This window comes from Jiangella gansuensis DSM 44835, from assembly GCF_000515395.1.
GTDB classification, from domain to species: domain Bacteria; phylum Actinomycetota; class Actinomycetes; order Jiangellales; family Jiangellaceae; genus Jiangella; species Jiangella gansuensis.
The window spans coordinates 1278788-1394130 of the sequence record NZ_KI911782.1; the positions used below are offsets into that span (position 1 = coordinate 1278788).

Below are 115343 nucleotides of genomic sequence, written 5' to 3' on the forward strand. Positions count from 1 at the left end.
AGCTTCGTCGACATCGCCGGCATCGTGAAGGGCGCCTCCGAGGGCCAGGGGCTGGGCAACAAGTTCCTCGCCAATATCCGCGAAGCCGACGCGATCTGCCAGGTCATCCGGGTGTTCAACGACCCCGATGTCGTGCACGTCGACGGTCGCATCGAGCCCAAGGCCGACATCGAGACCATCAACACCGAACTGATCCTGGCCGACCTGCAGACCATCGAGAACGCGCTGCCGCGCCTGGTCAAAGAGGCCCGGATGGCCAAGGAGAAGCAGGAGGTCGTCGCCGCCGTCGAGGAGGCCAAGGCGGTCCTCGACAGCGGCCGGACGGTGTTCGCCGCCGGGCTCGACCCCGAGCCGCTGCGCGAGCTGCACCTGCTCACCGCGAAGCCGTTCCTGTACGTGTTCAACATGGACGACGAGGAACTGTCCGACGACGCACTCAAGGCCGAGCTGCGCGAGCTGGTGGCGCCCGCCGAGGCGATCTTCCTGGACGCCCAGATCGAGGCCGAGCTGGCCGAACTGGACGAGGCCGAGGGGCTGGAGCTGCTGCAGTCCATGGGGCAGGACGAGTCCGGCCTGGACATGCTGGCCAGGGTCGGGTTCGACACCCTCGGCCTGCAGACCTACCTGACCGCCGGGCCCAAGGAGGCCCGCGCCTGGACCATCCCCAAGGGCGCCACCGCGCCCGAGGCCGCCGGCGTCATCCACACCGACTTCCAGAAGGGCTTCATCAAGGCCGAGGTGGTGTCGTTCGACGATCTTGTAGCCACCGGCTCCATGGCCGAGGCCCGGTCCAAGGGCCTGGTCCGCATGGAGGGCAAGGACTATGTCATGGCCGACGGCGACGTCGTCGAGTTCCGGTTCAACGTGTAGCGACCCCGCCGCGCCCGAGCCACGCGAATCTGCGGCAGAGGTCCTCAGCCGTCAACATGCTTGCGTGATGCTCGTGCGAGCCGTATCACGAGATCATCCGGGACCGGCTTGCGCGGCGGGAAGGTGATGCCGGTCTTGCTCGCTCTGAGGCCCGCTTCTGCGATCTCTTCGGCATGATCTGAGATCGCAGGTGCGAGAACGTACAGCCCGACCTGCTTGCTGAACGCCGCGTAGCTCGCAACGACCGTGCCACGAATCCTGAACCCCGGCATGTTGTACGCCGTCATCTCCTCTGCATCCGGGAGAGCCTTACGCAGGAGGTCCCGGAGGTGGTCGAGAACCGGGCGGAACGCCTCCGGCGCAGCGGCGATGTAGGAGTCGTGGTCAGCGATTGTTGCCATGTCTCTCTGCCTTCCTCTCAGGTGTGGAAACTCTAGCTGCGTCCGTTCGGCGGTCTCCTGAGGTGAGTCTGGGGGAGGCGGACGTGATCGGTGCGGCTCACCTAGCCAGGCCCGATCACTCAGATGGTTCTCCGTGCTGGAACGCGGTCGAGTTCCGCTTCAACGTTTAAGAGGCTGGCCAGTGCCTGTTTCGGGTGTCCCCTGCCCTTGGTAGGTCGAGGACCGCGCGTCGAGCTTCTCCCGGCGCCACTCGATCACGTCCCTGAGCCATTGCCGTTCCGTCGCGGCGTGGTACTCCCTGACACGAGGCGGCATCGCTTCGGCGTGGCGGTGTACGTTTGGCCAGACAGCATTGCACTTGGAATGGGCGAGGTTGTCATGGAACCTGGCGAGGCTCCGGAACTCACTGTCGTGGCGCCGGGTGAAGGAGTGCAGCGCGATCTCGGAAGCATCGGGGTCGTCTTCAAGCTCTTCGGTGAACAGACCAACGGCCAGCTCTCAATCGTCGAACACCCATTCCCCGTCGGTGCCTGCGTGCTGCCTCACCGTCACACTCGTGAGGACGAGTACTCCATCGTGACCGAAGGCGAGATCGGCTTCCGGTCCGAGGACAATGAGGTCGTCCTTGCGGCTGGCGGCTACATCATCAAGCCGCGCGGGGAAACCCACGCCATGTGGAATGCCGGGAGCAAACCCGCGCGCATGATCGAGATCATGAGCCCTGCTGGTTTCGAACACTTCTTCTGGGCGCTCGGCGGACTCATGGAGCTCGGAGGTCCCGCACCGGAGGACGTCATGGCCCTCGCCGAGAGGCACGGGCTGGTTTTCGAGAACCCACCCTGGTTCGGCGACGTCATCGCGCGTTACGACCTCAACCCCCCACCCAGAAGCTGACGCCTCGGGGTCGTGAACCGAGACCGGTTCAGTCCTGCGCACCAGGCGAGGCCTGTGCATCAGGCGACAGTGACGAGGGTGCCGGTGGAACAGGGTCTGCGAGCGTCGGAGAGCGCCACGGAGCCCGCCATTCGGCGGCGTCCCACGCTTCCATGATGTAAATGCGTTCGCGCGCGAACTCCCAGTGGCGCTTCAACTGGCGCCACAGTTCCGTTTCGTCCAGCATCCGGTGCCTCCTTGACTCGAGGATTCCAGAGTGTGCCGGCGGATGGATGAGGCCGTTCGGTGTCCACCTACGTTGATCATGGCGGGGTTTGTGTCGTCAGAGCAGCACAAAACCCGCCATGATCAAGACTCAGGCCTGCTCATTCGCCCGGGCGCGGTGCCCGCGGACCTTGGCGAGGTTGCCGCAGCGCTGCATCGAGCACCAGCGGCGCCGGCCGGGCCGGGAGGTGTCGACGAGGAGCAGGCCGCAGGTCGGTGACGCGCAGACCCTGACCCGCGCGGCCAGCGGCCCGCCGAACAGCTCGATCGCGTCCCGGGCCAGGGTGGACAGAGCGCCGGCGACGTCCGGCGCCGCCACGTCACGTGTGCCGTCCGCGCGCAGCCGCGGAATCAGCGGTGGGCCCGCTGCGGCAGCGTTGATGACGTCGACGTCGGCCGTGTTGAGCGAGCCGCCGGCCGCGAGCGTGCGGGCGGCTCGGGTGATCGCGGCTCGCAGGGCACGTGCCGTGTCCAGGTCTGCCGCCGAGCCGACGGGGATGCCGTCCACCTCGAGGATGACGCCGAGCCAGCGGGACAGATCGGCCTGGCCATGCAGGATCTCCCACACCGCGTACTCGCCTTCGCCTCCGGTGTGGGTGAAGTCCAGTGACACCCGTCCGCTGAGGAACCGCCGCCGCACGTCCGGCGGGAGGTCAGCACGTCGTTGCATGAAACCATTTTAACTGGTTACAGTCTTCGCATGACGATCGTGACACACATCAATCCCGAAACGCTGCACTCCAGCCCAGCGTTCACCCAGGTCGTGCGGGTCTCGACGACGGCAGACCTCGTCTACGTCGGCGGCCAGAACGGCGTGGACTCCGCGGGCGTCGTCGTCGGGCCGGACCTCGCGAGCCAGACCCGGCAGGCCCTGGCCAACCTGCGCACCTGCCTGGCCGCTGCGGGCGCGGGTCCCGAGCACGTGGTGAAGTGGACCATCCTCATCCGCGAGGGGGAGTCGTTGGAGGAGGGCTTCGCCGCGTTCGGTCAGGAGTGGGGCATGCGGCCCGACCCGCCGGTCATCACCTCCGCGTTCGTGTCCGGGCTCGCGGTGCCCGGAGCGCTGGTGGAGATCGAGGCGGTCGCGGCGGTCCCGGCTGTCGGAGCCGCCGACTAGCCTGAGCCGCATGCCGGACGAGAAGGACACGCTCACCAGATACCTGCGCGCCGGACGCGAAGCGCTGCTGTGGAAGCTCGACGGGTTGAGCGAACGTGACGCCCGGTGGCCGTTGACCCCGACCGGCACCAACCTGCTCGGCCTGGTCAAACACGTCGGCAGCATGGAATACGACTACTTCGGCCTGGTGTTCGGCCGGCCGAAACCCGAGCCGATGCCGTGGCTCGAGGACGGCGCCGAGGACAACGCCGACCTGTGGGCGACGGCCGAGCAGTCCCGCGAGTGGGTCGTCGACTTCTACGGTCGTGCCTGCGCGCACGCCGACGCCACCATCGAGGCACTCGACCTCGACGCGCCGGGCAGCGTGCCGTGGTGGTCGCCCGACCGCAAGGACGTCACCCTGCACACGATCCTCGTGCACATGATCGCCGAGACGCAGCGGCACGCCGGCCACGCCGACATCCTCCGCGAGACGCTCGACGGCCGCATCGGCATGCGGGAGACCAACACCAACCTGCCCGACCACGACGCCCAGTGGTGGGCCGCCTACGTGCAGAAGCTGAAGGACATCGCCGAGCAGGCCGGACCCTGAACGAGCTGCTGCGGTTGCGCAGCCGGATCGCCCACCACGAGCAGATCCACAGCACGGAGCAGCGCCCTCGCACGCAACCTCGACCGCCGCGATTGCTCGGCCCAATCCGGCCCCGGCGGCTGACAGCGACGACGCCCAGGGCTCAGCCGGGGTGCTCGCCGTGCCACGACAGCCACAGCGCGGCGTACGCCCCGCCGGCCGCCACCAGTTCGTCGTGCGAGCCCAGCTCCACGATCCGGCCGCCGTCCATGACGGCCACCCGGTCCGCGTCGTGGGCGGTGTGCAGACGGTGTGCGATCGCGATGACGGTCCGCCCGGTCAGCACCGCGCCCAGCGAGCGTTCGAGATGCCGGGCCGCCCGCGGATCCAGCAGTGACGTCGCCTCGTCGAGCACCAAGGTGTGCGGGTCTACCAGCACCAGCCGAGCCAGCGCGAGCTGTTGCGCCTGCGCCGGCGTCAGCTCGACCGCACCGGTTCCCAGCACGGTCCCGAGCCCGAGCGCCGACGCCCAGCCCCACGCGTCGACCGCCCGCAATGCCTGTTCGACGGCGTCGTCGCCGGCGTCCGGGCGGCCGAGCACCACGTTGTCGCGCAATGTGCCGCGGAACACGTGGTGCTCCTGGGTGACCAGTGCGATCGACGAGCGCAGCCGTGCCAGCGGCAGCCGCCCGACCGGGACGCCGTCGACGGTGATGGAGCCGGCCCGCGGCGGGTGAACGCCGGCCAGCAGCTTCCCCAGCGTGGACTTGCCGGCGCCGGACGGCCCGACGATCGCCAGCCGCTCACCAGGCGTGATGGTCAGGTCGACGTCATGCAGCACGTCCCGGCCGTCGCGGTAGGCGTAGCTCACACCGCGCACGTCGATCCCGCGCACGTCGATCCCGCGTGCCGGATCACCGCTGACGGGCTCGGCTCGCGGATGGTCCGGCTCAGCACCGGCGGGCTCGCCGTCGTCCGGTTCCCGGCTCACCCCGCGCAGCCGGGCCATCGCCGCCCCGCCGATCTGCAGCTCGTTCAGCCAGAACAGCAGCAGGTCGACCGGCGCGATCAGCTGTTGCGTGTACAGCGTCGCCGCGGTCACGGCGGCCAGGGAGACCATGCCCTCCAGGTACAGCAGCCCGCCGATGACCAGGGTGGCGACGATCGGGAGCACGAACGAGGTGTCGATGGTGGGCAGGTACACCGTCCGCAGGCGCAGGGTGTATCGCTCGGCCGCGTAGGAGCCGGCGATGTCGCCGTTGATCCGCTCGAACCGCCGGTCGCCGAGCCTCAGCGCGTCGACCGTCCGGGCGCCGTCGACCGTCTCGGACAGGCCCTGGGCGATCCGCGAGTACGACGCGTTCTCACGCAGGTAGCCGGCGTGTGCGCGGGCCAGGTACCAGCGGGTCGCCGCCCACAGGCTCGGCACCGCGACCAGGCACGGCAGCGCCAGCAGCGGCCCGAGCAGCACGAGGCCGCCCAGTGTCAGGATGATCGTGACCGCGCTGACGAGGGTTTCCGGGATGGCGTAGCGGACCGCGCTGGCGAGCAGGTCGACGTCGCGGGTGGTGCGGGTGATGAGGTCACCGGTGCCGGCCTGCTCGACCGTCCCCAGGGGGAGCCGCAGGGCGCCGTCGACGAACTCCTCGCGCAGCCGGGCCAGGACCTTCTCGCCCAGCCGGGCTGCCGCATACATCGCCAGGCCGGTCAGTACTGCCTGAGCGACGATGAACGTGCAGATGAGCGCCGTCAGCCGAGTCACGTCGTCGATGCCGCGAGTGACGTCCTCGACCACCTGGCCCAGCAGCCAGGGCCCGGCCAGCCCGGATGCCGCCGCCAGGCTGTACAGGCCGACGACGAGGGCGAGCTCGCCCGGGTAGGACCGGGCCAAGCGGCGCGCCCGGGCCCGCACGTCGCGCATCGAGGCCACCGGCAGGTCGTTCACGCCTCGTCCTCCTCGCGGGCGACCAGCGCCCGGTAGCGGTGGTCGCCCATCAGCTCCGCGTGGGTTCCGGCGGCGACGGCGACGCCGTCCTCGACGAGCACCACCCGGTCGGCGTGGTCCAGCATGATCGGGCTGGTGCTGAAGACGACGGTGGTGCGCCCGGCCCTCTCGGTGGCCAGCTGAGCGGCGATCCGGGCTTCGGTGTGCGCGTCGACGGCGCTCGTGGGCTCGACCAGGACGAGCACGTCGGGGTCGACTGTCAGCGCCCGGACCAGCCGCAGCCGCTGCTGCTGGCCGCCGGAGAACTCCCGGCCGGACTGTTCGATCACGGTGTTCAGTCCGTCGGGCAGAGCCTCGACGATGTCGGCGGCGGCCGCGACGTGGACGGCCCGCTCCACCCGGTGGTCGTCGCCGGTGCCGCCCGGGTCCAGTTCGTCGCGCAGGACGCCGGAGAACAGCCGGGCGTCGTTGCCGACCACGAGGATGCGCCGCCGGACGTCGTCGAGGTCGGCGTGCCGGAGCGCTCGGCCGTCGTAGGTGACGTCGGAGTCGTGGTAACGGCCCAGGCGATCGGCGACGGCATCGGCGTCAGCCGGGTGGGTGCAGGCCACGGCGGTGAACCGACCACCGTCGACGACCAGGCCCGACGCCGGGTCGTGCAGGTGCGACACCGGCTCGCCCAGCCGCGCCTGGCCGGAGGTGAGCTCCGGCTCCAGCGCCAGCAGACCGACGACTCGCCGGGCCGCTACGAACGCCTTCATCACGATGCCGGCGGCGAGGGTGATGCGCCGGACCGGAAGTGCGAGGTACACCGCGTAGCCGTAGAACGCGACCAGTTGGCCGCCGGTGAGCTCGCCGGCGAGCACGGATCGCGCACCGAGGTAGACCACGAGCGCGACCAGCAGGCCGGGCAGCAGCATCCGCGCGCTCTCCAGAACCGTCTCGACGCGCGCCACCCGCACCCCGGCCTTCCGAACCTGCTGCGAGTCGTCGCGGTAACGCGCGGCGAACATCTCCTCGCCCCCGATGCCGCGTAGCACCCGCAGCCCGCCGACGATGTCGACCGCTCGCGCCGTCAGCTCGGCCTGCTGGTCGCGCAACCTGGTCTGCCGGTCGATCAGCGGGCGCAGCAGGAGCGACAAGACCCACAGCATGACGGGAACGCCGGTCAGCACGACCAGCCCCAGCTGCCGCGACGCGTCGAGCATGATGGCGGCGATGACGACGATCGTGACGGCCGCCCCGATGGCACGGGAGGAGATGTCCAGCGCGCGGCCGATCTGCGTCACGTCGGCCACGCCCACGTTCATGACCTCGCCGGCGGACACCCGGCGCGGCAACGTGGCCCCGAGCCGGGCGGCCTGGCGGGTCACCAGTTGTAGCGTCCGGTACCGCGCGCTGAGGGAGTTGGCCAGCGCACAGCGGTCCTGCAGGATGCCGGACGCCGCTTGGATCAGGCCGAGGGCGAGGACTGCGCCGCCCCAGAGCATGAGGCTGTGGCGGTCGCGGGCGGCCAGGCCGTCGTCGATGGCGCGCCCGACGGCGTAGGGCACCAGCGCCTGCGCCAGCGGCCAGAGGCAGCCGTAGAACGCACCGAGCAGGACCACACCGGATTGCTGGCGGGTCAGCCAGAGGAGGTAGTGGCCGGGTGTGAGGCGGTCGGGTGTGCCGGGATCTGGTTCGGGAAAGCGCCGCACAAGACGCAGGAGCTTAACCGTGGCGCCGACGGGCGGCAACGCATTATCGGTGGTCGTGGCGGTGGACCTTGACCGCGGCCCGCCGGCACCGCGACGATCATCGGTGATGGACGACATCAGGCGGTGGCCGGTCTCGTCGTCGGCGCTGCGGTCGGTCGGCTACGAGCCGCGATCGCGGACGCTCGAGGTCGAGTTCGCCTCCGGCCAGATCTACCGGTACTTCGACGTCGACCAGTTGGACGTCGACGCCCTTCTGGTCGCCGACAGCATGGGCGCGTACGTGAACGAGGAGATCAAGCCGCACCACGACTACGTCCATGTCACGGCGCCGGACTCCCATGACTCGCCATGACCATCAAGAGTTTGCCCGGCTATGACCGGGTCAACCCTTGATGATCATGAGGAGGGCGGCGAGGCCGCCGTTGTCCAGCGGCGACGGCGGCGCCGCCTCGGGAGCGGCCGACCGGAACGCGCTGGGCGCCACGCCGTACACGGCGCGGAAGCGACGCGAGAAGTGGTAGGCGTCGGCGAAGCCACACTGTGCCGCGATCGCGTTCAGCGAGAGGTTGCTCGTCCAGAGCAGGGGTTCGGCGCGAGCCAGCCGCAGCCGTTCCAGCGCACCCACCGGGCCGATGCCGAACTGGCGCCGGAACAGGCGGCACAGGGTGCTGACGGAGACGCCGGCGGCGTCGGCGAGGTCCTCCAAGGCGACCGGGCGGGCCACGCCGCCGGACCACGCCCGTCGCACGGCCTCCATGGCGGCCACGATCGGTTCCGGCAGGGCGGCCGGTCCGGTGCCGCGGCCGGCCGGTGGTGGCGGGGCGGCGAACGTGAGCACCAGCAGCCGCAGCGTCTCGCAGGCGTGCCGGCGCCAGGCCGGCGGGCAGGACGAGCTCAGCCAGAGCAGGTACTGGCACAACGCACCCATCGGTTCCGGCCGGCCGGTGAGGTCACGCACGACGGGCCAGGTGACGGAGTCGGCCGCGGGCCCGGAGAGCCGGAAGTGGACGTAGGCGTGCCGGGTCGGGCGGCGCGGGTCCCAGTGGAAGGAGTCGCGCATGCCGGGCCGGACCAGCAGCAGCGTGCCCGGCGTCAGCGGCACCGTCATGTCGTCCCAGTGCCAGGTGGCGCTGCCGCTGAGCAGCCAGACGAACTCGTAGGTCTGCGCGAGCCGCGGCCCGAACGTGGAACCGGGTGGGTAGTCGGCGACGGCGGGCCCGAGCCGCGGAACGAGCTGGACCCGCAGGTCGGCACCGACGTCGTCGCCACCACCGCCACCGACGGCGTCGCCACCGGCACCGGCGGCGACGCCACCGGCACCGTCCACGTCCAGCGAGCCCGCCGTTCGAGTCACCGGTCGCAGCCGCCCTCGCGGTCGGGGCGAATGCGCGGCCGGCGGCGCTCCTCGGTGCCCTTGTACGCGTACGGATCGCGGCCGGCCACCAGGACGACGTCGCGGAAGTCGGCCTGTGCCATCGTCGTCCCCTCGTCGGGCAGCGTCCACGGCAGCAGCGATTCGGCGCTCATGTAGTGGTTGGCGAGTGCTCGCCGGTAGCCGTGCCGGCCGGTGTTGGGCAGCGACTTGTGCAGCAGGTAGCCGTTGAACAGCAGCACCGACCCGGCGCTGAGCTGGACCGGGACGGCGTCGGTGTCGGAGTACGGGAAGTCGTAGGACTCGACGGTGCAGTCGTAGCGAGGGTCGTCGTGCTCGCGGTTGGGGTAGATGATGCCGGGGCGGTGCGACCCGGGCAGCACCCACAGGCAGCCGTTCTCGACGGTGGCGTCGTCGAGGGCGATCCAGGCGGCGGTCAGCGAGCGGTCGCGGGTGGGGATGAACATCTCGTCCTGGTGCCAGGCCTGGCCGGGCTTGCCCTCGGCCTTCACGAACAGCATCGACTGCATCGCCTTGACGTTCGGCCCGATCACCTGGGTGAGGGCGTCGACGACGACGGGATGGCGCATCGTGGCGAGCATCAGGTCGGACAGCTTGTGCGGGTAGTGGACGCACAGGAACCGGCGGATGACCTCGTCGTCGGTGTCGGCGGGGGACGACGGCACGGCACCGTCGATCTCGCCGAGTTCGCCGCGGCAGATCCGGACCGTCTCGGCGAGTAGCGCGTCCAGCTCGGAGCGGTCGAGCACGTTCTCCAGAATGACGTATCCATCCTGGTCGTAGCGGTCGGCGAGGCTTCCGCTCACTTGTGCCGAGGCGGTTGCGAGGGTCATGGTCGGCCCCTTTCCGTGTGGGTGCGGCGCGGGTTGTGCTGCCAGGTCGATCGTGCGTCGACCGGCCCCGCCGCGGCCATGGCTCCACCGTGCACGCGCATGGCGAATCATGTCATGGCGGTGACACGCCGCACCGGGCACGGTGGCTCCTGACAAGATCTGTGACCATGCGTGCCCTCGCCCCGCCCGTCGTCGTCGGATTCGTCATCGCACTGGCCGCCTGTGGGGGCGGTGGTGGTGACGGTGACGGCCAGGACGATTCCTCCGACGCGGTGACGCCCGCGGTCCCGGCCGCGCTGTCCGCGACCGTCGAGCGAGTGTTGCCGGACGTTAGCAGTCCGCTGGTGCCCGGCGACGGTGACCAGCGGCTGGAGCTGGCGGCGGTGGCGGCGGCCGGCGGCGAGATCGTCGCGGCGGGTGCGCGCCACGGCGCCGACGGATCCGCTCAGGGCGCGGTGCTGCTGCGCTCTGCCGATGGGAGGGAATGGGCCGACGTCGAGCTGCCGGGCGACCTGGCCGCCGGGACGATCACGGCCGCGACGGCGGTGGCCGACGCCGTACTGGTGGTCGGTGACACCGAGGCCGGCGCGCCCGTGGCCGCCCGTTACAGCGACGGCGGCGCCGAACCGGTCGAGCTGGCCTTCCCCGACCCGGGCGGCAGCGGCAGGCCGGCGGGCGTGCGGGCGGTGGCCGCCACGGGGGAGCGGGTTTTCGTCGCCGGGGTCGGGTTGGAAGGTACCGACGATCCCGGCTCGGCCGTCGCCGCGCTGTCGGTGCTGTTCTCCGACGACGCCGGCGCCTCGTGGACGGCGCTGACCCTTCCGGAGGACCTGCGCGTCGTGGACACGGGTGCCGCGGTCATCGAGCAGGGCCGGCCCGGTGAGATCGGCCTCGTCCTCCATGACGGTGCGCCGGTGCTGTCCGTGGCGGTGCCCGGCGCGGACGGTGTCACCACCACCCTGTGGTCCGCCGGCCCGGACGGTGAGGACTGGACCGCGCTGGGCACGGCGGCGGACCTCTTCGACGGGCAGGCGCTGGACCTGCTGCACAGCCACGGCGACACCCTGCTCGCGTTCACCCGCGGCGGTGACGACGCCACCGTGTGGCGTAGTGGCGACGTCGGCGCCGGCTTCAGCCGGATCGAGACCGACCCCTGGGTCTTCGGTGGCGGTGGCCGGCAGTCCGTCGACGCCGCGCTCACCCTCGGCTCCGGCGCGCTCGTCGTCGCCGGCGTCACCGAGGGCGAGGCCCGCAACGGGCGGCGGCCCGGTCAGCTGGAGCTGTGGCTGACGCCGGATCTGGCGACCTGGCACCGTCAGCTCGACGACGCCGCCCTGACCGGCTCCGGTCGCCAGCTGGCGGTCGGGCTCGTGGCGCTCGGCGAGCAGGCCGTGGTGATCGGCACCGATCAGCGCTCGCCGTTGGAGGAGGAGGCGGAGGATCCACAGGTGTCGCTGGCCATGCACGGCGCCAGCTGGATCGTCTCCGTGGAGGCTGCCGACGCCGTCGAGCCCCCGGTGACCGTCGCGCCGCTCGAGGTGTCGGGCTTCACCGGCGACGTGACCGTCAACGCTCTGCTGGCCGTCGGGGACGGGCTGCTCGCCCTCGGTGCGGTCGAGTCCGGCGACGTGTCCACACCGGCGGCCTGGACCTCCGCGGACGGGGCAGCCTGGACGCCGGTCGACGCGCCCGCGCTGGCCGACCTGCCCGGCGAGATCCGGGCCGCGACCACGACGACCGACGGTGCCATCGTCGCTGTCGGCGACGTGAGCGGCGCCGACCCCGACGACGATGACGGCGACCGGCTCGGTGTCTGGACCTCTCCGGACGGCACGGCGTGGCAGCGCGTCGATCTCACGGGCTCCGAGTTCGCGGGCGCCATCGCGTACGGGGTCGCGCCGGCGGGTGACGCCCTGGTCGCCGTCGGCACCAGCGAGCCGGAGGGACGCGACTACCGCGACGTGGGCATCTGGCGTTCCACCGACGCCGGCGCGACCTGGGCCGCCGTGCCGACCGCCGAAGCGCCGTTCCGGGCGCGGAACGTCGAGGTGCTGTCCGGTATCGGCGTGCGTGAGGACGGTGCCGTCGTCGCGGTGGGCCACGCGGGCGACGCCGAGGACGACGACGGCGGCGGCTTCCGGTACAGCCCGGAGCCGTACGCCGTCGAGTCCGCCGACGGGCAGACCTGGACGGCACTGCCCCAGCCGTTCGGCGAGGTGGACTTCGGCGAGCTGTATGCGGCCGCGCGGTTGGACGGCGGGTTCGCGGCGCTGGGTACCAGTGGGTCGACGCTCGACCTGCCGAATGTCGACGGACCTGTGTTCGGGTCCGCGCTCGCCCGGCAGGCCGACGACGGCTGGGAGGTCTCCGACCGGCGCTTCCGGCACCGCCCGTCGGTCCGAGTGGCAGTTGACTCATCCGCCGCGACGGTCCTCGTCGGCCACTGGCACCGGCTCGGCGCGGGCACTGACCCCCTGATCGCGGTGGAGCGCGATGGTGAGCTGGTTCCCGCCGACCGCAGCCTGCTCGCCGAGGGCGACCAGAGCGCCGTCGCCGCCGCCGCATTGGGGGATCAGCTCATCGTGCTGGGCGCGGACTCCACCGACGAGGACGCCACGGTGGTTCTGGGCTGGTCGGTGTCCGCGCGCTGACCCGCGCGTTCCACGCGCCCCGGCCCCGCCGCGCCGGGGGTTGATCTTGGAGTAACGGCGGAATCGCGGGGCGAAATGTCCGATGGATTCCGCGGTTTCTCCAAGATCAACGGGGTCGGAGGGGCGCGGACTCCGTGACGAGTTCCGCTTGACGTCCCCGAAACGTCGCCGTTACAGTCAACCATCGTTCGACTTTATACGTATTAGAAGGAGCGCCCCGTGAGCGGTAGCGGACGACGCCGGCGGCCCACCCAGGTGGACATCGCCCGGCGCGCCGGCGTCTCCCAGGCCACGGTCTCGCTGGTCATCAGCGGTGGCGCGGCCGCGGACCAGATCGCCGAGCCCACCCGGCAGGCCGTCCTGGCCGCCGCTGCCGAGCTCGGGTACGCCGCGAACGTCGCCGCGCGCAGCCTCAAGGGCGGCCGCAACCACCTGCTCGGGCTCTACACGTTCGAGCCGGTGTTCCCGACCGACCAGCGCGACTTCTACTACCCGTTCCTGCTCGGGGTCGAGGAAGAGACCGCCGCCCAGGGGTACGACCTACTGCTGTTCAGCTCCGTCTCGTCGGCGGCCGACCGGTCCATCTACGCCGGCGGCGGCAACCGGCTCAAGCTGGCCGACGGGTGCGTCCTGCTCGGCCGCAACGTGCGCCGAGAAGAGCTGGCCGCGCTCGTGCAGGAGGACTTCCCGTTCGTCTTCATCGGCCGCCGCGAGGTCGAGGAAGGCCAGCTGTCCTATGTCGGCGCCGACTACGTGGCCGCCACCAGCGACGTCGTCGGCGAGCTGACCCGCCTGGGCCACCGGCGCATCCTGTACCTGCGGGCCATCGAGGACACCGAGCCCACCCGCGACCGTGAACAGGGCTACCGCGAGGGCCTCGCCGCCGCCGGCCTCGAAGTCGACGAATCGCTGATCCAGGGCCTCGACGACCCCGCCGAACTGTCCGCCGAGCACGTCGAGCACTGGATCGGTGTCTACGGCGTGACCGCCATCCTGGTCGAGCCGACCGAGGACAACCGGCTGGTCGACGCGCTCACGGCGATGACCGACGGCGAGCGGGTCCGGTTCCCGGAAGACTGCTCCATCGCGCTGCTCGGTGACCCGCCGTCGTGGACGCCGGAGCAGCGCGACTGGACCCGGTTCTCCCTGCCGCGCTCGCAGATGGCCCGTGAGGCGGTGCGCATGCTCGTCGACCTGCTGGGGGAGCCTCAGCCGACGTCGCGGCAGCTCACCGTTCCCTGCACGTATGTGCCCGGCGACTCCGTCGGCCCGGCACCCGTGCGGGAGGAGCTGCCGTGATCAAGATCATCCTGCGCCGGCTGCTCATCGGCCTGTTCGTCATCTGGGGCGCCGCCTCGCTGATCTTCGTGATCGTCCGGGTGGCACCGGGCGACCCGGCCACCGTCATGCTCGGCCCGGACGCCGACCCCGAGCAGGTCGCCCGGCTGCGCGAGACCCTCGGCCTGGACCGGTCGATGCTCGCGCAGTACTTCAGCTTCCTCGGCGACGTCGTCCGGCTCGACTTCGGCGACTCCCACCGGCTGGGCCGGCCGGCCATGGACGCGGTGTTCGACCGGCTGCCAGCCACCATCGAACTGACGCTGGCGGCCACCGCCATCGCCGTCGTCGCCGGGTTGGCTCTGGGCCTGCTGGCCGGTGGGCGTCCCGGCGGCCTGGTCGACCGAGTCGTGTCGGCCGGCACCATCGCGCTGCAGTCGTTCCCGACGTTCTGGGTCGGCATCATGCTGATCTTGGTGTTCGCGCTGGGTCTGCGTCTGCTGCCCAGCGCCGGAGTCGGCACACCGGCGCACATGGTGCTGCCCGCGGTCACGCTGTCGTTGCCGTTCACCGCCATCGTCGCGCGGCTGACCCGCAGCAGCGTCGCGGAGGCGATGCGCGAGCCATACGTACAGACCGCGCGCTCCAAGGGCCTCACCGAGCCGCAGGTCCTGCTCGGGCACGCGCTGCGCAACTCGCTGATCCCGGTGGTGACCATCGTCGGGCTCCAGATGGGTGCGCTGATGGGCGGCGCGGTCATCGTGGAGAACGTCTTCGCCTGGCCCGGGCTCGGCTCACTCGTCGTCGACGCGGTCGCCAACCGCGACTACGCCGTCGTCCAGGCCGTGACGTTGCTCATCGCGGCCATCGTCATGGTGCTCAACCTCGTCGCGGACCTGCTGTACACACAGCTGGACCCGCGCATCCGGATGGAGGGTGCGTCGTGACCGATCTCGCGACCCTGCCCGAGCCGGCCACGGTTCCGGGCCCGCTACCCGGGCCGCGCCGCCGCGGTCCCGGCCGGTTCCTCGGCCGGGTCCCGTACGTCGTCATCGGGATCTACCTGCTCGTCGCCCTGGTGGGGCCGCTGCTCATCGACTACGACCCGGTGCGCACGCCGCTGGAGGACCGGCTGCTCGCGCCGGGCTCCACGACGGCCGACGGCGGCACCGCCTGGCTCGGTACGGACGACCTCGGGCGCGACATCCTCGCCCAGATCGTCTACGGCGCCCGCACGTCGGTGCTCATCGGAGCGGCGACCGTCGGGGTGGCGACGGTGGTCGGCGTCGCGCTCGGCGCCGTCGCCGGGTTCGTGCGGGGCTGGCTGGACGCCGTCCTCGCCCGGATCTTCGACGTCCTGCTGGCGTTCCCGGCCATCCTGCTGGCCATCGTCATCGCCGGCGCGTTCGACCGCAGTGTCCTGCTGGTCGTGGTCGCGTTGTCGGCGACGGCGTGGATCTCGTTCGCCCGCGTCACCCGCAGCGTCGCGCTGTCGCTGCGGGAACGGGCCTGGGTCGACGCGGCCCGGGTGCTGGGCGTGCCCGGCCGGTCCATCCTGCTGAGGCACGTCCTGCCGTTCACCGCCGGCCCGATCGTGGCCCTGGCAACGCTGGAGTTCGCCCTCGTCGTCCTCGCCGAGGCCGGGCTGAGCTTCCTCGGCATCGGGCTGCCCACGTCCACGGTCTCGTGGGGGCAGACCATCGCCAATGGCAAGACGTACCTGGAGACGGCGTGGTGGATCTCCACTCTCCCGGGCATCGCCTTGTCCCTGCTGATCATCAACGTCGGCATCCTCGGCGACCAGCTCACCGCCCGCTACGGGCGGGGGCGCCGGGTCTCGTAGACCTCATCGAACAGGAGCATCCATGACAGACATCCGTGGGCGCGGCATCAGGCGCCTGACCACGGTCGCCGCCGCGGCGACCCTACTGCTCGCCGCCTGCTCCACGACGTCCGGCAGCGACGACGACGGCGCCCAGGCCGACCCCGAGGGCACCGCCGGCGGCGACATCACCGCGGCCGGCACGTACCCGATCGAGAGCCTCGACCCGCACGGTGCCCAGGGTGCATCCACCGGCACCCAGTTCGCCGGCCAGGCCATCTTCAGCCGCCTGGTGCGGCCGGCGCCGGACGGCTCGCTCGTCGGCGACCTGGCCGAGTCGTGGGAGCCCAACGCCGACGTGTCGGAGTGGACGTTCACGCTGCGCGACGATGCCACCTTCTCCGACGGCGAGCCGGTGACGGCCGAGGACGTCGTCGCGTCGTTCGAGCGCATGATCACCCTCGACGGCCCGAACGCCGGCAACTTCCCCGAGTACACGATGGCCGTCACGTCGGACACCGAAGTGACCATCAGCATGCCGGCGCCGGACGCGTCGGTCCCGGGCAAGCTGCTCATCTTCTACGTGCTGCCGGCCGAGGTGGCGCCGGACGACACCGCCTTCTTCGCCGACCCGGTCGGTTCCGGCCCGTTCACCGTCGAGTCGTTCACGCCGGGCGAAGCGCTTGAGCTGGTGCCGAACGACACCTACTGGGGTGACGTACCGCAGATGGACAGCGTGACGCTGCGGAACATTCCGGAGCTGTCGGCCCGGCTGACCGCGCTGCGCACCGGTGAGATCGACGTCGTCTGGGGCATCCCCGACGACCAGCTCGCCGCGCTGCAGGGCGAGGACGCGCTGACGGTCGAGACCGTGCCCAGCACCGCCGTCTACACGATGTGGTTCAACTCCTCCATCCCGGCGCTGGCGACGCCGGAGGTCCGGCGGGCGCTGTGGCAGGCCGTCGACTTCGAGACGATCATCTCCACCCTCTACCCGGAGACCGGCGAACTGTCCGAGGCGCCGGTGTCGCCGCTGGTGCTCGGCTACTCGCCGCAGGAGCCGGTCGGCTACGACCCGGATGCCGCCCGGGCCGCCCTGGACGCGGCCGGGTTCGACTTCACCCAGACCCTGCGGCTGCAGTTCGCCAACGCCGAGTTCCGCTCGTTCGTCCAGGCTGTCGTCTCGGACCTCGCGGAGGTCGGCGTCCAGGTCGAGCCGCTGGAGAAGGAGCAGGCCGTCTTCACCGAGGACCTGCTGGCGCTGAACTGGGACATCAACTTCCAGCAGCTCGCCACGCCGACCTACGACGCGGCGAGCAACCTGGGCCGGCTCTACCCGTGCGCGGCCGGCCGCAACGGCTACTGCAACGCCGAGCTGGACAGCCTGCTGGCCGCGGCCGGCGCCACTGCCGACGAGGCCGAGCGGACCGAACTGTACGGCCAGGCCAGCGAGATCATCTGGCGTGACGCGGTCGGCATGTACCCGATGGCGGTCAGCATCGCCTACGCGTGGAACAGCGACCTCGAGGGCTTCACCCCCGATGCCAGCGGCCTGCCGGACTTCTCGACGGTGACGGTCTCGGGGTCGTGAGCGAGGTGCGGACGGTTCGGACCGGCCAGACGACGGCCGGCGGTGCTACGGCGCCGCCGGCCGGGGAGGGCGCGCTGCTGCGGGTGGACGGATTAACCGTCGACCTGCCGGGGACACGCGGCGACGTCCGCGTCGTCGACGGGGTGTCGTTCGACGTCGAGGCCGGCACCACCGTCGGGCTGATCGGCGAGTCGGGCAGCGGCAAGACGATGACCGCGCAGGCGATCATCGGGCTGCTGCCCGAGGGTGCCGTCACCGGTGGCCGGTTGCTGTGGCGCGGGGAAGACCTGCTCCAGGCCGACACCGTCCGCCGTCGCAAGGCCCGCGGGCACGAGATCTCGATGATCTTCCAGGACCCGCTGGCCGCGCTCAACCCCACGCAGCGCATCGGCCGGCAGGTGGGTGAGATCCTGCGCCGCGACGGCGTCGGACGAACGGAGCTACGGCGCCGGGTCGTCGAACTGCTGGATCGGGCCGGCATCCCGGACCCCGAGCGGCGCGCCGACAACTACCCGCACGAGTTCTCCGGTGGGCTGCGGCAACGGGCGATGATCGCGCTGGCACTGGCCGGCAACCCCGCGCTCCTGCTGGCCGACGAGCCGACCACGGCCCTGGACGTCACGGTCCAGGCGCGCATCCTCGCGCTGCTGCGCTCGATCCAGCAGGACGAGGGCTTGGCGATGCTGCTGGTCAGCCACGACCTGCGGGTGGTCGCCAACGTGGCGGCGCAGGTGGTCGTGATGTACGCCGGGCGGGTCGCCGAACGCGGCCCGGCCCGCCAGGTGCTGCGCCGGCCCGCGCACCCCTACACTCGGGCGCTGGTCCGCAGCGTGCCGGCGGTGCGCACGAAGACGGCGCTGGCCGATCCGCTGCCGGGAGCTCCGGCCACGCCGGCGAACCGGCCGGCAGGGTGCCCGTTCCACCCGCGCTGCCCGATCGCTCAGGACCGCTGCCGGGTGGATGTGCCGCCGGTGCGCGAGGTCGCGCCCGGCCGGTTCAGCGCCTGCCACTTCGCCGAAGAGGTGCTCGCCCCATGAGCCGCGTCGCCCGCCCATCCCGCTCGGCCCGGGTCGCCCGCCCATCCCTTGTTGATCTTGGAGTAACGGCGGAATCGCGGGGCGAAATGTCCGGAAGATTCCGCGAAAACTCCAAGATCAACGGTGAGGGGGAGTGGGGGTGCACGCCGTGACGGACCCACTGCTGGAGGTACGGGACCTGCGGGTGACGTTCGGCGGCAGCCGCCGGCGGGCCGGCTTCGTCGCCGTCGACGGGGTGAGTCTCACAGTCGGCGCGGAGGAGACGCTCGGGCTGGTCGGCGAGTCCGGGTCCGGCAAGACGACGGTGGCGCGGTGCGTCGCCGGGCTCATCCGGCCCGACGTCGGCACCGTGACGTTCGAGGGCCAGCGGCTCGAGCGGGTCGGGCGCCGCCCGGCCGAGTTGCAGCGCGCGGTGCAGATGGTGTTCCAGGACCCGCGCTCGTCGCTGAACCCGCGGATGAGCGTCGCGTCGGTCATCGGCGAGGCGTGGCGCACCCACCCGGCGGCCGCACCGTCCGGCGACCGGACCGCGGCGCTGCACGCACTGCTGGCCGACGTCGGGCTGGACGCGGAGGTCGCGGACCGACGTGCCGGTGACCTGTCCGGTGGGCAGTGCCAGCGGGTCAGCATCGCCCGGGCGCTGGCGGTCCGTCCGCGCCTGTTGGTGTGCGACGAGGCCGTGTCCGCGCTGGACGTGTCGGTGCAGGCGCAGATCCTGCGGCTGCTGGCCGACCTGCGCCGAACCCACCACCTGGCGATGCTGTTCATCACGCACGACCTCGGCGTGGTGCACCAGATCGCCGACCGGGTCGCGGTGATGCGCCGTGGCCAGCTGGTCGAGGAGGGCCCGGCCGGCGACGTGCTCGGCGCTCCGCGACACGAGTACACGAAGGCGCTGCTCGACGCGGCGCTCGATCTCGACGACGCCGACGGTGAGCAGGTGCCCGCATGACGACCCCAGGACCGAGCGTGCCCGCCGCCACCGGCTGGAACACCTGGGACGTGCGCACCCACACCGGTATGGCGCACCTGCCCTCCGGGCTGCGGGTGCGCTTCGGCCTGCTCGGTGCGGACGGCGGCCCGGTGCTGGACGGCTTCACCTGGCGCCACGGCCTGGTGCGGCTCGGCCACCACACCGTCGACGGTTCCTTCGCGGAGGTGAGCGTCGAGGTCGACGGCGTCGAGCTGCGGCTGGCCATGGCCGGCGGGCCGGGCGACGAACTGTACGTGCGCGCTGAGTCGGCCGGGACCGTCGTCGCCGACGTCGCCACCGGGTGGGACGCCGACGCGCAACCGTGGCCGGACGCGACACCGGGGGACTGGCGGCTGGACCGTTCCGGCGACGACTTCCTGGTCGCCCCGGCCGGGTCGAGCGCCACGGCGGCCGACGCCGCCGTCGTCGTCGAGACCCGGCGGGCCGCGGCCGAGGCGGCACGGCCACGTTCCGGCGGCTGGTTCCGCGACGCCGCGGACGCGCTCACCCGCGCCGTCACGTGGAACACGATCCACGCGCCGGACCTCGGCCGCGTCCTGACGCCGACCTCCCGCGACTTCGTCTCCGTGGAGCGCCAGGGGTTCTACGGCAGCTGGGCGCTGCATGCCTGGGACACGTTCTTCACCGGGCTGGTCGCCGGGGTCATCGACCGCGACTACGCCCGCGGCATCCTCGGTCAGATCCTGCCGTTCGCCGACGCCGCCGGCATGATCCCGAACCGGGTCAGCGACGAACGCGGCCGCACCGACGACAGGTCGCAACCTCCCGTCGGTGCGCTCACCGTCCTGAACGCCTACCTGGCCGGCGGTCTCACCGACGCCACCCGCGACCGGCGGCTGTTGGAGGAGACCTATCCGGCGCTGCTGGCCTGGCACGACTGGTGGCCGGCGCACCGCACCGGGCCGCACGGCCTGCTCGCCTGGGGTTCCGACCCCGTCGAGGGTGACCCGGAGTCCGCGACGCTGGACCGCACCAAGCGGGAGTCCGGCCTGGACGACTCGCCGATGTACGACGAGGCCAGCTACGACCCCGCGACGCACACCATGGACGTCGCCGACGCCGGCCTGAACGCCCTGCACGTCGCCGACGCCGAGGCGCTGGCCGCCATCGCGTCGCGGGTGGGCGACGACGCGACGGCGACCCGGCTGGCCACCGAGGCCGGCGCCGCCCGGGAGGCCGCGGCGAAGCAGTTCTGGTCCGCCGACCACGGCGGCTACCGGAACCTGCGTGCCGACGGCTCCCACGACCCGCACGTCTCGCCGACGCTGCTGTACCCGCTGGTGGCCGGGTTCCCAGACGCCGCGACGGCACAGGCCGTGGCCGACGCCATGCTGCGCCCGGACGTCCTCGGCGGCGAGCGCCCAATGCCCAGCGTCGCCCGCGACGACCCCGGCTTCGCCGCCACCTACTGGCGTGGCCGGATCTGGGCGCCGATGGCCTACCTCGCGGTCCAGGGGCTGCGCCGCTACGGTCTGACCGAGCACAGCCGCGCCGTCAGCGCGGCGCTGCTGGAGCTGTTCCTGGCCGAGTGGGAGACGCACAGCCATGTGCGCGAGAACTACCCGGCGCACGCCGGTGAGAACCTGACCGGGTTCCAGCAACGCTCCGACGGGCTCATGGCGTGGGGCGGGCTGCTGGCCCACCTGGCTTTCGGCGAGCTGGCCGAGGCCCGGCCGGACGGCTGGCGCTTCGCCCATCCCGGCCGCCCGGCCGAGCTGGCGAACCTGCCGCTCGGCGAGGGCCGGCTCAGCGTGACCGCCGCCGGCCGGCTGGTGGTCTCGCTGGACGGCAGGGTCCTGCTCGACGCGGCGCCCGGGGTCGTCGTCAGCGGCTACGAGCGGACCGGCGACGTGGTCCGGATGGCCGTCAGCGGCGTCGGCGACATCCTCATCACCTCGCCCGGCGCCGACCGGGCACCTGTCACCGTCACCGTCGACGGCGGAACCCGGCGTGTGCAGACAGACAGAGAGGGAACCATCGCGTGAGCAGTGAGACGGCAGTATCGACCGACATCCTCGTGGTCGGCGGCGGACTCGGCGGTGTTGCCGCGGCCCTGGCGGCACTGCGGCGAGGCAGGTCGGTCCTGCTCACCGAGGAGACCGACTGGATCGGCGGGCAGCTGACCAGTCAGGGTGTCCCACCGGACGAGCACGCCTGGATCGAGCAGTTCGGCAGCACTCGCACCTACCGTGAACTGCGCGAGAACATCCGCGCCTACTACCGCACCTGGTACCCGCTGACCGAGGAGGCCCGCACCGCCCGCGACCTCAACCCCGGCCAGGGCCGGGTCAGCCGGCTGTGCCACGAGCCGCGCGTCGGCGCCGCCGTGCTGGAGGCGATGGTGGCGCCCTGGGTGGCGGCCGGCCGCCTCTCCATCCTGTACCGGCACCGCCCGGTGGCCGCCGCCGTCGACGGCGACCGGGTGAGCGGCGTCGTGGTCGAGGGTCCCGACGGGCATCGCCTCGAGGTCAGCGCTCGGTACGTGCTCGACGCGACAGAGCTCGGGGACCTGCTCCCGCTGACCGATGCCGAGCACGTCACCGGCTTCGAGTCGCGGCACGACACCGGCGAACCGAGCGCGCCGGACGTCGCGCAGCCGGACAACATGCAGGCGTTCTCCTGGGTGTTCGCCGTCGACCACCGCGACGGTGAGGACCACACCATCGACCGGCCGGCCGGGTACGCCGCCTGGCGGGCCTACCAGCCGCCGAAGTGGCCGAACCCGCTGATCAGCCTGCGTGCACCGGACCCGCGCACGCTGGAGCCGTTCGAACGGGCCTTCATCCCCAACGGCGACTCCGGCCCCGTCGTCGCCGACCAGAGCAAGGACCCCGGCGACCGCGAGCTGTGGGCGTTCCGGCGCATCGTGGCCCGGTCGGTGTTCCGGCCCGGCTTCGCGGCCAGCGACGTCACCGTCGTCAACTGGCCGATGATCGACTACCTGCCGGGGCCGCTCATCGGGGTCAGCGACGCCGAACGCGACAAGCATCTGGCCGGCGCCCGGGAACTGAGCATGTCGATGCTGTACTGGCTGCAGACCGAGGCCCCGCGGCCCGACGGCGGCACCGGCTGGCCCGGGCTGCGCCTGCGCGGCGACGTCATGGGCACCACCGACGGCCTGGCGATGGCGCCGTACATCCGTGAGTCGCGGCGCATCGTCGCGCGCCGGCGTGTGGTCGAGCAGGACCTGTCGCTGGCTGTGCGGGGAGCCGACGGGGCCGTCCAGTACCCCGACAGCGTCGGCGTCGGCATGTACCGCATCGACCTGCACCCGTCCACCGGCGGCGACACTTACATCGACGTGGCCAGCAGCCCGTTCCAGATCCCGCTCGGCGCGCTGGTGCCGGTTCGACTGCGCAACCTGCTGCCGGCGGCGAAGAACATCGGCACCACCCACATCACCAACGGCTGCTACCGCCTGCACCCGGTCGAATGGAACATCGGCGAGGTGGCCGGCGCCCTCGCCGCGCACTGCCTGGACGGTGGGCTGGAGCCGCAGCAGGTGCACGGCGACGCCGCCCGGCTGACCGCCTTCCAGGACGAGCTGGCCGCCGACGGCGTCGAGCTGGCCTGGCCCGAGATCAAGGGGTACTGATCGTATGGGTGTCGATGGTCGGGCGTTGCTGAGCGGCGTGATGGCGCCGCTGGTGACGCCGATGGAACGGCCGGGCGTCCCGTCCGCCGCGGCGGCGCCGCCGTTGTTGGAGTCGCTGGCCGCGGCGGGGGTGCGCAGCCTGATGCTGTTCGGCAGCAACGGCGAGGGTCCGCTGCTGCCGACGTCGGCGCTGGGAGTGTTCTGCGCCGAGGTGGCAGCCCGCTGGCGGTCGCTGACCGGGGACGGCCCCGTACTGGTCAACGTCACCGCGGCCGGTACCGCCGAGGCGCTGGAGCGGGTGTCAGCCGTCGCCGATGCCGGGCCGGACGCCGTCGTCGTCAGCCCACCCATCTACTACCGGCACCGCACCGACGAACTCGTCGCCCACTACGCGGCGTTCGCGGCGCAGCCGGTGCCGGTCGTGGCCTACAACGTGCCCCGTTACAGCAACCCGTTCACCCCGGAGCTCATCGACGAGGTGCTGGCGATGCCGCACGTCGTCGGCGTCAAGGACAGCTCCGGCGACCTCGCGCTGTTCGGGCTGCTCGTCGCGGCCGCGCGCCGCCGCCGGGACGTCGGTGTCAGCCAGGGTAGTGAGACCCAGCTGGTGGCCGGCCTGGAAGGCGGCGCCGACGGCATCGTGCCCGGAGTGGCGAACCTCGCCCCCCGGTTGTGCACCGAACTGTACGCCGCCTACCGCGACGGACGGGTCGTCGCCGCCGACACCGCCCAGGAGACCGTGGACACACTGCTCGCGCTGCACACCGTGCGGCCCGGGGTCCCGGCCGTGAAAGCAGTGCTGGACGCGCGCGGGCTGTGCCCACCGCACGTCGCCGCGCCGCTCGCCCCGTGCTCGGCGGCGGAACGTGCCGCTCTGCTCGACCTGCTCGCCCCGCTGGAGGAACACCTGATCGCTCGCCCCTGATCGTCCTGGAATCCGTCGCCTGCCGTTCCACTGTCCGGCTCTGCTCCACCGCCCAGCCCCGTTGATCTTGGAGTAAGCGCGGAATCACCGGGGGAAATGTCCCATTGATTCCGCGGAAACTCCAAGATCAACGGGGCTGGGGCGGACGAAGCCGTCAGGCGGCGGGTCGCGGGGAATCTGCCCGATCTCGAAGGAGAGAACCGTGGACCACACTCCGATCAGCCGCCGCACCCTCGTCCTGGGAACCGCCGCGACCGCGGCCGGTACCGCCACCATCAGCGCCCTCGCGTCCGCGCCCGCCGCCGCCTCGACCCGGTCCGCGGCCGCGGATGCCGGCGAGTTCCACGAGTCGCTGGTCTTCCAGGCCGGTGACGACGACCTCGAGGTGTTCCACGTCTTCGGCCTGACGACGACGGTGGCCGGCTCGGTGCTGGCGTTCGCTGAGGCCAGGATCACCGCGCACGACGCGGACCCGCACCACCTGGCCGTGCGCCGCAGCCGCGACGGCGGCCGGACCTGGGAACCGCTGCGGTACGCGCGCCGGTCCGACGGCGTCCAGTCGTTCGTCAACCCGACACCGGTGGTCGACCGCGCCTCCGGCCGGATCCACCTGTTCCACTCCGAGTGCTTCCGCGACCCCGGCAACACCGGCGGGTCGCCGGACAGGTCCCGGTTCTACGTCGTGACCAGCGACGACGACGGCGAGACGTGGTCGGACCCGGTGGAACTCACGCACCTGTTCGACGGCGACCCGCACGAGCAGACGCTGCACATGCCGGGCCCCGGCCACGGCATCCAGCTCGCCGACGGCCGACTGGTGCTGCAGGTCTGGCACCGGCGGGCCATCGCCTTCCCGGTGGCGCAGCGGCGCTACGGCGTGACCGTGATCATCAGCGACGACGGCGGCGCGACCTGGCAGGCCGGTGGCGGGGTGCCGCTGGACGGCGCGTACCCGCTGAACGAGGCCAGGCTGATCGAGCGGCCGGACGGCTCCCTTGTGGTGCTGGGCCGGTACGCCTCCGGCGGCACCCATCCGCGCATCGTGTCGGTCAGTACCGACCGCGGGATGACCTGGTCGCCGCCGGTGCTGGACGCGTCGGCCCGCCCGGTGAACGCCATCGACACCGGGCTGGTCCGGCTGCCCGGGCAGGGCTCCGACGACACCAGCCGGATCGTGTTCTCCCGGGTCGACTCGCCGACACGCCGCAACATGACCGTGTCGATCTCGTACGACGAAGGCATGACCTGGCCGTACAGCCGGGTGCTCACCGAGGGCCCGGCGTCGTACTCCGACACGGTCGCGCTTCCGGACGGGAAGGTCGGCGTCCTGTACGGCCGCGAGCACGCGCCCGGCGTCACCACGAGCTTCTCCCGCGACGTCGTCTTCGCGGTGTTCGACCTGGCCTGGCTGACCTCGGGGGTGGACACCGGCCGGCGCGGTCCGCAGACCCGGTTCGGCTTCGAGGTCGAGGACCTGCCGTTCACCGCCACCAGCGGAGTTGGAGTGTCGACGGTGTCCGACCCGGCCGCGAGCGGCGGGCGGCGGGTCGAGGTGGCCGCCACCGACTACGGCCATTACCTGGAGGCGACCATCGAGGTCACCCGGGCCGAGACCTTCGACGTGTTCGCGCGGTTCCGGCACCTGCCGAACGGCGGCGTCGTGACGGTGGACGTGGACGGCGAGCGGCTGGGCGGGCCGATGGACACGTCCACGGTGTCGGTGCGGGCGTTCCGCACGGAACCGCTGGGCCGGCTGCGGCTGGGCCGGGGCGCGCACACCGTCCGGTTCACCGTGGTCGACAAGCACACCGACTCCAGCGGCGTCCGGTTCAGCCCCGACCTCATCTCCCTTGCCGCCATCCCGAAATGATCACGTCCACCATGTGTCCTCCCGCTCCACCAGGAATGCTTGACCGGTGAAGCGGGAGGACACATGGTGCCGTCCGTAGAGTGGGCGTGTGGCAGCGAAACCGACACGCTGGGTGACCGACACGAAGCCCGGCCACTCCCAGTGGTACATCGACCGCTTCCGCACCATGGCCGCCGAGGGCGCCGACCTCGGCGGCGAGGCGCGGCTCGTCGACGCGATGGTGGCGCCCGCCTCCCGGGTGCTCGACGCGGGCTGCGGCACCGGTAGGACATCGGCGGTACTGCACGAGCGCGGGCACACCGTCGTCGGCGTCGATGCGGACCCGGAGCTGATCGCGGCGGCCGCACACGACCACCCAGGCCCGCGGTTCGTCGTCGCCGACCTGGCCGAGCTGGACCTGGGCGAACAGTTCGACGCCGCCCTACTGGCCGGCAACGTCATGGTCTTCCTGGCGCCCGGGACCGAGACCGAGGTGCTGCGCCGGGTGTCCGGTCACGTGCGACCGGACGGCCCGATCCTCGTCGGCTTCCACGTGAACCGGCACCTGTCGCTGGCCGACTTCGACCGGTACGTCGACGACGCCGGCCTGCGGGTGGAGCACCGGTTCGCGACCTGGGACCTGCGCGCCTGGCACGACGACGCCGACTTCGCCGTCACCGTCCTGCGACACCGCTGACCGTCATACCGGCGGGCGGCACAACAGCACCTCCAGGCCGGCCGCCCGCTCCAGGGAGCACGCCCCGGCGGCGTACGGCAGCAGCACCGACTGCCCGGGGGTGACCGGCAGCCGCGCTCCGCTGCCGGTCACCAGCTCCGCGCTCCCGGCGACGACGACGAGGACGGCGAAGCCCGCCGCCCAGGACACCTCGCCGCGCCGACGTTCGACCCGGAAGAACTCCGAAGCGGCCGGGATCAGGTCACCGACGGTGGAGTCGCGCGCCGTCCGCAGCGCCTCGACCTCCGCGCGGCTGCGGCCGGCGCGTTCGACCGCGCCCAGCGCAGCCGGGTAGCCGATGCCCAGGTGACCGTCACGGGGCCCGTCGATGGCGAAGCCGTCCCACTCCAGCAGCACCGACAGGTCGGTCGGCTCCTGCAGCTCCACCAGGAACGCGCCGGCGCCGATCGCGTGCGGCAGGCCGGCCGGCACGAACACCGCGTCACCGCGCTCCAGCCGCAGCGTGTGCATCGCGGCCAGCATCGCGTCGACGTCCTGGCGCTCCACCCATCCGGCCAGCTCGGCGGCGTCGACGTCGCGGTTCCAGCCCAGCCGCACCTCGGCGGGCTCGAGCATCACCCACGCCTCCGTCTTCCCGTGGCCGAGCCCCAGGTGCTCGTGCGCGAACGGGACGTCCGGGTGCACGTGCACGGGCAACCGTTCGCCGGCGTCGAGCAACTTGACCAGCAGCGCGGTGTCCGCGCCGCGGGTCGTGACGTGCCGTGGACCCAGCCACCACCGCGGATCGCGGCGGACCGCCTCGGCCAGCAGGTCTCCGTCCGGCAGCCGGGTCAGACCGACGTCGCCCTGGCCGAAGACCGCGGTGGTGGACGCGACCCAGTCCTCCGGCTCCCGGCCGGCACCGGGCGCACTGCCGCGGAACCGCGCGATGCGCTCGCCGCCACGGTAGAACCGGTCGGCCGGCTGGTTGGCGGGCAGCACGACGGGTTCGGCCCGCGGCACCGCCGGGCCGGCGTGCGGCGCCGCGTCGGGTGTCGTCAGCGCCGCGAGGAAGCCGCCCACGAACGTGTCGCCCAAGCCGATGTTCGTTGGGTGCGCGGTGTCCAGGACGTACGCCGGTACGCCGCGGGCGGACGCACCGAACGCCGCGTGCACGGCCTCGACGACGGCGGCGCCGCCCGGGTGCGGCGGCCGGTGCGCGACAGCCCGGTAGTCGGCCGCGGTCAGGTCGTCGCCGGCTAGGTAGCGCGCGCTGGCCAGCGCGATGCCGCCGCGTAGCGCGTCCTCGAACCGTCCGGCGTCCGGCCCCAGTGCGATGGACCAGTACTTGGTGTGCACGACGACCACCGGCGCCGGCACGGCGGCGCTCAGCTCCTTCGCCGCCCGGACCACCTGGGCCGGGTCCAGCAGGTCGACGGTCCGGCCGATCCGCTCCTGCAGCTCGTCCTCGTTCATCGAGTACACGTCGACCAGGCCGAGGACGCCGTCGCGCGCGGCGGCGGCGATCTCCGGGACGTGGTACCCGGCGTCCTCGTAGAACGTCAGCGCCCCTGCCGGTAGCCGGCCGGCGAATCCGCGCAGCTCCCGTAGCCGTTCGGTCAGGACCGCCGGGTCCTGGATCGAGTTGAGCCCCGAGATCAGGAACGCGTCGGCACGGGCCAGCGCGTCGCCCAGGCCGGAATGCAGGCGCAGGTCGCGGTTGGGCGGGTCGTGGACGTAGATCAGGCGGTTCGAGTGCGGAGCACACAGATCCAGGCCGTTCGCCCGGACGCGGGCACCGGCCGGGAACTGCACGATCAGGTGCGGGTCGAGGGAGTCCTTCGCGGCGCTGCACAGGTAGGAGATGTCCGGCGGCAGCAGCCGGCGCACGTGGTCGTCGATGCTCACCAGGTGCACCGTGCTGCCGACGCCGATGGTGGCCATCGCCAGCGCGGCCCGCACACACGTGCCGCCCAGGGTGACCCTGGTGTCGAACCGGTCCGCGAGCGCGGTGACGATGTCGGAGGACGCGACGAAACGCTCCCCGCCGACACCGTCGCGAACGAAGGCCAGCAACGTGATCAGCAGCGACCGCTCGCTGTCGATCGGGACCGATGTCGACAACTCGCCAGCACGGATGTCGTGCTCGAGCACCAGCCGCTCGATGGTGGGGCCGTCCCAGGCGATCTCGTAGTCGACGGTCCCGCCCAGGCCCAGCACCACCCGTTCGTTCATCGGCGGGATCCTAGTAGAGCGACGCTTTGCCGGCGGCGTCGAACAGGTCGATCTTGTGCGCCGCGACGACCTTCATGGCCTCGATACACGGCGGCTGAATCGAGTTCGGCTCCCGCAGGGAGGTATCCGCCAGGACCTCGCGCATCTTCTGGTGGTAGGCCACCTTGATGTCGGACGAGATGTTGATCTTGTTGATGCCCAGCTTCACCGACTGGCCGATCTCGTCGTCGGGGTTGCCGGAGCCGCCGTGCAGCACCAGCGGCAGGCTGACCTTCGCCGTGATCCGCTGCAACAGATCGAGCTTCAGCTCCGGCTTCATGTGCGCCGGGTAGATGCCGTGGCTGGTGCCGATGGCGATGGCCAGCGAGTCGACGCCGGTGTCCGCGACGAAGGTCACCGCGTCGTCCGGTTCGGTGTAGATGATGGAGGCCGCACCGTCCTCGGCTTCGTCGTCGGTACGGCCGATCGTGCCGAGCTCGCCCTCGACGGAGACGCCCACAGCGTGCGCGGCTTCGACGACCTTCCTGGTGATGGCGACGTTCTCGGCGAACGGCAGCATCGAGCCGTCGATCATCACCGAGGTGAACCCGGTCTGGATGGCCAGCAGGATCTGCTCGAACGTCGCGCCGTGGTCGAAGTGGACCGCGACCGGCACCGAGGCACGGTGCGAGCGTGCGATGATCGACTCCATGATGTCGACGCCGGTGTGGCGTAGCTCGTCCGGGTGGATCGCGATGATCAGCGGAGCGTCCTTCTCCTCGCTGATCTCGACGACGCCGTTCAACATGGCGTAGTCGCTGATGTTGAACGCCGGCACGGCGAAATTGTTCTCGTGCGCCACGGACAGCAGCTCTCGGCCGTTCACCAGCATGTCTTGGTCTCCTTGTTCCTGGGGGGTATGAGGGCGGTCGTCGAAAAAGGCTCAGATCTTTACGGCACCAGCACTCATCCCTCCGATGAAGAAACGCTGGAAGAACAGGAAGAGAATCAGGATCGGGATGCACCCCAGCACGCTCATGGCCATCATCTCGTTCCATTCGTACGAGTGCTGTCCCATGAGCAGCTGAATGCCGATGGGGACGGTGCGCATGTTCTCGGTGCGGGTCAGCGTCAGCGCGAACAGGAATTCGTTCCACGCGATCATGAAGGTGTAGAGGCCCACCGATACCAGCCCCGGCACCGAAATGGGTACGAGAATGCGCCACAGAGCCGTGAGCGGGCCGGCGCCGTCGACCTTGACCGCCTCGTCCAGTTCCCTCGGCAGCGTGTTGAAGTACCCCGTCATCATGATGATCGCGTAGGGCAGTGTGAACACCATGTAGGTGAGGATGAGACCCGGATAGGTGTTGTACAGCCCGAGCGTGACCATGAGGCCGAAGTACGGGATCAGCAGGGTGATCGGCGGCACCGCCTGCACGCTGATGACGACCACGTTGAGCACCCGCTTGAGCGGGAAGTCGTACCGGCTGAACGCGTACGCGGCGAAGATCGCCACCACAAGCGTCAACGCTGCCACCGACAGGCCGATGACGTAACTGTTCAGGAAGAACCGCAGCTTGGTCGGATCGGTCAGGATGGTCGTGTAGGCGTCCAGCGAGAAGTTGTCGGTGAGCAGGCGCGGCGGGTACTCGAAGATCTCGCTGTTGGACTTGAACGAGCTCAGTGCCATCCAGAGGACCGGCAGGCCGGCGAACATCGCGCCGACGACGAGAGCGGCGATGACCCCGGTCCGCTTCAGGCCGCGGTGGCGCACATTGGGCAGGTCCATGTCAATCCCGCGCTCTCTGATGCCGGACGTAGAAGAAGGCCAGGATCATCGACAGGACGAGGATCACGACGGCGCTGGTGGACGCCATCGAGAACTCGTACCGGCTGAAAGCCAACTTGTACGTGAACGTGCTGAGCATTTCCGTGACGTTGATCGGCCCGCCGCCGGTGGTCATCCAGATGAGTGCGAACTGTTGCGTCGTCCAGATGAAGTCCAGCAGGGCCATGCTGATGATGATGGGTTTCAGTTGGGGGATCGTGACGTTCCAGAACTGCTTGACCGCGTTCGCGCCGTCGACCCTGGCCGCCTCGTAGAGATCCTTCGGGATGCCCTGCAATCCGGCCAGGATGCTGATCATGAAGAACGGATAGCCGCACCAGATGTTGATGAACGTGACCGCGTGCAGCGCCGTGTCCGGGTTGGCCAGCCACTCGACGTTGGAATCGATGAAGCCGGTGACGTCGAGCAGATAGTTGAGGACGCCGTTCGGGTTCATGATCAGCCGCCACAGCACGGCCACGACGGCGATGGTGAACAGCCAGGGCAGCACGTAGACCGCGCGGAACAGCGCCCTGGTGCGCCGTCCCACGAACGCGCTGTTCAGCAACAGTGCGAAGGCCAACCCCAGGATCAGGTGCGCCAGCACGCTCACGCAGGTGAAGTACAGGGTGTTGCGCACCGCGGTGTGGAACACCGGGTCGGTGATGACGTCGACGTAGTTCGACAGCCCGACCGACTGCGGGTTCTGGTTCGTTATGACGTTGTCCATCAGCGAGTAGCCGATGACCATCACGATCGGCACGACCATGAGCACGACCAGCAACACGGCGGTCGGCAACAGGTACAGGTAGGGCGTCAGCAGGCGCCGGAACCGGCCGCGGCGGGCGGCGGGACGGCGAGTTTCGGCCGGCCCGTCGTCAGTGGGTGGTCTTCGCGTCGTCAGCTGGGACAAGGAAACCGTCTCCTGGGGTGTCGGCCAGGCGCCGGGTCCGGTGCGTGGTCACGGACCCGGCGCCCGCCGTGCCTGCGTGGCGTCAGAACTCTTCGAGCCAGCGGTCCTGGGCAGTTTGCAGCGCGTCGTCGACGGACTGGTCGCCGTCGAGTGCACGCTGGAACTCCTCGCCGAACATGCGCATCAGTTCCTCGGCAACCGGCAGCCCGGTGAACTCGTTGGCCGGGTAGCCGCTCTGGTAGATCTCGAAGGCGGCGGAGAACAGTTCGTCGCCCTCCACGAAGTCCGGCACCGACGACGTGTTGCCCGGGAACGCGTTGGCGAGTGTCGAGAGCTCGGCGTTGACGTCCTCCCCGAAGAGGAACTCGACCAGCTTCCAGGCCTCGGCCTTGTGCTCGCTGTTCTCGGCCACGCCGATGCCCCAGGACGCGTAGGGGATGCCGCGCGCGTCGGTGTAGGAGTCCTCGGCGGGGATGGCGGAGATGCTGAAGTTCAGGTCCGGGTTTGCCTCACGGATCGTGTTCACGTGCGCGAGCGAGCTGATCGCCATGCCGACCCGGCCGTTCGTGAACTCCTCGACCTTGTCCTGTTCCTTCATCGTGAAAGCGCCCGGCGCGATGGCGCCGTCGTCCCACAGGCTCTTGACGTACTCCGCGGCGCTCGTGACCTCGTCATTGGTGAGGTCGGGCTGGCCGTCGGCGAGCATGCTGCCACCGGAGGCCCACACCCAGGACATGACGTCGTTCTGGATGCCGTTCGGTGTCTCCAGCGACAGCGGGAGCGCCCAGCCGCTCACGTTGTCACCCAGGCCGCTCAGCGCGGTCGCGGCCGCGGCGAACTCGGTGCGGTTGGTGGGCGGTGCGGTGATGCCGGCCTGGGCGAGCAGGTCGTCGTTGGTGAAGAGCGGGTAGACGAAGTTGACGACCGGGAGCATGTAGGTGGAGCCCTCGAGCTCGACCTGCGAGGCCAGGACGCTGTCGTCGAAGCCGGCCTCGTCCATCAGGTCGCTCAGGCTCGCGATGGACCCCTGGTTGACGAAGTCGCTGACCCAGGCTCCGTCGAGGCCGACGACGTCGGACATGGTGCCGGCGGCGGCGCCGGCCACGACCTGCTCCTTCGTCGACGCGTACGGGCCGCTGATCAGTTCGACGGTGATGCCGGGATTCTGCTCCTCGAACTCGTCCATGAGGGCGCGCAGCGAGCCTTCGGGCAGCTCGGGCTCCCACCACTGGCTGAACTCGAGGGTCACCTCACCGCTCGCCGCATCGTCCCCGGAGCCGCCGCCACACGCCGCGGTCAGCGCGAGGGCCGATGCACCGAGGACGGCGAGTGCCCGCCGTCTCGCGATGGCGCCGTTGCTCATCTCGTCACTCTCCTTCGAGCTCTGTATGCGAGATAGTGCGACTTACTGCAACTTTCTGCTTGGTGTGGGGACTGTAGTCCCCGGTTCGGGGCGCGTCAAGGTGTGGACGGGCCGCGCACGCGTCGGCGGCCCGCTGAATCGGGCGGGCGCGCGAGGGGTTCTCTACCTGCGATGATGTTGAGATTCGGGCCGAACCGATACCGGCATGGCTAGGAATGCGCTCGCCCGCCGCCCCGAAGGGCGGCTGCCAGTACCTGCGGCATGATGCGTGATCACGCGGGTTTGTCCGTGGCTGGCTGACCTCATCCGCGTCGCTGACGCGGGATCGCACCGTTCCTCACCGCCGTGGTCACCCACTCGGTGCGGTTATGTGCTAGAAAACTCGCATGGCCGCGCAGACAACCGCAGGGAATGACGCGAACGGTCAGCCCCGCCGACTACCCGCCGGGCGCAAGGCCGCGCTGGCGGCGTACGTGACCGAGCTCGGGCAGGTCACCGTCGCCCAGCTCGCCGAGCGCTTCGACGTCTCGCCGGACACCATCCGGCGCGACCTCGACCAGCTCGACTCCGAAGGTGTGCTCATCCGCACCCACGGCGGCGCCGTCAGCCCTTCCGCCGTCCCCCGGCCCGAGACCGGGCTTGACATCCGCCTACGGATGCAGACCTCGGCCAAGGAGAAGATCGGCGCCCTGGCTGCCAGCCTGGTCACCGACGGCGCCGCCATCGTGGTCAACGGCGGTACCACCACGCTCGCGCTGGTCCGGCACCTGCGCGAACATCGCGAACTCACCGTCGCCACCAACAGCCTGCGCATCCCGGCCGAGATCTCCCCCGACGCCTACCGGGACCTCTACGTGTTCGGGGGACAGGTGCGCCACGTATCGCAGGCCACCGTCGGGCCGGTCAGCTTCCAGCGCATGTCCGCCCGCGACGACGTCCAGATCCAGTGCGACCTCGCGCTGATCGCCGTCGGCGCTGTGGACGGCGAGAGCGGCTACACCACCAGCAACTTCTCCGAGGCCGCCATGATGGCGGAGATGATGGACCGCGCCTCCCGGGTGGCGGTCCTGGCCGACCGTTCCAAGTTCGACCGGCGGCTGTTCGCCCAGGTCGCCGAGCTGGGCCGGGCCGATTACCTCGTCACCGACTCCGCGCCGTCACAGGATCTGTCCCGGGCGCTGGAAGCGGCCGGCGTGAAGGTACTGATCGCCGACGGCGACGGCTGACCGCTCGTGATCGACAGGCAGGAGCTACCCCCACAGGGGTGCGAACGCCCTGTCGATCACGCCGCGTGGTTGCGGGTCACGATCTCGTCGATGGTGCCGGCCAGCTCGATGTCCTTCCCGGTGACGCCGCCCTCGGAGTGCGTGGCCAGCGTGAACGTGACATCACGCCAGCGGATGTCGATGTCCGGGTGGTGATCCGCCGCCTCCGCCGCAGCCGCGACGTCGTCGACGATCCGGATGCCGGTCATGAAGTCCGGCGCATGGACCGTGCGGCTGATGGACGACGTGTCGCCGGACCAGTGCGGCAGCCCGGCCAGCGCCAGCCGGACGCCGTCGTCGTCAAGTAGAGCCATGGGGGTGAGCCTCCGATCGTGCATGCCGCACCTGATCAATCTCCAGGTGCGCGGGGGACCTGGGCCTCGGGGAGCTGGTCGCGGCGGAAGATCTTGCGGCCCAGCCAGGTGATCGGGTCGTAGGACCGGTCTACCACGCGCTCCTTCATCGGGATGATCGCGTTGTCGGTGATCTTGATGCCCTCGGGGCAGACCTCGGTGCAGCACTTCGTGATGTTGCACAGGCCGATACCGGCCTGCTCGCGGGCCAGCTCACGACGGTCGTTGGTGTCCAGCGGGTGCATGTCCAGCTCGGCGTAGCGCAGGAAGAACCGGGGACCGGAAAACGCCGGTTTGTTCTCCTCGTGGTCGCGGATGACGTGGCACACCGTCTGGCACAGGAAACACTCGATGCACTTGCGGAACTCCTGGCCGCGCTCCACGTCCACCTGCTGCATGCGGTAGGCGCCGTCAGCGGGCCGCGGCTCCGGCGCGAAGGGCGGCACCGTCTCGGCGACCTTGTAGTTGTACGACACGTCCGTGACGAGGTCGCGCACCACCGGGAACGTCCGCAGCGGCGTCACCGTCACCGTCTCGCCCTGCTCGAACGTCGAGAGGCGGGTCATGCAGGCCAACCGCGGCTTGCCGTTGATCTCCGTGCTGCACGAGCCGCACTTGCCGGCCTTGCAGTTCCACCGCACCGCGAGGTCGCCGGCCTGCGTCGCCTGGATGCGGTGGAGGGCGTCGAGGACCACCTCGCCTTCCTCGACCTCGACGGTGAAATCGACCAGCTCACCGCCGCTGGCGTCGCCGCGCCAGACCTTCATGTCCAGGTCGTATCCCATTCACGCCTCCTCGGCGGTCATGCGTGGTTGTCGTTCCGCTGCGCTCAGCCGAACAGCTCGCGCAGGTCGTCGGGCATCTGCGGCAGCGGCTCCCTGGTGACTGTGACCCGGAAACCGTCACCGGCTGCGTCCTCGGGGGTCAGCCGGCAGTGCAGGTTGATGGATCCCCAGGTGTCGTCGGTGGCCGGGAAGTCGTCGCGAGTGTGCCCGCCGCGGCTCTCGGTCCGTTCGAGCGCGGCACGGGCGATGCACTCGGACACCCGCAGCATGTTGTGCAGGTCGAGGGCCAGGTGCCAGCCGGGGTTGTACTGGCGGTGGCCCTCGACGCTGAGCCGCCCGATGCGCTCTTTGAACTTCGTCAGCTCACTCAGCGCCTGCTCCATCTCGTCCGAGCGGCGGATGATGCCGACGAGGTTGTGCATGACCTCCTGCAGGTCCTGCTGCACGGCATACGGGTTCTCGCCGCCCTCGACGCCGAATGGCGCCAGCGCCGCCTCGGACGCCGCGCGGACGTCGTCGTCGCTGATGGACGGGCGAGAGCTCCGCCGGGCCGCGGCGTAGGCGGCGTTGAGGCCGGTGCGCCGGCCGAACACCAACAGATCGGACAGCGAGTTGCCGCCCAGGCGGTTCGCGCCGTGCATGCCGCCGGCCACCTCGCCGGCCGCATAGAGGCCCGGCACGGACGACTCACCCGTGTCCGGGTCGACCGCCACGCCGCCCATGACGTAATGGCAGGTGGGCCCGACCTCCATCGGCTCGGCGGTGATGTCGACGTCGGCCAGTTCCTTGAACTGGTGGTACATCGACGGCAGCCGACGCTGGATGTACTCCTGGGAGCGGCGCGACGCGATGTCGAGGAAGACACCGCCGTGCGGTGACCCGCGACCGGCCTTGACCTCGGAGTTGATGGCCCGCGCCACCTCGTCACGGGGCAGCAGTTCCGGCGGCCGGCGGTTGTTCGTCTTGTCCTCGTACCAGCGGTCGGCCTCCTCCTCGGAGTCCGCCGTCTCGGCCTTGAAGAACTCGGGGATGTAGTCGAACATGAACCGGCGGCCCTCGCTGTTGCGCAGCACGCCGCCGTCGCCGCGGACCGACTCGGTGACCAGGATCCCCTTCACCGACGGCGGCCACACCATGCCGGTCGGGTGGAACTGCACGAACTCCATGTTCACCAGGCTGGCGCCGGCCTGCAGAGCGAGCGCGTGGCCGTCGCCGGTGTACTCCCACGAGTTCGACGTCACCTTGTACGACTTGCCGATGCCGCCCGTGGCCAGCACGACCGACGGCGCCTCGAACAGGATGAACCGGCCGGACTCGCGCCAGTAGCCGAACGCGCCGGAGATCCGTCCATCCTCCTTGAACAGCTCGGTGACGGTGCACTCCATGAACACCTCGATGCCGAGGGCCACGGCGCGCTGCTGCAGCGTGCGGATGAGCTCGAGGCCGGTGCGGTCGCCGACGTGTGCCAGCCGGGCGTAGCGGTGGCCGCCGAAGTCGCGCTGCGAGATGAGGCCGTCGGGCGTGCGGTCGAACAGCGCGCCCCATTCCTCGAGCTCGCGGACGCGGTCGGGTGCCTCCTGCGCGTGCAGTTGAGCCATGCGCCAGTGGTTGAGCATCTTCCCGCCACGCATGGTGTCGCGGAAGTGCACCTTCCAGTTGTCCTCCTGCCACACGTTGGCCATGGCCGCGGCGATGCCGCCCTCGGCCATGACGGTGTGCGCCTTGCCGAGCAGCGACTTGCAGACGATGCCGACCTTGGCTCCGGCGTCGTGGGCGGCGATGGCCGCACGCAGCCCCGCACCGCCGGCGCCGACGACGAGGACGTCGAAGCTGTGACGTTCGATCTCAGTCATGGTGGTGCTCATGCTCCTCAGAAGAACCGCGGGTCGGACCAGGTGCCGGAGGCGACCATCCAGATGTAGAAGTCGGTGAACGCCACCCACAGCAGCGACGCCCACGCGATCTGGGCGTGCCGGCCGTTGAGCACCGACACCATGCCCCAGGCGCGATAGCGCACCGGATGCTTGGAGAAGTTGCGCAACCGCCCGCCGATGATGTGCCGGCACGAGTGGCACGACAGGCTGTAGAGCGCGAGCAACACCGCGTTGACGACCAGGATGAGTGATCCCAAGCCCATGTGGCCCCACTCGCCCTCCGGCGATTTGAAGCTCATCACCGCGTCGTAGGTCAGCAGCACGTTGTACGCCAACGCGATGTAGAGCGCGTACCGGTGGACGTTCTGCAGGATCAGCGGCAACCGGGTCTCACCGGTGTAGCCGCGGTGCGGCTCGGCCACGGCGCAGGCCGGGGGCGACATCCAGAACGAGCGGTAGTACGCCTTGCGGTAGTAATAGCAGGTCAGCCGCAGGCTCAGCGGGATGACGAGGATCAGCACCGCCGGCGAGAGCGGCCACCAGTCGCCCACCCAGGTGCCCAGGTGAGCCGAGCCCTCCACGCATTCGGTGGTGATGCACGGCGAGTAGAACGGCGTCAGGTACGGCTCGGCGAAGTAGTGATCGCCGGAGAAGGCCCGGAACGTCGCATAGGCGACGAAGGCGAGCAGCACCAGCGCGGTCACGGTGGGGTAGACCCACCAGCGATCGGTGCGCAGGGTGCGTGCGGCGATGCGGGCCCGGGTCGGAGATTGGGTTCCCGTGGGGGCGGCCATCTATGCGCTCTTTCGGCAGGACTGGACGGGGCGGACGTGTGTGTTCTGGGGCGTACCCCGATGCGGCGGTGGATCGCGGCTACGGGGGCGACGTGCTGGCAGGCACCGACCGGACGTGCACGGTCCGGACGGGTCTGGCGCGGGAGGAGCGGACGACGGTCACGGCGCCCGCCGGTCCGGGGCTCCGAGCCCCTCGTCTTCCGCGCCCGCCCACATGCTCGGGTCGTACGGCTCGTCGGGGACGATCTCCAGCTGGCGGACCGGCTCCGGCCGGTGTCCGGGCAGGGGGTCGCCGAGCTCGGCGAGGTCGTCACCGAGCCTGGCCACATCGCTGACCAGCCGGCGCACCCCCAGGGTGTCGCCGTAGTACCGGCGCAGCGTCTCCACCGCGGTTTCCAGGGCGGACAGGGCCTCGGCCACTGCGGCCCGGCTCTCGGGTACTCCCATGTGCTGCCTCCCGCGAGCGTCGGCGGTCGCGATAGGGCGCAGCCTGGCACGGCTCGCCCACCGAATCCAGGGGTTGCGGGCGATGCGACCTACTTCACACGACCAAGCTCTAGGATTTTCTGAACGATCTTGTTATGTAATTCCGCTCCGGCTTCCGCTGCCGGTGTCGGCGGCCCGCTCCGCCAGCGTGCTCGCCGACGCCGACGCCGACGCCGACGCCGACGCCGCATGCTCATCGGCTCGGTCGCCCTCACCGCGTCGAGCTACGCGCTGTGCGGGCTGGCGCCGCACGTCGCCGTCGCCGCGCTGGGCTTCCTGCTGGTGGGCGCGGGAGTGGCGGCGTGGAACGTCGTGGTGGTCACGCTGCGGCAGGAACTCGTGCCGGGTCGGCTGCTGGGCCGGTGCACGGCGCCTGGCGCTCGCTCGGCTGGGGTCTGATGCCGCTCGGGACGCTGGCCGGCGGGTTGCTGGGCCGAGTGGATCTGCGCTTGCCGTTGCTCGTTGGTGCGGTGGGCATCGCGTTGACCGGGCTGATATTCCACAGGTCGCTAGTCGTCCTGCCCGAGCGCCTTTGAACCGAAGGATTTCCGGGGAGGTTCGTGTCCGATCCGTTGTGATTCCGTAGCCTGCGGCCGGAATTGGGTTTCAGGTCAGTAACAGCAAGCGTGCCGACCTTGTGTCTTCGCAAGTAGCGGTGATGGTCTTAGCCACATTCATTCTGCGATCCTTGCGATCCGACACACTAGGAGTCAGACCTTGACCACCAAGCGCAGGGGTACGGCGTTCTTCGCTGTCCTCGCCGCCGGCGCGCTCACGCTGGCCGCGTGTGGCAGCGACGACGACGGCGAGGAGCCCGGGGCCAACCGTTCCGAGTCCGAAGAGCCGGCGCAGTCCGAAGGCACCATTCCCGGTAGCACCATCACCGTCGCCGTCAACGAGGACTACACGGCCTACAACGACGACACCGCCACCGGCAACGGTACGTGGAACACGCTGATCAACAACGGCATCAAGCTGGACTTCTGGTCCTACGGTGCCGACGGCAGCGTGGTGCGCGAAGAGGACTTCGGGACGTACGAGCTGGTGAGCGAGGACCCGCTCACCGTCGAGTACACGATCAACGACGAGGCCGTCTGGTCCGACGGCACGCCGATCGACTGCGACGACATCCTGCTCGAGTGGGCTGCGTTGTCCGGCACCATGGTGGACGCCGCGGGCGAGAACATCTTCAACTCCGCCTCGAACAACGGCTACGAGCTGATCGAGAAGCCGGAGTGCGCCGCCGGTGACAAGGAGTTCACCGCGGTCTACTCCCAGCCGTACATCGACTGGGAGCTGATCTTCCAGGGCGGTTCGAACCCCGCGCACATAGCGGCGCAGCAGGGCGGGCTCACCGAGGAAGAACTCATCACGGCCATCCAGAACGACGACATCGCGGCGCTCACGCCGGTCGCCGAGTTCTGGAACAACGGCTGGCAGTTCAACCCCGGCGAACTGCCGGACCCGACGCTGATCCCGTCGTCGGGGCCGTACCTGCTCACCGATTGGGTGGCCGGTCAGTCGATCACCCTGACGGCCAACCCCGACTTCTACGGCCCGCCGCCGCCCACCGAGACCATCGTGCTGCGTGTCCTGGACGGCGCCCAGCAGGTCGCCGCGCTGCAGAACGGCGAGGTCGACGTCATCAACCCGAGCAACCCGACCGTGGACACGATGTCCCAGCTCGAGAGCATGGGTGACCAGATCGAACTGATCACAGGCGGCAACCTGACCTGGAGCCACATCGACTTCCAGATGGGCCCGGGCCGGCCTTTCGAGCAGCTGGAGGTCCGGCAGGCGTTCGCCAAGTGCGTGCCTCGGGAGCTCATCGTCGAGAACCTGGTCCGTCCGGCCAACCCGGACGCGGTCGTGCAGGACCTGCGTGAGTTCTTCCCGGTCGACGAGGACTACGAGGCCGCCCGTGAAGCTGCCTTCCCGGCCGACATGTACGGCGAGCAGGACATCGCCGGCGCGCAGGAGCTGCTGACCCAGGCCGGCGTCACGCAGCCGCTGGAGGTCGTCCTGATGCACGCCGACGACCCGGTCCGCAACGACCTCGCCGCGCTGACGAAGGACGCCTGCGACCAGGCCGGCTTCAACGTCGTCGACTTCACCCCGCCGGACTGGGGTCAGCGCATCACCGCCGACGTCGGCTCCTACGACGCGGTCATGTTCGGCTGGGCAGGCTCCGGCAACATCGCCTCCGGTCAGTCCCTGTACGTCAGCGACGGCGACCAGAACCCGTACGGCTACTCGAACCCGCGGGTCGACGAGCTCTGGGACCAGGTCGTCAGCAGTGCCGACCGGGAGGCCGCGCGCGAACTGCTCGTCGAGATGGAGACGGAGCTCTGGAACGACGTGTTCAGCATCCCGCTGTACACCAATGCGAACGTCGTGGCAGTCGCCGCGGGCATCGAGGGCGTCGAGGTCAACGCCGCCCAGACCGGTGTGACGTTCAACATGGACGAGTGGGTTCCGGCACAGTCCTGATCGTCCGGAACGTATGACCCTCGAGGTAGACGAGGGGTCGGCAGGAGAAGAACGCCCGGCCGGCCCCTCGTCCGCTGCCCAGGACCTCTGACCGCGGCCCGACCGGCCGGCGTCGGGTACGGTGTGCAGCGACCTTTCGTAAAGGAGCAGGTACGACGTGCTCGCCTTCATCGTGCGCAGGTTGGTCGTCTCCGCGGGCGTGCTCTTGGCCGGTACCTTCCTGGCCTATGTCCTCGTCGCGCTGTCCGGTGACCCGCTGGCGCGGCTGCGTGAGGACAATTCGCCCGGCGCTGAGGACCGCATGGCGGATCTCTCCGACCGCCTCAACCTCGACACTCCCGTGCCGCTGCGCTACCTGCAGTGGCTCGGGGCCGCGTCGAAGTGCCTCGTCCCGTTCGCCGCGCAGTGCGACCTCGGCCAGTCCGTACAGGGGCAGGACGTCACGTTCCTGCTCAGCAACGCCGTCACCGCGACGCTGCAGCTCATCACCGTGGCCACGTTCTCGGCCATGCTGCTCGGCGTCATCATCGGCATCGTCACCGCGCTGCGGCAGTACTCCCGGCTCGACTACGCCACCACGCTGGCGTCGTTCTTCTTCGTCTCGCTGCCGCTGTTCTGGTTCGCCGTGCTGCTCAAGCAGTACGTTGCGATCGACCTGAACGACTGGCTGGCCGACCCGACGGTGTCGCTGCCCGCCGCGGCCGTCGTCGGCGTCATCAGCGGGCTCATCTGGGCGTCGGCCATCGGCGGGGACCGCCGGCGGGTCTGGACGTCGTTCGGTATCGCCTTCGCCGCCACCGCCGGTGCACTGCTGGTGCTCTCGGCCACCGGGTGGTTCGCCAGCCCCGGCCTCGGTCCGGTCGTCGTCATCGTCGTCGGCGCGGCTTCCGCGCTCGGACTGACGGCACTGCTGGCGGGGTTCCGCTACCGCCACGTCCTCTACGCCGCATCGGCCACCGCCGCGGTCGGCATCGTCCTGTACTTCGCGCTCGACCCGGTGCTGCGCGACCCGGGCTACCTGACGCTGTTCGGACTGTTGCTGTTGGCGATCGCCATCGCCGGCGGCATCGGGTACCTGCTGGGTGGCCTGCAGCGAAAACAGGCGATCCAGACGTCCATCGGCGTCGCGCTCATCATGTCGGTGACCGTGCTCATCGACAAGGTCCTCAGCGCCTGGGACAACTACTACGAGGCGGTCGGCGGCCGGGTGGTGGCCACGTTCGGCTCCCGGACGCCCAACTACGACGGCGGGACCTGGGGCAATCTGCTGGACACCGCCACCCACCTGATGTTGCCGACCATCGCGCTGATGCTCGTCTCCATCGCCACGTACAGCCGATACACCCGGGCCAGCATGCTCGAGGTGATGAACCAGGACTACGTGCGCACGGCCCGCTCGAAGGGGCTGACCGAACGGACCGTCATCGTCCGGCACGCGTTCCGCAACGGCCTGATCCCCATCACCACGCTGATGGCCTTCGACGTCGCCGGTCTCATGGGCGGCGCAGTCATCACCGAGACGGTGTTCGCCTGGCAGGGCATGGGCTTCATGTTCGTGCAGGCCCTCCGCAACGTCGACCCCAACCCGGCGATGGCGTTCTTCCTGGTCACCGGCATAACGGCTGTCGTGTTCAACATGCTGGCCGATATCGCGTACGCCTACCTCGACCCACGGATCCGGCTGTCGTGAGCGCGCTCGGAGGAGGAGATCCCGTGACCACACCGGGCGGCGCGGCGGCACCAGCCGCCGACGCGCAGGGCATGACCATCGTCGCGCGCACCCAGGCGCAGCTGGTGCGACGGCGCTTCTTCCGGCACCGGGCCGCGATGATCTCGCTGGTGCTGTTCGTGCTGGTGTTGCTGTTGTCGTTCAGTGCCACCGGCATCGGCCCCATCCCGGGCTGGTGGAAGCACGACTACACCACCGTTGCCTCAGTCGTCGACGGCGGCCGGCCGACCCTGTCGGTGGTGCCCACGTTCCTCGGCGGCGACGGCATACACCTCGGTGAGCATCCGTTCGGCCAGGACAACAAGGGCATCGACTACTTCGCGCTGACCATGCGCGGCACCCAGATCTCGATCATGATCGCGTTCATCGTCGGCGCGCTCGGCACCCTGATCGCCGTGGTGATCGGTGCCGCGGCCGGGTTCTTCCGCGGCTGGACCGAGACCATCCTGATGCGGCTCACCGACATCATCATCGTGCTGCCGCTGCTGGCCATCGTCGCGGTGATCGCCAACCGGGTCGGCAACGCCGGGCCGTTCTGGCTGGCCGTGGTCATCGCGCTGTTCACCTGGACCGGGCTGGCACGTATCGTGCGCGGCGAGTTCCTGTCCCTGCGGGAGAAGGAGTTCATCGAGGCCGCGCGTGCTGCCGGCACACCGGCGTGGCGCATCATCCGCAAGCACATCCTGCCCAACACCATCGGCGTGATCATCGTGAGCGCCACGCTGAGCATCGCGAGTGCGGTGCTGCTCGAGACCGCGTTGTCGTATCTCGGCTTCGGCGTGAAGCCCCCGGACACCTCGCTCGGCCGGCTCATCAGCGACTACCAGTCCGCCTTCGGCAGCCGGCCCTGGCTGTTCTTCTGGCCGGGCGCGTTCATCGTGCTGATCGCCTTGACCGTCAACTTCATCGGCGACGGCCTGCGCGACGCGTTCGACCCTCGACAGAACAAGGTGCGGAGCTGACATGACGACGCCTACTTCTGACGACCCGTTCCGCGACCCGCGGTCCATGGGGTCGGCCGGCTCCGACCCGCTCGACGTGCCGAAGGCCGCCCGCACCGAGCAAGAGCGTTCGGACGAGCGGGCCCACGTCGGCCACCTCGGCGTGTCCGCGGTCGGCACTGAGGAGCTGCTGCGAGTCGAGGACCTGCATGTCGACTTCCCCACCGACGACGGTGTCGTGCACGCCGTCCGCGGTGTCTCGTACAGCCTGAACGTCGGCGAGGTGCTCGGCATCGTGGGGGAGTCCGGCTCCGGTAAGTCGGTGTCCTCGATGGCGGTCCTGGGGCTGCTGCCGAAGAGCGCGCGCATCCGCGGCTCCATCCGCTACCGCGGCGACGACGTGTTGAGCATGTCGCTGGCGGCTCAGCGGAGTCTGCGCGGCCGGCGCATCGCGATGATCTTCCAGGACCCGATGACGGCCATGAACCCGGTGCACACGATCGGCGACCAGCTGGCCGAGGCGGTGCTGTCGCACGAGCTCATGCCGCGCAAGCAGGCGATGGCGCGCGCCGAGGAGGCGCTGGCCCTCGTGGGTATCCCGCAGCCGAAGACCCGGCTGCGCAGCTATCCGCACGAGTTCTCCGGCGGCATGCGGCAGCGGGCCATGATCGCGATGGCGATCATCAACAACCCCGACGTCATCATCGCCGACGAACCGACGACGGCGCTCGACGTCACGGTCCAGGCGCAGATCCTGGAGAAACTGGTCGAGGTCAAGGACGCGGTCGGTGCGGCGATCGTGCTGATCACCCATGACCTCGGGGTGGTCGCGGGCATGGCACACCGCGTCCTGGTCATGTACGCCGGTCGCCCGGTCGAGCTCGGCGAGACCGACGACGTGTTCTACAACGCCCGGATGCCCTACACGGCCGGCCTGCTCGGGTCCATCCCGACGCTGGAGTCGGGCGACAACGGCCGGCTGCGGCCGATCAAGGGCGCCCCGCCCTCGCTGATCAACCTGCCGCGAGGCTGCCCGTTCTCGCCGCGTTGCCCATTGGCCACCGACGTGTGCCGCGAGGAGGAGCCGGCGCTGCTGGCCACCGACTCGATGGGCCATCTCGCCGCCTGCCACCACTGGGACCAGCTGGCCGCGGTCGACGACCCGACGGCGTTCTTCCGTGCCGAGAGTGAGGCCTCGCGATGACGGTCACCGACGAGCGCCAGGGCGCCGCGTCGAGCGGCGGGCCCGGCGGCCACCTGCTCGATGTCGAGAACCTGGTCATGGAGTTCCCGGTGCGCAGCGAAGGGCTGCTGCGCCGCCTGGTGGGCCACGTGCACGCCGTCAGCGGCGTGTCGCTGCACCTGGATTCCGGCGAGACGCTCGGCATCGTGGGCGAGTCCGGCTGCGGGAAGTCCACCACCGGCCGGGCGATCCTGCAACTGCACCGGCCCACCAGCGGGTCGGTCCGGTTCGAGGGCCGGGAGCTGACGACGCTGTCCACGAAGCAGCTGCGTGAGCTGCGCCGCGAGATGCAGATCGTCTTCCAGGACCCGTTTGCGTCGCTGAACCCGAAGATGCCGGTCAACGACATCATCGCCGAGCCCCTGAAGGTGCACGGCAGGTGGAACGGCGGCGGCGGTCCCGCGCGCGTCGCCGAGCTGCTGGAGATCGTCGGCCTCAACCCGGAGCACGGCAACCGCTACCCGCACGAGTTCTCCGGCGGGCAGCGGCAGCGCGTCGGCATCGCCCGGGCGCTGGCGCTGAACCCCAAGCTGCTGGTTCTCGACGAGCCGGTCTCCGCTCTCGACGTCTCGGTACAGGCCGGTGTCGTCAACCTGCTGGAGGACCTGCAGGACGAGCTGGGGCTGGCCTACCTGTTCATCGCGCATGACCTGTCGGTGGTGCGGCACATCTCCGACCGGGTCGCGGTCATGTACCTGGGCAAGATTGTCGAGATCGGCGACAAAGCGGACATCTACGCTCGGCCCGCGCATCCGTACAGCCAGGCGTTGCTGTCGGCCGCGCCGACGGCCGACCCGCGTGAGGAGCGCCGGCGCGAGCGCATCATCCTGGCCGGCGACGTGCCCAGCCCGATCGACCCGCCGAGCGGCTGCCGGTTCCGCACCCGGTGCTGGAAGGCGCAGGACATCTGCGCCACCGACGAGCCGGCGCTGGTCGACCGCGGTAACGGGCATCCGGTGGCCTGCCATTTCGCCGAAGTGAACCCGACGATCGGTACCGTCGAGGTGCGCGCACCGAAATCTTGAAGTTCCGCAGTGGATCGCATGTCCAGTTGACGGCCGGTCAAGGGACGCGACACGGTGGACGCTGCCCGGTACGGCGTGGTGCCTGGCGTGTTCGCGTTCCCGACACGAGAGAGGCGTCATGAGCCGAATCTCCGACCGTTCCGATCGCGGGTCCTCCCCGCCGCCGCTGCGGACAACCCGCGGCGGTGTCGCGCCCGGAGTGTTCTACCCCGCGATGGTCATCGTCGGGCTGGCGGTCATCGTGACCATCGCCTTCCCCGACGACATCGGATCAGCGCTGAGCGAGATCCAGACGGACATCGTCGGCGGCTTCGGTTGGTACTACGTGCTGGTCGTGGCGGCCTTCGTGATCTTCGCGATCTGGATGGGCGTCAGCCGATTCGGAGACATCAAGCTCAGCAAGGACGACGAGGAGCCGGAGTTCAGCCTCGTCGCCTGGTTCGCGATGCTGTTCGCGGCCGGCATGGGCATCGGACTGGTCTTCTGGGGCGCTGCCGAGCCGCTGATCCACTACGACACGCCCAGGCCCGGCACCAACGGTGGCGGCGCCGTCGACGGCGACGGCCACGGCATGGAGGGCATCGGCGCCGACGGCGCCGATCTCGCGCAGCAGGCGATGGCCCAGACGTTCCTGCACTGGGGCTTCCACGCGTGGGGCATCTACGTCGTCGTGGGCTTGGCGCTGGCCTATGCGATCCACCGGAAGGGCCGCCCGGTGTCGATCCGCTGGGCCCTGGAACCACTGTTCGGCGATCGGGTCCGCGGGTGGATCGGCGACGTCATCGACACCGTCGCGGTGATCGGCACCCTGTTCGGCGTGGCGACGTCACTCGGCCTCGGGGTGAGCCAGATCGCGGCCGGCCTGGTGTCGATGGGTGTCATCGACGACGCCGGGGACGGCACCCTCGTCACCCTGATCATCGTCATCACGGCCATCGCCACCGTCTCCGTGGTCACCGGAGTCGGGAAGGGCATCAAGTGGCTGTCCAACGCCAACCTCGGGCTCGCGGCCATCTTCCTGGTGTTCATGTTGATCGTCGGCCCGACGGTCTTCCTGCTGCGTGAGTCCGTCCAGTCCATCGGCGTCTACCTGCAGAACGTCCTCCCGATGACGTTCCACACCAGCACCTTCACCGGTGATGACGGTCAGGCCTGGCAGGGCGTGTGGACCACGTTCTACTGGGGCTGGTGGATCTCGTGGGCGCCGTTCGTCGGCGTGTTCATCGCCCGGATCTCGCGCGGGCGCACCATCCGGGAGTTCGTCGCCGGAGTCCTGATCGTCCCGACGACGGTCACCTTCCTCTGGTTCGCCGTGCTCGGCGGCAGCGCCCTGCACCGGCAGCTCTTCGGCGAGGGTGGCCTGGTCGATCAGTCCCAGGACGCGATGTTCGACCGGGTCGTCTCCGAGAACGTCCTGTTCGACCTGGTGGGTGACCTGCCGCTCGGCGGCATCCTGAGCGTCGTCGTCGTGCTCCTGGTGGCGATCTTCTTCGTGACGTCGTCCGACTCCGGTTCGCTGGTGGTCGACATGCTGGCCTCCGGCGGCGATCCCGATCCGCCAACGTGGAGCCGGGTCCTGTTCGCCGTCCTCGAAGGTGCCATCGCCGTGGCGCTGCTGCTGGCAGGTGGCCTGGCCGCGCTGCAGACCGGCGCCATCGTCACCGCACTGCCGTTCAGCGTGGTGATGATCCTGATGATGGTGGCGACCTACCGGGCGCTGAAGGCGGAGCACCGGGTGCTGCAGGCCGCCCAGCGGCGCCAGCGCCGGGAAGAGCTGCGCCGCCAGATCCAGGAGCACGTCACCGACGACCTCACCGGGAACTTCGACGAGCACTTCGGTGAGCAGGTCGACGATCGCATCGACCGCGCTTTGGAGGGTGTCAGCGGGGCGCCGGACGACGGCGCCCCGGTCGACGGTGCGGGAGGTCGCTGGCACCGCCGGCGCCGGAGCAAGAACTGATCGGGGCCGGTTCTGTACGGTGCGGGTTCACTGTCGTCGCAGCGACAGCGAACCCGCACCGTAAGATGGGGTGTCATCTCCCCCAGCCAGGAACGAGACCTTCGCATGTCCGTGCGCAGCCGCGACGACCTCCGTAACGTCGCCATCGTCGCCCACGTCGACCACGGCAAGACCACCCTCGTCGACGCGCTGCTGTGGCAGTCCGGCGCCTTCCGGGTCAATCAGGACGTGGCCGACCGGGTCATGGACTCGGGTGATCTGGAGCGCGAGAAGGGCATCACCATCCTGGCCAAGAACACGGCCGTGCGGTGGGAAGACAACATCATCAACATCATCGACACCCCCGGTCACGCCGACTTCGGCGGCGAGGTCGAGCGCGGGCTGTCCATGGTCGACGGCGTGGTGCTGCTGGTCGACGCGTCCGAGGGCCCGTTGCCGCAGACGCGGTTCGTGCTGCGCAAGGCCCTGCAGGGCCGGCTGCCCATCGTCGTCGTCGTGAACAAGACCGACCGGCCGGACGCGCGCATCGCCGAGGTGGTCGACGAGACGTACGAGTTGTTCCTCGACCTCATCGACGACAATGCCGACCAGGGGGCGCTGGACTTCCCGATCGTCTACGCCTGCGCCCGCGACGGCAAGGCGTCGCTGGAGCGGCCCGAGGACGGCACCGCGCCGGACTCCGCGGACCTGCGGCCGCTGGTCGAGACCATCATGCAGACCATCCCGGCGCCCGTCTACACGCCGGGCAGCCCGCTGCAGGCGCACGTCACCAACCTCGACGCGTCCCCGTTCCTCGGCCGGCTGGCGTTGTGCCGGGTGCGCGAGGGCGAGATCACCAAGGGCTCGCAGGTCGCGTGGTGCCGTAGGGACGGCAGCATCGAGCGGGTGAAGATCACCGAGCTGCTGGTCACGGAGGCCCTGGAGCGGGTGCCGGCCGAGAAGGCCGGGCCCGGCGACATCATCGCCGTCGCCGGCATTCCGGAGATCACCATCGGTGAGACCCTCGCCGATGTCGACGACCCCCGGCCGCTGCCGCTCATCACCGTCGACGAGCCGGCGCTGTCCATGACCATCGGCGCCAACACGTCGCCGCTGGCCGGCCGGTCCGGCGGGTCAAAGGTGACCGCCCGGCTGGTCAAGGACCGGCTGGAGTCCGAGCTCATCGGCAACGTGTCACTGCGGGTGCTGCCCACCGAACGGCCGGACGCCTGGGAGGTGCAGGGCCGCGGCGAGCTGGCGCTGGCCGTCCTGGTCGAGACCATGCGCCGGGAAGGGTACGAGCTCACCGTCGGCAAGCCGCAGGTGGTCACCCGTGAGGTCGACGGCAAGGTGCAGGAGCCGTTCGAACGGCTCACCGTCGACTGCCCGGAGGAGTACCTCGGTGCCATCACCCAGCTGCTCGCCCTCCGCAAGGGCCGCATGGAGCACATGACGAACCACGGGACCGGCTGGATCCGGATGGAGTTCGTGGTGCCGGCCCGGGGGCTCATCGGGTTCCGCACCGACTTCCTCACCGAGACCCGCGGCACCGGGTTGGCCCACCATGTGTTCGAGAGCTACGAGCCGTGGGCCGGCGACCTGCGCACTCGCCCGACCGGGTCGCTGGTGGCCGACCGCTCCGGCGTGGCCACGTCGTACGCGATGTTCAACCTGCAGGAGCGCGGCACCCTATTCGTGGAGCCGACCACCGAGGTGTACGAGGGCATGATCGTGGGCGAGAACTCGCGCTCGGACGACATGGACGTCAACATCACCAAGGAGAAGAAGCTCACCAACGTCCGCTCGTCCACGGCCGACGAACTGGAGCGCCTGATCCCGCCGCGGAAGCTGTCGCTCGAGCAGGCGCTGGAGTTCTGCCGCGACGACGAGTGCGTCGAGGTGACACCCAACGCGGTCCGGCTGCGCAAGGTCGTGCTGGACGCCGCCACCCGTGGCCGGACGGCCGCGCGGCGCAAGCACGCCGCCCAGAACGCCGGCTGAGGAAGCCCGCGGCGCGGTCCTGGCCTCGCCGCGGGCGCCCTTGAGTGCGGCCCGGCCATGTGTGGATTTTCCCGTCATCAGCCCTGGTAGACAGGAGCATCACGGGCATCTGCCAGGCAGGTCACATTCTGGTTGCGGAACCGTCATGTCCTGGCGCAAAGTCTTGCCGCGGCGGGGTCTCGCACATAGAAAGAAGGTCGCACCGGACTGACCGTGCCCCATCCAGGGCACCGCCGGTGCGGCGACGCATCGACCGGTGTTGTCGTGTGTCCTTACCTCAGGAAGACCCCAGGAGGCATCCATGCGAGTCTCTGCTCGCAAGACTGCGCTGGTCGGTGCCGCGGCGCTGGCGCTCGCGCTCAGCGCGTGCGGCGGTGACGACGACGGCGGCGATGACGGCGCGGCGAGTGGCGACGGCGGCGGCTCGGTCACCGTTCGCGGCTGTAACCCGGAGAACCCGCTCGTCCCGGTCAACACCAACGAGACCTGCGGCGGCGACGTTCTCGACCAGCTCTTCTCGAAGCTCGTGCGGTACGACCCGGAGACGGCGGAGCCGTCCAACGAGATCGCGGAGTCCATCGAGTCCGAAGACAACGTGACGTGGACCATCACGCTGAACGACGGCTGGACCTTCCACGACGGCACCCCGATCACCGCGCAGAGCTTCGTCGACGCGTGGAACTACGGCGCCTACGGCCCCAACGGCAACCTGAACTCGTACTTCTTCGAGCCCATCGTGGGCTACACGGAGGTGGCGGGCCAGGTCGACGACGCCGGCGCCTACATCGAGGGTTCGGCCACCGCCGAGACCATGTCCGGCCTCCAGGTCGTCGACGACCTCACCTTCACCGCCACCCTGGTGTCGCCGCAGTCGTCGTTCCCGCTGCGCCTCGGCTACACCGCCTACGCGCCGATGCCGGAGGCCTTCTTCGCCGACCCGGAGGCGTTCGGTGAGGCGCCCATCGGCTCCGGCCCGTTCCAGTTCGAGTCGTGGGAGCCGAACGTCGAGATCCGGCTGTCGGCCTACGAGGACTACCCGGGCGAGCGGCAGCCGTCGATCGACGAGGTCACGTTCCGGATCTACGAGAACTTCGACGCCGCCTACAACGACCTGCAGGCCGACCAGCTCGACATCATGCAGGAGCTGCCGACCTCCGCACTGGCGGGCGACACCTACCAGAACGACCTCGGCGACCGGTGGAACGACCGCGCCGTCGGCGTCTACCAGTCGATGACCTTCGCGCCGGAGGCTGTCGACCCGTCGCTGGCCAACCCGACGCTGCGGCAGGCCATCTCGATGGCGATCGACCGCGACACCATCGTCGAGCAGATCTTCTCCGGCACCCGCGAGCCGGCCACCGGCTGGGTCTCCCCGGTGGTCGCCGGCTACGAGGCCGGTGCCTGCGGTGAGTACTGCGAGTTCAACCCCGACCGGGCGCAGGAGCTGCTCGACGAGGCCGGCGGCTACACCGGCACGCTGACGCTGTCGTACAACGCCGACGCCGACCACCAGGGCTGGGTCGACGCCGTGTGCAACAGCATCAGCCAGACCCTGGGCATCGAGTGCGTCGGCCAGGGCGTCGTGGACTTCGCCACCTTCCGGTCGCAGATCAACGCCCGCGAGATGACGGGCATCTTCCGCACCGGCTGGCAGATGGACTACCCATCGGCCGAGAACTTCCTGGTCCCGCTGTACTCGACCGGCGCGTCGTCCAACGACGGCGACTACAGCAACCCGGAGTTCGACGCCGCCGTCCAGGAGGCCGCCACCCTGCAGGACGAGGAGGCCCAGGCCAAGTACAACGAGGCCGAGGCGATGCTCGCCGCGGACATGCCGGCCGTGCCCCTGTGGCACAACCGCGTCGTCGCAGGTTGGTCGACCAACGTCGAGAACGTGCAGATCACGCCGTTCGGCACGATCGACATGCTCGGAGTGACCACGACCAGCTGACGGTCAGCGCAGCCGGCCTGCCGACCCCGTGTCGGCAGGCCGGCTGTGCCCCGTCAGCACTACTTCCCGACGACGCAGCTCGACGCGGTTCGCCGTACAGTGGGGTCCGGCGCGCCGCCGATCGGGTGAAGGAAGGACCATGGGTCGCTACGTCATCCGGCGCCTGTTGCAGATGGTGCCGGTGGTCATCGGAACCACGTTCCTGATCTTTACGCTGGTGTGGTCGTTGCCGGGCGACCCGTTCGCCGCCAAGTGCGGCGACCGGCCGTGCCCGCCCGCGTACATCGAGCGGATGACCAACGAGTACAACCTCGACGATCCGCTGTTCATCCAGTACGCCAAGTACATGGCGAACATCCTCACCGGCGACTTCGGCCAGACGTTCTCCGGCGTCGACATCGCCGACGAGCTCATCAGCCGGTACCCGACGACGGCGCAGCTCGCGCTGATCGCCATCGGCGTCGAGGTCCTCATCGGCATCACCGCGGGCGTGCTCGCCGCGCTGCGCCGCGGCGGCTTCGTCGACAACCTGGTGCTGGTCAGCACGCTCATCGTGGTGTCCATTCCGGTCTTCGTCATCGGCCTGCTGGCGCAGATCACCTTCGGCGTCCAGCTCGGCTGGTTCCCGGTCACGTCCGACGGCACGTTCTACTCACTGCTGTTGCCGGGTTTCGTGCTGGGCAGCCTGTCACTGGCGTTCGTCGCCCGGCTGATGCGCACCAACCTGGTCGAGAACCTGCGGGCGGACTACGTGCGCACCGCCACCGCCAAGGGCATGCCGCGCAAGCGGGTCATCGGTGTCCACGCGCTACGCAACTCGCTGATCCCGGTGATCACGTTCATCGGGGCCGACTTCGGGGCACTGCTCGGCGGTGCCATCGTCACCGAGGGCATCTTCAACGTCCCGGGCGTCGGCAACATGATCTTCCGTGGTATCAACCAGCACGAGGGCGCCACGGTGACAGCGGCGGTGACGGTTCTGGTGCTGGTGTTCCTGCTCGTGAACCTGCTCGTCGATCTGCTGTACGCAGTGCTCGACCCGAGGATTCGCTATGACTAGTCCCCTCACACCGGCCGGCTCCACCTCGGAGTCGTCGGGCGGCGTGCCGCTGCCCGACGAAGAACTGGACACCGAGCGGCACGGTACGCCGGAGGACACCGGCGAGAAGGCCCGGTCCCTCGCCGGCGACGCCTGGCGAGACCTTCGCCGCAGCCCGATCTTCCTGATCTCCGCCGTCATCATCGCGATCCTGGTGGTGATGGCGGTGGTGCCGAGTCTGTTCACCAACGCCGACCCGAACCGCTGCCTGCTGGAGAACTCCCGCGGCGGGCCCAGCGCCCAGGCGTGGTTCGGTTACGACCTGCAGGGCTGCGACGTCTACGCGCGCACCGTCTACGGCGCCCGGGCGTCCATCCTGGTCGGTGTCTTCACCACCATCGGCGTTGCCGTCCTGGGCGGCATCATCGGCATGCTCGCTGGCTACCACGGTGGCTGGGCGGACTCTCTGCTGTCGCGGCTCACCGACATCTTCTTCGGCATCCCGCTGCTGCTGGGCGCCATCATCGTGCTGGCCACGTTCCCGTCGACCGTGGGCACGCCGGCTTGGCAGACCATCGGCAAGGTGGTGATGGCGCTGAGCGTGCTCGGCTGGACCAGCGTCGCGCGCATCATGCGCTCGACCGTCATCCAGATCAAGCACGCCGACTACGTCCAGGCCGCCAAGGCGCTGGGTGGCGGATCGCGCCGGATTCTGCTGCGGCACATCCTGCCCAACGCCGTCGCGCCGGTCATCGTGTACTCCACGATCGTCCTGGGCGTGTTCGTCGCGCTGGAGGCCACGCTGTCGTTCCTCGGCATCGGGCTGCAGGCGCCGGTCATCTCCTGGGGGATCGCCATCGACCAGGCTCAGACATATGTCCGGCAGTCGCCGCATATGCTGTTGTTCCCGAGTGCGTTCCTGTCAGTGACGGTGCTGGCGTTCATCATGCTCGGTGACGCGGTCCGCGACGCGTTCGATCCCAAGCTGCGCTGACGGCGAGAAACCGCGAGGAGGGCAAAGAGTGGCGACCACCGAAGTCGAGCCCGGGCCACGGCCGGACGCGGCGGGGACGACTCCGTTGCTGGAGGTCGACGACCTCCACGTGGAGTTCCGTACCCGCGACGGCGTGGCCAAGGCCGTCAACGGGGTGTCCTACACCCTCCACGAGGGCGAGACACTGGCCGTCCTGGGCGAGTCCGGGTCCGGCAAGAGCGTCACGGCGCAGGCCATCATGGGCATCCTGGACACGCCACCCGGGTTCGTCACCGCCGGCGAGGTCCGCTATCGCGGGCAGGACCTGCTGACCCTGCCCGAGGACGAGCGGCGCGCCTACCGTGGCCGCAGCATCTCGATGATCTTCCAGGACGCGCTCTCGGCGTTGAACCCGGTATTCCCCGTGGGCTGGCAGATCGCCGAGATGTTCCGGGTGCACGAGGGCCTGTCCAAGCGCGATGCCCGTAAACGGGCCATCGACCTGATGGACCAGGTGCGCATCCCGGCGGCGAAGGATCGCGTCAACGACTACCCGCACCAGTTCTCCGGCGGTATGCGCCAGCGCATCATGATCGCCATGTCGATCGCGCTCGACCCGGACGTGCTCATCGCCGACGAGCCGACGACGGCGCTCGACGTCACGGTCCAGGCGCAGATCATGCAGCTACTGCGCGACCTGCAGCGTGAGCGGAACATGGGCCTCATCCTCATCACCCACGACCTCGGCGTGGTCGCCGACGTCGCGGACAAGATCGAGGTGATGTACTCCGGCCGGATCATGGAGCAGGCGCCGGTCTTCGACATCTATGCCAGCCCGGCCCACCCGTACACCAAGGGTCTGCTCGAGTCGATCCCGCGGGTCGACCTGAAGGGCCAGGAACTGGCGGCCATCAAGGGCCTGCCGCCCAACCTCACCAGGATCCCGGCAGGTTGCGAGTTCCGTCCCCGGTGCCCGTACGCCCGGCAGATCTGTGAGGACAGCCGTCCGGCGCTGCTCGAGGTCGTGCCCGGCCGGTTCAGCGCGTGTCACTTCGCTCAGGAGGTGCTCGAGGGTGACATCGAACCCGTCCAGCAGTGATGAAGTGGTGCCCGGAGGGGAATGCCAGGCCGAGTGTGAGCGGGTGTTGGATGCCTCCACGAGCGGTCGAGATGTCGTGGCGTGGGAGCTCGATGAACAGGCGGTTCTGGCATGACCGGACAAGATGAAGTGGTGCTCGATGTCCAGGGCCTCGTCAAGCACTTCCCACTGACCACGGGCATCGTCCTCAAACGCCAGGTCGGCGCCGTCAAGGCGGTCGACGGTGTCTCGTTGCAGTTGCACAAGGGTGAGACGCTGGGCATCGTCGGCGAGTCCGGCTGCGGCAAGTCCACTCTGGCGAAGCTGCTCATGCGGTTGGAGGAACCGACCGCCGGCAAGGCGCTGTACAAGGGCAGCAACATCTACGACCTGCAGGGCAAGGCACTGCGCGAACTGCGCCGCAACATCCAGATCGTGTTCCAGGACCCGTACGCGTCGCTCAACCCGCGGATGACCGTCGGCGACATCGTCGGCGAGCCATTCGACATCCACCCCGAGGTGGCGCCGCGGGGCGAGCGTCGTCGCCGGGTGCAGGAGCTGCTCGAGGTCGTGGGCCTCAGCCCCGAGCACATCAACCGCTACCCGCACCAGTTCTCCGGCGGCCAGCGGCAACGCATCGGGATCGCCCGCGGGCTCGCGCTGCGGCCGGAGATCATCATCTGCGACGAGCCGGTGTCGGCGCTGGACGTGTCGGTGCAGGCGCAGGTGGTGAACCTGCTCGAGAGCCTGCAAGACGAGTTCGGCCTCTCGTACATCTTCATCGCGCACGACCTCTCGGTGGTGCGGCACATCTCCGACCGGGTCGCGGTCATGTACCTGGGCCGTATTGCCGAGATCGGCACCGACGCGGAGATCTACGAGAAGCCCACCCACCCGTACACGCAGGCGCTGCTGTCCGCGGTGCCGGTGCCGGACCCGTCCGTGCGCGGGCAGCGGCAGCAGATCATCCTGAGCGGCGACGTACCCAGCCCGGCCAATCCGCCCAGCGGGTGCCGGTTCCGCACCCGCTGCTGGAAGGCCACCGAGAAGTGCGCCGAAGAGACCCCCGAGCTGGTGGTCCGGCCCGGCAGCGACCACCCGTCGGCGTGCCACTACGCGGCCGTGCGCGAGGACGTCGTCGTCCACCACTGATCGGCGCCCAGGTCACCTGATCTCCGATGTGTCACCTGATCGTTCCGCGCGGAGCGATCAGGTGCACATGGCCGCCGCTGCGGCCCGAGCGGGTCGCCTGATCGCCTCCGGGATGCGGACAGCAAACGATCAGGTGACCTAACGCGGCCGTGTTCCGCGGATGAGTCACCTGATCGACACGAGAAGAGCCCGCCAAGGCAGTTCGACCGGGCGGGCTATGGGCGGGCTGGGTTTGATGGGCGGCCCGCCCGGTCGTGAGATGAGGGTAGGCGACCAGACGTTGCAGCAGCGTTGCGAGCGGCCGTCACCGGGCCCCTGCTTGATCATGGCGCCCTTCGTACCGCGGTAGCGACATGAACCGCGCCATGATCATGACCGGCACCCTGGCCGTGGTCTCAGCCGACGTGACCGAGGGTTTCGTCCAAGTCGGCGACGACGGCGGCCGCTTCGGCCCGATGCGGCGACGTGGGGGAGAGCCGGTCGAGGACGGCCCGCCAGATCTGCGCGTCCTCGCGGCCGGCCGGCGACTGCGCATACTGCCGTAGGGTCTCGGTGTCGGCGTGCTGCAGCAGCATGTTGCGCAGCCAGCCGTGCAGGCGGTACCGCATGGTCACGACACCGGGCGCGGACGACCGAGGCAGCAGCTCGCCGCGGTACAGCCGGACCGCGTCGCGATGGTCGCCGTCGGACAACCGGTCGGCGACGTCGTCCGCATCGGTCCGCAGCTCGGTGCGCAGCCGGTAGCTGCCGGCCGGGGAGACGAGCTCCGGCACGGCCTTGCGCAGCCGCGACATCTCCGCCCGGACGGTGACCTCGGCGGCGTCGTGTTCGTACAGCTGCCACGCCAGTTCGCTGGCCGACAGTCCGTCGGGATTGGCCGCGAGCAGGAGCAACAGCTCGGTGTGCCGCAGGCTCAGCTCCACCGGGCGGCCGCCGAGGACCAGCAGGCCACGGTCGCGGCCGAGCACCTCCAGGCGGCCGGCGGCGCGCGGCGCGTCGGCGCCCGCGCCGGCGCCGGTGAGCAGACGCAGCTCGGATTCCATGACCGCCACCACCGACCGGACCAGGATCGCCGACTGCGGCTCGACCACCGACGGGCCGCCGGTGATGTCGAGCACACCGAGGAGGGCGCCGGTATGCGGGTCGCGGATGGGCGAGGCGGTGCAACTCCAGGGCTGCACGGTGCGGGTGAAATGCTCGCTGCCGAAAACCTGGACGGTCTCGCCGACCGTCAGCGCGGTCCCGATGGCGTTGGTGCCGATGTCGCCCTCGCCCCAGGCCGTCCCGGCCATGAGCCGGATGCGCTCGGCCCGGCGGCGCAGGTCGGCGTCGCCTTCGGACCACAGGATGCGCCCGTGCGTGTCGGCGACGATGACCAGCACTCCGGTGTCGTCGGCGTCGTCGACCAGGAGCTTGCGGACGACGGGCATGACCTGGTTCAGCGGGTGGGCGGCACGTGCCTCGTCCAGCGCGTCGTCGTGCAGGACGACGGGGGAGGCCGTGCGGTCCGGGTCGACCTGCAGGGCAGCCGAACGCCGCCACGAGTCGAGGACCAGCGGACGCACCTCGGTGCTGGTGCCGGCCTCGGCGCGCAGGAACGACTCGTGTGCCCGCGCCGTGACGCGCCACCGGGTGACCGGATCGACGCCGTGCGGGAGCGCAAGCGAGACTCGGGGCATGTCGCTCCTCCCGGGGAGGTGGCCGCTGACACGCATAGCCTAGGTGCAAAGGACATCCGGCGAGCACGAAGGCGATGATCCTCCGACCCTGTTGGAGGACCTGATTAGGCTGGCAACCATGCCTGTCGAGCTCCCCCGCCGCCGCCTCCTGCTGGTGCACGCCCACCCCGACGACGAATCCATCGGCACCGCCGCCACCATGGCCCGGTACGTCGCCGAAGGTGCCCACGTCACGCTGGTCACCTGCACGCAGGGCGAACAGGGCGAGATCCTGGTCCCGGAGCTGGCGCACCTGGCGCCCGAGCACGACGACACCCTCGGCCTGCACCGTGCCGGTGAGCTGGCCGACGCGATGGCGGAGCTGAAGGTCACCGACTACCGCTTCCTCGGCGGGCCCGGGCGCTACCGCGACTCCGGCATGGTCTGGGGCGACGAGGGCCGCCGCGCGGTGGCGCCCGAGCAGATCGACCCGCGCAGCTTCTGGGCGGCCGACCTGCGCGAGGCGTCCGACCACCTGGTCGAGGTCCTGCGTGAGATCCGCCCGCAGGTGCTGGTCACCTACGACGAGAACGGCGGCTACGGCCACCCCGACCACATCCAGGCGCACCGCGTCGCCACCTACGCCGCGGCGCTGGCGGCCGTGCCGACCTACCGCACCGACCTCGGCCCGGCCTGGCAGGTGGCCAAGGTGTACTGGTCGGCCACCCCACGCTCGGTTCTCCAGGGCGCCCTCGAGGCCGCCCGCGACCGCGGGGACACCCTGTTCGACGGCGTCACCTCCGCGGACGACCTCGGCTTCGTTGTCGACGACGCCGACATCACCGCCGTCGTGGACGGCTCGGACCACATCGACGCGAAGATGGCCGCCATGCGGGCGCACGCCACTCAGATCGACGTGCACTGGCCGTACTTCGCGCTCTCCGACCGCGTCGGCCAGCCCATCTGGGCGCAGGAGTACTTCCGGCTCGCCGCCGGTGTCGCGGGCCCGGCCGACCCGCGGACGGGGTACGAGACCGACCTGTTCGCCGGCCTCGACGTCTGAGCGCGGCTCCGATGTCGGTTCGGGGGCGCGCCCGGCGGTCGCGCGTGCACTGGTGGTCGCTCGCCGGCCTGGTCGGGCTGGCGCCGATCGCGGTCGTCGTCGCGGTGTCGGGCGCGTTCGTGCACCGTTGGGCCAGCCCAGTGGGGTTGCTGCTGGCGCTGGGCGGTGTCATCGGCCTGGCTGTCCTGGCCCGGGTGTGTGCCCGAAGCCGGATCGGACTCGGGGTGGTCGCCCTGCTGTGGTTGGCGCCAGTGCTCGCGCTGGCTCAGGGTCCGGCTGGCGAGGACCGCATCGTCGGCGGCGACGAAGCCGGCCTGGTGTTCCTTTTCGGCGGGACGATGAGCCTGGCCATCGCGCTGGGACGGGGCGTCGAGGCGAGATCGACTCGACGCGTCACGTAGGATGCGCGAGGCAAGACTTGACCATTGACGCATTGCGCATATTCAACCGATAGGTGTCCGAGCGTGACCGATAAGCCATCCAGCCGCGGCGACGCTGCTGCGGGTTCTGCAGACCCGGGCGCGGCTGTCGACGCCACCGTGGAGGACGCTGCGCTCGCCGCAGACTTTACCTCTGCGGCCGACGCGACCGACGCCGACCCCTCGAGTGAGACGAACGACACAGCCGACACAGCCGAGGCCGCCGCGGCGGACCGTGACGGTGACGACGCCGCCCCCAGCCCGGCCGACGGCGCGGCGGCCGATTCCGTCGGCAACGCCGGCGATGGCCGTTCCGTGCCCGGCGCTGAAGGGCGGAACGACTCGCCCGAAGACACCGCCACCTTCGTGGCGGCCGTGACGGCAGCGCTCACGCGCGCCGAATCCGAGGGCGCGACCAACGGCAGCGCCTCGGAACCGCCGACCACTCCACCCGGCGGCGGCTCCGCAGCGTCGACCCCTCCGGTGGACGGCGCCGCAGCTCCGATGGACCGCAGCGCCGCGTCGGCGGGCGGCTCCGATGCGGCGGCTGCTCCGGTGGACGGCGCCGATGCGTCGGCTGCCCCGGTGGACCGCGCCGAGGCACCCATCGCACCTGCCAGGCGGCAGGGTGCGGCCGATCGCCGCCCCAGGACCGCCACTGCGGCCACCGGAGCGGGTGCCGGCGCTGCTGCCGCGGCGGCCGGTTCGCCGCTGTCCGCAGCGGCTGCGCCTGCCGCTGCGGGTGCCTCGGCGCCGGCCGCTGCCGCCACCACCGTCAGCGCTACTACCGTCAGCGCCACCGCCGTCCGCGGCCCCGACGCGCAGAGCGGCGACGCGCAGAGCGGCGCGGGCACGGGCGGCGGCGCGACCGGTGGAGACGGCCCCAGTGGTGACGACACCAGTGGGGACGACACCGGGTCGTCGCGTCGCGGCAAGGCGGTGGTCATCGCGCTGGCGGCGGTCGTCGTCGTGCTCGGCATCGCCTACGGCGTCGCGTATGCCGTGGCCGGCGACTCGCTCGCCCGGGGCGCCACCGTCGCGGGCATCGAGGTCGGCGGCATGACGCCGGAGGAGGCCGAGGCCGCCCTGACCGAGCAGCTGCCCGAGGTCGTCGACCAGCCGATCCACCTGGTTCTCGGCGACGGTGAGACGACGTACGAGATCGTGCCGTCCGCTGCCGGACTCACGGTGGATGTGCCCGCCACGGTCGGCGACATCCCGGGCGGCAGCGCCAACCCGGTCTCGCTGTTCCAGGCGCTGCTCGGCGCCGGGGAGACCGACCCGGTGCCGTCGGTCGACCAGGCCGCGCTGGAGGCGACCCTGACCGAGATCGCCGAGCAGGCCAACACCGAGCCGGTCAACGGAGCGGTCGCGTTCGACGGCGGCGCGGTGGTCACCAGCGAGCCACAGATCGGCCGGGCCGTCGACGTCGAGGCAACCAGTGAGCAACTGCGGGCGGCGTTCTTCGGCGACGGGGCCACGCTGCCGGTCGGCGACGTCCCGCTGGTCGTCGCCGAGGTCCAGCCTGCCGTCAGCGCCGAAGAGGTGCAGCGCGCCGTCGCGGAGTTCGCCGAGCCGGCCATGTCCGCGCCGGTCACCGTCGTGGCCGGCGAGCAGAGCGTCGACCTGTCGCCGGAGCTGATCGGGCAGGCGCTCACGTTGACGCCCGACGACGCCGGGACGCTGCAGCCCGCGCTCGACGGGGCCGCTCTCACCGATATCGCGCGTGACGAACTCGCCGAAATCGGACAGGAGGGCCGCAACGCCACCATCACCATCGAGAACGGCGCACCGGTCGTGGTGCCCGCCGAGATGGGTCAGGGCATCGCGCCAGACGCGTTGAGTGCCGCGGTCCTACCTGCGTTGACCGAGCAGGGTGACGCCCGCCAGGCGCCGGTGGAGCTGACCGAGGTCGACCCGGAGCTCACCACGGCGGCGGCCGAGGAGCTCGGCGTCACCGAGGTCGTCGCGGAATTCACCACGCGCTTCCCACACGCCGAGTACCGCAACGTCAACATCGGCACCGCCGCCGAGCGCATCGACAACACGCTGATCCTGCCGGGTGAGGAGTTCAGCCTCAACGGCATCGTCGGCGAGCGGACCGAGGCGAACGGGTTCACCTCCGGCACCATCATCAACGGCGGACGGCTGGAAGAGTCGCTGGGCGGCGGGGTGTCCCAGGTGGCCACCACGACGTTCCATGCGGCCTTCCTCGCCGGCCTCGACGACGTCGAACACTGGCCGCACTCGATCTACTTCGACCGCTACCCGCTGGGTCAGGAGGCCACCGTCGCGTGGGGCGCGAAGGACATGCGGTTCGGCAACGACACCCCGTACGGCGTCGTCGTCGACACCAGTTTCACGGCGAGCACCCCGGGCAACCAGGGCTCGCTCACGGTGCGCATCTGGAGCACGCAGCACTACCGGGTCGAGACGTCGGTGTCGGAGCGATCCAACTTCACCTCCCCCCAGACCATCTACGACACCTCGTCCAACTGCCAGGCGCAGGGCGGCAGCCAGGGTTTCGACGTCACCTCGTACCGCCAGGTGTGGGGTCCCGACGGCACCCTGGTGAAGGACGAGGCCGACCCTTGGACCTACAACCCCAACCACCGGGTCATCTGCGGGCCGGAGCCAGGTCAGGGCGGCGACTGAGTTCGTGTGAGTTCTTCCGTGCCATGCCGCGGAGGAACTCACCTGATCATGGGTCAGGCGCGCAGCCGCCGGTAGTGGTACGCGTGGTGCTCGGCGAAGCCCACCCGGCGGTACGCGGCCTGCGCAGGGGTGTTGGGCTCCGCGACCTGGAGGTACGCCTCCTGGGCGCCGAGGCCGGCGGCCCACTCGGCCAGGCCGGCGACGATGTGGCTGCCGAGCCCCCGCCGCCGTGCGGACGGCGCCACCTCGACGGCGGTGACGCCCAGCCAGCGCCGCCCGCTCGGGGCGTCGCTGACGGCGCCCCGGGCGATCGCGACCCGGGTGCCGGCCTCGTCGACCGACGCGAACCCCACGGACCTCGCGTTGACCAGGACGTCGACCGCATGCGCGGGCAGGTCGCCGCCTCGGTAGTGGTACCCGGCCAGCCACGCATCGTCGGGCCGTGCGTCGACGCGGACCGGCGGCAACCCGTCGCGGGCCGCGCCCCGAGCGTCGTCGATCGTCGCCGTCATGACCAGCGTCCGGTGCTCCACAGGCGGCCAGCCGCGAGCGTCGAGCACCGGACCCAACGCCACACCCAGCGGCTCGGGCACCTGGAACGCCGGTATCAGGCCGCGGTCGCGGTACCACCGCTCGACGTGGGCGACGGCTTCCGACAGCGGCCGGCCCGGGTCGTCCAGCGGCATGCACGAGTTGGCCCGGCCGGTGAACCCACCGGCGGCCCGCAGCAGCCAGCCGCCGAGCCACTCGGTTTCCAGCGCCTGCCAGCCGTGCACCGCGGCGCTCTCCAGGTCGCGAACGTCGCGGCGGGTGACGGTCCGCGCCGGCACCGCCTTGACGGCGACGACGTCGGGCTCGGCGACCTCCAGCCGGTCGCTGCCGCGGTCGGGCCGGATCCGCAGAACGCCGTCGGACCACGACTCGAGCGTCCCGAGCACGTCGGTCGCGCCGAAGACGTCGTCATGCAGCCGGTAGCGGACCACGACGCGCCGTCCTACCAGCGCGGATGCGTCGGGATGAACCCTGGGCTGTCTCATAGGCTGACCTTGGTGCACGATGGACGAGGGGCACCGCGATACTAGGTGCGGGACCCGCGTGACTGTTCAGCCGGCTCAGTCGCCGGCTTTCGATAGGAGGACATCGCCGTGACGTACGTCATCGCGCAGCCTTGCGTCGATCTCAAGGACCTCGCGTGCGTCGAGGAATGCCCGGTCGACTGCATCTACGAGGGCGAGCGGATGCTCTACATCCACCCGGATGAGTGCGTCGACTGTGGGGCCTGCGAGCCGGTCTGCCCGGTGGAGGCGATCTTCTACGAGGACGACGTGCCTGGGGAGTGGAAGGACTACTACACAGCGAACGTCGAGTTCTTCGACGACCTCGGCTCGCCCGGTGGGGCCGCCAAGCTGGGCGCCATCGCCAAGGACCACCCGCTCGTCGCCGCCCTGCCGCCGCAGGAGACCGGGGAGCACTGAGCACGTGCCACGGTTGCCCGATTTCCCGTGGGACTCGCTGGTGCCCTTCGGGGAACGGGCCCGGCAGCACCCTGACGGCGTCGTCGACCTGTCCGTCGGGACCCCGGTCGACCCGACGCCCGACGTCGTCCAGCACGCTTTGTCCGCGGCGGCCGATGCCCCGGGGTACCCGACGACGCTCGGGACGGCGGCGCTGCGCGAGGCGGCGGTGCGCTGGCTCGGGCGACGGGCAGGGGCGCCGGGGCTCGACCCCGGCGCCGTCGTTCCCACCGTCGGTTCGAAGGAACTGGTGGCGTGGCTGCCGACCCTGCTCGGACTGGGCGCGGGCGACGCCGTCGTTTTCCCGGAACTGGCGTACCCGACCTACGACATCGGCGCCCGGCTGGCCGGCGCCGACCCCGTCGCCAGCGACTCCGTCACCGCGCTCGGCCCGCGCCGGGTCGGCCTGATCTGGGTCAACTCGCCGGCCAACCCACACGGCCGGGTGCTGCCGGCGGCGCATCTGGCGAAGGTGGTCGCCTGGGCGCGGGAGCGCGGCGCAGTGGTTGCCTCCGACGAGTGCTACCTCGAACTGGGCTGGGACGCGGCTCCGGTGTCCGTGCTCGACCCCGCCGTCAACGGTGGGTCGTTGGACGGTGTGCTCGCCGTTCACTCGCTGTCCAAACGCTCTAACCTGGCCGGCTACCGGGCCGGCTTCGTCACCGGCGATCCGGCGTTGGTCAAGCGCGTGCTGGACGTGCGCAAGCACGCCGGTTTGATGGTCCCGGCGCCCGTCCAGGCGGCCATGACCGCGGCCCTCGAGGACGACGCCCACGTGGACCAGCAGCGCGAGCGCTACCGGCGCCGGCGTGACGTGCTGCGGCCGGCCCTGGTGGGAGCGGGATTCCGCATCGACCACTCCGAAGCCGGGCTGTACCTGTGGGCCACCCGCGACGAGCCCTGCTGGGACACCGTCGGTTGGCTCGCGGAGCGCGGGATCCTGGTGGCGCCCGGCAGCTTCTACGGCGCGGGCGGCGGCTCGCACGTACGGGTGGCGCTCACGGCCACCGACGAGCGCATCGACGCCGCCGCCAAGCGCCTCTCCGCCGGCTGACTCCCGCCGCCCGCCAGCGGCACAGCAGGCGTCCTCCCGCACCCACAGGCAAGCATTCCTGGTGGAGCGGGTACACGCATGGTCCACGTGACGCTTCTATGTGTTGTCAAGCGGTTGTGGGGTGGACATGGTCGCGGTGAGTGTGCGGTAGAGCTCGCGGGCGATGTAGCGCTTGAGGCATCGGCGGATCTCGCGGGTGGATAGTCCTTCGGCGGTGCGGCGGGCGGTGTAGGCGCGGGTGCGTTCGCAGCTGCGCATGCGGGTCAGCGCGATGGTGTGCAGAGCTCGGTTCAGGGCGCGGTCGCCTCCGTGGTTGAGACGGTGCCGGACGGTGCGGCCGCTGCTGGCCTGGAGCGGGCTGGCCCCGGCGAGGGTCGCGAACGCTGCCTCGCTGCGGCACCGTCCGGGGTGGGAGAAGCTCACGACTGCCTGTGCCGCGCTGACAGGGCCGATGCCGTGCCGGTCGGTGAGCCCGGGTGCGAGGTCATCGACGATCTTCTGCAGTTGGTGACGGTTGTCCTTGAGCTGCTCGCGGGAGGCGCGTAGGGCGAGGGCCAGGCGCCGGATCTCGCCCTGCCGGATCGCCTGCTCACGACTGGCCTCTGCTGGACTGCGTCGGCGCGCGAGCGTGGTCAAGGTGGTGTCGGTGAGCGAGCCGCGCGCGGCCGCCCGATCACGGTCGTCGCCGGCGAGCAGCAGCGCCCGGAGTCGGTTGGTCTGCGCGGTCTGCGTGGTGGTGAGGTCGTGCCGGGCGCCGAGCAGGATTCGCAGTGCTTCCCGGTCCCCATCGGCGCGTGGGGTGGGCAGCCGCTCGATCCTGGTGTCGTTGCTGATGCTGATCGTCGCGATCGGCGCTCCGGTGGGGAGCGCGATCTCGACGTCATGGGTGTCACGGTGGGTGTCGACGCCAACGACGGCATCGACGAGGTCTGCCACACTTGGCACTGGCCTGGAGTCCTTTCTGGGCGCGGGTCACGTCGGCACCGGCCTGGATGGGATCACCGAGCGGCACATCTGTGACGGGTCACGCCGAGCAAGGCGGACAGGCTTCTGATCAGGCCAGCAGGTGGGCCAGGCCGGTGCCGGCCACCCAGTGGACAGGTCAAGCGCAGGGCACGCCCACAGACGGCCAGATCATTTGCGAGTCACACCAGATGACCGACACCGAGCCTGGCAGCACTCCCACCCGGAGCACCGATACGACACTCACAGATCATTTGGGGGACTGGTTATGAGGCGGCGGCCGCGGCGGTCTGGGCGTCCGGGCCGATGCCCAGCGTCACCTCGTCGCCCGTACAGGTGACGACGGCGGACTGCTCCGCTCCGGCGAACGTGGTGCCGCCGGCTTGGTCGGCCGACCCTGAAGCCGTCGCGTCGGGGAAGGCGGCGGCGTAGAAGTCGGTGATGGTCTCGCACAGCGGGGTGGCGCCGCCGCGGTCGGCCAGCACGAGGGTCAGTGCGGTCTGTTCGCCCTGGCCCCACACGGTGACCTCGCCACCGGCCCAGGCCGCCACCCGGTCGCGGGGGTCGGAGAGTGCCGCGTCCTCGTCGTCGCCGGGGGCTTCGAGGAGGAACAGCAGGTCAGCGGCGCCGAAGGTGTCGGTGCGCGGCATGTCCCACCCGGCCGGGCCGGCGGGGTCGCGCACGTCGAGCGCCGCTTCGCCGTCGCGGTAGCGGTCGGGGAACAGGATCTGCGCGGTGGTGGTCGGCAGCGTGGCGTAGGTGGCGTCGATGGCCTCCCAGCCGCCGTCGAGGAAGACGTCGCAGCTGAAGGTCATGCCCTCGACGTAGGGGAACTCCAGCTGCCGGGCGACGAAGTGCGGCAGCTCGTCGAGGTCGGCGGTGGTCTGCCCGGACTGCGTCTGCAGCGAGAGCAGCTGGTCCAGCGGCAGGTGGGCGCCGATGAACTGCTGGCTGTACAGCGAGGCGTCGCCCTCGATGGCGTTGAGCGCGGCATAGGCGGCGTCGGACCCGGACTCGGCCGCGATGGCCTCCTGATCGGGCAGCCCGAGCGCCGCGTCGGCCTGGGCGTGCACCAGCTCGTGCGCGGTGACGAACGTGCCGAGCGCGTCCATCTCCTCCGAGCCGATGACCAGCTCCTGAGTCTCGGGGTCGTAGAAGCCGCCGACGCCGGCGTCGAGCGCGTCGAGCTGGGACTGGACGAGGTCGGTACCGGGTTCGACGGCGCCCAGCGCGGCCAGCAGCCGGGAGTCGACCGCGGCCTGCTCGGCGTCGAGCTCTTCCGAGGTCAGCTCGACGGCGCGGCGCTGGACCTCGTCGATGCTGACGAACTCGATGTCGAGCCCGTCGGTGGCCGGCAGCCCACGCTCCTCGGCGACGATCTGCTGGATCGCGGCCACCTGGGTCTCGACGTCGGCGTCGGGGATGGAACCACCGTCGCCACCGAACCCGAGGCCGCCGCTGCCGAGGCACTGGAACAGGATGGGGTCGAGGTCGCCCATGCCCTCCATGCCGCCGAGCAGGTCCTCGAGCCCGGAGCCGTCGCCGCCGAGCAGGTCCTCGAGGCCGCCGAAGCCGCCGAGCAGGTCCTCCAGGCCGCCGGTGCCCGACGACTCCTCCCGCGCCGCGGCCAGCTCGTCGCGTGCGGCGTCGCGTTCGGCCCGCAGGTCGTCGACCTGGCGATCCATGAGCAGGTACACCACGCCGGCCAGGATGAGCCCGACGGCGAGCGCGAGCGCCGTGGCCACCTTCCACACCGTGGTGCCGGACCCGCCCGGCGACGGCGCGGCTGGCGGCGTAGACGACGACGGCGTGGACGGCGGCGGAGGCGGCGGGGACGTGCTGCTCATGATCCCTCCACCGTAGCCGGACGGTCCGCCGCTTGGGTCATGCCGTAATCACCGCCGTGGTCTCCACCCGGGGGTCGCGCGCGGACAGCCTCGTCCCGTCGTCGTCGACCCGGATCAGCGACACCGGTCCCCAGCCGGACTGCGGCCCGTCGACGGGCTCGACCTCGTGGCCGAGCCGCCGCAGCCCGTCGACCACTCGGGCGGGGACGTCCGGCTCCACTCGCACGTGCGACCCGCTTGGCCGCTGCGCCGGCAACGCGACCGTCCACCGGCCCCTGACCTGTGCCACGTCGGGGTCGAGCCCAGCACCGAGCACCCAGGCGGCCAGTTGCAGGATCAGCTGCGGCTGCACGTGACCGCCGCGGGTGCCGAGCAGCAGCGCGAGGTCGTCGTCGCGGGTCCACAGCGTCGGCGACAGCGTGTGCATCGGCCGCCGGCCGGGTGCCAGCTCCCCGGGATGCCCCGCGGCCAGGTTGAAGCCGCGGCCGCGGTCGTGCAGCAGGAAACCCGCCGCCCCGGCACCGACGCCGGACCCGAGGCCGGAGAAGTTGGACTGGATGAGCGAGACCCCGAGGCCGGACGCGTCCAGGACGCACAGGTACGCGGTGCCGCCGGCGGCCAGGGCGGGTGGGTGACGATCCCGCGCCCGACCGGGGTCGACGCTCGCGGCGACGGCGTCCATGCGGGCTGGGTCGAGCAGCCGCTGCAGGTCCACCGGGACCAGCGACGGGTCGACGACGACGCCGTCGCGCTCGGCGGCCAGGGCCCGGTGCGCCTCGATCATCAGGTGCCAGTCGCGCGGATCGGCGGGGTCCGCGCCCCAGCCGAGGCGTTCCAGGACCACGCAGGCGCCGATGCCGAGGTAACCCTGGGAGTTCGGCGGCACCGTCCACCCGGTGGCGCCCCACGCGTCCACCGACAGGGCCTCGACCCAGTCGGCCTGGTCGCGTCGCAGATCGTCGGCGGTGATGACGCCGCCGACGGCGTCGATGATCGCTCGTCCGGCCGCGCCGCCGTAGAACGCCTCGCGGCCGCCGTCGGCCACGGCACGTAGCGTCCGCGCCAACTGCGCCCGGACGACGGGCGACCCCACCGACGTCGCGGCGAACATCGGCGCGGCTGCCTCCTGGTCAGCCAGCAGCTCCCGCGAGCCCTGGAACGCCAGGACCAGTTCGTCGCTGGCCGGGAAACCGTCCGTAGCCAGCCGGATCGCGGGCGCGAGCACGCTCGCCAGCGGCAGCGCGCCCAGCCGTGACGACAGTGCAACCCACCCGTCGACGCAGCCGGGCACCGGGATGGCGCCGGGGTGGCTGCGCGGGATCTCGCGGTGGCCGGCCGCGCGCAGCGACGCGGCGTCGACGCCCGCGCCGGCCCGGCCGGATGCGTTGAGCGCGAGCGGCGTCGCCGCCCCGGGCTGGTGGACCAGTGCGAACAGGTCGCCGCCGACGCCACACGTCTCCGGCGCCACGACTCCTTGGACGGCGCAGGCGGCGATGGCCGCGTCGACGGCGTTGCCGCCGGCCTGCAGGATCTCGGCACCGGCGCGCGCACTCAGGGTGTGCGGGGTGGCGACCACCCCGCCGGAGCTGCTCGGCATCGTGGCGTCATGACCCTTCGACGACGTCGATGTGGACGTGGTCCAGGTGGCGCAGCGTCACGTCCTCGGTGTTGCCTGACGGGTGCGTGTAGTCGCGCCATCCTTCGTCGGACCGGCGCGCCGACCATATCTTGTCGTCGTAGATGACGGTGGCGACGCCGAGGTCGTCGGCAAAGGCGGTGACCCAGTGCGCCAGCGCCCAGCCGCGCCGGTTGACGTCGGCGTCGTCGTGCGGGCGGAGCATGACGTCGAGCGCGCGCCCGTCGTAGTGTGCCGAGCCCTCGACGTGCCCGGAGTCGACCCCGCCGGGCTGGAACCCGCCGATGTCGAGATCGCCGAAAGTGGTGACCAGCTGATCGCGGACGGCGCGGGCGCGGTCGGTGAGGCCGTCTTCGCCTTCGGCTTGGGTGGCGTGATCGCCCGGGGAGAACTGGCAGTGGAACGCCGCCTCGGAATTGCCGGTCAGCGCGGACGCCAGGATGCGGGCGTCGTCCTCGTGGTCGGCATAGGCGTTGGGGAAGGCGCTGCGCTGGACCTCCTGCGCGGCCACCGTGACCTCCATGGCCCGGTAGTCGGGTACCTGGACGAGGGCGTCGTAGAAGGCGCCGGCGGAGTAGACGGGGTCGCGGATCTGCTCCGGTGTGCCCCAGCCCTGTGACGGCCGCTGCTGGAACAGGCCCAGGGAGTCGCGGTCGCCGTAGCTGAGGTTGTAGATGTCGGATTCCTGGTACGCGGTGGCAAGCGCGATGGTGACGGCGCGCGCGGGCAGGCCGCGTTCCACCCCGACGGCGGCGATGGTGGCCGCATGCCGGGCCTGTTCCGGTGTCAGCTGGACGGTGCGGCCGTCGACGGTGGCCCGGCACTCCGCGTGCGTGCCGAACGGTCCGCCGTCGCGGCCGACCCACCAGATGAGCAGCGCGGCGATGCACCCGCCGAGGGCGACGAGGGTGCCGAGGGTGGCCATCAGGCGGGCAGCGCGACTCATGAGGTAGTGAGAACGTCTTCGACTCGGCCGGTGGTTCCGGTGTGCGGGGGACGCGGCGTCAGTTGGCGTGCAGGGCCGCGTTGAGGCCGCCCCAGGCTCCGGAGCGGGGCAGTGCCTCGACGGCACCGGTCAGGCTGTTGCGGCGGAACAGCAGGCCGTCACGTCCGGAGAGCTCGGCGGCTTTCACGACGCGGTCGTCGGGCAGGCTGACCTTGGTGCCGGCCGTGATGTAGCAGCCGGCCTCGACGATGCAGCCGTCGCCGAGCGAGATGCCGATGCCGGCGTTCGCCCCGATCAGGCAGCCGGAACCCACGGTGATGGTTTCCTTGCCGCCGCCGGACAGCGTCCCCATGATCGAGGCGCCGCCGCCCACGTCGGATCCGTCGCCGACGACGACGCCTGCGGAGATGCGCCCTTCGACCATGGAGCTGCCGAGCGTGCCGGCGTTGTAGTTGACGAAGCCCTCGTGCATGACGGTGGTGCCGTCGGCCAGGTGGGCGCCGAGCCGCACCCGGTCGGCGTCGGCGATGCGCACCCCGGACGGCACGACGTAGTCGACCATGCGGGGGAACTTGTCGATGCCGTAGACGGTGACCGGCCCGCGCCGCCGCAGCCGGAGCCGGGTGCGCTCGAACCCGTCGACCCGGCACGGGCCGTGGTTGGTCCACACGACGTTGCTGAGCACGCCGAAGATGCCGTCGAGGTTCTGTTCGCGCGGCGCCACCAGGCGGTGCGACAGCAGGTGGAGCCGGAGGTACGCGTCGTAGGCGTCCGTGGGCGGGTTGTCGAGCTGTGCCTCGGTCTCGACGATGGCCTGCCGGACCTCGCGGTCGCGGTCTTCTCCTTCGAGGTCGCGCAGCTCGACGAGGGCGTCGTCAGAGTACGTCGGCGGTTTGCCGAGCGCCGGAGATGGGTACCAAACGTCCAAGATCGTTCCATCTGTGGCGATTGTTGCCAGCCCGAATCCCCAGGCCGAACGCGCGTCGGTCATGGGGATCAGCCTACGGAACGGCGACGAGGTGAGTGAACGCAGTGGTCGGGTGAGGGACGAGGCCGGCGGTGACGTGCGGCGACGTGATGGTTGAGTGGAGGGAGAACTGGATGGCGCGACGGTGGACGGTGACGAGCCTGGCGACGGCGGTGGCGGGTGCGGTGGTCGCGGTGACGGCGGTGTCCGCGGGTGCGTCCGCGGCGCGAGCTGAGGTGCCCGGTGGGGCTCACGACCCAGCCGCGCCGACCGGCCCGCTGGCCGCGGAGTTGGCCGAGGCGCTCGAGCAGTGGCCGGGCGGCGTCCAGGTGTCGGACAACGCGATCACCTGGGGTGGCGGTGAGGTTGTCGCCGTCTGGCCGGATCCGGGGGATGCGGCGGCTCCGTTGGGGCTCGGGGCCGGTGTGCGCGAGGACGTGGTGGCGCAGCTGGGCTTGGCCGATCTGACCGGCCCGGCGCTGGCGGATGGGCCGTCGGATCTGGCGGTGCGTGGGAGTTCGACGTCGTGCCCGGTGGGCTATTACTGCTTCTACACGTCGTCGAGCTACAACGGCGCTCGGTATCAGTTCTCCAGTACGTGTTCGGGCTATGCCAGCTCGTACGGTTTCGACAACGCGACATCGTCGTGGTCGAACCGTTCGTCGTCCAGGAAGGTGGCCGCGTACGACTCTCGGGGCGGCACCCGGCTGTGGACGATGAACCCCGGTGCGAGCAGTTCGTATGTGGGCTCGGGTTACGACAACCGGATGAGCTACTGGACCTGCACCTGAGGTGGTTCTCTCGGCCCCGACTGGTTGATCTTGGAGTTTCCGCAGCAATGCTGGGCGATATGTCCGATTGATTCCGCGACTACTCCAAGATCAACTCGGTCGGGGTGGTAGAGACCTTGGTGGAGCATTAGAACGCCATCATGGCCGACGGCGGCGGGTGTCAGTTGACCGGGCCTCCGACGCCCAGGTTCTCCGGGTCTCCCAGGTCGCCGGGCGGGCGCTGCATCCGGCGGTTGACCTGCCAGGTGACCACCCAGAGGGCCACGCCGATGGCCAGCAGGACGCCGGCGATGCGGTACTGCTCGTCGGGGCGGCCGGCGAGCGGGGTGGCGAGGTAGGCGCAGGTGATGGCGCCGATGATCGGGATGATCGTGGGCGAGCGGAAGTGCTTGTGCTCGACGGGGTTGCGGCGCAGCACCAGCACTGCGACGTTGACCACCGCGAACACGGCCAGCAGCAGCAGCGAGGTGGTGCCGCCGAGTGCCGGGACCTCACCGACGAACGTGATCAGCGCGAGCGCGAGCGCGGTGGTGAACAGGATCGCCACCCATGGCGTGCGCCGGCCTGGATGCACCCGGCCGAGGGGGCCTGGCAGGACGCGTTCGCGACTCATGCCGTAGACCAGCCGGCTGGCCATCAGCATGTTGATCAGCGCCGAGTTGGCGACCGCGAACATCGTGATGAACGCGAAGATCTCGAGCGGAAAGCCTGGCGCCCCGGCCTGGACGACCTGCAACAACGGTGTGTCGCCCTCGCCGAGTTGGTCGACCGGGACGAGCGCGACCGAGGAGATGGCCACGAGCACGTAGATGGTGCCGGTGATGACGAGGCCGGCGAGCATGACCTTGGGGAAGATCCGCACCGGTTCCTTGCACTCCTCGGCCATGTTGACCGAGTCCTCGAACCCGACCATCGCGAAGAACGCCAGCGCGGTGGCGGCGGTGACCGCGCCGAACACGCCCTGGCCCTGCGTGTCGAACTCGGTGACGCGGGACATGTCGGCGTCGCCGCCGCCGATGGCCCACAGGCCGATCATGATGATGATGAGCAGGCCGCTCAGCTCGACGCAGGTGAGCACGACGTTGGCCTTGACGCTCTCGCCGACGCCGCGGAAGTTGACGGCCGCGACGAGGACCATGAACAGCACGGCGACGATGGTGATGCCGGCGCCGGTGCTCAGCTCGAGGTCGAACGCCTCGGCCAGGTTGGCGGCGAACGCGCGCGAGGCGGTGGAGGCGGACGTGATGCCCGAGCACATGACCGTGAACGCCACGATGAACGTGACGAAGTGGATGCCGAACGCCTTGTGAGTGTACAGCGCGGCACCGGCGGCCTGGGGGTACTTCGTCACCAGCTCCAGGTAGCTGAACGCGGTCAGGATGGCGACGAGGAACGCGACCAGGAACGGCAGCCAGGCCGCGCCGCCGACCTCCGCGGCGACCTGGCCGGTGAGCGCGTAGACGCCGGTGCCGAGAATGTCCCCGACGATGAACAGCAGGAGCAGGCTGGGGCCCATGACCCTTTTCAGACTGGGCTGTTCGTTCGGCTGGTTCGGCCGCTCACCGGTGATCTGTGCGGGTGCATCCGACATGTGACGCCTCCATTCAGTGGCCTTGGTCTACCGCCTGGAGGGTGTGACGCGCAAGCATGTGCGTTGTCACGACGGCCGGAATCAGTGCCGCCGGAATGTCGGTGTTCAGCCGCGACCGGCCGAATTCCGGGCCTGCCCGGCCTTGGCCAGCACGTCCATGGCCTCGCCGAGGTCGTCTGTGACGGTGAGCAGGTCGATGTCGACGGCGGAGATCTTCTTCTCCGCGACCAACGTGTCACGCAGCCAGTCGACAAGGCCCTTCCAGTACTCGGTGCCGATCAGGATGATGGGAAACGCGGTCACCTTGTGGGTCTGGACCAATGTCATGGCTTCGAACAGTTCGTCGAGGGTGCCATATCCGCCGGGAAAGACCACGAACCCCTGTGCGTACTTGACGAACATGGTCTTGCGGGCGAAGAAGTAGCGGAAGTTCACGCCGAGGTCGACGTAGGCGTTGATGCCCTGCTCGAAGGGCAGCTCGATGCCGAGCCCGACGGAGAGTCCGCTGGCGTCGCGGGCACCCTTGTTGGCCGCTTCCATGATGCCCGGGCCACCACCGGTGATGACGGCGTAGCCGGCGTCGGCCAGCCGGCCGCCCAGGTCGACAGCCTGCTGGTACTGAGGGTCGTCCGGGCGGGTGCGGGCGGACCCGAAGACGCTGATGGCCCGGCCGATCTCGGCCAGTGCGCCGAAGCCCTCGACGAACTCGGACTGGATGCGCAGCACCCGCCAGGGGTCGGTGTGCACCCAGTCGGACGGTCCCACCTCGTCGAGCAGCCGCTGGTCGGTGGTGGTCACGTCGTACTGGGCTCCTCGCTTGATGACGGGTCCGCTGTGCTGTTCGCCCGCCCGCGGCTGGGCGTGTCCGTCGGCCGGCCACTCCGGCCGGTCGAACTCCTCGTGTCGGGTCACGCGGCCAGGGTAGTGGGGTGCTGGTCAGCCGCGCAGCCAGGTGCGCATGCGCTGCTCGCACAGATCGATCTCGGCGACGTCGACCCGTTCGTCGTCGGCGTGGGCGAGTTGCGGGTCGCCGGGACCGTAGTTGACCGCCGGCACTCCGAGGGCGTCGAACCGGGCGACGTCGGTCCAGCCCACCTTGGCCTGGGGTTCGCCGCCGACGGCCGCCACGAACGCCGCCGCGACCGGGCGGCCGAGGCCGGGCCGGGCGCCTGGCGCGGAGTCGGCCAGCCGTAGGTCGTAGCCGTCGAACACCTCGGCGACGTGCTCGAACGCCTCCTTCTCGGTGGCGCTGGGCGCGAACCGGTAGTTGACGGTGACCACACAGCGGTCCGGAATGATGTTGCCGGCGATGCCGCCGGTGATGCCCACGGCGCTGAGTCCTTCGCGGTAGGCCAGGCCGTCGACGTCGACCGTGGCCGGCTGGTACTCGGCCAGCCGCTGCAACACCGGTGCGGCGGCGTGGATGGCGTTACTGCCCCGCCACCAGCGGGCGCTGTGCGCGGCGGTGCCGCTCAGGGTGATCTCCACCCGCAGGGTGCCGTTGCATCCGCCCTCGACCGCAGCCGAGGTGGGCTCCATGAGCACCGCGAAGTCGGCCGCAAGCAGGTCGGGGCGGTTGGTGGCGACCCGGCCGAGGCCGTTGCGCTCGGCCTCGACCTCTTCGTTGTCGTAGAAGACGTAGGTGACGTCGCTGGCCGGGTCGGCGAGGTGGGCGGCCAGCCGCAGCGCCACCGCGACGCCGCCCTTCATGTCGACGGTGCCGCGGCCCCACAGGGTGCCGCCGTCGAGCCTGGTGGGCAGGTTGCCGGCCGGCGGGACGGTGTCGATGTGCCCGGCGACGACGACGCGCGAGGCCCGGCCCAGCGTGGTGCGGGCGACGACGGCATCACCGTCGCGGTCGACCGTCAGGTGGGGGAACGAGCGCAGGGCGGACTCGACGGCGTCGGCAAGCGCTCCCTCCTGACCGCTGGGGGAGGCGAGGTCGCACAAGGCCGCTGTGAGTTCCGGCGCGGACAGGTCGAGATCGAGGTGTGGTGCCACGCGGGAGAGCCTACGGGCGAGCGGTGAAGGCGCAGAACTCGTTGCCCTCGGGGTCGGCCATGACGTGCCAGGAGATGTCGTCGTCCGGCTCGCGCAGCACCCGGGCGCCCCGCTCGGTGAGCAGCGCGACGTCGGCCACCGTGACGTCCCAGTGCACCCGGTTCTTCACCGTCTTCGGCTCGGGGACCGGGACGAAGCAGAGATAGTCGAACGGCAGGCGGCCGCCACCCTCCAGTGCCGCGAAATGCTCCTTCGGCTCTCGCTCGGGGACCAGCCCGAACAGCTCGCCCCACCAGTCGGCCTGGGCGTACGGGTCGGCGCAGTCGACGACGACTTCGTACAACCGGCCGGGCAGCGACGCCCGATCGGGCCGGACGAACGCGCAGAACTCGCCTCCGCCCGGGTCGGCCATGATGTACCAGGAAATGTCGCCGTCGGGCTCGCGCAGCACCCGCGCCCCCATGGACAGCAGGCCGTCGATGTCGCCGACGTCGACGTCCAGATGCACCCTGTTCTTCGCGGTCTTCGGCTCGGGCACGGCGTCGACCCAGACCTGTGCGGCTTCTGCTTCCCCCACCAGGTGCGTAGGATCAACAGGGTCTGGTCGGCGGTCGATGGCCGCGGACCAGAACTCGGCAAGCCGGGGCTGGTCACTCGCGTCCAGGCAGAGTGCGTGCCAGGTGGCGATCGGCGAGGGCTGGCTCATGGCGGCAACGCTAGCCGAGCGGACCGACAGACCACTCCGACCGGCATCAGGTGGACACGAAGCGATCATGAGCACCCTGGACGCACCGCCCGACGACCATCTGTGGTCGCGGGCACGCGGGGGCGACCCCGCCGCGTTCGGTGAGCTGTTCACCCGGCACTCCACGGTGGTCTACAACTACTGCTTCCGGCTCACCGGCAGCTGGAAGACGGCGGAGGACCTCACCTCGGTGGTGTTCCTGGAGGCCTGGCGGCGGCGGGAGGACGTCACCGTCGAGGGCGGCACGTTCGTTCCCTGGCTGCTCGGCCTCGCCTCCAAGGTGGCTCGCAACAGTACCCGGGCGGTGCGGCGGCACCGCCGGCTGCTGGCGAAGCTGCCACCGGCGGTGATCGCCGGCGGCGCCGACGACGACGTCCGTCCCGGCCCGGACGGTGCCCCGGCCGAGCCCGACGGCGTGTCCGCCGGCGCCGACGGCCTGCCCACCGACGCGGACGGCGTCCCGTCGGGAAGCACGGCACGGGAGGGTGTCCTCGTCGGCGCCGGATCGCTCGACGGTGCCGCCTCCCCGGACGGCGCCGACGCGGACGACGCCGACGCCACGGATTCAGAGCGGCGGATGAAGCAGATCCTGCGGGTGTTCCGGCGGCTGCCCAAGCAGGAGCAGGAAGTGCTCGCCCTCTGCGTTTGGGGCGAGCGCACCTATGCCGAAGCAGCCGTCGCGCTGGGCATACCCGTCGGCACCGTGCGGTCGCGGCTGGCCCGTGCCCGCGCGCACATGGAGCGGCTCACCGAGGCCGCCGCCGCGAAGACGCGCGGTACCGAGACACGACCTGGCTCCAGAACCGAGGGGGCGCGCCACCGATGAGTCCGACGAGTACCGACCTCGCCTTCGACGTGCCGCCGCGGCGCGAGCTCCCGCCCGACCGGCAGGACGCGATCCGGCGGCTGCTGGAGGAGACCGTCGCCCGCGGGGTGGCGCCGGCCCGGCAGCGCAGTACGCGCGTCCGCCAGGTGTTCTGGCCGGCGGTGGGCATCGTGGCGGCGTCGGCGGCGGCCGCGGCGGTGTTCGTGGTCGCCGACCCGGGCACTCCTGGTGGCGAGGTCGTCCACGCCGCCACCCCGCCGGTCCTGGCCGTGGAGCTGGGCGTCGGTCAGCCGGCCGGGCAGCAGCTCAGCGCACTGGCCGCGAGAGCGAGCGAGCCGGGCGTCCCGGCCGAAGACGCGACCGTGCGCACCGAGAGTTGGCTGCTCGCCGTCACCGTCGACGGCGGGGCACAGGACGCCGGCGAGGGTGCGGAGGCGACCATCGGCGAGGCCGCCGGCGCCCCCGCGGACGCCCCCGCCGAAGGCGCCGTGATCAGCCTCAGCGGCGGCGCGGAGACCGGTTCGGAGGTCGTCACGTCGGCGGTCGTGCCGGTCGTCAGCGAGCGCACGTTCCGCGCGGACGGCTCGGTGCATCTGCGCGAGGAGCACGGCCAGCCGCGGTTCCCGAACGAGGAATGGGACGAATCCGACTTCCCCACCGAGCCCGGCGAGGTACTGGTCGACCAGACGTTCGCCGCGGGCGAGCTGCCTTCGGCCTACCCGGAGCCGCTCGCCGCCGACCCGCTGCGGCTGCGCGAGCAGTTGCTGGCGGTGTGGCCGGAGGCGGAGGATCCCGCCGCGGCCCTGTTCCAAGCCATCCGCGAGGTGCACGGCGAACGGGTCGTCACCGCGGACGTCCAGGCGGCCACACTGGCCATGCTGGCTCGCGAACCCGACGTGATGGCTCTGGGCGAGACCACCGACCGGCACGGCCGTGCGGCGGTCGCGTTCGGCACGGATAGCGACGACTCCGGCCTCGAACGCCGGTACGTGCTGCTGATCGATCCCGACTCGGGACGGCTGCTCGGCTACGAGGAGCTCCTGACCGGCGACCCCGGTGCGCTGGACGTCGAACCGCCGGCCGTCACCGCGTACACCGTCTTCGAGTGACGCCCCGGAAATGATCACGTTCGGCATGGGTCTTCCTGGTCCACCAGGAATGCTTGCCTGGTGGAGCGGGCACACCCATGCCGAATGTGATCATTTCCGGGCTACCACGGTGAACTGGGCGCCGTGACGCAGCGGCGTTCAGCCGGCGTCGACGAGGCCGGCTCGGTGGGCGACGGCGGCGGCCTCGCCGCGTCCGGACACCCCCAGTTTGGCCAGGATGTTCGACACGTGCACGCTGGCGGTCTTGGCGCTGATGAACAGCTCTGCACCGATCTGGCGGTTGCTGCGCCCGGCCGCCACCAGCCTGAGTACTTCGCGCTCGCGGTCGGTGAGCGCGGAGAGCGGGCCGTCTCTGTCCGGCCCGGCGGTGGCGGGCGACCCCAGCCGAGCCCGCCTGCCGAGGTCGGCGATCCAGCCTGACACCAGCCCGGCGCCGAGCCGGTCGGCGTCGTCGGCCGCCTGCCGCAGGGTCGCCGCGGCTGCCTCCCGGTCGCCGAGCGTCACCTGCGCCTGAGCCAGTCGGTATCCCGCGTACGGACGCAGGTGGGCCGGTCCGCCGGCAGCGTCGACCTCGTCCAGCACCCGCGTCCACGCGTCCGGGGCGGGACCGTCGAGCCCGGCCAGGTGGGCGTCGGCGAGACCGCGCCACAACGCCGCCGGCCCCCAGTCGCCGATCGCGTCCAGCCGGGCACGCAGCCCCGCGGCGTCCGCCCGGGCGGCGTCGTCCACGGCGCCGTTGTCTCCCAGGCCGCCGCGCAACTCCAACGCCCAGGCGGCCGTCGCCAGTAGCGGCAGGTCGTAACCGGGTTGGGGGCGCGGCGACGCGTCGACGGCGGCGATGATCTCGGCCCAGGCTCGGTCCGGCTCACCCCGGACGATGGCGACCTCCGACCACGTCTGCGCCAGTGCCAGGACATACTGCGGACCCGGGTGGCGGCCGGTTTCGCGGTGGCGGATCTCGTCGGCCGTACGCGTGGCCGCCGCGACGTCGCCGCGCCACAGGGCGAGCCAGGCCTGCAGCCGCAGTATCTGCCAGCCGTGCCGGCCCGGCGGGTCGAGCTCGATGCCGCGCGCGATCAATCGGCCGGCTGTATCCCAGTCGCCCAACGCCAGTAGCGGCTCGATGGTGTTGCCGGTGAGCATGGCGCCCAGCGTGCGGACCAGACCGATCCGGCGTGTGTGGTCGATGCCGGAGCGGGCAACGTCGACGGCCTCGCTGTAGCGGCCCAGCAGATGGAGCGCGTCGGAAAGGTTGATGTGGTAGTTGACCAGCCATTCCGGCCTGCCGGCGGCCAGCTCACCCGCGGTCCGCAGGGTTGCCAGACCGTCGTCGACCTGGCCGAGCTGCACCTGCGAGGGCCCGAGGATGACGTGCGAGCGGAACTCCGCCTCCGCCTCGCCTGTGGCCTGTGCCAGCGCCCGCGCCTGTTGGGACACCTCGACGGCCTCCTCGAGGCGCCCCTCCATCATCATCCTGGCTCCCAGCTTCTGCATCAGCCGGGCACGCATGGGGGTCGGCGGTTCGGCGGGAAGGAGGTCGAGCCCACGCCGGATGAGCTCACCGGCGCCGGGACGGCCAAGCTCGCCGAGCAGGTTGCCCTGGAACGCCAGCAACCTGGCCAGCCGCTGGGCGCCGACGCTCGGGGTGGCCTGCGCCTCCTCGACCGCGGCGTCGACGAGCGCCAGAGCCCGTTCCATCTCGCCGGCGTTGTTGGCGGCCGAACCGGCCCGCGCCAGCAGCTCGACATGGTCGACGCCGGCCTGCTGCTCAGGGTCGCGTATCCGGTCCCACAGTTCCAGCGCCCGCTCCAGGTTGTGCTGCGTCTCCGCGTGCGCGGCGGTGGCCCGGGCCTCGGTGGCGGCGCGCAGCGAGGCGACGAACGACTTCTCCTGCTCGTGCGCGCACGACCAGTGGTGCGCGACCTCGGCCATCACCCCGCGGCCGGCAGGGTCACCGGAGGCCGCACGCTCCTCCAGCGTTGCGGCATAGCGGGAGTGCAGCCGGGCGTGCTCGCCCGGCAGCAGGTCGTCGTGGACGACTTCGCGTACCAGAGCGTGCCGGAAGGCGTAGCCGTCGCCGTCGACCCGCAGGAGGTTCGCCGAGACCGCCTCCCGCAGGCTTGCGTCCAGAGTGTCGGCGTCGCGGTCGGCGACGGCGGCGAGGAGATCGTGGCCGACGCGGGTGCGGCCGACGGCCAGCAGCCGGACCAGCTGCTGGGCGTCGGGGGAGAGTCGTTCGACCCGGACGAGCAGCAGGTCACGCAGTGACTCGGGTAGGTCGGCGCCGGCATCGAGCCCCGCCAGCTGCTCGACCAGGAACGGCACGCCCTCGCTGCGGGCATGCACGCGTCGGACGATGCCGCGGTCGGGGGTCTCGCCGATCAGCCCGGCCAGCTGTTCGCCGACCTCTTCCTCGGTGAGCCGCGGCACCTCGACCCGGCGCACCGTCCGGATCCGCTCCAGTTCGGCCAGCAGGGTGCGCAGCGGGTGCGTGCGCACCATCTCGTCGGTGCGATAGGTGCCGACCAGCAGGACGCGAGCGCTGTTCAGCGCCCGGACGACGAACTGCAGCAGCTGGCGGGTGGACCTGTCGGCCCAGTGCAGGTCCTCGATGATCACCACCAGCGGCTGGTCGGTCGCGGCCTGTTCCAATAGGCCGGTGACGGTCTCGAACAGCCGGCCCTGACCAGCGGCGACGTCGTTGGGTTCGACGCCCAGCTCGGGCAGGAGGCCGGCGAGCGCGGAGCGTCCGGGTCCGGCGACCTCCATCAGGCGAGCGGCGCCGAGCTGCGCGGCCAGGTCACGCAGCGCGCCGGCGACCGGTGCGTAGGACAGGCCGTCTCCGGCGACGTCGACACATTGGCCGACGACGACGCGGGCGCCCCGCGCGACCGCGTCGGCGGCGAACTCGGTGACCAGCCTGGTCTTGCCGACACCGGCCTCGCCGCCCAGCAGGACGGTGGCCGGGGCCCCGTCGACGGCGGTGTCGAACGCGGTCCGCAGCTGAACGAGCTGGACCGTCCGACCGACCATGACGGGACTGGTGGCTGCCGACCTCACGGGTCCATCCTGCTACGCGGACGGCGCTGGCCACACACGGGGAACGTCAAGAGGACCCGGCGCCTCGTCGGCGCCGGGTCCTCCTGGACGTGTGCTGTCACACTGCGTGGCGGCCTCGCTGCCGCCGAAGAGACGTCCGCAGCAGGCTGAACGGCCGCTTCGGCGTGGCCTGGGTAGTGGATCGCTCGGCGGCGGTTCGCTTCGCGGCGCGCAGCGCGGTCCGGGCCAGCCGGTCGGCGGCTGCCTCGGCTCGCAGCTGCGTCCCACGCTCGTCGTGCATCATCTGAGCGATGTAGTCGCTGCTCATGACCGGACCTCTTTCGTGAACCCGTGTTCTTCCGACACTGACGAGTCTGGTCCGTAAGGGGTGGTCGCCACATGCGGCGACTGCCTCGTCTTCGCTGCTGAGAGGGGCCTTACGTCGCCCTGAGCGAGTGGCGTCCGGGCCTAAGGGTGGCTCAGGTACCTCAGGTCAGCCCGCGCCGCGGCGCGATGGGGGGCCGGTTCCCCTGGATGGCGGCGACCATGTCGAGTACCTGGCGGGTGGCGGCGACGTCGTGAACCCGGAACACCCGGGCACCGTGCCAGGCGGAGACGGCGGTGGCGGCCAGCGTCCCCGGCAGGCGCTCGTCGACCGGCAGGCCCAGCGTCTCGCCGACGAAGTCCTTGCGCGACAGGCTCACCAGCACCGGCCAGTCCGTCGCGACCAGTTCGTCGAGGCGGCGGGTCAGCTCCAGTGAGTGGTACGTGTTCTTGCCGAAGTCGTGGGTCGGGTCGATGAGGATGCTCTCGCGCGGCACGCCCAGGCCGACGGCCCGCTCGGCCAGCGCGACGGTGCTGGCGACGACGTCGGCCACCACGTCGTCGTAACGCACTCGATGCGGCAGGGTCCGCGGCCGCATGCCGCCGGTGTGACTGCAGACCAGGCCGGTGCCGTGCTGCGCGGCGACGGCGGCGACCTCCGGGTCCGAGCCGGCCCAGGTGTCGTTGACGAGGTCCGCGCCGGCGCGGCACAGCGCGTCCGCGGTGCCGGCGCGGAACGTGTCGACGCTGACCGCGACGTGCGGATACGTCTCGCGGATGGCGGCGACCAGGCCACCGGTGCGGGCGATCTCCTCGGCCTCGCTGACCGGTTCGCCCGCGCCTGCTTTGACCCCGCCGACGTCGATGATGTCGGCGCCCTCGGCGACCACCTGCTCGACCCGGTCCCAGGCGCGCTCGAACGCGAACGTCGCGCCCTGGTCGTAGAAGGAGTCGGGGGTGCGGTTGACGATGGCCATGACGGCGAACCGGCCGACCTCGAACGTCGACCTGCCCAGGCGAAGGGACCCCACGGGGTAAGCCTCGCACGTGTCAGTGGCCGGGGTGACGTGGAGGCGGGCTTCGCGCGTGGCACGATCGGATGTCATGGTCGTCGTGTTCGTGATCCTGGCCGCCGCCGTGCTGTTCGGCGCCGTCGTGGTGGTGCTCGGCCGAGGCGACCTCCTGGAGCCGGAGGTCCCGCTGGGCGCCGAACGGTTGCTGCCGGACGGCGAGGTCGACGCCGACGACGTCCAAGGCGTGCGGTTCGCGGTGGTTCCGCGGGGGTACCGCATGGACCAGGTCGACACCATCCTCGATCAGCTCGAAGGCGCGCTCGCCGAGCGTGACCGGCGGATCGCCGAGCTGGAGTCCCGGCTGCCGGGCGTCCGCCCAGCTGACCGCTCCGCGCCGAGCGGGATGACGCTGCCGCGACGGCGTCCGGGAACGCCCGGCGCTCCGACCGCTACCGACGCTCCGGCCACTCCCGGCACCGCGGGCGCTCCGGCCGCTCCGGGCGAGTGAACGGCCCGGGCCGGTGAGCGCCGTCGTCGCGGTGACGCGGACCGTCCCGGCCCCGGCCGAGCATGTGTGGCGGGTCCTCACGGACTGGCCGGCACAGACCGACTGGATGCCGCTGACCAGGGTGCGGACGGTGGGCGACAGCTCCGGCCACGAGGTCGGCGCCCAGATCGAGGCATGGACCGGAGTGGGCCGGGTCGGTTTCCTCGACACCATGGTGGTGACGGCGTGGGAGCCGCCGACCCGCTGCGAGGTGCTCCACACCGGCCGGGTCGTTCGCGGTCCAGGGATCTTCGCCGTCACCGCGCTGGGCGCGCGCCACACGGCCGTGACCTGGAAGGAGCACCTGGACCTACCGCTGGGCCGGCTCGGCCGGGCGGGCTGGCCCGTGGCGCGACCGTTCGTGCGGGCTGGGCTGGCGATGGCGCTGCGCCGGTTCGCCTCGTACGCCGTGCGCCACTAGAGGGTGCGGCACGGCGGCAGTCCGCGGATGCCTCCCTGGTGGCCCGCTCACGGGCAGCCCTTTCGTGTACTTGTCGGCTGCGTGCAGGTTTGAGGGCGTGTGCGCGTTCAGTTCGTGGGCGCTCGTGATCGGCCGGTCACACGCTGGTGACCAGGTTCGATGCCGAGGTGGGTCCGAGGGGCGCGGGCGGCGGGCGGGTGCGGCTCGCGGGCGGGCTGAGCGTTCGGGCGCAGCTCGGTGCGCGCCGGGTTCGTCGGCAGCGCGATCGCTGAGGGCGCGCCTGCTCTCAAACCTGCACGCGGCCGGCCGGTACCTCTCAGTGCCCGCCGCCGGGAGCGACGACAGGAGCCTCCCTCGTGCCCATCGGGGCTGGCCGCTCGGCCGAGGCGTGTCCGGCGCGGTTCTCCCCATGCCACCCGTGCTCGGGAACGAGCCGCAGGTCCGGGCATTCCTGCGTGTCGCGGCTGGTCTGTTGCACCCCCACCCCGCTGGCTCGTACTCGAATCGGTGGCTCGTACTCGAATTTCTTGCCCATACCGCCCGCATTCCGCGCGCATCTGCAAGATATTCGAGTACGGAATCGCCCCGCGAGCACCACCGCGACCGCACGGTGCCCACCGATGGAACGGGACGGGAGAGCCGTGGTTGATCACCTTGGACCGGCCGAGAGGGCGCGTTCCTCAGCTGAGGACGCAGATTCGCGCCGCCGCACCGGTCCGGAGCGCGCACCACGCGGCGTACGGGGACGGGTCAGCGGGCGACGCAGCTGGCGAGGTGGTCGTTGACCAGCCCGGCGGCCTGCATGGTGGCGTAGGCGGTGGTGGGCCCGACGAACACGAAGCCGCGCTTCTTCAGCGCCTTGGCCAGTGCCACCGATTCCGGCGTGGTGGCGGGAACATCGGCCAGTGTGGCCGGTGCGGCGCGACCGTCGGGGTCGGGTGCGAACGACCAGATCAGCCGGTCGAGGGCGCCGTCGCCCTCGGCGTCGCGCAGTGCCACGAGCGCGGTGGCGTTCGTGATGGCAGCGGTGATCTTGGCGCGGTTGCGGATGATGCCGGTGTCCTGCATCAGCCGTTCGATGTCGGCGTCGTCGTAGCCGGCGACGGTGGCGGCGTCGAACTGAGCGAACGCCGTCCGGAAACCTTCGCGTTTGCGCAGGATGGTCAGCCACGAGAGCCCGGACTGGAAGCCCTCGAGGGTGAGCCGCTCGAACAGCGCGGCATCGCCGTGTACCGGACGACCCCACTCGTCGTCGTGGTAGGCGAGGTAGTCGGGGGTGCTAACGCCCCACGGGCAGCGCAGCCGGCCGTCGGGCCCGGCGACCGATTCAGCGGCCACGGAACACCGGCTTCTGCTTGGCCAGGAACGCCCGGACGGCGTCGAGGTGGTCGGCGGACTCACCGGTGCGTTGCATCATCTGGGCCTCGTGCTCCAAGGACTCGTCGAGATCGTGCGTGGCCGACACCTCCAGGGCCTGGCGCAGCGCCGCGTACGCCAGCGTCGGGCCGGCGGCCAACTGCCCGGCCAGCTCCAGCGCACGTGGCAGTACGTCGGCCGCGGGGACGACCTCGGTGGCCAGCCCGAGCCGCAGCGCCTCGGCGGCCGGTACCGTGCGGGGGAGGAACAGCAGCTCGCGGGCCTTCGCCCAGCCGACCAGCCGCGGCAGCGTCCACGAAGATCCGGTGTCGGACGACAGCCCGATGGCGGCGAAGGCGAGGTTGAACCCGGCGGAGTCGGCGACGATGCGCAGGTCGCAGGCGAACGCGTACGACGCTCCGGCCCCCGCGGCCACGCCGTTGACCGCCGCGACGACCGGTTTCGGCATGGTCAGCAGCGCACGAACGGTGGGGTTGTAGTGCTCGCGGACGGTGGTGGCCAGCCCGGAATCACCCGCTTCCAGTGCGGCCGCGTGCTCCTTGAGGTCCTGCCCGACACAGAACGCCTTGCCCTCGCCGGTGAGCACCACCGCCCGGACAGCGGGGTTACCGGCGGCGGCCACGATGGTGTCGCGCAGCGCTTCCTTCGTGGCGGTGTCGAGGCTGTTCATGGCCTCGGGCCGGTTCAGCGTGATGAGACCGACGCCGTCGTCGACCTCGTAACGGACGGGCTCGGCACGGACCGGCGTCACAGGGCGGCCTCCTTCGTCGAACTGACGGCCAGGCAGGTGTTCACGAACCGGGCGGCGGCGGGCTGCAACCGCGCGGCGTGCTGGTCGAAGAACGAGGCGGCGTCGTCGCCGGGCCACACCTGCGGCAGCAGTTCGCGCGGCAGGCCGGGATCGGTGAACAGGAACTTGCGCCATTCGTGCACCAGCCGGCTGCGCACCGCGAAGGCCTGCTCGTCGCTCGGCTGGGCCGGCACCGACGACAACAACGCGCGGGCGTCGGTCAGCCAGCGCAGGTAGGAGCGGCCGACCGCGTCGAGGTCCCAGGCCCGCCGGACCAGCTCGGCGTCGTCACCCTGGTGCCGTGCGCTGAACCGCTCGGCGTGGATGCCTTCGGCCTCGAGCAGCGACACCAGCTCCGGCGAGGGGCGCGCGGCGATCCAGGTGCCGTCGCCGACCGGCGCATACCCCAGATAGGCAAGCCCGTTGCGCAGCCGCTCGCGCACCGCCCGCTGGGCCGAGCGCTCCGGGACGACGACATGCCAGCGGCCGTCCCACGTGCCGTGGCCGTCGGTGCGGTAGATGCGGGAGGCGGCCTCTTCCAGACGGCGGGCGGCCCGTTCGGTGAGGGCGTAGCCGGACGCGGCGTGGATGCGGACCGGGCACAGCCACCCCTGCTTGACCATGCGCGACACCGCGGTGCGGACCGCGGGCGCGGCGATACCCAGCGGAGCGAGCAGCCTGACCAGCGCCGCGACCCGCGCCCGGCCGCCGCGAGCGCGCAGGTGATCGCCGTAGAGGTCGAACAGCGCTGATCTGGCGTTCACAGTTCCCCATCCTGCCAGGCCGGTACGACAGGCTCCGAGAGTGAACGGTGTCGGGACAAACCGACGGCGGTATCCCCGCCGCGACCAACATGCGGGATAATGACCTCCATCGTGACGCACACGGTCGTGCCTCCCTGGCAAATCAGGGGGTTCGTGTGCGCCTGAAGAAGGAAGGGGTGCGCGGATGGCGGCGATGAAGCCGCGGACTGGCGATGGGCCGCTCGAGGTCACCAAGGAGGGGCGCGGAATCGTGATGCGTGTCCCGATCGAGGGTGGCGGTCGTCTGGTCGTCGAGCTCACTGCTGACGAGGCCGGCGCGCTGGGTGATGCGTTGAAGGATGTTGTCGGCTGACGTGTCGTTGCCGTGAGCATTACATAGGTGCCCTCGTCCGGCGCCGTGAGGTGCCGGACGAGGGCACTACTCTGCCCAGATGGGTACCGGGTGACGGGTGACGAGGAGTTCGCGTGTCAGGTGAGAGCACAATCCGGCCGACAGAGGTCGTGACGGACGCCCGGCCGCTGCTGGACGCCGAGTGCGGCGTGGTGGCGCTGGCCGTGTGGCCGGAGTCCGGCGGGCCGCGGCAGGACGAGCGGCGGGCCGACGACGCCGTCGGTGACGGTGACGAAGGCGGCGAGACCGAGGACCGCGGCACCGCTCCGTGGATCGGGCCGGGTGGAGCCGAGGTCAGCGAGTCCCTGGGGCTCGACCTGTTCGCGGCGCTGGAGCGGGAACGCGCCACCGGCAAAGCGGGCGAAGTCGTCTCGGTGCCGGTGTTCGGCGAGGGCCGCGGCGCTGCCAGCGTCGACGGCGAGGTCGACGTCACCCGGGTGCTGTTGGTCGGACTCGGCGACGGGTCGCCCGCGGCCCATCGGCGAGCCGGCGCGGCCCTCGCCCGGGCCGCCCGCGGGGTGGACCGGATCGCCAGCGCGGTAACGCTGGCCTCCGACGACACCGCGCTGCGGGCCTTCGTCGAAGGCGTCGTGCTCGCCACCTACGCACTCGGGGGGTTCCGCAGCACGGCCGTGGACGCCGCCCGGCTGCCGCTGGGAACACTGGTGCTGGCCGGTGACGGCGGCCGCGACGACGTGGCCGCCCGCGCGGCCACCATCGCCCGGGGCACCTGGATCGCCCGCGACCTCGCCCAGACGCCGTCCAACGTCAAGGACCCGGAGTGGCTGGCCGGGCGGGCTCGCGAGATCGGGGCCGCGCACCGGCTCGACGTGCGCGTGCGCGACGAGAAGGCGCTGGCCGACGAGGGCTTCGGCGGCCTCATCGCGGTCGGCATGGGGTCGGTCCGGCCGCCGCGGCTGATCGCCCTGCGCTACGAGCCGCCGAAGGCCGGCCGGCACACGCCGCACGTCGTCCTGGTCGGCAAGGGCATCACGTACGACACCGGTGGTCTGTCGCTCAAGCCGCGCGAGGGCATGGTGCCCATGAAGACCGACATGACCGGCGGAGCGGTCGTCATGGGCGTGCTGGCGGCGGTGCGTGAGCTGGGTGTCGACGTCCGGGTGACCGGCCTCGTCGCGGCCGCCGAGAACATGCCCGGCGCCGCGGCCCAGCGGCCCAGCGACGTCATCACGCAGTACGACGGCACGACGGTCGAGGTGCTGAACACCGACGCCGAAGGCCGGCTGGTGCTGGCCGACGCCATCGGCTACGCGGTCGCGGAGCTCGAGCCGACGGTCATCGTCGACGTCGCCACGCTGACCGGTGCGGCGACGACGGCACTCGGCCGCGGCATCGCGGCGTTGTTCTCCGCCGACGACGACCTCTCCGCGGCCCTGCGCGACGCCGGCGAGGCGGCCGGGGAGCGGCTGTGGCGGATGCCGCTGGTCGACGACTACCGGATGGCACTGGACTCGGCGATCGCCGACGTCGCGCACATCGAGACCACCAAGCTGGGCGGCGGTTCCATCACCGCGGCGCTGTTCCTGCAGCGCTTCGCCCGCGACGTGCCCTGGGCGCACCTCGACATCGCCGGCCCGGCGCGTGCGGACGCCGACAAGAACGAGGTGGTCAAGGGCGGTACCGCGTTCGGGGTGCGAGCCCTGCTGTACTGGCTCGAGGCCGGCGCGCCAGCCGGCCCGTCTCGAACCTGACGCTGGAGGACACGATGTACGGACTTTCGGTTCGCTGGTCGCTGGCCGACGCCCCCGCCGGGGTGGACGAGACACTGCGCGACTACGTGCACGGGACGTCGCTGGCGCGGTTCGAGGCCATGGACGGGCTGCGGTTCAAGACCTGGCGCACCCGGCCGGGCGAGTGGTTCGAGGGCACCTACGTCTTCGCGACCGCCGCGGCCCGCGACGAGTTCGCGGCCTCGTTCGCAAAGACCGCGGCGGAGTCGCCGGGCTCGAGCATCATCGGATCGTCGCCGGTGCTGCAGGAGACGTTCGACGTGGTGGCGGTGGCGGAGGGCCAGTCCGGATTCGCGTCCGGCCCCGGCCCCACCTGACCCTTCGCATCCCGCCCCCGCCCGGACCGATCCTTCCATTGATCTTGGAGTAACCGCGGAATCACCGGGCGAATTGTCCGATAGATGCCGACAGAACTCCAAGATCAACCGAATGGCGGGGACGAGGGCGGCCGCGGCGCGGTGTGCGCCACGAGCTCGTCGATGACCAGGTCCCACACCGGCGCCGGCGGGTACTGGTGGCCCATGCCGGGCAGCGCCACCAGTCGCGCACCGGGGATCTCGCGAGCCAGCGCCTCGCCGTGCGGGAGCGGCAGCAGCGGATCGGCGGTGCCGTGCAGCACCAGCGTCGGCGCGGTGATCTCGGCCAGCTTGCCGCGGTCGAGCCCGCCGTCCTCCAGGATCCAGTGGTTGGTCTGGCTGGCCGCGACGTCCGTGGTGCGGTCGTACATGCGGGTCACCACGGCGCGCTCCCGCTCGAGGTCGGGCGGGATGGTGCCGTCGAACGGGCGCAGGCCGGTGAGCAGCGCCTCGATGGCGGCGTCGCGGTCGGACCAGTCCGGCTGCGGCGGCTCCGTCGCGAACAACGCGGCCACCTGCGGCTCCATCGGCGGCAGGTCGGGACGGTCCGGCCCGCCGGGACCCGCGGGGCTGGTCGACTGCAGGGTCAGCGTCAGCACCCGCGACGGATGGACCACGGCGAGCTCCTGTGCGATGCCGCCGCCCATCGAGACGCCGTAGAGGTGCGCCGCCGGCAGGCCGTATCCGTCGAGCACCGCCAGCGCGTCGGTCGTCAGGTCGGCGCCGGTGTAACCGGGTGAACCGGCCGGATAGGCGGTGGACCGCCCGGTATCGCGGAAGTCATACCGGATGACGAACCGCCCGGCCGCCGCGACCCGCTCGCAGAACTCGTCCTCCCAGTAGTCCATCGAGGCCGCCGCGCCGCCGATCAGCAGGATCGCCGGGTCGGCCGGTGACCCGAACGCCTCGGCGCACAGCCGGGCGTCTCCGGCCGGGATCATCCGCTCGGTCATCGTCCACTCCTCGCTATGGAAAATATATCGAGTACTATTCTTCTCATAGCTTGAACGGAGGCGCAAGTGACCCGGACCTACGGCGAAGGCTGTCCGATCGCCCTCTCGCTCGACATCGTGGGCGAGCGCTGGGCCCTTCTCGTCGTGCGCGAGCTGCGGCTCGGCCCGCGTCGCTACCGCGACCTGCAGGAAGCGCTGCCCGGCATCACACCGGCCATGCTGTCGAAGCGGCTCAAGGAACTCGAGGAGTACGGCGTACTGCGCCGTCGCGAGCTGCCGCCGCCCGCGGCCGCCCGGGTGTACGAGCTGACCGAGTGGGGCGCGGAGCTGGAGCCGGTGTTCCAGTCGCTGGCCCGCTGGGGGGTCCGCTCGCCGGTGGTTCCGCTGACCGGCGACGTCAGCGCCGACTCCGTCATGCTCGGCCTGCGCACGTTCTTCACGGCCGCCGATGACGACGTCGGCCCCGAGCCGTGGAGCGCTACCTACGAGATCTGGCTCGACCGCGACGTGTACCGGGTGCGGGTCGTGGACGGCCGGCTGGCCGACCTGGGCCGCGGTGCGCCGGAGGCTGCCGCCGACGTCGTCGTGCGCACCACCAAGGCCGCGTGGCAGGCGGTGCTGAACCGGCGCGAGACGCTGGCCGACGCCGTCGGCGCCGGCCGCCTGGACGTCACGGGAGACGTGGACACCCTCCAGCGCCTCGTCGACGCCCCCGCCCGGCCTGCCACCGCTCCCTCTCGTTGATCTTGGAGTAACCGCAGAATCACGGGGCGAAATGTCCGATGGATTCCGCAGTTACTCCAAGATCAACGCGGCAGGCCGGATTCTGCGGGCTCCAGGCGGACGATGACCGACTTGGACGCGGGGGTGTTGCTGACCTCGGCGGTGTGGTCGAGCGGCACCAGCACATTGGTCTCCGGGAAGTAGGCGGCCGCGCAGCCCGGCGCGGTGGGGTAGGCGACGACCCGGAACGACGCGGCGCGGCGGTCGCCGTCGGACCACTCGCTGACGAGGTCGACCATGGCGCCGTCGGCGACTCCGAGCGCATCCAGGTCGGCCGGGTTGACGAAGACCACCCGGCGGCCGCCGCGGATGCCGCGGTAGCGGTCGTCCAGGCCGTAGATGGTGGTGTTGAACTGGTCGTGCGAGCGGATGGTCTGCAGGATCAGCCGGCCCGGCGCGGTGCGCAGCACCTCGAGGTCGTTGACGCTGAACTGGGCCCGGCCGCTGGCGGTGGGGAAGGTCAGTGAGTCACGCGGCGGGTGCGGCAGCACGAACCCGCCCGGCACGCTCACCCTGGCCTCGAAGTCGCCGAACCCCGGGATCACCCGGGAGATGCTGGAGCGCACCGTGGAGTAGTCCGCCGCGAAAGCCTCCCATGGTGTCGGGTCGTGCGGGCCGAGCACCCGCCGGGCCAGCCCGCAGACGATGGCCACCTCGCTGCGCAACCGCGGCGAGGCTGGCCGCAGCGTGCCGCGGGAGGTGTGCACGGTGCTCATGGAGTCCTCGACGGTGACGAACTGCTCGCCGCCGGCCTGCAGGTCGCGCTCGGTGCGGCCCAGGCAGGGCAGGATGATCGAGCGCCGTCCGGCCAGCGCGTGCGACCGGTTGAGCTTGGTGGACACGTGCACGGTCAGCGGGACGGCACGCAGCGCCGCCGCCACGACGTCGCTGTCGGGGGTGGCCGAGGCGAAGTTGCCGCCCATCGCCATGAACACACCGATGCGGCCGTCGCGCATGGCACGGATGGTGTCGACGGTGTCGTGTCCGGGCCGGCGCGGCGCGGTGATGCCGAACTCCGCCTCCAGCGCGTCGAGGAAGGACGCCGGCGGCTTCTCCCAGATGCCCATGGTGCGGTCGCCCTGCACATTGCTGTGACCTCGCACCGGGCACGCGCCCGCGCCGGGCCGGCCGATGTTGCCGCGCAGCAGCAGGAAGTTCACGATCTCGCGGATCGTGGGCACGGCCTTCTTGTGCTGGGTGAGCCCCATGGCCCAGCAGACGACGACGCTCTCGGCGCCGCGGACCTCGTCGAGGAACGCCTCCAGCGCCTCCCGGGGCAGGCCGGTGGCGGTGGCGATGTCGTCCCAGTCGAGGGCGCGCCAGGCCGCCGCGGCGGCGTCGAAACCGGTCGTGTGGGTGGCGATGAATTCGTGGTCGAGCACGTCGCCGTCGGCGGTGTCGGCGTCGACCAGCATCCGGTTGACCGCCTGGAAGAACGCGAGGTCGCCGCCGACACGCACCTGCAGGTACAGGTCGGACAGCAGCGTCCCGGTTCCCACGACACCGCGGACGGTCTGCGGGTTCTTGAACGTCTGCAGGCCCGCCTCCGGCAGCGGGTTGATCGACACGATGCGCGCGCCGCGCCGCTTGGCGTGCTCCAGGGCGGTGAGCATGCGCGGGTGGTTGGTGCCCGGGTTCTGCCCGACGATGACGATGAGCTCGGCGTGGTCGGTGATGTCGGTGAGCGACACGCTGCCTTTACCGACGCCGATGGTCTCCGTCAGCGCGGCGCCGGAGGACTCGTGGCACATGTTCGAGCAATCGGGCAGGTTGTTGGTGCCGAACGCGCGGGCGAACAGCTGGTACAGGAAAGCCGCCTCGTTGCTGGTGCGGCCCGAGGTGTAGAAGGCCGCGTCGTCCGGGCTGGCCAGCCCGCGCAGTGACTCGGCGATGAGGTCGAGCGCTTCGTCCCAGCCGATGGGCCGGTAGTGGGTGTCGCCGTCGTCGCGGAACACCGGCTCGGTGAGCCGGCCCTGCTGGCCGAGCCAGTGGTCGGTGCGCCCGGCCAGCTCCTCGATCGGGTGCGCGGCGAAGAAGGCGGCGTCGACCCGCCGGACGGTGGCCTCCTCGGCGACGGCCTTGGCGCCGTTCTCACAGAACTCGGCCAGGTGCGGCTTGCCCGGCTCCGGCCACGCGCAACCCGGGCAGTCGAACCCGCGGTGCTGGTTGACCAGCCGCAACGTCCGCGTCCCGCGCCGCACCCCGGCCTGCTCGAGCACCGACTTCAGACCGTGCACGACGCCGGGGAGACCGGCCGCGGTCTCCTTCGGCGAGCCGACCCGGACGCCGGACTCGTCGTGGTCGTCGCGGGGCGCTTGCGTGGTCATAGTCCGACGGTAGTCCTTGTTCCAGCATCAGTGAGCAGGCGTCGGCCAAGTGCTGCGTGAGCCCGGCAAAAGAGGGAAGATGGAAGACATGGGGCAGATGACCACGCGGCGGCCGGTTCTCCGGCTACGTCCCGGCCGCGCGGCGCGACGGCCGGACACACTCGCGGTCGAGGAGCCCCTGCTGGTTCGGGTGGGCGAGCGCGTCCTCACGTCCACCATGCGCACGCCGGGCCACGACTTCGACCTCGTCGCCGGCTGGCTCGTCGGCGAGGGCGCGGTGCGCGACGAGCCCGACATCGCCGGCATGAAGGAATGCCTCACCGAGGACAACACCATCGAGGTGGCGCTGGCTCCAGGGGTTGAACCGCCCCGGCAGCGCGCGTTCGAGACCAGCAGCGCGTGCGGAGTGTGCGGTTCCGACCGCATCGTCGACGTCACATCGTCGCTGCGGTGGAAGCTGCAGGAGGATCCCACCCGGATCGACGTCGCCGTCCTGGTCGCGCTGCCCGACCTGATGCGCTCGGAACAGCGGGTGTTCGACCACACCGGCGGCCTGCACGCGGCCGGGCTCTTCACGTCGTCGGGCGCCGTCGTGGCTGTGCGCGAGGACATCGGCCGGCACAACGCGGTCGACAAGGTCATCGGCTCGGCGCTGCTGGCCGGGCGGCTCCCGCTGGCCGGGCACGTCCTGCAGGTCAGCGGGCGGGCCTCGTTCGAGCTGGTACAGAAGGCGGCCGCGGCCGGCGTTCCGGTGCTCGCCGCGGTGTCAGCGCCGTCCAGCCTGGCCGTCGACCTCGCCGACGAGTGCGGCCTGACGCTGGTGGGCTTCGTGCGCGGCGGCGGTATGAACGTGTACAGCCATCCCGACCGGATCCGCGTCGGCCGCTGACCGATCGTCCGGCCCGCGGACGTCAGGTGGCGGGAACCCAGTAGCGCAGCTTGCCGTGCCGCTCGTCCTCGAACTCGCCGCCGGCCCGCTCGATGACCTTGCGGGAGGGGACGTTGCCGACATCGCAGGTGACGAGGACCGGGTCGATGCCGAGCTTCGCCGCCCACGGCAGCGCCTGGCGCAACATCGCCGACGCGTGGCCCTGCTTGCGGGCCGACGGGCGCACGTCGTAGCCGATGTGGCCGCCGTAGTCGCGCAGCCATGGGGTCAGGCGGTGCCGGATGGACAACCGGCCGATGAAGTGCGCTCCGTCGACGTACCAGAGATGCGTGGACGGGACCATGCCGCGGGAACGCGGAGCGTCTTCGTGCTCGTCCTGCAGCTGGCGGCGGACGTAGATGGCGAAACCCTCCGGGTGCGTCATGTCGGCCAGTTGGAGATCGTCGGCCCAGCGCGGCTCGTAGCCGGGCTCGCTGACGGCCTCGAGCCAGGACTCGTGGACGTCGACGGTGGGGCGGACGAGTTCGGGCACGAGGTCCATCGTGCCCCGATCGGGCCGGCTCAATCGACGAGATCCCCGAATCGGCGGAATAACCGGGAGGTCAGTCCGGGCGCTTGACCGCGGCCAGCAGGCCGTCGCCGACCGGCAGCAGGGCCGGCACCAGCTCGTCGTTCTCGCGAACCAGCCGGCCGAGTTCGCGGATGGCGATGGTCTCGGGGTCGCGCTGGGCGGAATCGGCGACCCGGTTGTGCCACAGCGCGTTGTCGAACGCGACGGCGCCGCCGGGGCGCAGCAGCCGCAGCGCCTGCTGCAGGTATTCGCCGTACTCCGTCTTGTCGCCGTCGCAGAACACGAGGTCGTAGGCGCCGTCGGTGAGCCGCGGCAGCACCTCCAGCGCCGCGCCGGCGATGAGCCGGGTGCGGTTGGCGGCGATGTTCGCCTCCGCGAACGCCTCGCGCGCCAGCCGCTGGTGTTCGGACTCGATGTCGACGCTGGTGAGAACCCCGTCGGCGCGCATGCCGGAGAGCAGATAGAGCGCGGAAACGCCGGCGCCGGTGCCGACCTCGACGACGGTGCGTGCGCCCAGCGCGGCGGCCAGCAGCCGCAGCGCCGCACCACCGCCGGGACCGATCGGCGTGGCGCCGACCTCGGCGGCACGCTGGCGCGCACGGCCGACTGTGTGGTCCTCGTCGAGGTAGGCCTCCGCATGGGCCCACGACTCCGGGCTGATCGCTGTGTTGCTGCCCGTGGGCATGACGGCCTCCTGCCGGTCCAGCCAACTGTCAGTGCAGAGCTTAGAGCGTCCGGCACTCCGGACGGTGGACCCGGAACCCCCGGACCGGCCCGAATCGTTCCTGGGGACAGGGAACGTCGGGAATAGATGGGGGGCTTCCCTGATTGGCCACGAAAGGGGCAATGGGTGACCATGGACGTAGTGCTCGCACCGGCGAGCCGTGTCGAGGGAGGTCCCGAGGTGGCTGACGCTGAGACCTGGACGCCGCCGAGCTGGGACGAAATCGTCCGAGAGCACTCGGCGCGCGTGTACCGGCTCGCCTACCGGCTGACCGGCAACGCCCACGACGCCGAAGACCTCACGCAGGACGTGTTCGTCCGGGTCTTCCGCTCGCTGTCGTCCTACACCCCGGGAACGTTCGAGGGCTGGCTGCACCGCATCACCACCAACTTGTTCCTGGACTCGGTGCGTCGCAAGCAGCGCATCCGGTTCGACGCCCTGGCCGACGATGCCGCCGAGCGCCTGCACGGACGCGAGCCCACGCCCGAACGCGTGATCGCCGACCGGATGCTCGACGCGGACATCCAGCGTGCCCTCGAGGCACTGCCGCCGGACTTCCGCGCCGCGGTGGTGCTGTGCGACATCGAGGGCCTGTCGTACGAAGAGATCGCGGCGACCCTGGGCATCAAACTGGGCACGGTCCGCAGCCGGATCCACCGCGGCCGCGCGCAGCTGCGGGCCGCGCTGGACCATCGTGCCCCCGACGACGCCAGCGCGCTCGAGACCGAGCAGCGCGGGGCCGACGCGCCACGCGAACACGGAGAGCCGGCATGAAACACCTCGACGAGCGGATCAGCGATCTCGTCGACGACCGCCTCGAACACGACGAACGCGACCGCGCCCTCGTACACCTGACGGTGTGCGCACACTGCCGTGAGGCCGTCGAGCTGGAGCGGCACGCCAAGAACGCGCTGCGGTCCCTCCCCGGTGTGGAACCGTCGGAGCAGTTGGTCCAGAAGTTGCTGCGGCTGGCCGAGCCGGGTGAGCCGCTGCCCCCACCGCCGCCGGACGCACACCCGGCGCCGGTGGCGGCGTGGCGTCCGCGCGACACCCGCCCACCCGCCGGGCCGGGCCGCGGGACCGACCGGTCCCGCCGTCGGGTGCGTGCGGTCCGGGCGGTCGCCCTGGGCATGTGCACCAGCGGAGCCATGCTGGTGCTGCTGGCGTCGCTGGGCGGTCCGTCCGACTCGCCCAGCACGCCCGACGCCCCGGTCAGCGTGGTCCCGCCGCTGGAGCGGTTCACCGTCGAGCACGCTCGCTCCACCGGTGGGCTGCCCTTCGCCGAGCCCGCCTCGTTGCTGGTCACCCCCGACCCCCCCGCCGGAGACGGCTGGTGAGCTTCGGCCACCGCGCAGGTTCCGGTGTGACAGGCGGGTTCGCCGCCCTCGTCATGCCGGTCCTCGCCGTGCCCTTGCTCGTCAGCGCACTGGCGGTCTTCGTCCAGGCCCCGGCGGCCTCGTCGCGCGACGCCGGCGACGACCCACGCGCCGTCGAGCTGCTGCGGCAGTCGGCGAGCGCCGCGCAGCAGATCTCCTACGCCGGCACCCAGTACGTCTCCACCTGGTCGGCGCTGGTCAAGTCGGCGGCATCCACCAGCGCCGTGGTGCAGGTGCGGCATCAAGCCGGCGGGTCCACCGAGATCAGCCTGCACGACCGCCAGACGGCCATCCTGGACGGTCGCGCCGCCACCCGCTGGCTGGCCGGCGACGGCCCGGCCGACCTCCTGCTGGGCGCCTACGACGTCCGGCTGGCCGGTGAGGACTGGGTGGCCGGCCGGCACACCGACGTCGTCGAGGCCCGGCGTAGCGACGGCTCGGTGGCGGCCCGGTTGTGGCTGGACCGCGCCACCGCGCTCGCGCTGCGCCGGGAGGCGTTCGCCGAGGACGGGTACCCGCTCAGCGCCAGCGCCTTCGTCGAGGTCAGCATCGGCTCGGCCGGACACTGCTGCAAGAGCGGCGACAAGACCATCGGTGGCAAGACCACCGTCGACGAGGTCGACACCCGTGACACCGACGAATCCATGCTGCGATGGGACGACATCGACCAGCTGCGCGACGACGGCTGGCATTGCCCGGACGAGCTGCCGGGCGGCATGGTGCTCTACGAGGCACGCCGGGTCGGCGACGCCATCCACCTCAGCTACTCCGACGGCGTCATGACGATCTCGGTGTTCGAACAGGTCGGCTGGCTCGACCCGGAGAAGCTCGAGGGCTATCAGACCTCCCCGTACGGCGACGGCATCGTCTACACGCGTCCGGGGCCGCCGGCGCGGCTGACCTGGTCCAGCGGCGACCGCGTCATCACGGTCGTCGCGGAGGCCCCACTCGACGCCGTCACCGAGTTGCTCGATGCGCTACCACCGAAACCGGCCCCGCAGCCGAAGGAAGAGAAAGCCGGCTTCCTCGACCGCATCGGGCGCGGTGCCGAACGTGTCGGCTCGTGGCTGAACCCGTTCGACTGACGCCGGGCCGACCGGACCGTGCGTCTCACGCCATCGGCTGGGAGGATGACTCCATGAAGGCAGGGTGGACGAGTCTCGGGCAGCCGACCTCCCCGGACGGCGCCGGTGGTGCGCCGTGGGCCGGCGGGGCCTGGCGGTACACCGAACGGACCGGCCAGCCGGCGCCGCGACCCGCGCCCGGCGTGGCACCGGACAACCAGCCGGCGCCGACGGCGCAGACCTCGTCCGACACGCTGACCTCGCCTGACGCGCAGCCGTCGTTCGGGGCGCAGTCCTCGTCCAGCGACCCCGGTACCGACGGTGAGCCCGCAGGCACGGGGCACCGTCGCGCGCCCAAGCGGCGCCGTGGGCTGGCCACCGTCGGGGTCGTGCTGCTGGCGCTCGTCGCCGGCGGCACCGGCGGCGTGGTCGCGGAATCCCTCGACGAGGACACCGGCGCGCCCGGCACGGTCACCGTCATCGGAGCCGACCCGGCCGGGCTGGTCGAGCGGCCGCCGGAGTCCATCGCCGGGGTGGCGGCCAGCGTGCTGCCCAGTGTCGTCTCGGTCAGCGCGGCGGACGCCACCGGCTCGGGCTTCATCATCTCCGAGGACGGTTACGTGCTGACCAACAACCACGTCATCGCCGCTGCCGCCGAGGGCGGCGCCATCGAGCTGGCGCTGTTCGACGGGCGCCGGCTCGAGGCCGAGCTCGTCGGCGCCAGCCCCAGCTACGACGTCGCGGTCCTGTCCATCGATGCCGAGGACCTGCAGCCGGTGGTGTTCGGCGACTCCGGCTCCGTGGCCGTCGGTGACCCGGTCGTGGCCATCGGCAGCCCGCTCGGCCTGGACGCCACCGTCACCAGCGGCATCCTGTCCGCACTGGAGCGCCCGGTCAGCGCCGGCGGCGAGCCGGCCGGCCAGTCGTACATCAACGCGCTGCAGACCGACGCAGCCATCAACCCGGGCAACTCCGGCGGGCCGCTGGTCGACAGCGCCGGCCGGGTCATCGGTGTGAACTCCGCCATCGCCAGTCTCGGCATGGGGGGCGAGGCCGGCTCCATCGGCCTTGGCTTCGCCATCCCGATCGAGCAGGTGCAGCGCACCGCCGAGCAGCTCATCCGCGACGGTGAGGCCGTCTATCCGATCATGGGCGTGCTGCTGGACAACAGCTTCGCCGGGCCGGGCGCCCGGGTGGCGCAGGACGGCGAGAACGGGCCCGGCGTCACCCCGGGCGGCCCGGCCGACCTGGTCGGTATCCGCTCCGGCGACGTGATCGTCCAGATCGACGACACCCAGATCCGGACTCCGGCGGAGTTGATCGTGCGACTGCGGGCGCACGAGCCCGGCGACGAGGTCGCGCTGCGGCTCGAACGCGACGGCGAGACCGTCGAGGTGACGGTCACCCTGGACTCCGCTGTGGGTTGACGCACAACGTAGTCTGGGGCGGACGGATGCACGTATGTCACGACGTGGGAGCCGGCAGTGTTCGACATAGGTATCGGCGAGGTGTTCGTGCTGCTCGTCGTGGCCCTGCTCGTTTTCGGCCCCGACAAGCTGCCGGAAATGGCGAAACAGGCCGCATCGTTCGTTCGCGACCTGCGCACCATGGTCTCCAACGCGCGCAGCGACCTGTCCGGCAGCGTCGGTGACCTGGGCATCGACAAGGACGACCTGAAGACGTTGTCCGACCTGCGCAACCCGAAGTCGTTCGTGCGCAGCAAGGTCCTCGACGGCGTCGATCTCGGTCTCGACGACCTCGGCCTGGACGACGAGCCCGCCAACGGCACGCGCCGCAACGGCACCGCCCGCAACGGCAACGGGACCAGCACGAGTTCGCGCAGCTCCTCCGCCCGGGCCGCCTCGACGTCGCAGGACCAATCGCCGTCCGACCCGGCGCCCGCGGAGACGGGCAACACCGAGGACGCGGCCGCGGGTGACTCCGCCGAGGCCTCGGCTCCGGAGACATCGACCCCGCCCCCGCCACTCGACGACAGCCCCGCTGCCGGGCCTCCGGTCGAGCCGCGCGCGGCCGCCGACACCGACTCGAGCGTCACCTCCGACGCCGACGCCGGTTCCGGCGACGGTGTTCCGGCCGGTGCCGGCCGCGCCGACTCGACGCCGCGCTTCGACCCTGACACCACCTGATCCGCGCTGCCATTCCGCCTACGACGCCCCGTGGTCGGCGCCCAGCGGCGGGCGTGAGCGCGGGGCGCCGCTTCCCCATGATCATCAACGATGGGGCCTGTGATCGCGACCCCACCGGTTGATGATCATGAGCGATGGGGCGCCGTAGCGCCCCTCGCCGGCGTCACTCTGCACCACCGAAGCCTGGATTGTTGCGATTGGGTTACGAGGCCTCGACGCGAGAAATCACCTAGTGATCTAATCACTTCACGCCGGGCGTCCGTCGACGCTCGCTCCAGGCGCCCGGCGAACTGACCGCGACGGACGCCACGTCCGCTCACAGGAGGCCGCCGATGAACGTCGGAGAGGTGAGCCGCCGCACGCTGGCGGACGAACTGGCCACCGGCGTGGTGGAGCTGATCCGTGAGCAGCAACTGGAGCCCGGTGGCCAACTGGACACCGTGCGGACACTCGCCGCCAGGTTCTCCGTCGCCGTGCCGACCATGCGGGAGGCGCTGCGGCGGCTGGAGGCGATGGGCCTGGTGGTGTTGCGGCACGGGTCCGGGGTCTACGTGGGTGAGAACGTGCGCCGTTCGGTGCTGCCGAATCCGCACAGCCCGCTGCTCACGGGGGAGCGGCTGATCGACCTGCTCGAGGCGCGGCGCGCCATCGAGCCGCCGATCGCCGCTATGGCGGCCACGGTCCGCGATCCTGCCGGCGTCGCCAGGCTCTCCGAGACGCTCGACGAGGCCGAGCGGTGCCTGCGCCACGGCGACGAGCGGCTCTGGATCGTCAATCTCGAGTTCCACCGGGCGCTGGCGGAGGCGTCCGGGAACACGGTGCTGTCCGAGGTGGTCGACTCCATCGTGCTGGTCCACGCGCAGGAGCAGCGCGAGATCCTGCGGCTGCACGGCGACGAGCCCGAGGACTTCGCCGAGCACCAAGGAATCGTGGAGGCGGTCCTCGCCGGGAGCGCGGACGAGGCATATCGGGTGACCAGCGAGCATCTGTCCAATGTCATCGACGTGATAAGGGCCCGCCACCTCGATTCCGACCAGTGAGCACCTGTCGGACATACTGGCGTGTCACGATCGCGTGCCGATCGGTTATATCCGAAGTCATATACCAGATTCAACGAGGTGGTCGAACGTGAGACTCCGTTACAGCGGAGCGGTCGCTGCACTGGCAGCGTCGTCGCTGGTCCTGGCTGCATGCGGCGGTGACGACGACAGCGCGGCCGAGGCGCCCGGCGCCGTGGCCTTCTACACCGACAAGGCCGCGTGGGAACCGCAGTTCCTCGAGGTGTCGGATGTGTCGGAGAGCAGTCTCGGGCTGAGCCTGGACTTCACCGGGTACGCCGACGCCGATCAGTACTCGGCGTTCATCCGGCAGTCGTTCCGGACGGACGAGAAGCCGGAGCTGTTCACCTGGCACACCGGCAGCGAGCTGGAGGACCTGGTCGCGGAGGGCCTCGTGGCCTCGACCACGGACATCTGGCAGGCCGCGATCGACAACGGTGATGTCCCCGAGGCGATGCGCGAGTACTTCACCGTCGACGGTGAGCAGTACTGCGTCCCGATGAACGCCGCGTACTGGGTCATGTACTACAACAAGGCGATCTTCGACCAGCACGGCCTGACCGAGCCGACCAGCTGGGCCGAACTGATCAACATCGCCGACACGCTCGTGGCGGCCGGCGTCACGCCGTTCTACGAGACCAACATCCTGTTCTCGTTCGTCTGGTTCCAGACCCTGCTGGCCGGTACCGACCCGGAGCTGTACAACGCGCTGTCCAGCGGTGAGGCCAGCTACACCGATCCGGGTGTCGTCGCCGTCATGGAGCAGTGGCGGCAGATGCTCGAGGCCGGCTACTTCGGCGACCCGGGCGACCAGACCGCGCCCCAGGACCAGCTGAAGAGCGGCACCGTCGCGATGATCAACTTCGGGACGTTCCTCAGCGGCCAGTTGAACAGCGTCGACATGGTCTCCGGAACCGACTACGACTTCTTCGTGATCCCCAACGTCAACCCGGACCTGGACGAGACATCGCTGATCTTCGAGACCGGTCCGATGTGCACGGCCGAGGAGGCCGAGAACCGCGACACCGCCTTGCAGTACGCCGACTGGTGGATGAGCGAAGAGGCGCAGACGTCCTGGGCCAACGCCCGCGGCGACGTCTCCTTCAACCCGAAGGCGATGGTCAACGACGAGCAGCTGGCCGCGCTCAACGAGCAGGCCGGCACCGAGGGCCATCTGCTCCTGGAGCGCTACTTCGAGGCGACACCCGTGCCGGTGCTGTCCGCGGCGCTGGACGGCTTCAGTGCTTTCGTCAGCACCCCGGGCGACCCGATGCCGATCCTGGAGACCATCCAGGCCGAGGCGGACGCCTACTGGAGCAGCCAGGGCTGACCCCAGCGGGCGCTGGGCCGGCCTGGGCCGGACCCAGCGCCCCACGCGGGACGGCGCACGAGGCAACGTGAGGAGTTGACCGATGTCCGGGCTGGCTGTGGCCGCGCCTGAGCACACCCCCGAGCACCCGTCGGCGCGGTCGCGCCGCCGCCGCGGCGGGTCGTACCGATGGTCCGCGCGGGGTTTCAGCCTGCCGGCCGTCCTCGTCGTTGCGGTGTTGCTGTACCTGCCGTTCCTGTGGACGACGTGGATCAGCTTCACCGAGTACAACGGGCTGGGCTCACCGTCGTGGGTCGGCCTGGACAACTACCGCGACATGTTCGCGGACGCGAACTTCACCACGTCGCTGCGCAACACGCTGATCTGGGTCGTCGGCGGCATCACGGTGCCGGTCGGCCTGGGTCTGCTCATCGCGTCGCTGTCGCACGGGATGCGCTTCGGCGGCTGGTTCCGGCTGCCGTTCCTCATCCCGTACGCGATCTCCGGCGTGGCCGTCGGCGTCGTGTGGCGGTTCGTGCTGCAGAACGGCGGCGGGCTGAGCCAGGCGCTGGAGGCGCTGGGCCTGCCCGGCGCCGACACCCGCTGGCTGGTGGATGCTCCGGTGAACACGTTGGTGATGATCGGCGCCGCCGCCTGGCAGCAGACCGGCGTGAACGCGTTGCTGTTCGTCATCGGGCTGCAGTCGATCCCGCGGGAGCCGATCGAGGCGGCCAAGCTCGACGGCGCGTCGGGCTGGCGGATGTTCCGGCACATGCACTGGCCGATGCTGCGCCCGCTGACGACGGTCGTGGTCGGGTTGTCGCTGGTGGCGAGCCTCAAGGCGTTCGACATCGTCTGGGTGATGACGAAGGGCGGGCCCGGCCGCAACTCCGAGACACTCGCGGTCACCATGTATGAGGAGACCTTCGTGACCAGCGCCTACGGCTCCGGCTCGGCGGTGGCGGTGTTCCTGAGCGTCGTGACGTTCATCGCCGCCATCACCTACCTGCGCCGCCAGCTGTCGACCGAGCGGGCGGTGTGACGATGACCGCTCGCGTGCTGCGTCCCGCCGTCCTGGTGATCCTCGGCCTGATCTGGCTGGCGCCGGTGTACCTGCTGCTCGTCAACGCGTCGAAGCCCGCGGCCGAGTACGCCGCGGACCAGGTGTGGCGCCCGATCAGCGAGTTCGCGCTGATCGACAACTTCCGCGAGGCCTGGGAGATCGGCAGCCTGGGCGACGCGGTCACCAGCACCGCCCTGTACAGCGTCGTCGCGCCGGGACTGGCGGTGCTGTTCGGCGCGGCCATCGGCTTCGGCATCGTCGCGCTACGGCTGCGGCACGGGTTCTTCTGGTTCGTGCTGGTCTTCGGCGGGACGGTGTTCCCGCTGCAGATGATCCTGATGCCGCTGTTCGTCGGCTACGTCGAGGCCGGCATCCACGACACCCGGCTCGGCATGATCGCCATCTACACCGCGATCACGGTGCCGTTCGCCGCGCTGGTCATGCGCAACTTCCTCGGCGGCATCGCGCACCAGGTGTTCGAGGCCGCGGTCGTCGACGGCGCGACGACCTGGCGGATCTTCTGGCGCATCTACCTGCCGATGTCCTCCAGCGCCCTGGTGGCGGTGTTCATCCTGCAGGCCACGTTCGTCTGGAACGACCTGCTGCTCGGCCTGTCGCTGAGCCGGTCCAGCGACGTGCGCCCGCTCATGACCGCGGTGGCCGGCCTGCAGGACACCTATGGCGGCCTGCAGCTGACGGCGGTGCTGGCCGCCGGCCTGCTGGCGTCACTGCCGACCGTGGTGCTGTTCCTGGCCACCCAACGCATCTTCAGCCGGGGTCTCAACCTCGGCCAGTTCTAGGGGGGAGTGGCCCATGAGGGTTGCCGTTGTCACCGGTGGTGGCGCGGGCATCGGCCGGGCCGCCGTCGAGCGGCTGGCGAACGACGGCGAGCTGGTCGTCGCGCTCGACCGTGACGAGCGGGCGCTCGCCGATCTCGCCGAGAAGGCCGCCGGCGCCGGCTGGACCGTCCGCACCCGGCAGGTGGACATCGCCGACGACGACGCCGTCGAACGCTTCGCCACCGAGCTGGCCACGGAGTTCGAGAGCATCGACACTCTGGTCTGCGCGGCCGGCATCCAGCGCTACGGCACCGTCGAAGAGACCAGCATGGAGCTGTTCGACGAGGTCATCGGCGTCAACCTGCGGGGCGTCTTCGCGGCCTGCCACTTTCTGATGCCGCTGCTGCGCGCCGACGGCGGCGGGTCCGTCGTCGTCGTGTCGTCGAACCAGGCCTACGCCTCGCAGGCCCGGGTGGCCGCGTACGCCACCACCAAGGGCGCACTGCTGGCGCTGGTGCGGTCCATGGCCGTCGACCACGCAGCCGACGGGGTCCGGGTCAACGCCGTCTGCCCGGGCTCCGTCGACACCCCGATGCTGCGCTGGGCCGCGGACCTGTTCAGCGACGGTCGCCCGGCCGACGACGTCGTCGCCGAGTGGGGCCGCACCCACCCCCTGGGCCGGGTGGCCCGGCCCGCCGAGATCGCGGACGCGATCGCGTACCTGGCCAGCCCGCAGGCGAGTTTCGTGACCGGCACCGATCTGGTGGTCGACGGCGGCGTCATGGCGGCGCTGGGGGTCGCGCTGCCGGAACCGACAGGAGAGAACTGACCTGATGCACATCGTGGACGTCCGAGCGACCACCGTCACGGTGCCGCTCGAAGCACCGCTGCGGCACAGCAACGGGGCGCACTGGGGACGGTTCGTCCGCACCATCGTCGAGGTCGAGGCCGACAACGGCCTCATCGGCCTGGGCGAGATGGGCGGCGGCGGGCAGAGTGCCGAGGAAGCGGTGCGCGGCCTGCGCGAATACCTCGTCGGTCACGACCCGGCACGCACCGAAGCGCTGCGGTGGATGCTGGCCAACCCGACCGCCAGCCTGTACAACAACCGCACCCAGTTGCTGGCCGCCGTCGAGTTCGCCTGCCTTGACCTTCAGGGCAAGCAGCTGGGGGTACCCGTGCACCAGCTGCTCGGCGGCAAGGTGCGCGAGCGGGTGCCGTTCGCCAGCTACCTGTTCTTCCGCTACCCGGGCGCCGACGGCAGCGGCGAGGTCCGCACGCCGGAGCAGCTGGTCGAGCAGGCCCGCCAGCTCAAGGCCAGTCACGGCTTCACGGTGCACAAGCTCAAGGGCGGCGTCTTCCCGCCCGACTACGAGCTGGAGTGCTACCGGGCGCTGGCGGAGGCGTTCCCCGGCGACCGGCTGCGCCACGACCCGAACGGCGCGCTGTCGGCGGAGGAGGCCATCCGGTTCGCCCGCGCCATCGAGGACCTCGACAACGACTACTTCGAGGACCCGACGTTCGGCATGAACGGACTGCGCCGGGTCCGCGAACGCACCACCATCCCGATCGCCACCAACACGGTCGTGGTCAACTTCGAGCAGCTGGCCGCGAACGTCCGCGACCCCGCCGTCGACGTCGTCCTGCTGGACACCACGTTCTGGGGCGGCATCCGCGCATGCGTCAAGGCCGCCGGCGTGTGCGAGACGTTCCAGCTCGGCGTCGCCGTGCACTCGTCCGGCGAGCTGGGCATCCAGCTGGCGACGATGCTGCACCTGGGCGCCGTCGTGCCGAACCTGTCGTTCTCGGCCGACGCCCACTACCACCACCTGACCGGCGACGTCATCACCGGCGGGCCGTTCACCTACCGCGACGGCGCCATCGACGTGCCCGACGCGCCGGGCCTCGGCGTCACCCTCGACCGGGACAAGGTGGCCGAGTACGCCGAGCTCTACCGGGAGCTGGGCGGCTACCCGTACGACCGCGATCCCGGCCGGCCAGGCTGGTACCCGCTGCTGCCGAACACCAGCTGGGCCGACCCCGCGGTCACCGGTCCCGTCGACCTCGCCTCCTGAGAAGGGTTGTGTCCTCCGTGCGGCTCGTTCCCACCGTCGACGACTTCACCGCCGACACCGTCACCCAGCGGTTCGACGACATGTTCAACCCGCCGGGACTGACGAACTTCCTCGGCGCCGTCCAGGTCGACCATGACGTCACCGCCGTGCGCAGCGTGAACTTCGCGCCGGTTTCGCACGGTGACACCGTCACGGCGGCGCTGTCGGTTGACGGCCGGCTCTTCCGGTCCTTCGGCGTGCCGGTCTCGGTGCAGTGGCGCCCGGACCGCGTGCTGCGCTCGGCCCGGCTCGGCGACCTCGCGATCACGACGACGACGGCGGCCCCGCCGGGCGTCCCTGGGGTGGTCGTGGACATCGAGGTTACGAACAGCTCCGACGTGGAGCAGACGGTCCGGCTGGGCCTCTCGGTGGCGTCGACGGTCACGCAGGCCGGGCCGTGGCGCGTACCGGAGCCGCCGTCGGAGCCGAACACCCTGGAGCCGGTGGCCGGCCGGTCCGCGCTGCTGGGCCGGGCATCGTCGTCGGCGGCGGTGAGCATCCAGGGGATCGACGCCGGCGGCGCGTGGGTCCGGGACCGCTCGGTCGAGGTCGATGCGACGCTCGCGCCCGGAGCGACCTACCGGTTCGGCTACGCGCACGTCATCGGCGTTGCCGAGCAGGAGGTGCTGGCGGCGTACGACGGTCTCGTCGCCGACGTGCCGGGCGTCGTCGCCGCGGCCCGCGACTCGTGGAACGCCACCCTGCAGGCCGGCTTCACCCCCGGCAACTCCGAGTTCAGCGGTCACGTGCCGAGCCTGGAGACGTCCAACGACGCGCTGCGCCGGCTGTACTGGTGGGGCGTCCTGGGCGTCATCTGGTTCCGCCGCGACACCCCCGCCAGCGTGCTGGGCCGCGTCTACGACACGCTGATGCCGCGGTACTGGCAGAGCACCACGTTCATCTGGGACTTCAGCCTCAGCTCGATGATCCACGCGCTGCTCGACCCCGAGCCGATGCGCCGGCAGATCGAGCACTGGATCGCGCTGGACATCCACCGGCACTTCGGCACCGAATGGCAGACCGGCGGACCGGCCGGCTACTGGTACTCCGTCAACGACTACGCCATGACCCGGCTGGTCCGCGACTACGTGCGCTGGAACGGCGCACCGGACTTCCTCGACGTGAAGCTGGCCGCGCACGACGGCCCGGCGCGGCCGGTCGCCGACCACGTCGCCGACTGGGCCACCGCGTGGGAGCAGCTCCGCACCTCGCACCCGCTGGCCGACTACGGCGAGATCGACAACCTCATGGAGTGCGTCAGCTCGTATATCCACGAAGTGGCCAGCCTCAACGCCGCCAATGTGTGGTGCATGCGGGCCGCGGCCGAGATCGCCTCGGTGCGTGGTGACGACGGCACCGCGGCGGACCTGCGCGCCCGTGCCGATGCCCTGGTGCCGCACGTGCGTGAGCTCTACGTCGAGGGTCAGGGATTCTGGCACGCCCGGCAGCCCGACGGCCGGATGGTTCCGGTGCGGCACTGCTACGACTTCACCACCGTCGGCATGACCATCGCCGCTGACTTGCCCGAGCGGCAGCGCGCCGAGATGGCCGAGTTCTTCGTCCGCGAACTGCGCACGCCCGCCTGGATGCGCGCGCTGTCGCCGTACGACGACGACGCCAGCTTCAGCCTGCGCCCCGACCACCAGTGGAACGGCGCCTACCCGGCCTGGCCCGCCGACGCCGCCCGGTCGCTCATCGAGCTCGGCCACGCCGACGTCGCCGCCGCCTGGCTGCCTGGGCTGGCCCGCACCGCCAACCAGGGTCCGCCCGGCCAGGCGCACTTCGTCGAGGAGGCGGGGACGCCAGTGAACGGGGGCGCGGTGAAGTCGCCGCCGCAGTTCCCGTACCTGATCGACTGGGCGTGCTCGTCCGCGGGCGCCTGGTCGGCACTGGTGGTCGAGGGGTTCTTCGGCGTGCGCCCGGCCGTCGACGGGACGGTGTCGGTGGAGTCGCGGCTGGCCGCGGTGGACCCCGATGCCCGGCTCCTCGGCCTGCGCATCGGCGACCGGCTCGTGGACGTCGACTCCTCCGGCGTGCTCGCCACTCGCGCCCCGGAATGATCACGTTCGGCATGGGTGTGTTCGCTGCACCAGGAATGCCTGCCTGGTGCAGCGGGAGAACGCCTGGGGTGAGCCGGGCGAAACGCCAATAATCACGGTCCGGAGTCAGTCGTTGCAGCGGTCCAGGAGCAGGTGCTCGCCGGCCCCGGTGACAGTGACGGTGCCTGCCCCGGCGCCGCTGAGGACGACCCGCCGGGCCGGGACGCCGTCGATGTCGGTGGTGACGTCGCTGTCCGGCGCCGGCGCTTCGGCGAACGCCGCCTCGGCCAGATGCTCGACATAGGCGTCGACGGCGGTGTCGAGGTCCGCACGGTCGGTGATGCGCACGACGGCGACGAACCCACCGGTGGCGCAGGTGGACATCACCGCTGGTGCTACCAGCGCGAACCCGTCCAGCAGCCGGTACTCCTCGCCGCTGGGCGCGAACGGCTCGCCGATCGGATCGCCCGCGGCGGGCAGCTGGGGTAGTGGCGGCGGGGTCACCGGCGACTCCGCGTCCGGTGGCGGCGCCGGTGCCTCCAGGTCGGGCAGCGGCGACGACGGAGTGTCGTGGACCTCCGTCACCTGGACGAACGACAGGTACGGGTCGGCGTGTTCGCTGACGACGAGGCGCAGGTCCAGCCGGTGCCCGTCCGGGCCGAAGGCGTGCGCCGCACACTCCAGCGACAGCGACCCGTCCGCGGGCACGTCCGGTGAGCCCAGCGGCCACCGATCACCCACCGCGTCCGGGTAGGTGACGTCGGCGACCTCGCAGAACGCCGGGTCGGCGTCCTCGTCCGGGTGGTAGGCGAGCGGCTCCAGGCCGGCCGCCGACAGCTGCCCGACGAGGCCGGCGAACGCCGCGACCGGGTCGCCGGTCACCAGCAACAGGGCGTCGACCCCGGCGACCGCACCACCCGGTGCGTCGGCGTACCCGAACGGCGTTTCGAGCAGCAGCGTGCCCGGCGGCGTCGACAGCTGCGTGGTGATCGGCGTGCCGGGCGGCTCACCCGTCGGTGTGCCGCCACCGCCGCTCCTGCCACCGCCGCCCTCGTCGGCGCCGGTGTGATGCTGCGCGGAGCCGCCGCCACACGCCGTCGTCAGCGCCACGACGACCAGCAGAGCCGGAACGACGGCCGCGCGCATACCGCAGGGCCGCCGTCAGCCCGCGGGGGAGAGGCTCAACGACATGCCGGCGAGCCCGCGCTGCCGGTGCGACAGCCGCCGGGCGATCTCGCGCAGCGCCTGCGCGCCCGGGACGTCCGGCTCGCCGAGCACGAGCGGGTGACCGGAGTCGCCGCCCTCGCGCAGCCGGGTGTCGAGCGGGATCTCGCCCAGCAGCGGGACCGCGGTGCCCAGGCGGCGCGACAGGCCGTCGGCGACCCGCTGGCCGCCGCCGCTGCCGAACACCTCGAGCCGGTGCGCCGGGCCGCAGTGCGGACACGGCAGGAAGGACATGTTCTCGATGACGCCGGCCACCTGCTGGTGCGTCTGGATGGCGATGGACCCAGCCCGCTCGGCGACCTCCGCGGCGGCGAGCTGCGGCGTCGTCACGACGAGGATCTCGGCGTTGGGCAGCAGCTGCGCCAGCGAGATGGCGACGTCGCCGGTGCCCGGCGGCAGGTCGAGCAGCAGGACGTCGAGGTCGCCCCAGTAGACGTCGGTCAGGAACTGTTGCAGCGCCCGGTGCAGCATGGGGCCGCGCCAGGCGACCGGGATGTCGCGGTCGGGCTTGAACATCTCGGTGGAGATGAGCTTCACCCCGTGCGCCGGCACCGGCATGATCATCTTCTCGACGACGGTGGGCTGCGAGCCCTCGACACCGAACATCCGCGGGATCGAGTGGCCGTAGATGTCGGCGTCCACCAGGCCGACGCGGACACCGTCGGCGGCCATCGCGGCGGCCAGGTTGGCCGTCACCGACGACTTGCCGACGCCGCCCTTGCCCGACGCGACGGCATAGACCCGGGTGAGCGAGCCGGGCTTGACGAACGGGATCTCCCGCTCCGGCTGGCCGCCGCGCAACTGCTTCGACAGCTCCGCGCGCTGCTCCTGCGACATGACGTCGAGCACGACGTCAGCGGACGTGGTTCCCTGCAGCGCCATGACCGCGGCGGTGACGTCACGGATGATCGTCTCGCGCAGTGGACAGCCGGAGACGGTGAGGTAGATCTCGACGGTGACCCGGCCGTCGGGCGCCACGTCGACCGACTTCACCATCTTCAGCTCGGTGATGGGCCGCTTGATCTCTGGGTCCTTGACGGTGGCCAGGGCCGCGGTGACGTCCTCGACGGTTGGGAGCGCGCTCATATGCCGATGCTACGTCCGTCCCGCGAAGCGCACGGAGCGTGTCCCGCGCTTCTGCGCGACGTCCGCCCGGCGGGCGCCTACTATCTGGACGACATGACGGCCAGCAAGGACACCGACCAATGGGTCACGCCCGAGCAGTTCGAGGTGTGGCGCCAGTTCATCCGGGTGCAGTCCCGGGTGCTGAGGAAGCTCGAAGCCGACCTGCTCGAGCATCACAACCTGCCGCTGGCCTGGTACGACGTCCTGGTCCGGCTGCTGGAGGCCGACGAGCGCCGGCTGCGCATGAGCGAACTGGCCGACCGGGTGATGCTCTCGCCCAGCGGCCTGACTCGGCTGGTGGACCGGATGGTGGACGAGGGCCTGGTGTCCCGGACGCCCGCCGAAGGCGACGGCCGCGGGTTCTACGCCGTGCTCACCGAGACCGGCTACGAGCGGCTGCGCGATGCCAGCGGCACTCACCTGCGCGGCGTCCACGAGTACGTCGTCGGGCGCTTCGACGAGCAGGAGCTGGCCATGCTCACGTCGCTCCTGCGCCGCATCGAGGCGTGACGCCGTCCTCCACCGGCCCCCAAATGATCACGTCCGGCATGGGTGTTCCCGCTCCACCACGAATGCTTGCCTAGGGCAGCGGGAGAACGCCTGGGGCCTGGCCTGGCGCAAAGCGCCGTGAGCCTGACATCTCGGGCACATCGTGCCTATTGACATCGGCGGGCATGATCTCTAGCTTCGGCGGAAAGCCTTTACCCACCCGTCCGCCTGGCGTTCTCCAGCCGGTTGGAAGGCGCTTTCCGGTCAAGGAGGCCCGATGAGCCATCGCCGTCGCCACCGTCCCCGTCATCGCAGCCGTCTTCTCGCCGTCGCCGCGGCGATGGCGCTGTGGCTCACCGCGCTCATCGGTGGGACCAGCGCGGTCGCGCAGGAGGAACCAGGTGAACCACGGTTCCGGGCGCTCGTGTTCTCCAAGGTCACGAACTTCTACCACCAGTCGATCCCGGCCGGACAGGCGCTGATCGAGCAGCTCGGCGCCGAGCACGACTTCGAGGTCGTCACCACGGACGACTCCGCGATCTTCAACGACGCCGACCTGGCCACCTTCGACGTCGTGATCTTCAATAACACCAACTCGACCCCGCAGAGCGGCGACCTGCTCAACGCCGACCAGCGGGCCGCGTTCCAGCGCTACATCCAGGCCGGCGGCGGGTTCACCGGCCTGCATGCGGCGACCGCGGCCGAGCGGGACTGGGCGTGGTACGAGGGCCTGGTGGGGTCGATCTTCACGAACCACCCGCCGGGCCAGAACCCCGACGGGACGATCAACGGGCGGGTCAAGGTCACCGATCGGGTGCATCCGTCGACGGCGAACCTTCCGGAGCTCTGGGAGTTCGAGGAGGAGTGGTACAACTGGAACCAGCGCGTCGTCGGTGACGTGCATGTGCTGACCTGGGTCGACACCAAGGTCGGCATCGCGGGGCTGACCGAGGGACCGAACCACCCGTTCTCCTGGTGCCAGGTCTACGACGGCGGCCGCTCCTGGTACACCGCCGGCGGCCACTCGCCCGCGGCGTTCGAGGACGCCGAGTTCGTCGAGCACCTGCGCGGCGGCATCGAATGGGCCGCGGGCGCGGCCGAGGGCGACTGCGGCGGCACCGTCGAGGCCAGCTTCGACAAGGTCCAGATCGCCGGAAACCCGGCCGACCCGATGGCCCTTGGTTTCCTCTCCGCCGACGAGGTCGTCTTCGTCGAGCGTGGCGGCGCGGTGAAGGTCATCGACCAGACGACGCTCGACGTCACCACCGCCGGCACCGTCGACGTCTACACGCCGGACTCCGACGGGCTGCTCGGCGTCGCCGTCGACCCGGACTTCGCCACCAACCGCTGGATCTACCTCACCTACTCGCACGCCACCGAGGCGAAGATCCAGATCTCCCGCTTCACCGTCACCGAGGACAACGTGCTGGACAAGGCGTCCGAACAGGTGCTGGTGGAGATCCCGACCTACCGCGGCATGAACCGCGCCGGCGTGCACATGGGCGGCGCCATGGACTTCGACGCGGCCGGCAACCTGTATGTCGCGATCGGCGACAACATCGACCCGTTCGAGTCCAGTGGCTACACGCCCATCGACGAGCGGCCCGGCCGCGCCCACTTCGACGCGCAGTCGACGTCGGCCAACACGGCCGACCTGCGCGGCAAGCTGATCCGGATCACGCCCACCGACGACGGCGGCTACACGGTCCCGGACGGCAACCTCTTCGATCCCGCGACGCACGACCCCGCGCAAGCCCGCCCGGAGATCTACGCCATGGGCTTCCGCAACCCGTTCCGGTTCCGCGTCGACGACGCCACCGGTCACGTCATGCTGGGGGAGCACTCGCCGGACGCGCGCAACAACAGCGCAACCCGCGGCCCGCAGGCACACGGCGAATGGAACCTCATCACCGAAGCCGGCAACTACGGCTGGCCGTACTGCATCGGTCCGAACCGGCCGTTCCACGACTACGACTTCGCCGCCGGTGCCGCGGGCGCCGCCTTCGACTGTGCCGCGCCGGTCAACGACTCGCCGAACAACACCGGCCTGCGCGAGCTCCCGCCGGTGCAGGGCGCGACCATGTTCCAGAACTACGGTGCGACGCCGGAGTGGCCGGAGTTCGGCACCGGCGGCATCGCACCGCACGGCGGCCCCGTCTACGACTACGACCCTGAGCTGGACTCCGACACGAAGTTCCCCGAGTTCTACGACGGCAAGTGGTTCATCTCCGAATGGGACCGGCGCTGGATCAAGACCGTCTCGGTGCTGCGGGAGGACCACCAAGGTGACCGCTACCCGTCGGCGGCGACCGGCGACGTCTACTCCGTCGACCCCTGGGGCATCGACCAGACCTGGATCCGGCCGATGGACATGGACTTCGGCCCGGACGGTTCGCTGTACGTCATCAAGTGGGGCAGCAACTTCGGTGGCGCCCTGCGCGGTGAACCCAACGACGACTCCGGCATCTACCGCATCGACTACGTGGCCGGGGACCGGCCGCCGACGGCACACGCGTCGGCCGACCCGGGCGACGGGCAGGCGCCGCTGGCGGTGCAGTTCTCCAGCGAGGGCAGCGGTCACCCGCTCGGTCTGCCGGTCACCTTCCACTGGGACTTCGGCGACGGTGCGACCTCCACCGAGCCGAACCCGGCGCACACGTACACGGCCAACGGCGAGTACACGGCCCGGCTCACCGTCACCGACGAGGAAGGCCGCACAGCGCGGGCCGTGGTGCCGATCGTGGTGGGCAACACCCGGCCGGTCGTGACGGCGGCGTATCCGCCGGGCGGCGGGTTCTTCGAGTTCGGTGACACGGTGCCATACCGGTTCGAGGTGACCGACGCCGAGGACGGATCGATCGCCGACGGCGGCGTGGCCTGCGAGGACGTGGTGTTGCAGACGCTGCTGGGGCACGACGAGCACGCCCACCCGCTGGAGGAGTTCCAGGGCTGCGAGGGCGCGGCGCCGACCATGACCGACGGAGGTCACGGCGGTGACGTCAACCTCTACTACGTCCTGAAGGGCGTGTACGTGGACGGCGGCGGCGACGGCGTCGGCACACTCACCGGCGCCACGGACGTCGAGCTGCGAACCAAGTTCACCGAGGCGGAGTACTACGACGGCAACAGCGGCGTCACCCCGCTGGCCCGCTCCGGCGCGAGCGCCGGGGTCCGGCTGGGCGAGATCCGGCCCGGGGACTGGGTGTCGTACGACCCGGTCAACTTCCTCGGCATCGACTCGGTGACCGTCGGGGCGTCCTCCGGCGGCCAGGGCGGCGTGATCGAGCTGCGGCGCGACGCCCCCGACGGTGAGCTGCTGGGCAGCGTCGAGGTGCTCAGCACCGGCAACTGGGAGACCGTCCAGGAGCTGACGGTGCCGCTCAGCGACCCGGGGGAGTCGTTCGAACTGTTCATGGTGTTCCAGGCGAGGGACGGGTACACCGCGAGCGGCCCGGACCTGCTCTCCGTCGACTGGCTGGACTTCCACGGGCCGGGCGTCGCCGAGCCGCCGGTGCCGTGCGAGGTCCGCGACGACGAGTTCGACGGCGACTCCCTCGGCGCCTGCCCCTGGAACCGCATCATCCGGCCGGCCGAGGACGACTACCGGGTCGCCGACGGACGGTTGTGGGTGAACACCACCTCCGGCGGCAACTACGGCGCCAACAACACCCCGCCGGTGCAGAACCAGTTCCTGCAGACCGTCGACCCGGACGAGGACTGGCTGATCGAGACGAAGGTGCACGCGCCCCTGGAGCAGCGCTACCAGCAGGTCGGCCTGCAGTACTACCAGGACGACGGCACCTACGTGAAGCTGGACCTGGTGGCGGACAACCTGCCCGGCGAGGAGCGTGCGCTGCGGGTGGAGCTGCGGTCGGAGACGAACGACGTGCCGTCGCCGGTGCAACCGCACCTCCAGCCGGCACCGGCCAACCCGGGGGACGAATGGTGGTTCCGGCTGCAGAAGTCGGGCGACATGTTCACCGGCTGGGTCAGCGTCGACGGCGTCAGCTGGACCGAGCTGCCGGAACCGGTGCAGAACAGCGCCATCACCAACGGCGGGTTCGGTCCGCTGCACCAGGGCCGCGGGCAGACCTCCCCGGTCGAGGTCGGCTTCGACCACTTCGCGGTGAACCCCGACGTCGAGCCGCCGGCCTGCCCGTCGCCGGACCAGCGCGCGACGGTCGTCGTCGGCGACGTCGACAGCGGGGTGCCGAACCGGGTGCTCGACGACGGCTGCACCGTCGGCGACCTGATCCTGGACGACGCGGAGTGGCCCGACCACGCCGAGTTCGTCCGGCACGTCGGTGAGGTCCTGGACCGGCCGGAGGCGGCGGCGCTGATCTCCGCGCGGGAACGGCGCGACATCCTGCGAGCCGCGCTCGCCAGCGACGTCGGCCGGGGCTGAGGCTCGGAAATGATCACGTCCACCATGCGTACACCCGCCTCATCAGGCAAGCATGCCTGGGGGAGCGAACACACCCATGGTGGACGTGATCATTTGGGGGGCGTCCGGCGGTGGGGTGTCGGCCGGCGCCGTCGGACGTCATGACAGGACGGGGTTCCAGGTTCCGGTGACGACGGCGAGGGCGACGGCGCCCGCGGCGAGTGCGGCGGACCCCGCCAGCAGCGCGGCATCGGCGGACGTGAACGCCTGCCGCCGCGCCGACGTCCGGCGTGCCGCGGAGTTGAAGCCCCGCGCGTCCATCGCCGCCGCCAGCTGGGTGCCGCGTCGCACCGCGCCGACCAGCAGTGCGAACAGCCGGCCGGCCAGGACGGGCAGGGCGGCGAACGGGTTGCGGTCGCCGCCCAGCCCGCGGGCCCGGCGGGCTCGGCCGAGCACCTCCCACTCCGCGGCGGTCAGCGGGGCCAGCCGGAACGCGGCCAGCGACCCGTAGGCGAATCGGGGCGGCAC

101 protein-coding genes (2 of these 101 running past the window's edge) are annotated in these 115343 nt (G+C 70.9%); 60 read left to right on the forward strand and 41 right to left on the reverse strand.

Annotation, left to right across the window (positions count from 1 at the left end):
- Positions 1–870, forward strand: the 3' portion of a protein-coding gene (gene ychF / locus JIAGA_RS0106330; RefSeq protein WP_026875019.1) for a redox-regulated ATPase YchF. 204 nt of this gene lie to the left of the window's left edge; 870 of the gene's 1074 nt are visible here — the last part of the coding sequence; its start codon lies off the left edge, out of view; the stop codon is at positions 868–870.
- A 44-nt stretch (positions 871–914) separates the two neighbouring features.
- On the opposite strand, the gene JIAGA_RS0106335 is transcribed toward ychF, so the two are convergent.
- Entirely contained in the window at positions 915–1271 is a 357-nt protein-coding gene (locus JIAGA_RS0106335; RefSeq protein ID WP_026875020.1) for an iron chaperone, read from the reverse strand.
- A gap of 378 nt (positions 1272–1649) precedes the next feature.
- Here JIAGA_RS0106335 and JIAGA_RS0106340 point away from each other — a divergent pair, with 378 nt between their 5' ends.
- Positions 1650–2165 carry a cupin domain-containing protein gene (locus JIAGA_RS0106340; RefSeq protein ID WP_026875021.1) on the forward strand — a complete coding sequence of 172 codons (516 nt, stop codon included), beginning with the start codon at positions 1650–1652 and terminating at the stop codon, positions 2163–2165.
- A gap of 28 nt (positions 2166–2193) precedes the next feature.
- Here the strand turns inward: JIAGA_RS0106340 and JIAGA_RS34375 are convergent, their stop codons facing one another.
- Together JIAGA_RS34375 and JIAGA_RS27925 are read right to left on the reverse strand one after the other, a co-directional pair.
- Positions 2194–2391, reverse strand: coding sequence for a hypothetical protein (locus tag JIAGA_RS34375; protein WP_157552794.1), 198 nt, complete (start codon positions 2389–2391; stop codon positions 2194–2196).
- Between the two features lie 129 nt (positions 2392–2520).
- Positions 2521–3099 (reverse strand): CGNR zinc finger domain-containing protein, encoded by a 579-nt coding sequence (locus JIAGA_RS27925; RefSeq protein WP_035812168.1) that lies wholly within the window; start codon positions 3097–3099, stop codon positions 2521–2523.
- A gap of 30 nt (positions 3100–3129) precedes the next feature.
- Between JIAGA_RS27925 and JIAGA_RS0106350 the strand changes: the two genes are divergently transcribed.
- Together JIAGA_RS0106350 and JIAGA_RS0106355 are read left to right on the forward strand one after the other, a co-directional pair.
- On the forward strand, positions 3130–3546 hold the full coding sequence (locus JIAGA_RS0106350) for a RidA family protein (RefSeq protein WP_026875022.1): 417 nt from the start codon (positions 3130–3132) through the stop codon (positions 3544–3546).
- Between the two features lie 10 nt (positions 3547–3556).
- Positions 3557–4138 carry a DinB family protein gene (locus tag JIAGA_RS0106355; protein ID WP_026875023.1) on the forward strand — a complete coding sequence of 194 codons (582 nt, stop codon included), beginning with the start codon at positions 3557–3559 and terminating at the stop codon, positions 4136–4138.
- Positions 4139–4280: 142 nt separating this feature from the next.
- Here JIAGA_RS0106355 and JIAGA_RS0106360 read toward each other — a convergent pair whose 3' ends face one another.
- On the reverse strand, positions 4281–6038 hold the full coding sequence (locus tag JIAGA_RS0106360; RefSeq protein ID WP_035813543.1) for an ABC transporter transmembrane domain-containing protein: 1758 nt from the start codon (positions 6036–6038) through the stop codon (positions 4281–4283).
- Between the two features lie 20 nt (positions 6039–6058).
- On the reverse strand, positions 6059–7759 hold the full coding sequence (locus tag JIAGA_RS0106365; RefSeq protein ID WP_026875025.1) for an ABC transporter ATP-binding protein: 1701 nt from the start codon (positions 7757–7759) through the stop codon (positions 6059–6061).
- A gap of 106 nt (positions 7760–7865) precedes the next feature.
- On the opposite strand from JIAGA_RS0106365, the gene JIAGA_RS27930 reads away from it, so the two are divergent.
- On the forward strand, positions 7866–8111 hold the full coding sequence (locus tag JIAGA_RS27930) for a KTSC domain-containing protein (protein WP_211239537.1): 246 nt from the start codon (positions 7866–7868) through the stop codon (positions 8109–8111).
- Positions 8112–8141: 30 nt separating this feature from the next.
- On the opposite strand, the gene JIAGA_RS0106375 is transcribed toward JIAGA_RS27930, so the two are convergent.
- Positions 8142–9113, reverse strand: coding sequence for a helix-turn-helix transcriptional regulator (locus tag JIAGA_RS0106375; protein WP_157552801.1), 972 nt, complete (start codon positions 9111–9113; stop codon positions 8142–8144).
- Positions 9110–9985 (reverse strand): phytanoyl-CoA dioxygenase family protein, encoded by an 876-nt coding sequence (locus JIAGA_RS0106380; RefSeq protein ID WP_035812173.1) that lies wholly within the window; start codon positions 9983–9985, stop codon positions 9110–9112. The genes JIAGA_RS0106375 and JIAGA_RS0106380 overlap by 4 nt, the downstream gene beginning before the upstream one ends.
- A 167-nt stretch (positions 9986–10152) precedes the next feature.
- Between JIAGA_RS0106380 and JIAGA_RS0106385 the strand changes: the two genes are divergently transcribed.
- From JIAGA_RS0106385 to JIAGA_RS0106440, 12 genes are all read left to right on the forward strand, one after another.
- On the forward strand, positions 10153–12636 hold the full coding sequence (locus JIAGA_RS0106385) for a sialidase family protein (protein WP_157552804.1): 2484 nt from the start codon (positions 10153–10155) through the stop codon (positions 12634–12636).
- A 219-nt stretch (positions 12637–12855) separates the two neighbouring features.
- Positions 12856–13935, forward strand: a complete 1080-nt coding sequence (locus JIAGA_RS27935) for a LacI family DNA-binding transcriptional regulator (RefSeq protein WP_084469511.1) — start codon at positions 12856–12858, stop codon at positions 13933–13935.
- On the forward strand, positions 13932–14861 hold the full coding sequence (locus JIAGA_RS0106395) for an ABC transporter permease (protein WP_026875029.1): 930 nt from the start codon (positions 13932–13934) through the stop codon (positions 14859–14861). The genes JIAGA_RS27935 and JIAGA_RS0106395 overlap by 4 nt, the downstream gene beginning before the upstream one ends.
- Entirely contained in the window at positions 14858–15757 is a 900-nt protein-coding gene (locus JIAGA_RS0106400; protein ID WP_026875030.1) for an ABC transporter permease, read from the forward strand. The genes JIAGA_RS0106395 and JIAGA_RS0106400 overlap by 4 nt, the downstream gene beginning before the upstream one ends.
- 22 nt (positions 15758–15779) lie before the next feature.
- On the forward strand, positions 15780–17327 hold the full coding sequence (locus JIAGA_RS0106405) for an ABC transporter substrate-binding protein (protein ID WP_026875031.1): 1548 nt from the start codon (positions 15780–15782) through the stop codon (positions 17325–17327).
- A 74-nt stretch (positions 17328–17401) separates the two neighbouring features.
- Positions 17402–18364 (forward strand): ABC transporter ATP-binding protein, encoded by a 963-nt coding sequence (locus tag JIAGA_RS0106410; RefSeq protein WP_084470214.1) that lies wholly within the window; start codon positions 17402–17404, stop codon positions 18362–18364.
- 148 nt (positions 18365–18512) lie between these two features.
- Entirely contained in the window at positions 18513–19316 is an 804-nt protein-coding gene (locus tag JIAGA_RS27940) for an ATP-binding cassette domain-containing protein (RefSeq protein WP_035813552.1), read from the forward strand.
- On the forward strand, positions 19313–21343 hold the full coding sequence (locus JIAGA_RS0106420) for an MGH1-like glycoside hydrolase domain-containing protein (protein WP_084469512.1): 2031 nt from the start codon (positions 19313–19315) through the stop codon (positions 21341–21343). Before JIAGA_RS27940 ends, JIAGA_RS0106420 begins: the two co-directional genes overlap by 4 nt.
- On the forward strand, positions 21340–22953 hold the full coding sequence (locus tag JIAGA_RS0106425) for an FAD-dependent oxidoreductase (RefSeq protein WP_051425787.1): 1614 nt from the start codon (positions 21340–21342) through the stop codon (positions 22951–22953). The genes JIAGA_RS0106420 and JIAGA_RS0106425 overlap by 4 nt, the downstream gene beginning before the upstream one ends.
- 4 nt (positions 22954–22957) lie before the next feature.
- Entirely contained in the window at positions 22958–23878 is a 921-nt protein-coding gene (locus JIAGA_RS32820; protein ID WP_051425788.1) for a dihydrodipicolinate synthase family protein, read from the forward strand.
- 202 nt (positions 23879–24080) lie between these two features.
- Positions 24081–25748: an exo-alpha-sialidase gene (locus JIAGA_RS0106435; RefSeq protein ID WP_026875035.1), complete on the forward strand. Its 1668-nt coding sequence runs from the start codon at positions 24081–24083 to the stop codon at positions 25746–25748.
- An 88-nt stretch (positions 25749–25836) separates the two neighbouring features.
- Complete coding sequence (locus JIAGA_RS0106440; protein WP_026875036.1) at positions 25837–26424, forward strand: class I SAM-dependent methyltransferase; 588 nt, start codon at positions 25837–25839, stop codon at positions 26422–26424.
- Between the two features lie 3 nt (positions 26425–26427).
- Here JIAGA_RS0106440 and JIAGA_RS35195 read toward each other — a convergent pair whose 3' ends face one another.
- The 5 genes from JIAGA_RS35195 to JIAGA_RS0106470 form a co-directional block, all read right to left on the reverse strand.
- On the reverse strand, positions 26428–28638 hold the full coding sequence (locus tag JIAGA_RS35195; protein ID WP_211239539.1) for an ADP-dependent glucokinase/phosphofructokinase: 2211 nt from the start codon (positions 28636–28638) through the stop codon (positions 26428–26430).
- Between the two features lie 10 nt (positions 28639–28648).
- The gene (locus tag JIAGA_RS0106455) at positions 28649–29509 is read right to left on the reverse strand and encodes a ketose-bisphosphate aldolase (RefSeq protein ID WP_026875037.1); all 861 of its coding nucleotides are present in this window, start codon (positions 29507–29509) and stop codon (positions 28649–28651) included.
- A gap of 51 nt (positions 29510–29560) precedes the next feature.
- On the reverse strand, positions 29561–30406 hold the full coding sequence (locus tag JIAGA_RS0106460; protein WP_035812176.1) for a carbohydrate ABC transporter permease: 846 nt from the start codon (positions 30404–30406) through the stop codon (positions 29561–29563).
- Position 30407: 1 nt separating this feature from the next.
- Entirely contained in the window at positions 30408–31349 is a 942-nt protein-coding gene (locus JIAGA_RS0106465) for a carbohydrate ABC transporter permease (protein WP_026875039.1), read from the reverse strand.
- A 91-nt stretch (positions 31350–31440) separates the two neighbouring features.
- A complete protein-coding gene (locus tag JIAGA_RS0106470) occupies positions 31441–32721 on the reverse strand; it encodes an ABC transporter substrate-binding protein (RefSeq protein WP_026875040.1) in 1281 nt (426 codons plus the stop codon).
- Positions 32722–33107: 386 nt separating this feature from the next.
- Between JIAGA_RS0106470 and JIAGA_RS0106475 the strand changes: the two genes are divergently transcribed.
- Positions 33108–33947 carry a DeoR/GlpR family DNA-binding transcription regulator gene (locus tag JIAGA_RS0106475; protein ID WP_026875041.1) on the forward strand — a complete coding sequence of 280 codons (840 nt, stop codon included), beginning with the start codon at positions 33108–33110 and terminating at the stop codon, positions 33945–33947.
- A gap of 56 nt (positions 33948–34003) precedes the next feature.
- Here JIAGA_RS0106475 and JIAGA_RS0106480 read toward each other — a convergent pair whose 3' ends face one another.
- The 5 genes from JIAGA_RS0106480 to JIAGA_RS0106500 all read right to left on the reverse strand — a co-directional run bounded on the left by JIAGA_RS0106480 (position 34004) and on the right by JIAGA_RS0106500 (position 38239).
- Positions 34004–34300 (reverse strand): 4a-hydroxytetrahydrobiopterin dehydratase, encoded by a 297-nt coding sequence (locus JIAGA_RS0106480; RefSeq protein ID WP_026875042.1) that lies wholly within the window; start codon positions 34298–34300, stop codon positions 34004–34006.
- Between the two features lie 35 nt (positions 34301–34335).
- A complete protein-coding gene (locus tag JIAGA_RS0106485; RefSeq protein ID WP_026875043.1) occupies positions 34336–35124 on the reverse strand; it encodes a succinate dehydrogenase/fumarate reductase iron-sulfur subunit in 789 nt (262 codons plus the stop codon).
- A 44-nt stretch (positions 35125–35168) separates the two neighbouring features.
- Complete coding sequence (locus JIAGA_RS0106490) at positions 35169–36977, reverse strand: fumarate reductase/succinate dehydrogenase flavoprotein subunit (RefSeq protein WP_026875044.1); 1809 nt, start codon at positions 36975–36977, stop codon at positions 35169–35171.
- A gap of 17 nt (positions 36978–36994) precedes the next feature.
- On the reverse strand, positions 36995–37792 hold the full coding sequence (locus JIAGA_RS0106495; RefSeq protein WP_026875045.1) for a hypothetical protein: 798 nt from the start codon (positions 37790–37792) through the stop codon (positions 36995–36997).
- A 159-nt stretch (positions 37793–37951) separates the two neighbouring features.
- Positions 37952–38239 (reverse strand): hypothetical protein, encoded by a 288-nt coding sequence (locus JIAGA_RS0106500; RefSeq protein ID WP_026875046.1) that lies wholly within the window; start codon positions 38237–38239, stop codon positions 37952–37954.
- 228 nt (positions 38240–38467) lie between these two features.
- On the opposite strand from JIAGA_RS0106500, the gene JIAGA_RS0106505 reads away from it, so the two are divergent.
- The 13 genes from JIAGA_RS0106505 to JIAGA_RS0106570 all read left to right on the forward strand — a co-directional run bounded on the left by JIAGA_RS0106505 (position 38468) and on the right by JIAGA_RS0106570 (position 55839).
- Positions 38468–38677 (forward strand): hypothetical protein, encoded by a 210-nt coding sequence (locus tag JIAGA_RS0106505; RefSeq protein WP_026875047.1) that lies wholly within the window; start codon positions 38468–38470, stop codon positions 38675–38677.
- Positions 38678–38995: 318 nt separating this feature from the next.
- Positions 38996–40768, forward strand: a complete 1773-nt coding sequence (locus tag JIAGA_RS0106515; protein WP_026875048.1) for an ABC transporter family substrate-binding protein — start codon at positions 38996–38998, stop codon at positions 40766–40768.
- A 157-nt stretch (positions 40769–40925) separates the two neighbouring features.
- The gene (locus JIAGA_RS0106520; RefSeq protein ID WP_026875049.1) at positions 40926–42458 is read left to right on the forward strand and encodes an ABC transporter permease subunit; all 1533 of its coding nucleotides are present in this window, start codon (positions 40926–40928) and stop codon (positions 42456–42458) included.
- 71 nt (positions 42459–42529) lie between these two features.
- Positions 42530–43459, forward strand: a complete 930-nt coding sequence (locus JIAGA_RS27955) for an ABC transporter permease subunit (RefSeq protein ID WP_084470218.1) — start codon at positions 42530–42532, stop codon at positions 43457–43459.
- 1 nt (position 43460) lies between these two features.
- The gene (locus tag JIAGA_RS0106530; RefSeq protein ID WP_026875050.1) at positions 43461–44642 is read left to right on the forward strand and encodes an ABC transporter ATP-binding protein; all 1182 of its coding nucleotides are present in this window, start codon (positions 43461–43463) and stop codon (positions 44640–44642) included.
- The gene (locus JIAGA_RS27960; RefSeq protein WP_051425790.1) at positions 44639–45706 is read left to right on the forward strand and encodes an ABC transporter ATP-binding protein; all 1068 of its coding nucleotides are present in this window, start codon (positions 44639–44641) and stop codon (positions 45704–45706) included. The genes JIAGA_RS0106530 and JIAGA_RS27960 overlap by 4 nt, the downstream gene beginning before the upstream one ends.
- Positions 45707–45824: 118 nt before the next feature.
- Complete coding sequence (locus tag JIAGA_RS27965; RefSeq protein WP_084469516.1) at positions 45825–47666, forward strand: BCCT family transporter; 1842 nt, start codon at positions 45825–45827, stop codon at positions 47664–47666.
- A 105-nt stretch (positions 47667–47771) separates the two neighbouring features.
- Entirely contained in the window at positions 47772–49646 is a 1875-nt protein-coding gene (gene typA, locus JIAGA_RS0106545) for a translational GTPase TypA (protein WP_026875051.1), read from the forward strand.
- Positions 49647–49947: 301 nt separating this feature from the next.
- Positions 49948–51597, forward strand: coding sequence for a peptide ABC transporter substrate-binding protein (locus JIAGA_RS0106550; protein ID WP_026875052.1), 1650 nt, complete (start codon positions 49948–49950; stop codon positions 51595–51597).
- A 139-nt stretch (positions 51598–51736) separates the two neighbouring features.
- Positions 51737–52657: an ABC transporter permease gene (locus JIAGA_RS0106555; protein ID WP_026875053.1), complete on the forward strand. Its 921-nt coding sequence runs from the start codon at positions 51737–51739 to the stop codon at positions 52655–52657.
- Positions 52650–53630 carry an ABC transporter permease gene (locus JIAGA_RS0106560; protein WP_026875054.1) on the forward strand — a complete coding sequence of 327 codons (981 nt, stop codon included), beginning with the start codon at positions 52650–52652 and terminating at the stop codon, positions 53628–53630. Before JIAGA_RS0106555 ends, JIAGA_RS0106560 begins: the two co-directional genes overlap by 8 nt.
- A gap of 28 nt (positions 53631–53658) precedes the next feature.
- On the forward strand, positions 53659–54708 hold the full coding sequence (locus JIAGA_RS0106565; RefSeq protein WP_026875055.1) for an ABC transporter ATP-binding protein: 1050 nt from the start codon (positions 53659–53661) through the stop codon (positions 54706–54708).
- A gap of 111 nt (positions 54709–54819) precedes the next feature.
- The gene (locus tag JIAGA_RS0106570) at positions 54820–55839 is read left to right on the forward strand and encodes an ABC transporter ATP-binding protein (RefSeq protein ID WP_026875056.1); all 1020 of its coding nucleotides are present in this window, start codon (positions 54820–54822) and stop codon (positions 55837–55839) included.
- Between the two features lie 395 nt (positions 55840–56234).
- Here the strand turns inward: JIAGA_RS0106570 and JIAGA_RS27970 are convergent, their stop codons facing one another.
- Positions 56235–57518, reverse strand: a complete 1284-nt coding sequence (locus JIAGA_RS27970; protein ID WP_035812178.1) for a sigma-54-dependent transcriptional regulator family protein — start codon at positions 57516–57518, stop codon at positions 56235–56237.
- Between the two features lie 118 nt (positions 57519–57636).
- Here JIAGA_RS27970 and mshB point away from each other — a divergent pair, with 118 nt between their 5' ends.
- From mshB to JIAGA_RS32825, 3 genes are all read left to right on the forward strand, one after another.
- Positions 57637–58560, forward strand: a complete 924-nt coding sequence (gene mshB, locus JIAGA_RS0106580; protein WP_026875057.1) for an N-acetyl-1-D-myo-inositol-2-amino-2-deoxy-alpha-D-glucopyranoside deacetylase — start codon at positions 57637–57639, stop codon at positions 58558–58560.
- A gap of 11 nt (positions 58561–58571) precedes the next feature.
- Entirely contained in the window at positions 58572–58961 is a 390-nt protein-coding gene (locus tag JIAGA_RS0106585; protein ID WP_157552807.1) for a DUF6113 family protein, read from the forward strand.
- A gap of 63 nt (positions 58962–59024) precedes the next feature.
- The gene (locus JIAGA_RS32825; protein ID WP_157552810.1) at positions 59025–61634 is read left to right on the forward strand and encodes a VanW family protein; all 2610 of its coding nucleotides are present in this window, start codon (positions 59025–59027) and stop codon (positions 61632–61634) included.
- A gap of 53 nt (positions 61635–61687) precedes the next feature.
- Here the strand turns inward: JIAGA_RS32825 and JIAGA_RS27980 are convergent, their stop codons facing one another.
- Entirely contained in the window at positions 61688–62671 is a 984-nt protein-coding gene (locus JIAGA_RS27980) for a GNAT family N-acetyltransferase (RefSeq protein WP_084469517.1), read from the reverse strand.
- A 108-nt stretch (positions 62672–62779) separates the two neighbouring features.
- Here JIAGA_RS27980 and fdxA point away from each other — a divergent pair, with 108 nt between their 5' ends.
- Positions 62780–63109, forward strand: coding sequence for a ferredoxin (fdxA, locus tag JIAGA_RS35200; RefSeq protein WP_026875059.1), 330 nt, complete (start codon positions 62780–62782; stop codon positions 63107–63109).
- 4 nt (positions 63110–63113) lie between these two features.
- Positions 63114–64202 (forward strand): succinyldiaminopimelate transaminase, encoded by a 1089-nt coding sequence (dapC, locus tag JIAGA_RS0106605; protein WP_026875060.1) that lies wholly within the window; start codon positions 63114–63116, stop codon positions 64200–64202.
- 96 nt (positions 64203–64298) lie between these two features.
- Here the strand turns inward: dapC and JIAGA_RS27985 are convergent, their stop codons facing one another.
- The 5 genes from JIAGA_RS27985 to dapD all read right to left on the reverse strand — a co-directional run bounded on the left by JIAGA_RS27985 (position 64299) and on the right by dapD (position 70585).
- Positions 64299–65138, reverse strand: coding sequence for a transposase (locus JIAGA_RS27985; protein ID WP_211239541.1), 840 nt, complete (start codon positions 65136–65138; stop codon positions 64299–64301).
- 293 nt (positions 65139–65431) lie between these two features.
- Positions 65432–67012: a hypothetical protein gene (locus JIAGA_RS0106615; protein ID WP_157552813.1), complete on the reverse strand. Its 1581-nt coding sequence runs from the start codon at positions 67010–67012 to the stop codon at positions 65432–65434.
- A 37-nt stretch (positions 67013–67049) separates the two neighbouring features.
- Complete coding sequence (locus JIAGA_RS0106625) at positions 67050–68609, reverse strand: gamma-glutamyltransferase family protein (RefSeq protein ID WP_026875062.1); 1560 nt, start codon at positions 68607–68609, stop codon at positions 67050–67052.
- A gap of 7 nt (positions 68610–68616) precedes the next feature.
- The gene (locus JIAGA_RS0106630; RefSeq protein WP_084469520.1) at positions 68617–69594 is read right to left on the reverse strand and encodes a VldE C-terminal domain-containing protein; all 978 of its coding nucleotides are present in this window, start codon (positions 69592–69594) and stop codon (positions 68617–68619) included.
- Positions 69595–69652: 58 nt separating this feature from the next.
- Positions 69653–70585, reverse strand: coding sequence for a 2,3,4,5-tetrahydropyridine-2,6-dicarboxylate N-succinyltransferase (gene dapD / locus JIAGA_RS0106635; protein ID WP_026875064.1), 933 nt, complete (start codon positions 70583–70585; stop codon positions 69653–69655).
- A gap of 110 nt (positions 70586–70695) precedes the next feature.
- On the opposite strand from dapD, the gene JIAGA_RS0106640 reads away from it, so the two are divergent.
- On the forward strand, positions 70696–71352 hold the full coding sequence (locus JIAGA_RS0106640; protein ID WP_169738827.1) for a peptidase inhibitor family I36 protein: 657 nt from the start codon (positions 70696–70698) through the stop codon (positions 71350–71352).
- Between the two features lie 160 nt (positions 71353–71512).
- Here JIAGA_RS0106640 and JIAGA_RS0106645 read toward each other — a convergent pair whose 3' ends face one another.
- From JIAGA_RS0106645 to JIAGA_RS34915, 4 genes are all read right to left on the reverse strand, one after another.
- Positions 71513–72943 carry an APC family permease gene (locus tag JIAGA_RS0106645; RefSeq protein ID WP_051425792.1) on the reverse strand — a complete coding sequence of 477 codons (1431 nt, stop codon included), beginning with the start codon at positions 72941–72943 and terminating at the stop codon, positions 71513–71515.
- 105 nt (positions 72944–73048) lie between these two features.
- Positions 73049–73765, reverse strand: coding sequence for a TIGR00730 family Rossman fold protein (locus JIAGA_RS0106650; protein WP_026875067.1), 717 nt, complete (start codon positions 73763–73765; stop codon positions 73049–73051).
- Between the two features lie 114 nt (positions 73766–73879).
- Entirely contained in the window at positions 73880–74944 is a 1065-nt protein-coding gene (gene dapE, locus JIAGA_RS0106655) for a succinyl-diaminopimelate desuccinylase (RefSeq protein WP_035812184.1), read from the reverse strand.
- Positions 74945–74954: 10 nt separating this feature from the next.
- Positions 74955–75650, reverse strand: coding sequence for a VOC family protein (locus JIAGA_RS34915; protein WP_026875069.1), 696 nt, complete (start codon positions 75648–75650; stop codon positions 74955–74957).
- A 67-nt stretch (positions 75651–75717) separates the two neighbouring features.
- Between JIAGA_RS34915 and JIAGA_RS27990 the strand changes: the two genes are divergently transcribed.
- Both JIAGA_RS27990 and JIAGA_RS32830 read left to right on the forward strand, forming a co-directional pair.
- Complete coding sequence (locus JIAGA_RS27990) at positions 75718–76515, forward strand: RNA polymerase sigma factor (protein WP_051425794.1); 798 nt, start codon at positions 75718–75720, stop codon at positions 76513–76515.
- A complete protein-coding gene (locus JIAGA_RS32830; protein WP_051425795.1) occupies positions 76512–77624 on the forward strand; it encodes a hypothetical protein in 1113 nt (370 codons plus the stop codon). The genes JIAGA_RS27990 and JIAGA_RS32830 overlap by 4 nt, the downstream gene beginning before the upstream one ends.
- A 138-nt stretch (positions 77625–77762) precedes the next feature.
- Here the strand turns inward: JIAGA_RS32830 and JIAGA_RS35890 are convergent, their stop codons facing one another.
- The 3 genes from JIAGA_RS35890 to folP all read right to left on the reverse strand — a co-directional run bounded on the left by JIAGA_RS35890 (position 77763) and on the right by folP (position 81964).
- Positions 77763–80657 carry a helix-turn-helix transcriptional regulator gene (locus JIAGA_RS35890; RefSeq protein ID WP_051425796.1) on the reverse strand — a complete coding sequence of 965 codons (2895 nt, stop codon included), beginning with the start codon at positions 80655–80657 and terminating at the stop codon, positions 77763–77765.
- 124 nt (positions 80658–80781) lie between these two features.
- Positions 80782–80991, reverse strand: coding sequence for a hypothetical protein (locus JIAGA_RS28000; protein ID WP_051425797.1), 210 nt, complete (start codon positions 80989–80991; stop codon positions 80782–80784).
- Positions 80992–81151: 160 nt separating this feature from the next.
- Positions 81152–81964: a dihydropteroate synthase gene (folP, locus tag JIAGA_RS0106685; protein WP_051426602.1), complete on the reverse strand. Its 813-nt coding sequence runs from the start codon at positions 81962–81964 to the stop codon at positions 81152–81154.
- A 109-nt stretch (positions 81965–82073) separates the two neighbouring features.
- On the opposite strand from folP, the gene JIAGA_RS28005 reads away from it, so the two are divergent.
- Both JIAGA_RS28005 and JIAGA_RS0106695 read left to right on the forward strand, forming a co-directional pair.
- A complete protein-coding gene (locus JIAGA_RS28005) occupies positions 82074–82508 on the forward strand; it encodes a DivIVA domain-containing protein (RefSeq protein WP_245597122.1) in 435 nt (144 codons plus the stop codon).
- Between the two features lie 13 nt (positions 82509–82521).
- Complete coding sequence (locus JIAGA_RS0106695) at positions 82522–82968, forward strand: SRPBCC family protein (RefSeq protein ID WP_035812189.1); 447 nt, start codon at positions 82522–82524, stop codon at positions 82966–82968.
- Positions 82969–83718: 750 nt separating this feature from the next.
- Here the strand turns inward: JIAGA_RS0106695 and JIAGA_RS0106700 are convergent.
- Genes JIAGA_RS0106700 through JIAGA_RS0106710 form a run of 3 tightly spaced genes read right to left on the reverse strand, consistent with a single transcriptional unit; the run spans position 83719 to position 85899 of the window.
- Positions 83719–84306 (reverse strand): DNA-3-methyladenine glycosylase I, encoded by a 588-nt coding sequence (locus JIAGA_RS0106700; protein WP_026875073.1) that lies wholly within the window; start codon positions 84304–84306, stop codon positions 83719–83721.
- Positions 84296–85096, reverse strand: a complete 801-nt coding sequence (locus JIAGA_RS0106705) for an enoyl-CoA hydratase/isomerase family protein (RefSeq protein ID WP_026875074.1) — start codon at positions 85094–85096, stop codon at positions 84296–84298. Before JIAGA_RS0106705 ends, JIAGA_RS0106700 begins: the two co-directional genes overlap by 11 nt.
- A complete protein-coding gene (locus tag JIAGA_RS0106710) occupies positions 85093–85899 on the reverse strand; it encodes a PaaX family transcriptional regulator (protein ID WP_026875075.1) in 807 nt (268 codons plus the stop codon). Before JIAGA_RS0106710 ends, JIAGA_RS0106705 begins: the two co-directional genes overlap by 4 nt.
- A gap of 184 nt (positions 85900–86083) precedes the next feature.
- Here JIAGA_RS0106710 and JIAGA_RS33720 point away from each other — a divergent pair, with 184 nt between their 5' ends.
- The 3 genes from JIAGA_RS33720 to JIAGA_RS0106725 all read left to right on the forward strand — a co-directional run bounded on the left by JIAGA_RS33720 (position 86084) and on the right by JIAGA_RS0106725 (position 88358).
- Positions 86084–86251: a DUF3117 domain-containing protein gene (locus JIAGA_RS33720; protein ID WP_069114398.1), complete on the forward strand. Its 168-nt coding sequence runs from the start codon at positions 86084–86086 to the stop codon at positions 86249–86251.
- 113 nt (positions 86252–86364) lie between these two features.
- A complete protein-coding gene (locus JIAGA_RS28010) occupies positions 86365–88002 on the forward strand; it encodes a leucyl aminopeptidase (protein ID WP_211239542.1) in 1638 nt (545 codons plus the stop codon).
- Positions 88003–88016: 14 nt separating this feature from the next.
- Positions 88017–88358 (forward strand): hypothetical protein, encoded by a 342-nt coding sequence (locus JIAGA_RS0106725; RefSeq protein WP_026875076.1) that lies wholly within the window; start codon positions 88017–88019, stop codon positions 88356–88358.
- Between the two features lie 104 nt (positions 88359–88462).
- Here the strand turns inward: JIAGA_RS0106725 and JIAGA_RS0106730 are convergent, their stop codons facing one another.
- Complete coding sequence (locus tag JIAGA_RS0106730; RefSeq protein ID WP_026875077.1) at positions 88463–89350, reverse strand: alpha/beta fold hydrolase; 888 nt, start codon at positions 89348–89350, stop codon at positions 88463–88465.
- Positions 89351–89416: 66 nt separating this feature from the next.
- Here JIAGA_RS0106730 and JIAGA_RS0106735 point away from each other — a divergent pair, with 66 nt between their 5' ends.
- Positions 89417–90094, forward strand: a complete 678-nt coding sequence (locus JIAGA_RS0106735; RefSeq protein ID WP_026875078.1) for a winged helix-turn-helix transcriptional regulator — start codon at positions 89417–89419, stop codon at positions 90092–90094.
- Positions 90095–90156: 62 nt separating this feature from the next.
- Here JIAGA_RS0106735 and JIAGA_RS0106740 read toward each other — a convergent pair whose 3' ends face one another.
- Positions 90157–92460, reverse strand: a complete 2304-nt coding sequence (locus tag JIAGA_RS0106740) for an FdhF/YdeP family oxidoreductase (RefSeq protein WP_026875079.1) — start codon at positions 92458–92460, stop codon at positions 90157–90159.
- A gap of 88 nt (positions 92461–92548) precedes the next feature.
- On the opposite strand from JIAGA_RS0106740, the gene fdhD reads away from it, so the two are divergent.
- Complete coding sequence (gene fdhD / locus JIAGA_RS0106745; RefSeq protein WP_026875080.1) at positions 92549–93349, forward strand: formate dehydrogenase accessory sulfurtransferase FdhD; 801 nt, start codon at positions 92549–92551, stop codon at positions 93347–93349.
- Positions 93350–93371: 22 nt separating this feature from the next.
- Here fdhD and JIAGA_RS0106750 read toward each other — a convergent pair whose 3' ends face one another.
- Both JIAGA_RS0106750 and JIAGA_RS0106755 read right to left on the reverse strand, forming a co-directional pair.
- Positions 93372–93881 (reverse strand): GNAT family N-acetyltransferase, encoded by a 510-nt coding sequence (locus JIAGA_RS0106750; protein ID WP_026875081.1) that lies wholly within the window; start codon positions 93879–93881, stop codon positions 93372–93374.
- A 70-nt stretch (positions 93882–93951) separates the two neighbouring features.
- A complete protein-coding gene (locus JIAGA_RS0106755) occupies positions 93952–94605 on the reverse strand; it encodes an O-methyltransferase (RefSeq protein ID WP_051425799.1) in 654 nt (217 codons plus the stop codon).
- Positions 94606–94824: 219 nt separating this feature from the next.
- Here JIAGA_RS0106755 and sigE point away from each other — a divergent pair, with 219 nt between their 5' ends.
- The 12 genes from sigE (at position 94825) to JIAGA_RS0106820 (ending at position 107614) form a co-directional block, all read left to right on the forward strand.
- On the forward strand, positions 94825–95418 hold the full coding sequence (gene sigE / locus JIAGA_RS28015) for an RNA polymerase sigma factor SigE (protein ID WP_245597123.1): 594 nt from the start codon (positions 94825–94827) through the stop codon (positions 95416–95418).
- The gene (locus JIAGA_RS32835) at positions 95415–95981 is read left to right on the forward strand and encodes an anti-sigma factor family protein (RefSeq protein WP_051425800.1); all 567 of its coding nucleotides are present in this window, start codon (positions 95415–95417) and stop codon (positions 95979–95981) included. The genes sigE and JIAGA_RS32835 overlap by 4 nt, the downstream gene beginning before the upstream one ends.
- 26 nt (positions 95982–96007) lie before the next feature.
- Entirely contained in the window at positions 96008–97105 is a 1098-nt protein-coding gene (locus JIAGA_RS28025) for a sigma-E factor regulatory protein RseB domain-containing protein (protein WP_157552822.1), read from the forward strand.
- 53 nt (positions 97106–97158) lie between these two features.
- A complete protein-coding gene (locus JIAGA_RS28035; protein ID WP_051425801.1) occupies positions 97159–98511 on the forward strand; it encodes a S1C family serine protease in 1353 nt (450 codons plus the stop codon).
- A gap of 57 nt (positions 98512–98568) precedes the next feature.
- Positions 98569–99231 carry a twin-arginine translocase TatA/TatE family subunit gene (locus JIAGA_RS32840; RefSeq protein WP_051425802.1) on the forward strand — a complete coding sequence of 221 codons (663 nt, stop codon included), beginning with the start codon at positions 98569–98571 and terminating at the stop codon, positions 99229–99231.
- 332 nt (positions 99232–99563) lie between these two features.
- Entirely contained in the window at positions 99564–100271 is a 708-nt protein-coding gene (locus JIAGA_RS0106790) for a FadR/GntR family transcriptional regulator (RefSeq protein WP_035812192.1), read from the forward strand.
- Between the two features lie 88 nt (positions 100272–100359).
- Positions 100360–101619: an ABC transporter substrate-binding protein gene (locus tag JIAGA_RS0106795; protein ID WP_026875085.1), complete on the forward strand. Its 1260-nt coding sequence runs from the start codon at positions 100360–100362 to the stop codon at positions 101617–101619.
- Positions 101620–101701: 82 nt separating this feature from the next.
- Positions 101702–102640: a carbohydrate ABC transporter permease gene (locus tag JIAGA_RS0106800; protein WP_026875086.1), complete on the forward strand. Its 939-nt coding sequence runs from the start codon at positions 101702–101704 to the stop codon at positions 102638–102640.
- Between the two features lie 2 nt (positions 102641–102642).
- The gene (locus JIAGA_RS0106805) at positions 102643–103461 is read left to right on the forward strand and encodes a carbohydrate ABC transporter permease (RefSeq protein ID WP_026875087.1); all 819 of its coding nucleotides are present in this window, start codon (positions 102643–102645) and stop codon (positions 103459–103461) included.
- Between the two features lie 13 nt (positions 103462–103474).
- Positions 103475–104269, forward strand: coding sequence for an SDR family oxidoreductase (locus tag JIAGA_RS0106810; RefSeq protein WP_026875088.1), 795 nt, complete (start codon positions 103475–103477; stop codon positions 104267–104269).
- Positions 104270–104273: 4 nt separating this feature from the next.
- Positions 104274–105515, forward strand: a complete 1242-nt coding sequence (locus JIAGA_RS0106815; RefSeq protein ID WP_026875089.1) for an enolase C-terminal domain-like protein — start codon at positions 104274–104276, stop codon at positions 105513–105515.
- Between the two features lie 80 nt (positions 105516–105595).
- A complete protein-coding gene (locus tag JIAGA_RS0106820; protein WP_342673691.1) occupies positions 105596–107614 on the forward strand; it encodes a glucosidase family protein in 2019 nt (672 codons plus the stop codon).
- 105 nt (positions 107615–107719) lie between these two features.
- On the opposite strand, the gene JIAGA_RS0106825 is transcribed toward JIAGA_RS0106820, so the two are convergent.
- A complete protein-coding gene (locus JIAGA_RS0106825) occupies positions 107720–108739 on the reverse strand; it encodes a hypothetical protein (protein WP_026875091.1) in 1020 nt (339 codons plus the stop codon).
- A 15-nt stretch (positions 108740–108754) separates the two neighbouring features.
- The gene (locus tag JIAGA_RS0106830) at positions 108755–109903 is read right to left on the reverse strand and encodes an Mrp/NBP35 family ATP-binding protein (protein WP_035812195.1); all 1149 of its coding nucleotides are present in this window, start codon (positions 109901–109903) and stop codon (positions 108755–108757) included.
- A gap of 93 nt (positions 109904–109996) precedes the next feature.
- On the opposite strand from JIAGA_RS0106830, the gene JIAGA_RS0106835 reads away from it, so the two are divergent.
- On the forward strand, positions 109997–110452 hold the full coding sequence (locus JIAGA_RS0106835) for a MarR family winged helix-turn-helix transcriptional regulator (RefSeq protein ID WP_026875093.1): 456 nt from the start codon (positions 109997–109999) through the stop codon (positions 110450–110452).
- 256 nt (positions 110453–110708) lie between these two features.
- Positions 110709–114836: a ThuA domain-containing protein gene (locus JIAGA_RS28045; RefSeq protein WP_084469525.1), complete on the forward strand. Its 4128-nt coding sequence runs from the start codon at positions 110709–110711 to the stop codon at positions 114834–114836.
- A 138-nt stretch (positions 114837–114974) separates the two neighbouring features.
- Here JIAGA_RS28045 and JIAGA_RS0106845 read toward each other — a convergent pair whose 3' ends face one another.
- On the reverse strand, positions 114975–115343 hold the 3' end of the coding sequence (locus JIAGA_RS0106845) for an energy-coupling factor transporter transmembrane component T family protein (protein WP_026875094.1). 438 nt of this gene lie beyond the right edge of the window; the window shows 369 of its 807 coding nt (coding positions 439–807); its start codon lies off the right edge, out of view; the stop codon is at positions 114975–114977.

Bases quoted from the DNA above. Each gene is read 5' to 3' on its own strand.
- JIAGA_RS0106335 (WP_026875020.1), bottom strand. From the start codon at position 1,271: ATGGCAACAATCGCTGACCACGACTCCTACATCGCCGCTGCGCCGGAG.
- JIAGA_RS0106340 (WP_026875021.1), top strand. From the start codon at position 1,650: ATGGAACCTGGCGAGGCTCCGGAACTCACTGTCGTGGCGCCGGGTGAA.
- JIAGA_RS34375 (WP_157552794.1), bottom strand. From the start codon at position 2,391: ATGCTGGACGAAACGGAACTGTGGCGCCAGTTGAAGCGCCACTGGGAG.
- JIAGA_RS27925 (WP_035812168.1), bottom strand. From the start codon at position 3,099: ATGCAACGACGTGCTGACCTCCCGCCGGACGTGCGGCGGCGGTTCCTC.
- JIAGA_RS0106350 (WP_026875022.1), top strand. From the start codon at position 3,130: ATGACGATCGTGACACACATCAATCCCGAAACGCTGCACTCCAGCCCA.
- JIAGA_RS0106355 (WP_026875023.1), top strand. From the start codon at position 3,557: ATGCCGGACGAGAAGGACACGCTCACCAGATACCTGCGCGCCGGACGC.
- JIAGA_RS0106360 (WP_035813543.1), bottom strand. From the start codon at position 6,038: ATGCGCGACGTGCGGGCCCGGGCGCGCCGCTTGGCCCGGTCCTACCCG.
- JIAGA_RS27930 (WP_211239537.1), top strand. From the start codon at position 7,866: ATGGACGACATCAGGCGGTGGCCGGTCTCGTCGTCGGCGCTGCGGTCG.
- JIAGA_RS0106380 (WP_035812173.1), bottom strand. From the start codon at position 9,985: ATGACCCTCGCAACCGCCTCGGCACAAGTGAGCGGAAGCCTCGCCGAC.
- JIAGA_RS0106385 (WP_157552804.1), top strand. From the start codon at position 10,153: ATGCGTGCCCTCGCCCCGCCCGTCGTCGTCGGATTCGTCATCGCACTG.
- JIAGA_RS0106405 (WP_026875031.1), top strand. From the start codon at position 15,780: ATGACAGACATCCGTGGGCGCGGCATCAGGCGCCTGACCACGGTCGCC.
- JIAGA_RS0106420 (WP_084469512.1), top strand. From the start codon at position 19,313: ATGACGACCCCAGGACCGAGCGTGCCCGCCGCCACCGGCTGGAACACC.
- JIAGA_RS32820 (WP_051425788.1), top strand. From the start codon at position 22,958: ATGGGTGTCGATGGTCGGGCGTTGCTGAGCGGCGTGATGGCGCCGCTG.
- JIAGA_RS35195 (WP_211239539.1), bottom strand. From the start codon at position 28,638: ATGAACGAACGGGTGGTGCTGGGCCTGGGCGGGACCGTCGACTACGAG.
- JIAGA_RS0106455 (WP_026875037.1), bottom strand. From the start codon at position 29,509: ATGCTGGTGAACGGCCGAGAGCTGCTGTCCGTGGCGCACGAGAACAAT.
- JIAGA_RS0106460 (WP_035812176.1), bottom strand. From the start codon at position 30,406: ATGGACCTGCCCAATGTGCGCCACCGCGGCCTGAAGCGGACCGGGGTC.
- JIAGA_RS0106470 (WP_026875040.1), bottom strand. From the start codon at position 32,721: ATGAGCAACGGCGCCATCGCGAGACGGCGGGCACTCGCCGTCCTCGGT.
- JIAGA_RS0106475 (WP_026875041.1), top strand. From the start codon at position 33,108: ATGGCCGCGCAGACAACCGCAGGGAATGACGCGAACGGTCAGCCCCGC.
- JIAGA_RS0106480 (WP_026875042.1), bottom strand. From the start codon at position 34,300: ATGGCTCTACTTGACGACGACGGCGTCCGGCTGGCGCTGGCCGGGCTG.
- JIAGA_RS0106485 (WP_026875043.1), bottom strand. From the start codon at position 35,124: ATGGGATACGACCTGGACATGAAGGTCTGGCGCGGCGACGCCAGCGGC.
- JIAGA_RS0106490 (WP_026875044.1), bottom strand. From the start codon at position 36,977: ATGACTGAGATCGAACGTCACAGCTTCGACGTCCTCGTCGTCGGCGCC.
- JIAGA_RS0106495 (WP_026875045.1), bottom strand. From the start codon at position 37,792: ATGGCCGCCCCCACGGGAACCCAATCTCCGACCCGGGCCCGCATCGCC.
- JIAGA_RS0106500 (WP_026875046.1), bottom strand. From the start codon at position 38,239: ATGGGAGTACCCGAGAGCCGGGCCGCAGTGGCCGAGGCCCTGTCCGCC.
- JIAGA_RS0106505 (WP_026875047.1), top strand. From the start codon at position 38,468: ATGCTCATCGGCTCGGTCGCCCTCACCGCGTCGAGCTACGCGCTGTGC.
- JIAGA_RS27955 (WP_084470218.1), top strand. From the start codon at position 42,530: ATGACCATCGTCGCGCGCACCCAGGCGCAGCTGGTGCGACGGCGCTTC.
- JIAGA_RS0106530 (WP_026875050.1), top strand. From the start codon at position 43,461: ATGACGACGCCTACTTCTGACGACCCGTTCCGCGACCCGCGGTCCATG.
- JIAGA_RS27960 (WP_051425790.1), top strand. From the start codon at position 44,639: ATGACGGTCACCGACGAGCGCCAGGGCGCCGCGTCGAGCGGCGGGCCC.
- JIAGA_RS27965 (WP_084469516.1), top strand. From the start codon at position 45,825: ATGAGCCGAATCTCCGACCGTTCCGATCGCGGGTCCTCCCCGCCGCCG.
- typA (WP_026875051.1), top strand. From the start codon at position 47,772: ATGTCCGTGCGCAGCCGCGACGACCTCCGTAACGTCGCCATCGTCGCC.
- JIAGA_RS0106550 (WP_026875052.1), top strand. From the start codon at position 49,948: ATGCGAGTCTCTGCTCGCAAGACTGCGCTGGTCGGTGCCGCGGCGCTG.
- JIAGA_RS0106555 (WP_026875053.1), top strand. From the start codon at position 51,737: ATGGGTCGCTACGTCATCCGGCGCCTGTTGCAGATGGTGCCGGTGGTC.
- JIAGA_RS0106560 (WP_026875054.1), top strand. From the start codon at position 52,650: ATGACTAGTCCCCTCACACCGGCCGGCTCCACCTCGGAGTCGTCGGGC.
- JIAGA_RS0106570 (WP_026875056.1), top strand. From the start codon at position 54,820: ATGACCGGACAAGATGAAGTGGTGCTCGATGTCCAGGGCCTCGTCAAG.
- JIAGA_RS27970 (WP_035812178.1), bottom strand. From the start codon at position 57,518: ATGCCCCGAGTCTCGCTTGCGCTCCCGCACGGCGTCGATCCGGTCACC.
- mshB (WP_026875057.1), top strand. From the start codon at position 57,637: ATGCCTGTCGAGCTCCCCCGCCGCCGCCTCCTGCTGGTGCACGCCCAC.
- JIAGA_RS0106585 (WP_157552807.1), top strand. From the start codon at position 58,572: ATGTCGGTTCGGGGGCGCGCCCGGCGGTCGCGCGTGCACTGGTGGTCG.
- JIAGA_RS27980 (WP_084469517.1), bottom strand. From the start codon at position 62,671: ATGAGACAGCCCAGGGTTCATCCCGACGCATCCGCGCTGGTAGGACGG.
- JIAGA_RS0106615 (WP_157552813.1), bottom strand. From the start codon at position 67,012: ATGAGCAGCACGTCCCCGCCGCCTCCGCCGCCGTCCACGCCGTCGTCG.
- JIAGA_RS0106625 (WP_026875062.1), bottom strand. From the start codon at position 68,609: ATGCCGAGCAGCTCCGGCGGGGTGGTCGCCACCCCGCACACCCTGAGT.
- JIAGA_RS0106630 (WP_084469520.1), bottom strand. From the start codon at position 69,594: ATGAGTCGCGCTGCCCGCCTGATGGCCACCCTCGGCACCCTCGTCGCC.
- dapD (WP_026875064.1), bottom strand. From the start codon at position 70,585: ATGACCGACGCGCGTTCGGCCTGGGGATTCGGGCTGGCAACAATCGCC.
- JIAGA_RS0106640 (WP_169738827.1), top strand. From the start codon at position 70,696: ATGGCGCGACGGTGGACGGTGACGAGCCTGGCGACGGCGGTGGCGGGT.
- JIAGA_RS0106645 (WP_051425792.1), bottom strand. From the start codon at position 72,943: ATGTCGGATGCACCCGCACAGATCACCGGTGAGCGGCCGAACCAGCCG.
- JIAGA_RS34915 (WP_026875069.1), bottom strand. From the start codon at position 75,650: ATGAGCCAGCCCTCGCCGATCGCCACCTGGCACGCACTCTGCCTGGAC.
- JIAGA_RS27990 (WP_051425794.1), top strand. From the start codon at position 75,718: ATGAGCACCCTGGACGCACCGCCCGACGACCATCTGTGGTCGCGGGCA.
- JIAGA_RS32830 (WP_051425795.1), top strand. From the start codon at position 76,512: ATGAGTCCGACGAGTACCGACCTCGCCTTCGACGTGCCGCCGCGGCGC.
- JIAGA_RS35890 (WP_051425796.1), bottom strand. From the start codon at position 80,657: ATGGTCGGTCGGACGGTCCAGCTCGTTCAGCTGCGGACCGCGTTCGAC.
- JIAGA_RS28000 (WP_051425797.1), bottom strand. From the start codon at position 80,991: ATGAGCAGCGACTACATCGCTCAGATGATGCACGACGAGCGTGGGACG.
- folP (WP_051426602.1), bottom strand. From the start codon at position 81,964: ATGGCCATCGTCAACCGCACCCCCGACTCCTTCTACGACCAGGGCGCG.
- JIAGA_RS33720 (WP_069114398.1), top strand. From the start codon at position 86,084: ATGGCGGCGATGAAGCCGCGGACTGGCGATGGGCCGCTCGAGGTCACC.
- JIAGA_RS0106725 (WP_026875076.1), top strand. From the start codon at position 88,017: ATGTACGGACTTTCGGTTCGCTGGTCGCTGGCCGACGCCCCCGCCGGG.
- JIAGA_RS0106730 (WP_026875077.1), bottom strand. From the start codon at position 89,350: ATGACCGAGCGGATGATCCCGGCCGGAGACGCCCGGCTGTGCGCCGAG.
- JIAGA_RS0106740 (WP_026875079.1), bottom strand. From the start codon at position 92,460: ATGACCACGCAAGCGCCCCGCGACGACCACGACGAGTCCGGCGTCCGG.
- fdhD (WP_026875080.1), top strand. From the start codon at position 92,549: ATGGGGCAGATGACCACGCGGCGGCCGGTTCTCCGGCTACGTCCCGGC.
- JIAGA_RS0106755 (WP_051425799.1), bottom strand. From the start codon at position 94,605: ATGCCCACGGGCAGCAACACAGCGATCAGCCCGGAGTCGTGGGCCCAT.
- JIAGA_RS32835 (WP_051425800.1), top strand. From the start codon at position 95,415: ATGAAACACCTCGACGAGCGGATCAGCGATCTCGTCGACGACCGCCTC.
- JIAGA_RS28035 (WP_051425801.1), top strand. From the start codon at position 97,159: ATGAAGGCAGGGTGGACGAGTCTCGGGCAGCCGACCTCCCCGGACGGC.
- JIAGA_RS0106790 (WP_035812192.1), top strand. From the start codon at position 99,564: ATGAACGTCGGAGAGGTGAGCCGCCGCACGCTGGCGGACGAACTGGCC.
- JIAGA_RS0106800 (WP_026875086.1), top strand. From the start codon at position 101,702: ATGTCCGGGCTGGCTGTGGCCGCGCCTGAGCACACCCCCGAGCACCCG.
- JIAGA_RS0106805 (WP_026875087.1), top strand. From the start codon at position 102,643: ATGACCGCTCGCGTGCTGCGTCCCGCCGTCCTGGTGATCCTCGGCCTG.
- JIAGA_RS0106810 (WP_026875088.1), top strand. From the start codon at position 103,475: ATGAGGGTTGCCGTTGTCACCGGTGGTGGCGCGGGCATCGGCCGGGCC.
- JIAGA_RS0106815 (WP_026875089.1), top strand. From the start codon at position 104,274: ATGCACATCGTGGACGTCCGAGCGACCACCGTCACGGTGCCGCTCGAA.
- JIAGA_RS0106820 (WP_342673691.1), top strand. From the start codon at position 105,596: ATGTTCAACCCGCCGGGACTGACGAACTTCCTCGGCGCCGTCCAGGTC.
- JIAGA_RS0106825 (WP_026875091.1), bottom strand. From the start codon at position 108,739: ATGCGCGCGGCCGTCGTTCCGGCTCTGCTGGTCGTCGTGGCGCTGACG.
- JIAGA_RS0106830 (WP_035812195.1), bottom strand. From the start codon at position 109,903: ATGAGCGCGCTCCCAACCGTCGAGGACGTCACCGCGGCCCTGGCCACC.
- JIAGA_RS0106835 (WP_026875093.1), top strand. From the start codon at position 109,997: ATGACGGCCAGCAAGGACACCGACCAATGGGTCACGCCCGAGCAGTTC.
- JIAGA_RS28045 (WP_084469525.1), top strand. From the start codon at position 110,709: ATGAGCCATCGCCGTCGCCACCGTCCCCGTCATCGCAGCCGTCTTCTC.